Genomic DNA, 90,234 nt, shown 5'->3' with positions numbered 1-90,234 from the left:
GCCATCGCATGGCTCAGATCGAACTCGACAGCAAGTTCACCGACAGGCTCGAAACCGTGCTCTACAACGGCGCGCTGTCCGGCATCTCGCGCGACGGCGAACATTATTTCTATGAGAATGTGCTCGAAAGCCACGGCCAGAACCGCCGCTGGAAATGGCATTACTGCCCCTGCTGCCCGACGAATATCGCCCGCTTCATCACTTCGCTCGGCCAGTATTTCTACTCGACCAAGGCTGATGAAGTGGCGATCCATCTCTACGGTGAAAATGCCGCGGAGCTCTCGGTCAACAACGCCTTCCTGCGCCTGAAGCAGAACACCGAATATCCGTGGAATGGCGATGTCAGAATTTCGCTCGGCCTTGACCAGCCGAAGCGTTTCACGCTGCGCCTGCGCATTCCCGGCTGGTGCCGCCATGCCGAGGCTTTCATCAATGGCGAGGCCATCAAGCTCGATGTCAGCAAGGGCTATGCCGCCATCGCACGTGAATGGAAGGATGGCGACGAGGTTCGGTTGGCCTTCGACATGCCCATCGATCGCCTTTATGCCCATCCTGCCGCGACCGAAGATAACGGCCGCTTTGCGCTGCGGCGCGGGCCGGTGATCTTCTGCGTCGAGGAAGCCGATCTCGGCACCGAGCCGCAGCGCCTGAGGCTGCCCTCACAGGGCGAGATTGCCGCAAGCTTCGACGCAACGCTTCTCGGCGGCGCCACGGTTCTCGAAGGCGATGCGCTCGAAGCTGATGCTTCGGACTGGCGGGACACGCTCTATCGCACTCAGCCACCGGCGCTGAAGACGACGCGGTTCAGGGCGATCCCCTACCATCTCTGGGCAAACCGAGAGCCGGGCGCGATGGCTGTCTGGCTGCACGAAAAGTAGGGAGATCACAATGGCACGCCTTGAACTGCGCAACGTGGTGAAATCCTACGGCATCTACGAAGCCGTGCGGGGCATCAACCTCAATATCGAGGACAATGAATTCGTTGTCTTCGTCGGCCCGTCAGGCTGTGGCAAATCGACGACGCTGCGCATGATCGCCGGCCTGGAGCACATCACCGGCGGTGATATCGTCATCGGAGATCAGGTCGTCAACCGGCTTGGGCCCGGCAAGCGCGACATTGCCATGGTATTCCAGAACTACGCGCTCTATCCGCACATGAGCGTGCGCGAAAACATCTCCTTCTGCCTTGAGCAGCAGAAACTGCCGAAGGCGGAGATCGACGAGCGCATCAGCCGCGCGGCCGAGACCCTGCATATTACCGAGCTTCTGTCGCGGCGCCCCGGCCAGCTTTCGGGTGGGCAGCGCCAGCGTGTGGCCATGGGGCGCGCCATCGTGCGCAATCCCAAGGTCTTCCTGTTCGACGAGCCACTGTCCAACCTCGATGCCAAGCTGCGCGTGCAGATGCGCACCGAGATCAAGCGCCTGCATCAATTGCTGCCGACCACGACTGTCTATGTCACCCACGACCAGGTTGAGGCCATGACCATGGCCGATCGCGTCGTCGTCATGAATGGCGGCATTATCGAACAGGCCGGACCACCGCAGGAACTTTACCATCATCCTGTCAGCCAGTTCGTGGCCGGCTTCATCGGCTCGCCATCCATGAATTTTCTCAACGCAACGCTTGAGGCTGAGGGCGACGGGCTGGTTGTCGTCCTGGAAGACGGTAGCCGGCTTGCGGTCCCTGCCACGCGCGCCCAGGAATACCGGGCGCATGCCGGCGAGGCGGTCGTCTTCGGAATCCGCCCGGAATCGATATCGAGCCTGACGCCGAAACCCGGCTTTGAAACCATCGAGGCGAATGTTGATCTCGTCGAGCCGCTGGGTCCGGAAACGATGATCTACTTCGACATCGGCTCAGTCATCATGTGCGCCAACGTCGATCCGGAGAGCGATCCGCGCCCACGCACGAAAATGCCGCTCTCCTTCAACATGAACCGCATGCATCTCTTCGATCCCGTCGGCGGCAGGTCTCTTTCGACCTGATCTCCGGTGGGTGCAGCGACGAACGCCCTCGGCTTAGCCGAGGGGACCGCCGCGATCGCGTACCATCTGCCTCAGACGGGTGAAGACCGCAGGCGATTGGCGCACGCCGTCATGCTCGAATTCGTTGGTCACCCAGGTCTGGACGTTGCCGACATCACGCGCGGTCGCAAGCGATAGCTCCGCGTCTACATACATGTCGTCAAAATAGACCGCGGCGGCCACGGGGATCTCGTTCGATATCAACAGGGCTGGATCATAGAGCGGCTCGTATCCATCGTAGCGCGCCAGCGCTTCCACCGCATCGCGGAATGGCCGCAGCGAGCGGATTTCCTCGAACATCCACGGATACATCATCTCGCCGGTCAGATAGAGCGGCCGGCTCCCCTCACCGAATTCAGCAAACTCCGACCGGATGCGCTCCGCCGCCCAGCCGGTCGCGCCCTTGCCCTGTCCGTAGATGCTCTCCTGCAGCACCACGAACATCGGGTTGCCGTCGTAGGAGGTCAGCGACAAGGCCGAGGCGAGGAAGGCATCGGAGAACCGCGTTTCCTCCGGATCGGAGAAGGCTTCGTCCACCAGCCAATGCACATTTTCGTAACCCGGCGCCATGCCGAAATCGATGCCGATGGTCTGCAGCCTGCGCACAGTCAGGCGGTCCCCGTCAGGCAGTCGGACATCTTCGGCGTCGATGCGCTCGGCGATCCGGGCAATGCGATCACGATCGGCGGGATAACGCTTGTAGTACTCCCGGTTCTTGGCGGCGACGCGCGGATAGGTGCGGCGATAGACGTCATCCGCAGTGGCTGAGAGCCCCGCAAGACCGCCCGTGACATAACAAGCAGCCAGCCCTTCGGGTGCATGCGACAGATAGGTGAGCGTCAGGAATCCGCCATAGCTCTGGCCGAGCGTCTCCCATCGCGTACCGCCGAACACGCTTTTCCTGAAATACTCGCAATCGGCGACGATGCTGTCGGCGCGGAAATGACTGAGATAATCTGCTCCTGCCTTTCCATCCGCAAACGCTGCCATGGTGGCGCTCTCTATGCGCGTGCTTCTGCCCGTGCCACGCTGATCCAGCAGCACGACACGATAGGTCTTGAGCGCCTCGCCAAGCCAAGATGGACCGCCGCCGATCGGCCGTGGCGACTTGCCGCCTGGGCCGCCTTGCAGGAAGAGCAGGATAGGCAATTTTTCCTGCTTGCGCGCGGGATCACAGGCCTCGCGCGCGAAGACCTTGATCGACGCGCCATCGGGCCTTTTCCAGTCGAGCGGTACGTCGACGAGATGGTCGCGGACATGGACGCCGGGTATCGTGTATTCGCTGACGAGCATGGTGAAATCCTGTGGAATGTTTGTCGACACAGTGCCTACAATTGCCCTATGCTGGAATCAAGCACTCAATTTCGGCAAAAATTACGGATATATAGCGTGTCTCTTCCGATCTGGTCCCATCCTGTCGCCGCTATCACAGACGAAGAAAGAAGCGGCCGCCTGTCGAGCCTGCGCGAACGTATGCAGGCCGACGGCATTGCCGCCACCCTGCTCGGCCCGACCGAAAGTCTACGCTATTTCACCGGCCTCGTCTGGCACCTGAGCGAGCGGCTGCTCGGCGCGGTCGTGACCGACGACAAGCTCACCTACATCGTACCCGGCTTCGAGTGTAGCCGCGTCGAAACCCTGCCGCATCTGCCGGGCGACATTGCCGTTTGGGAAGAAGAGGAAAGCCCTGCCGCATTGGTCTCGCGGCTGGTCGGCCCGTCCGGCAAGCTCGCGCTCGACGACGCGCTGCCGCTTGCCTTCTATCACGCTTTTACCGGCGTGATGGGCGCTGCGCGTCTTGTTGACGGCGGTCCAATGATCCGCGCGCTGCGGGCCACCAAATCGCCTGCGGAGATCGCGATCATCCGCTACGCGATGGGCATCACGCTGGATGTTCATCGCAAGGTCCACGATATGATCACGCCTGGTGTGGCCGCCTCGGATGTGGTGCGCTTCATCGACCAGCAGCATCGGGCTGCAGGTGCGGAGGGTGGCTCAAGCTTCTGCATCGTCTCGTTCGGCGAAGCCACCTCGCTGCCGCACGGGGCGGATGGCGAACAGATCCTGCAGGCTGGTGACGTCATTCTCGTCGATACTGGCTGCCGCATCGATGGATATCACTCCGATCTGACGCGCACCTATATGCTCGACAGCGGCTATGGCGCATTCGAACGTGCATGGGCAATCGAGCGCGAGGGACAGCAGGCCGTTTTCGATGCAGCAAAACTTGGTGCGCCCTGTGAAAGCCTCGATGCTGCAGCCCGCCACGTGTTGGCACGGCATGGCCTCGGCCCGGACTACAGCCTGCCCGGCCTGCCGCATCGCGCTGGCCATGGCCTCGGCCTCGAAATCCACGAGGCGCCTTATATCGTCCGGGGCAATAAGACCCCACTGGCACCTGGCATGTGCTTCTCGAACGAGCCGATGGTCGTCTTCCCCGGCGCATTCGGTGTTCGCCTCGAAGACCACATTTATATGGCCGAAGACGGCCCGCACTGGTTCACAGTGCCGGCAGAAAATCCCTGCGCGGTTTAAGTCTCGTTTCGCAAGCGTGCCCGAACAAGGCCACCTGACGCCACCGGTCCGTCGTAACGGGGTTGCGCGTCGGGCATTGGCGTGAGCCGATGACGCCTATCGGTCGATGTCGCTGCGCAGCGGCTGATGATCTGATCCGTCAGCCCAGACCTTGCGGATCGGCTCGCCCCGCCTTGTCACGACGGCTAGGTTCGTTAGTGACACTACGCATCTCCGCCACTTACACAAAAGCGTCACCGATCGCCGTTATGTTAAGTCATCCGAATGAATTTAGGATTCATCCGAATGATTGAAGAACAACATTCGATCGACGGGAGATCACGGTCTGGCCAGTGGCAGATCGTCGAGAAACAGATCAACAGGGATATTGCGTCGGGAGCGCTCCAACCGGGAAGCCGCTTGCCGACGGAAACCGAGATCATGGAGCAGTTCGGCGTCGGCCGCCACACCGTGCGGCGGGCGATTGCAGAGCTTGCCTCAGCCGGCAAGGTGCGGGTCGAACAGGGACGCGGCACTTTTGTGGAAGAGCACTCGGTCCTCACCTACAATATCGCCCGGCGAACACGCTTCCGCAAAAACCTGCTCGAACAGGGACGCGTCCCCTCCGGCCAGCCGGTCTCGGAGTCCGAGATCGTGGCGCCGCCCGGCGTCGCTGCGGCGCTGAAGCTTCCCGAAGGCGCAAAGGTCTACATGATCGCCCGACGCGGCTTTGCCGACGACGTGCCGATCAGCCTCAGTCACTCATACCATCCGGTGGAACGTTTCCCGAACATGCATCTGCGGCGTCGCGCAGGTGAATCTGTCACCAGCATCTACGCTGCCTTCGGTATTCCTGACTATATCAGGCAGAGCACGATGATCCTCACTCGTCGCGCGATTGGCGATGAGGCTCAGCTTCTCGCACAGTCGCAGCAGCAGCCGGTGCTCGTCGTCCAGAAGACCGACGTCGACATGGAAGCCCGGCCGATCGCTTATTCCGAGACGGTCTGGGCCGGCGAACGCGTGCAATTCAGCATTGACAACGAGCCGGAGGATCGCGTTGCGACCCCGGCGAAAGGACAGGACGATGAATGACACCACGGAAGCCGGCGCGCCCCCTGCCAGCTTCAGCCATGCGAGCATGCTCGACATACTTGCGAGGGCCGATGCCGAAGAAATCAAGGCCGTCGCAGAGGATTTGCTCGATGAACTCGGACCGGTTGAGGTTTTCGTAAACCGCACCGGCCTCGCGATGCTGCCCTATACCGATACCGTGCAGAACATCGCCTTCCACCTCGGCGAGGTGCTGATGTCCGAAGCCCATATCCGCCTGCCGGATTATGGCGTGGAAGGCTATGGCGCTATCATCGGGCGCGATCTCGAACATGCGATGGCCATGGCCGTCATCGATGCGAGTTTCACAGCCGAGATCGGCAAGGCCGGCATCGAGAATTTTCTGACCAGCGCACAGCATCGCCAGACAGAGGACGACGACATCAAGCTGCGCAAGGTCGAAGCGACGCGCGTGCGCATGGAGACCTTCTGATGACACAGAGCTTGCTCCTTCCGACTGATGAAGACATGCGCTCCAACGCCACCTTCGACGCGCTGATTTGGGCACTTGCCCGCCCCGGTCGCGTCCAACCCCTGCCCGTTCCGGGCCTTTTCGCACTGGCCGAAAGCCTGCTCGATCGCGAATGCAGCTTCTTTTGCGCAGACGAAAGATTGAAAGCCGATATCACCAGAACCGGCGCCAACGCCGTTGCCCTGCCGCAGGCGGAATATGTCTTCGCATCGATCAGCGATAGCACCGCGGTGTCGGCACTTTCGGCGATGCTGTCCGGCAACCTTCTCTATCCTGATGCATCGGCAACGATCTTCGCGCAGGCACAGATCGGTGCAGGAACTCGGCTTCGCCTGGCCGGCCCCGGCGTGAACGGTTCCATCGATATCGATATCGGCGGTGTGCATCCGAATTTCTGGGCACTCCGCGCCGAAGCAATCCGCTATCCGCTTGGTTGGGACATCTATCTTGCCGACGGTGCAAGCCTGGTCGGCATTCCCCGCTCTATAAAGATAGAGGTGCTTTGATGGCCTATGTTGCAACACGTGGTGGCGAGCACGCCATTGAACAATCCGAACGCCTCTATCGCGAAGAATTGGGGCAGATCGACAAGGCCCGTGTCGACGCAATCGGCGAAGGCCTGCCCTATCTCGTCGACCGCGTCATGGGCGAGGCATCGCTCTATGCGCCGGAGCTTGCCGCACTTGCGCTCGCCCAGTCCGGCGGCGATCTCTACGAAGCTGTGCTGCTGCTGCGCGCCTATCGCACCACCCAGCCGCGCCTGACGATCGCCGAACCGGTTCGCCAGCAGGATCTCTTCACCGTCAGGCGTATTTCGGCCGCCTTCAAGGACATCCCGGGCGGCCAGATTCTCGGACCGACGCTCGATTATTCGCACCGGCTGCTGAATGTCGGCGTGCTGAACGGTGCGGCTTTCGTTCCCGAGCCTGTGGAGGCGGCAGATAAACCGGCGCCGGCCACGCAGCCGTCGCTGACGGACTGGCAGAAGGCGCAGGGCCTGATCGCGGAGACGCCGACCGAGAACGTGCCGCTCGACGAGATCCCCGATGTCACCCGCGAGCCGCTGCTCTTCCCGGCAAGCCGCGCGCACAAGCTGCAGAGCCTTGCGCGTGCAGATACCGGCGGCACCTTGGCGCTCGGCTACTCCACCATGCGCGGCTATGGAAGCGTACATCCGACCGTCAACGAATTGCGGCTCGCCGAAGCCGAAGTGCGCATCCGCCACCCGCGCGGCACGCTCTTCAGCGCCGGACGCGTGCGTGTCAGCCAGACGGAAGTCATCTCCAAGAGCAAGGGCCTGGAGCTCGGCTTTTCCGCCACCTTCGGCTGGAACGAGGTGAAGGTCATCGCCGCCGCCTCGCTCGATCTCGCATCCAATCAGCCCAATCCTCATCCGGCCTCGAATGAGGAGTTCGTCCTCTACCATACGGAACCCGTCGAAAGCTCGGGCTTCTGCATTCACTTCAAGCTACCCCACTATGTCACCTTCCAGTCGAGCCTCGATGCACTGAGGCGCGTGAAGGCCGACAAGGCAGCCAATGAAACCAGCGCGGCCAAGCAGGCCGACCTCGAAAAGGCAATGCCGTGAAACTCGATCAACTGACCAAACCCTGGGCGGCCTTCAGCTACGGCTTCCTGGACGAATCCGCCAAGCGCGAGATGCGCCGCCGCATCCTGAAGGCCATCGCCATTCCCGGCTATCAAGTCCCCTATGCCAGCCGCGAGGTGCCGATTGCCCGTGGCTGGGGCACCGGCGGGCTGCAGGTAACGCTGACCCTTCTCAAACCGACCTCCGTCGTCAAGGTCATCGACCAGGGGGCCGACGATTCCGTCAATGCAAGCAGCATCCGTAGATTCCTGCGCCGCGTCAGCTCGGCGCGCGAGACGCTGGATACGCTGGAGGCCGATATTATCCAGTCGCGTCATCGCATTCCCGAGGAGAAGCTGCGCGAAGACCAGATCCTCGTGCTGCAGGTTCCCAATCCCGAGCCGCTGCGGTCCGTCCAGCCGGACATGTCGGAAGCCCGTATCATGCATGGCGATGCGGATTACGGCCAGCTCTGGCTGACGCTCTACGAACAGCTCGTGCGCTCCGGCCGCATCATGCAGGGCTCCAGCTATCCGAGCATGGTCAACGGCCGGCATGTGATGACACCGTCGCCGATCCCACGCTGGGACGTGCCGAAGATGAACCAGGCGGCGAACCTTACGATCCTCTCCGCCGGCCGCGAAAAACGTATCCACGCGGTGCCGCCCTACACGCGCGTCGAACCGCTCGTCTTCGACGACGTGCCCTACCGGGTCGAGGATCATGCTGACAAGATTTGTCACCGCAGCGGCGTAACAGGCTACTTCATGAACGAGTTGCCGCAAGACGACGGCTCTTCGGCCTTCGAGGTCTCCGACAGTCAGTACGGCGTCAAGCATATCCAAAAGCGGGATGGCGAGGCCGTTGCCATCGGCGAGACCTACTACAAGCAAGGCAGGATCGAGCAATGAGTGCCGCAAATCTTTCTGCTTCCAATCTTTCTGCTTCCGGGCGCCAGCCGCCGCGGCTGATGCTGTCCTCGCCCATCCTGACGATGAGCGGCATCCGCAAGAGCTTTGGCGATGTGCAGGCGTTGCGCAGCGTCGATGTCACCGTCTATCCTGGCGAAGTGCTCGGCATCGTCGGCGAATCCGGCTCGGGTAAATCGACGCTGCTGCGTATGATGAACCTCGAAGACAGAGCCGACGGCGGCGAATACAGGCTGGCACTGCCCGGCCGCGAGGATCTCAACCTCCTCACGCTCGACCGTTTCGAGCGGCGCATGCTGCGAGCACGCCATATCGGCATCGTCTACCAGAACCCGCATCTCGGGCTCCGGATGAACAACACGAGCAGCGGCAATGTCGCAGAGCGGCTGCTGATTGCCGGCGAGCGGAATTTCGCGACACTTCGTACCCGCGCCAGGGGCGCGCTCGATGCTTCGGAATTCCCGGTCGCGCGCATGGATGCCCGGCCCGCGGAACTCTCGGGCGGCATGCAGCAGCGCGTGCAGCTTGCCAAGGCAATCGCGCTTGAGCCGGCCCTGCTCCTGCTCGACGAGCCGACGACGGGGCTCGATGTCAGCGTCCAGGCGCTGGTGCTGGACACGCTGAAGCGGCTGCAGCGTGAACGCCGGATCACCATCGTCATCGTCTCGCATGATCTCGGTGTTATCCGCACGATGGCAGACCGTGTGATGGTGATGCGCAATGGGGAAGCTGTGGAAGAGGGCCTCGCCGACCAGATCTTCCAGGATCCGCAGCATGAATATACCCAGCAGCTCGTGCATGCGAAGCTTTGACAGGAGACCCAGCCGGTGAACATGCACACACATCCTGCCGCTTCTGCGCAGACGATCCTCTCCGTTCAGGGCCTGGCCAAGCATTTCGAGATGCACCATCYGAAACGCACCCTGCACGCTTTCGACAATGTCGATTTCGAGCTACGCGAAGGGGAGTTCATCCTGCTGACGGGCGAAAACGGCGCCGGCAAATCGACCCTGCTGCGCACGCTCTACCGCTCCTATGTGCCGCGATCAGGCCACGCCTATTATCACACGCGCGAAGGCGTCATCGACCTGACGGTCGCAGCCGATGTCGATATCGCCCTTCTGCGACGCCGGGAAATTGGCTTCGTGACGCAGTTCCTGCAGGCCCGTCCGCGCGTAGCGGCGGATGAGCTGGTCGCCGAGCCCCTGCGCCTTGCCGGCCGGCCCTATGACGAGGCGATCGAAGAGGCCCGCCGCTGGCTCTCCGCCTTCGGCGTCAAGCCGGGGCTGTGGGCCGCCTATCCCTCCACCTTCTCCGGTGGCGAGCAGCAGAAGGTCAATCTGGCGCGTGCGCTCATCCTGCCACAGCGGCTTCTCTTCCTCGATGAGCCAACCGCCTCGCTCGACAAGAATGCGCGCCGTGCACTCGTTGTGCGTCTCGCAGAGTTGAAAGCCGCAGGCGTCGCGATGATCGGCGTCTTTCACCACCCCGACGATGTCGCGGATCTCATCGACCGCGAAATCAGCCTTCAAACCCGACAGATCCAGGATGGAGCAGAGAATGTGGCTGAGTGATTTCGAGATCGTGCTGCGCGATAGAATAATACCGCGTGGCGCAGTCAGGATCGAAGACGGCATGATTGCAGAGGTGCGTGACGAGCCGGTGGCGACAGCCGATATTTCCGGCCACGGGAGGCTTCTGCTGCCCGGCTTCATCGATATGCATGGAGACATGATCGAGCGCGAGATCGAGCCGCGGCCGAATGTGCGCTTTCCGCTGGAGCTCGGTATCTTCGAGCTCGACAAGAAACTCGCCGGCAACGGCATCACGACGGCTTATGCGGCTTTGTCCTTCCACGCCAACAGCAGTTACGGCCACATCCGCTCGGAAGAACATTCGCGCTCGATCATTCAGACGCTGGTCGAGCTCCGGAAGAGCGATCTTCTGATCGACCATAAGGTTCACGCACGCTTCGAAATCACCTTCACCCATGCCCGCACCGTGATCGAAGACCTGCTGCGGGCCGGCGCTCTCGATCTCGTCTCTCTGATGGACCACACGCCTGGCCAGGGCCAGTACCGCGATGTCGAACGTCATATCGAGAGCATCGCGCRCAATAACAAGATCACCCTCGAACAGGCCGCCCAGCGTGTCCAGCAGCGCATGGAAAACCGCGCCCAGAACAACGACGCAGTCGATAATCTCCAGGGCATCGCGGCGACTGCGCGCGACCACGGTGTCATCATCGCCTCCCATGACGACGACAGCGTCGAGAAGGTCGCAATCGTCGAGGGACTGGGCGCGCGCATCAGCGAGTTTCCGGTGACGATGGCGGCTGCGCAGGAGGCACGCAAGTTTGGGCTTGCGACCGCAATGGGTGCACCGAATGCGCTTCGCGGTCTTTCCTATTCGGGCAATCTTTCTGCCCGCGAAGCCTATGAAAGCGGCGTTCTCGATATCCTGGCCAGCGACTATCACCCCTCGGCCATGCTGCCGGCAATCATCGCGCTTGCAGAAGCCGGATCCGGCGGATTACCGGCCTCTGTCGCATTGGTCAGTGCCAATCCGGCGCGGGCGCTCGGCCTTGCGGATCGCGGCGCAATCGAGACCGGGCTGCGGGCCGACCTCGTCATTGCCGAACGCGGTCGTCTTCCGCGGGTGCGCGCCACCTTCTCCAACGGCAGGCAGGTCTATTCGGACGGAATTGTTTCGCGATTCCAACAGGCTGCATAAAAAGCCTGCGGCGAAGATACCCCGCCGCCTTCTCTCGACAAAATACATTCGGAATTTCCGGATGTATTACTTCACAAAAATGGCATAACTAGCGGCAATTATTGGATAATTACTTTATAAAAGTGTCATACTGCGATGATATATTTCGTTTCATAGACTGATAGTTAAGTACAATTCAACCTCGTCTCTGATGGCGCTGACAAGCAGGGGGCTTCCGGTGCTTGAACTTCACTCCCTCAAGAAGAATTTCGGTCAAACACACGCGGTCGACGACGTAAGCCTGTCCATCGACGCGGGCCAGATGGTTGGCATCATCGGCCGCAGCGGCGCCGGCAAATCGACATTGCTCCGGCTGATCAATCGCCTGATCGATCCGACATCCGGCACGATCATGTTCGAGGGCAAGGACATTACCAAGCTGCGCGGCCGCGAGCTGCGCCTGTGGCGCGCCTCCTGCGCCATGGTGTTTCAGCAGTTCAATCTGGTCGAGCGTATGGATGTGTTGACCAATGTGCTGATCGGCCGGGTTGCCCAACACGGCTTTCTCTCGTCCATGCTGCGTCGCTTCACGGACGAAGAAAAGGAAATGGCGATCCGCGCGCTCGATCGGCTCGATCTCGTACCGCAGGCATTGCAGCGGGCCGGCACATTGTCCGGCGGACAACAGCAGCGTGTCGCGATCGCCAAGGCGCTGGTCCAGAACCCGAAGATAATGCTTGCCGACGAGCCGATCGCCTCGCTCGACCCCGCCAATGCGACGCGCGTCATGGAGGCGTTGCGCAAGATCAACCGCGAGGACGGCATTACCGTTCTCGTCAATCTTCATACGCTCGACACTGCCCGCAACTATTGCGAACGCATCATCGCCATGCGGGCCGGGCGGGTGCGCTTTGACGGCGCGCCGGCGGATCTCACCCAGGAACGGGTTCGCGAAATCTATGGCACTGACGATTTCGATGCAGAGATCGACGAGGCCGTGACATCCACCGCATTCAACGCAGGCCGAACCCCAAAAGAGAAGGTTTACCAGGCGGTATGAGTTTCGCCCGCGGCCCCGCAAGGCCGCGGGCTTTTTTTGCAACAGGAGAGTTGGAATGAAAAACGTCCTCATGCTTGCGGCCGTAACGGCTGCGCTTGCCCTTTCCAACCAGGCCCACGCCGACGGTTGGAAAGACCAGTACAAGACGATCCGCCTCGGCGTTCTCTCGGGCGAGAACGAAAAGGACCGCATTGCACGCCGCGTTGGCTTCCAGCAATATCTGGAAAAGGAACTCGGCGTGAAGGTCGAGATCTTCACCGCCGGCAACTATGACGGCGTCATCCAGGCGCTCGCCTCCGACCAGATCGAATTCGCCTTCCTCGGCTCCTCGGCCTATGCTGCCGCTTATACCGAAACCAATGGCGGCGTTGAGCCGCTGCTCGCCGGCCAGGAACAGGATGGCTCGACTGGCTACTATTCGGTCATCACCGTTCGCTGCGATTCCGGCTACAAGTCGGTCGACGACCTCAAGGGCAAGGTACTCGCTTTCGCCGATCCGGATTCCACCTCCGGCTATGCAGTGCCCTACTATAACCTCGTCAAGCAGGGCTACGATCCGAAGACCTTCTTCTCGGCCGTTCCCTTTTCCGGCGCCCACGAAACCGGTGTCATGGCCGTCGCCAACAAGCAGTTCGATGCCGCCGCGACCTATATCAACAACGACGTCAGCGGCATTCCGCAGCGCATGGAATCCAAGGGCATGATACCGAAGGGCGAGATCTGCCGTATCTGGCAGTCGCCTGAGATCACCAACGGACCTTTCGCCACCCGCACCAACTTGCCTGCCGATATGATTGCGGACGTCAAGGCGGCGGTAAAGGCAACGCCGGAAAAGGCGCCTGATGCCTTCAAGGAGATGAGCGGGGGCGACAATTCCACCTCCAAGGGCTATGTCGACGTCAATCACCAGCGCTACCAGTGGATCGTCGACATGCGCGACTGGCTGAAGAAGCAGCGCCGTAACGGCTGATATCCCTCCACGTCAGGTACGGGAGCGCCGTATATCCGGCGCTCCCACGACCGGGATCCGACATGACGACAGCGACACCCTCCATTACCATCCGCCAGTTCGAGGCCGAATACCGCCTTATCCGCAGCCGCGCCAAAATCGTGCAGCTCATTTCCGTCACACTCTTTGCTGCCGCCGTCCTGCTGACCGCCTGGACGGGCGGTTTCTTCGACATGACCGAGGTCAACCTGCCCTCGGGTGAACGCATCACGACCTGGAAATTATGGGCCTCCCTGCCCCGGCTCGGCGAATATCTCTATAAGACGCTGCCACACTTGCGTATCGAAACGCTCGGTTCGGACCTTGCCGAATGGTTCTGGCGCTGGCCGGTCTGGCTCGAACTACTCGGCGAAACGATCCTGATCGCTTATGTCGCCACGTTCTTCGGCGTCCTCGGCGCCTTCATCCTCAGCTTCCCGGCCGCTCGCAACCTCAGCCCCAACAGCTTTCTGCTGATCGCCTCCCGCCGCTATCTGGAGGTCATCCGCACTGTCCCTGATATCGTCTGGGCGCTGATCTACGTCTTCTGCTTCGGCGTCGGACCGCTTGCCGGTGTGCTGGCGATTGCCACCCATGCGACGGGTTCGCTCGGCAAGCTCTATTCCGAGGTCAACGAGAATATCGACATGCGGCCGCTGGAAGGCGTCAGGGCTTCGGGGGGCACCTGGTTCCAGCAGATGCGTTATGGGGTCGTGCCGCAGGTCATCCCGAACATCATCAGCTACACGCTGCTGCGCTTCGAGATCAACGTACGCTCATCCTCGATCATCGGCTATGTCGGCGCCGGCGGCCTTGGCCAGGAGATCCGCACCGCCATGTCGCTTCAGGAATATACCGATCTCTCGGCGCTGTTTGTGATCATCCTCGTCACGGTCGTGATCATCGATTTCCTGAGCGAGAAGCTGCGCCACCGCATCATCGGCATCGAAGGCCGGAGTACCTGAGACATGACGGACACCTCTTCCCTTTCCGAGCTGCATCAGCGCGTTCCGGGCGCCTTCACCGTGGCGCCGCGCGTGCGGCTGATGCGCTATGCCGGTGCTGCAGCGCTTATCCTGCCGCTCATTGCCGGCCTCTATCTCTTCGACTTTTCGCCAACCCGTATCCTGAATGGTCTCACGCGGCTCGGCATGATCTTCTCCTTCATGTTCCCGCCCTATATCTGGACGACCTGGCAGGAATGGAGCGACGTACTCATCGGCCTTGGCCAGACGATTTCGATGGCCTTCCTCGGAACGCTGCTTGGCGCAATCATCGCCTTTCCGCTCGCGTTTCTTGGCGCGAAGAACATCATGCCGCTCGGCTGGGTGCGGCTGTCAACCCGCCGCGGTTTCGATGCACTGCGTGCCGTCGAACAGATCGTGCTTGCACTGATCTTCATCCGCGCCTTCGGCCTCGGCCCGCTTCCGGGCGTTTTCGCTATCGCCGTCTCGGAAATCGGCACCTTCGCCAAGCTCTTTTCGGAAGCGATCGAAAACACTTCGCGCAAACCCGTCGATGGTGTTCTAGCGTCAGGCGGCGGGCCTCTGCAGACCATCCGGCTTGCCATCATGCCGCAGGCTATGCCGGTGATCCTGTCGATCATGCTCTATAATTTCGAATCCAACACCCGCTCCGGCACCATCCTCGGCATTGTCGGCGCCGGTGGGATCGGCTTTCTGCTGGCGGACCGCATTGCCGCCTATCACTGGCCGGAAGCCTGGACGATCATCTTCCTGATCGTCGCTGTCGTTTATGCTATCGATCTTTCCTCCGCCTGGCTGCGCGGCAGGATCATTGGCAAGAACGACAGCGCGCGCTAAGCGGAGGAAAGGCGCGGCGAGGGAAACGGAATGGCAAGAATAATGGTGGTCGGCAATGCCAATGTCGACCGGATCTGGTGGCTCGACCGGCCGCTCGTGCCGGGTGGAAGGCTTTCCTGCCAGTCGATCGAAAAACGCTATGGTGGCGGCGGTTTCAACACCGGCCTGGTCCTGCTCGACCTCGGCCATGAGGTTGTGCTGGTCACCCGCCTTTACGACGACGATGAAGGACGCGCCTATCTGAACGATCTCGACAAGCGCGGCTTCAATACCGATTTTGTCAGCCTCGTGCCCGGCGCTACGGCAGCAGTCGATATTCTTGTCGACTCCAACGGGGAACGCACCATCATCGCGCCGGCCAGTCGCCGCCGACCAGGGATCGAGACCCTTCCATCGATCGAAGCGTCGCTCGTCTATCTCAATACACGGCAGATGAGTTCGGCCGCCTTGCGGCAGCTGGAGGATTTCGACCGGGTGGTTTCACAGTATCCGCTCTCGACCGAACGCCGGCCGGCGAATGTCCTTATCGCTTCACGCTCGGACGTGCAGGGAGCGCAAAGCGCCTGGCAGGCTGCTGCCGAAATTGCCGCGCCGCGTCTTGAAACGCTCGTACTGACGAGCGGCATGCAACCCATCGAGATCGTCAGCCAGGAGCATTCCGTTGTCGTCGAGGTGCCGCCAGCCGCCCCGGTGCGCGATACGACGGGCGCGGGAGACTATTTTGCCGGCGGTTACATCGATGCCATCGTCAGAGGTCTCGATGCCGGCGCGGCAGCGCTCGCCGCCTGTAAGATCGCCGCGTCGCGGCTTGCCACTTCCGGATATGACGGCCCTGAAGGCTAGTCCCCCACGCGGCTCTTGAAACACGGTCTCGCAAATCTCACTTGATATCCTCCATTGTTCAACTGTCGAACTGACAGCCCTTCGCTTTCAGCAATCGCTGCCGGTCCTCAACATCGACGCGTCGGGCGTCGGAGGAAATTTCATGGGATTCATTGATCGCGACATTCAGCCGTCATCCGATGCCGGGCTGCTGGATGCCTATTCCGAAACGGTGTCGAACGCCGTTGATACAGTCGGCCCGGCTGTCAGCCGTATTGAACGCGTCGGCGGGCGGGCAGGACACGGTTCCGGTTTTGCCATTTCGCCTGACGGCCTCGTCGTCACCAACAATCATGTCGTCGGCGATGCGAAAGCCGTGACCATCAAGACACCCGACGGCGCGGTTGTCGAAGGCCGCGTCCTTGGCCGCGACGAGGATACCGACCTTGCCCTCATCAGGGCCAATGACTGGTCCGGAGCCTGGGCACAGCTTGCCGACTCGAAGAAGCTGAAGCGCGGGCACATCGCTGTCGCGATCGGCAATCCGCTCGGTTTCGAATGGACGGTCACGGCGGGCGTGGTGTCTGCGCTCGGGCGCTCGATGCGCGCTGCCAGCGGACGCCTGATGGAGGATATCATCCAGACTGATGCGGCCCTCAACCCCGGTAACTCGGGCGGTCCGCTCGTCTCGTCGTCGGGTGAGGTGATCGGTGTCAACACCGCCGTCATCCAAGGGGCGCAGAGCATCGCCTTCGCCGTCGCATCCAACACCGCCAAGCATGTGGTCTCTGACATTCTGCGCTTCGGTGAGGTCCGCCGCGGATATATCGGTATTGCGGCCGATACAGTCGAGCTGCATCGGCGCATCGCGCTCGAGGCCGGCGTTTCACAACGCACGACCGTTCGCCTGCGTCGTGTCGAAGACGGCGGCCCCGCCGCACGGGCCGGTCTTCGCGAGGGTGATTATCTGCTCGCAATCGGTGGACAGCCGGTATCAGGGATCGATGATGTCGTCCGGCTTCTGGACGGGGCCACCATCGATGCCGACGTCGATGTGCTGATCTTCTCTGTCGCTGGCCGGATAGAACAACGCTCTGTTCGCCCTGCGAAACGAGCGCAGTAAATAAGCTCCACCATCAATGCGCTGGGAAAATCAGCCGTTGAAAAAGACAAGGCACCCGTTTCTCGGCGGGTGCCTTGTATGTCTGCTTCTCGCGATATCAGATCGCGATGACTATAGGAATCCAGGCGTTGCCGAGGCTGCCGCAAGCAGGCCCAGCAGCGGCGATGGTTCGCTAGAGAACACGTCGTAGATGCAGGGAGCTGCAAGAACGGTTACTGCCAAAATGCAGATGATGACCCTTTTCATCGAAACCTCCGCGGACGCAGCCGAGCTGCGCCCCATTTGCACTGAATGCCTTAGATGAGATTCAGCTCGACATTGATATTGCCACGCGTCGCCTTCGAATAGGGGCATGTCTGATGCGCTTCCTCGACCAGAGCGCGGGCCACTTCCGGCTCCAGGCCGGGCAAGCTGATGTTCAGGCGGGCCTGAAGGAAGTAGCCCTCGCCGGTCATGCCGAGATCGACTTCGGCATCGACGGCGGTATCGGCAGGAAGCCGGAACTTGCGCTTGCCGGCAGCAAGGCCCATTGCGCCGATGAAACAGGCCGACCAGCCGGCGGCGAAAAGCTGCTCGGGATTGGTGCCGGCATGGGTACTGCCGGGAGGGGACAGCTTCACATCAAGCTGTGCATCGCTGCTGCGGGCGGAGCCGTCCCGGCCGCCGGTGGTGTGGGTCTTGCCGGTGTAGAGAACCTTTTCAATCGTCGTCATGAGTGCACTCCTTGGTTCATGCCGCTCTCTGCGGCATCTTGTGACGGAGTGGTTTCTGGAGGTCTGACGTATCCCGCATGTTTCTGAAATCGGCCGAACTGTATCAAAGCGTAGCACCGGTCTATCTGGACATTTTCGCATACAAATGCCGCGAAAAAATCAGTTGGCTCGGATGGTGATTTCGGCCGCGAGCCCGCCGCCCTCGCGGTTATGGAGCCGCACCGAGCCGCCGATCGAGGCTGCCAGCTGCTGGGCGATGGCAAGGCCGAGGCCCGTGCCACCGGTCTCGCGATTGCGCGACTGCTCCAGCCGGAAGAAGGGCTGCATGGCGGCTTCGAGCATGGCATCGGGAATGCCCGGACCACGATCCATCACCGTAATGGCAATATCCCCCTCGCCTTTCCGCTCAACGCTGATTTCCGCAGCACCGGCAAATTTCAGCGCATTGTCGACGAAATTCGTGAGAATGCGGCGAAGCGCATGCGGCTTTGTCGACGCAATGCCCTGGACGATACCGACGACGCTGACAGCCTTGCCGGTGTCCTGATAGTCATAGGCGATACTGTCGATGAAGGATGAGAGGTCGATGCGCGAAAACTTCTCGCCATTGCCGTGAGCGCTGCGGGCATAGGCGATGCCGTCCTGCACGAGCCGTTCGATCTCGCTGAGATCCCTCACCAGCTTGTCTCTCTCGGGCGAATCGTCAGTCATGTCGGCGCGCAGCCGCATGCGCGTGATCGGCGTCTGCAGGTCGTGGGATATCGCCGCGAGAATCTGTACTCGCTCTTCGAGATAGTGGGCGATCCTCTCGCGCATGGCGTTGAAGGCACGCGCCGCATGCGCAACCTCGCTAGGCCCAGTCTCGGCGAGCGGCGGACCTTTCTTGTTGGGATCAAGCGCATCCGCCGCCGCCGCAAGTGCGCCAAGCGGGCGGATCGCCTGACGCACGGCAAACCATGTGCAGAGCACCAGCAAGGCCATCTGGATGGCAAGCACATAGGGCAACCATGCCGCAATCGGCATGGGAGGCCGCGGCGTGATGTCGATCGTCAGCGGGCTTCCGTCGCTCAGCGTCAGATGTGCCTGCAATCGGCTGATATCGCCTGGAATGGTTTCCATGCGGATCGGATAGTTGCCGCCGATCGCCTCTTCGATCCTGCCGCCGATTTCCCTGCCCTTGCTGGAATTGTCGGGCACGCCTGGCAGACCCGGCCCAAGTTCGAAACGATAATTGCCGCGGCTGAGACGATCGAGCAGGTCGCTGCGTTGATCCGCCGGCAGGCGGTCGAGAACGGCGATCGAGGTCGCGACATCGCTTTCGAGCGTGCCGAGCATGACGGCCTTGGCCGACATGGAACGCTCGACGAAGAGGACTGTGAAGGACAGGCCATWGGCAATCGCCAGGCCCGCCAGCAGAATGAAGAAAAGCCGAGCCCGCAGCGTGCTCGGCCAGAACCCGGAGCGAAGAGCAGCCCCCGCGCTCATGACCTGGCCTCTTCAATCTCCACCGGAACGGAAAAGACGTAACCCTCGCTGCGCACCGTCTTGATATAGGTCGGCTCGCGGGCATCATCCCCCAGTCGCTGGCGAACGCGGCTGACGAGCAGGTCGATGGAGCGGTCGAAAAGTTCCGAATCTCGACCCTGTGTGAGGTTCAGGAGTTGGTCGCGGTTGAGCACTCGCTGCGGATGGTCGATGAAGACGCGCAGCAGCCGATATTCGGCGCCGCTCAGTGCGATCTCCGTTCCTTGCCTGTCGAGAAGATGCCGGCCGACCGTATCCAGGCGCCAGTCGCCGAAGCGAAGCCACTGTCCCGCCTCCGAAATCTGCAGGTTCGGCGGCAGCGCGCGGGTGCGCCGCAAGACGGCCTTGATGCGTGCCAGCAATTCGCGCGCAGCAAAGGGTTTCGGCAAATAGTCGTCGGCGCCCATCTCCAGCCCGATGATGCGGTCCATCTCGTCGCTGCGGGCTGTAAGCATCAGGATCGGCGTTGCCTTGTGCTTGCYGGCACGCAGCTCACGACAGAGCACGAGCCCGTCATCGCCCGGCATCATGACATCGAGCACGATAAGATCGACCGTATTGCCTTCGAGAAAGCTGCGCATCTGGCGGCCATCGGCGGCGACTGACGTCCGAAGCCCGTTCTTCTTCAGATAGCTCGAAACCAGTTCGCGGATTTCACGATCGTCATCGACGATCAGGATGTGGTCGACGTGCTCCATGGCAGGACTTTCGGATCCTCTATCTGTTGGCGTGCAGCAGAATTGTTATCTCAGACGCAGACTCACTGCTTACTGTTTTGACTCTGAATTGGCTGCCGCGAAACAGAGAATTCCGTTCGCGGCAGCCAAGGCAGGCTTTAGAAGCGATCGACATCCAGGATGGCCTGCGCAAAGGCCTGCGGTGCTTCTTGCGGCAGGTTGTGGCCGATGCCGCCGGCGATGTTGCGATGCTCGTACCTGCCGGTGAACTTCTTGGCATAGGCCGAAGGCTCCGGATGCGGCGCGCCATTGGCGTCGCCTTCCATGGTGATGGTCGGTACGGTGATAACAGGAAAAGCAGCGAGCTTCTTTTCCAATGCATCATACTTCTTTTCGCCATTGGCAAGACCAAGGCGCCAGCGGTAGTTGTGGATGGTGATCGCGACATGGTCGGGGTTTTCGAAGGCTTTGGCAGAGCGGTCGAAAGTTGCGTCATCAAATTTCCACTGCGGCGAAGCAAGCTTCCAAATCAGCTTTGCGAAATCATGCCGGTTGGCTTCATACCCCTCGCGGCCGCGTTCAGTGGCGAAGTAGAACTGATACCACCAGGCCAGCTCGGCCTGCGGCGGAAGCGGCTTCTTGTTCGCCTCCTGACTGCCGATCAGATAGCCGCTGACCGAGACCAAGCCCTTGCAGCGCTCCGGCCAGACAGCGGCCAGGATGTCCGCGGTGCGGCCGCCCCAATCATAACCGCCGATCACGGCACGCTTGATGTCAAGCGCATCCATGAAGGCGATAATATCGGTGGCGATGGCAGCCTGCTGACCGTTGCGTGGTGTCTTTGCGGAGAGGAATTCGGTTGAGCCATAGCCGCGCAGATAGGGGATCAGTACCCGGTAGCCGGCATCGGCAAGCGCAGGCGCTACATCGACGAAGCTGTAGATGTCGTAGGGCCAGCCATGAAGAAGGAGAACAACTGGGCCATTTGCGGGACCGGCTTCTGCATAGCCGACATTAAGTACGCCAGCCTTGATCTGCTTCAGCGGTGCAAAGGACGTATGCGAGCCTGCCGTGATGGCGGGCGCGGTAGCCTGTGACTGGGCACCGGCGGCGCTGGTCAGGCCGAATTCGACCGCCGCCATGGTCATGGCAGCAACACCGAAAAAACGACGACGCTGAAGATTGATTTCGCTGGACATTGGCTCTCTCCGTTTCAAGTTGATGGCAAGGAAAAAACAGCGCGCATGTATCCCCGATGTTTCGGGTATCCGCTTCAATTGCATGGGAATGTAGCATCCGGCCTTCCGGATACGTTCTGATACAATTGGCTGCCTTCTCAATCGAAAATCCGTTGGATGAGGAAGTCACGGAGCACCACGGCATTGTTGTGCTCGTCATCGCTGGTGGCATAAAGCAGCGTGACCGTGCCCTTCCTTACGAAATCGGTCACGGGCTTCAGCTCTTCCTCTTTGTGCTCAAGCTCTGCGGTGTAGCGCCGGTGGAACTCCTCCCAGCGATCAGGCTGATGATTGAACCAGTGGCGCAGCTCGTTGCTTGGCGCGACATCCTTTAGCCACGCAGCCAGTGCAGCACGCTCCTTGCTGAGACCGCGCGGCCAGATGAGATCGACCAGCAGTCGGGCGCCATCCGCATCCACCCTGGCCGCATAGACCCGCTTGAGCTTTATCGTCTCAGCTCTGACTGTCATTTGATCCTCCTCATTCACCGATCATCCCTCTTCTTGCGGGATCCCGGCTGGGTGAAGCGCTTATCCATGGAAGATAGCGCAGCCCTCATCGGAGCGCTTCCTACACTTCGGTACATATTGCCGAGAAACCGGACACATCCGAGATACATCGCCTCGACCAGATTGGCGCCATCGCTGGTCGGGCCGCATCGCCCTCCAGAGCCTGACAACCCGGTATCAAAGGAAACGATGATGACGCTTCTTATCATTGCCTATCTGGGAGGGGCGCTGACCATATTCAGCCCGTGCATCCTCCCGATTCTTCCCTTCGTCTTTGCCCGCGCCGGACAACCATTCCTGCGCAGCACGCTGCCCATGCTGATCGGCATGGCCGCCACGTTTGCACTTGTGGCGACCCTTGCCGCCGTTGGCGGCAGCTGGGCGATCAACGCCAATGAATATGGCCGTCTTGCCGCGCTGGCCCTGCTTGCCGTCTTCGGCGTCGGCCTGATTTCACCGCGTATTGCAAGCTTCGTCACCCAGCCGGTCGTCAATTTCGGCAATCGCCTGCTGAACACTTCCGGCAAGACCGGTTCTGCGCCGACAACGGTGAGCGCCTTTATCCTCGGCATTGCGACTGGTCTGCTCTGGGCGCCCTGCGCCGGGCCGATCCTCGGTCTCGTGCTGACGGGGGCGGCACTTCAGGGCGCCAATCTGCAGACGACCTTCCTGCTGCTGGCCTATGCGGCGGGTGCGGCTACCTCGCTCGCAATCGCCCTCTCCGTCGGCGGCAAGATCTTTGCCGGCATGAAGAAGTCACTTGGCGTCAGCGAGCGAATTCGTCAGGGCCTTGGTGCTGCCGTGCTTGCAGGTGTCGTCGTTATCGCACTCGGTCTCGACACCGGCCTGCTGTCGCAGCTCTCCTATGCCAGCACCGCATCCTTGGAACAGGCCGTTCTCGACACCGCGAAAGTGAAGCCAACCGATGGAGCATCGTCCGAGGTAGCAAGCAACGACAAGATGATCGGCCTTGCCGATGCGAAGAAACCTTTCCATAGCGATCTGCCTGTCGAAGGCCGTGCGCCATCACTTGACGGCGCCGTCGAATGGCTGAACTCGCCACCGCTGACCATGGAACAGCTTCGTGGCAAGGTCGTACTCGTCGATTTCTGGACCTACTCCTGCATCAACTGCATCCGTACTATCCCCTATGTCCGCGCCTGGGCTGAAAAATACAAAGACCAGGGCCTGGTTGTGATCGGCGTGCATGCCCCGGAATTTGCCTTCGAAAAGAAGATCGACAATGTCAAAAAGGCCATCGGCGACTTCAACATCGGCTATCCGGTCGCAATCGACAACGACTACAAGATCTGGCGTGCCTTCGATAACAGCTACTGGCCGGCCCATTACCTGATCGACGCCAAGGGCCAGATCCGCGAACATCACTTCGGCGAAGGCAACTACCGGCAGACCGAGCAGGCGATCCAGGACCTGTTGCACGAAGCTGGCAGCGAGATGGCGACAAGCACACCGGTCGTGCCGGATGCCGAAGGCGCCGAGATGAGCCCGGACCTGAAGGACATCGGCTCCGGCGAGACCTATATCGGCTACAAGCAGGCCACCGGCTTTGCCTCCAACGAGAGCATGCGCGCCGATGCTACCAGGGACTATTCGGTCAAGCAGCCGGGTCTCAACCAGTGGGGTCTTTCGGGCAAATGGACTGTCGGCGCCGAAGAGGCGACCCTCGATCAGGCAGGCGGCGGAATCTCCTACCGCTTCAGCGCCCGCGACCTACATCTCGTTCTTGGCCCAAGTGCTGACGGCAAACCGATCCGCTTCCAGGTGACGATCGACGGCAAGGCGCCAGGCGCCGACCATGGAAGCGATATCGATGCCGATGGAAACGGAACGGTGACATCGACCAAACTCTATCAGCTCGTGCGCCAGTCCGGTGACGTGGAAGCACGCAACTTCGAGATCCATTTCCTCGATCCAGACGTCCAGGCCTACGCCTTCACATTCGGTTGACATTCGTTCTCACATTCTACTTGAACAACAGGAGCAATGACCATGAAACACAAGTATTTTTCTACTATCGCCCTTGCCTTTGCCACCAGTGCCATCGCTTTTGCTGCCCAGGCGGCCGAGGTGAAAAACATCGTCATCGTCCATGGTGCACTCGCCGATGGTTCCGGCTGGCGCAAGGCAAGCGATATCCTCGAAGGCCGCGGCTTCAACGTCACCATCGTCCAGGAACCGATCACCTCGCTTGCCGATGATGTCGCCGCAACCAACCGGGTGCTTGACCTGCAGGATGGCCCGACCCTGCTCGTCGGCCACAGCTACGGTGGCATGGTGATCACCGAAGCCGGCAACAGCCCCAATGTCGCGGGCCTGGTCTATGTCGCGGCCTTCCAGCCGGACCAGGGTGAAAGCCTCATCAGCTTGGCGAGTTCCAAGCCGGCCGGCGGCATGAATATTCGTGAGACGAAGGACGGAAAATACCTCTATCTCGACCCTGCCGCCTTTGCCAGCGACTTTGCCGCCGACCTGCCGAAGGACGAGGCTGCGTTCCTCGCAAAGTCGCAGGTCTTCGCCTCCAAGGAGGCCTTCTCGGCCAAGGTCAGCGATCCCGCCTGGAAGACAAAGAAGAGCTGGACGATCGTCGCCACCGAAGACCGTTCGATCAATCCCGACCTCGAACGCGACATGGCGAGGCGGGCAGGAAGCGATGTCACCGAGATCAAGGCAAGCCACGCCGTCTTCGCGTCTCAGCCGGAAAAGGTCGCCGATGTGATCGCGAAGGCTGCTGAGGCAGCCGGCAAGTAGTCAGGTCAAAAGCAGTGACCGGAGCCGGTGGATCACTCCACCGGCTCGTTTTCCGTGAATGTGTCCTTCATCGCCCYGATGATGATGACGGCCGATGCGGCCCCGGGGTCGATATGTCCGAGGGATCGCTCCCCAAGACGAGCGGCGCGGCCGCGGGTGGCGACCATGGAGCGCGTGGAGCGTGCACCAGTATCGGCAGCCTCGAGAATCTCGCGCCACATGTCCGAAACATTCGCCTGCCGGTCGCGGGCAGCGGCAGCGGCTTCGGTTGCCGGGATCCAGGCATCCAGCATCGTCTTGTCGCCGCGTTGGCCCTTGCCTCGGTCCCTGATCCCTGATGTCATCGCCTCGACGATTGCCGCCTGCCCGGCGGCTGACAGCGTTTCGTCCTGCTTCAGCACCTGGGCTGCCTTGCGAAAGGCCGTGGCATAGAGCGGCCCTGTCGATGCGCCGACGGCATCGAGAAAAGCGGACGCTGCGATCGAAAACACCTCCGACGGCAGCGTTTCATCGAGGTCGTGTTTTGCCAGTTCGCCATTCACCGCCTGGAAGCCAAGCGCCATGGTGATGCCATGGTCGGCATCGCCGATCGCCCCGTCCAGATCGGAGAGATGGTCTTTCTCAGCCGAAATCGCCACCGATATCCGGTGAAACATCCTGCTGAGGCTGCGGGCCGCGTTTGCCGGCATGATTATCCTCCCAATTCATGCAGCCCAGCCCCCTGGGATGCTGTCTTCCATTTTTTTCAGTTAACGACCCTGAGGAATGCCGTATCGCAGGGATGGTGCAGCATATCCGTCAGTTCCCGGTCGAGATGCAGGATCGATATGGATGCTCCGACCATGTCGAGCGATGTGCAATAATGCCCCACCCAATTGGCCTCGATCTTGATGCCCTTTGCGCTCAGCCGCTGTTCCACACGCCTGAAAAGAATATAGAGCTCCATCAGCGGCGTGCCGCCGAAGGAATTGACCAGCACGGCGACACGATCTCCCGATACAACCTTCATCTCCGAAAAAATCCTGTCCATGACGACGTCGACGACGGCATCGGCGCTCATCATCTTCTCGCGCATCACGCCAGGCTCGCCATGGATGCCCATGCCAATCTCGATGTCATCAGGGCCGATCTCGAAGTTATGGCGACGCGTCTGAGGCAGCGAACTGGGTTCAAGCGCAACACCCATGGTGAAGGTCCGTGCATTGGCCTTGAGGGTCACTGCTTCGCAGGCATCGAGCGAAAGACCGCGGTCACAGGCAGCACCGGCGACCTTGAAGATGAAGAAATTACCGGCAACGCCGCGGCGACCGTCCCGATCCTCCAACGGTGAGGAGGAGATGTCGTCGGTCGTCACGACGGTACGGACCTCGATTTTGTCCTCTGCGGCCATTTCGGCGGCCATCTCGAAATTCATGACATCGCCGGCGTAATTGCCATAGACGAAGAGTACTCCCGCTCCGCCCGATGCCGCCTTGGCGCATTGCAGGATCGGCCCCGGCGGCGGCGAGGAGAAGATATTGCCGACCGCGACCGCATCGGCGAGCCCCTTGCCGACATAGCCGAGAAAGGCCGGTTCATGCCCCGTCCCTCCGCCGACGACCAGACCGACCTTGCCGGCTCGCGGGCCTGAACGGGCAACGAGCGCCCGATTGGAACTGTCGACCGGGCGAAGGTAATGCGCATGCGCCTTGACGACGCCGTCGAGCATTTCTTCGACGACATCGTCGGGGTCGTTCAGGAACTTCTTGATGTGGGTGCGGAAGCCAGTCAGCGGCGTGGTGATCTCGTTGTCGACCTTTGGCCGCTGCGAATGCTTCTGATCGACCTCCGTCACACCATCGGCATTGAGGATGCCCCGGCCGGTGGCGGCATCGGTAATGAGCACACTGACATAGCCGCCGCGAAGCGCAGCAAGGATGGCCGGCACCTTGTCGAAACCGCCTGCAACGGCGATGCGCATCTTGATCTTCTTCAGCAGGTCAAGGGAGATGCCGACCGTGCGGTCGTCCAGCGGCCCCGCGACAAGGCGTCCATGACCGTCGATGAAGCGGCCAGCCACCACGCCGGTCGCATCCTTGGCGAGATACTCCTGCAGGGACACGGAATCGAAAAAGCCGCTTGTGTGGATCGTGGAATTCGGCCGCATGGAGGCGATACCGAAGATCACCTTGTTTGCCTGCGAAAGCGCTTCGAATTGCCGGTCGATCAGCGGTTCACGCAAGAACACGTCGCGCACCGCAGGGCTGGAGACGATGGCGGGTGCTGCAATATTGATGAGCTTGGCATCGACGGCATCGGCAAAGGCCGCGGCGCAAAGCTCTGGCGTATAAGTGAAGGTCGCGCTCGTTCCACCCGTTGCCTGCACGACGGTCATATCCTGCAGCCCCGATATGGAGGCCTGCTCGCCGACCGCCATGATCGTACGCCCCCAGACGACCGCAAGCGTGTCGCCGGATTTCAGGATCTTCTGCAGCGCCTGGGCGCCCGCAGAGCCGAGCCGTTCGATCAATGGACGGGCATTGTCGTCGCTCGGCACGACCAGACAGTCGTGCAGCCCGAAGTGCCGCTTCAGCTCCTGAGCGATGGTCAGCGAGCTTAGCCGCGCCGGCTCGATGGAAATATTGACGATGCCGCGGGCGCGTGCATCGGCGAGGTAACTGTTCACCGTCGCCCGCGAAATACCCATCGTTTCGGCGATATCGCCCTGGGTCATGCCGTCTTCGTAGTAAAGCCAGCACGCCCATACGTAGGGATCGTCCCCGTAGCGCAACGGAATAGGCTCAGCCGCGATATCAGCCGTACCGTTCTTTCGTGCCGATGATGTCTTTGCGACCATCCTGCCTGGTTTCCCTCATCCAAATCGACGGCGAAGATGAGCGTAAAAGCTGCAGTTTTCAACATGCCCTCGCCTGATTGTTCCCGGCCGCCTCAGCGGCCGGGACGGTGATGCAAGGGAGGATCGCGGGCTCTCACCAAAGCCCGATCTGTCAAGCGGGCTGGAGCCTCGTCTCCACACCATCAGACAGCGACTTCAGGATCAATGCGCAGGAGGTTGCGCCCGCATCGAGCACGCCAAGCGAACGTTCGCCAAGGCGGCTGGCGCGACCGATCTTGGCCACGAGATCGCGCGTGCTGTCCCGTCCGGCTTCGGCTGCCGCGACAAGTGCCTCAAGCGCCTCGCCAAAGGACTTGCCATTGCCGATAGCCGCATCGAATGCGGTGATCGCCGGTACCAGCGTATCGAGCAGCGTCTTGTCGCCAACCTTGGCCGAGCCGATCGCCTTGATGCCGTCGAGGCCATTGTGCAGCATGGTGCTGAAGGTCGCGGTATCGATGGCGTCAGACTTTTCAATGGTTTCGGCGAACTGGGTGAACATGACGCCATAGAGTGGCCCCATCGACCCGCCGATCTCCGTCATCAGGACCGTGCCGAGGGTATCGAGGGCCTGCGCCAGCGACATGTCCGCCCCCTTGATGCGTTCGGCAGCCATGCCGAATCCCTTGGCCATGTTGACGCCATGGTCGCCATCACCGATCTTGCCGTCGATTTCGCTGAGGTAGGCGCGATTCTCGATGATCAGGCTCGCGACCGAGAGCACGATATCGCCAGATCCGGCATTCTGAAATTGCTGCATTCTGCCTGCCTCCTTCAGAGCATCGCCGGGCACTGAACGTCGACATCCAGTAGCCGCTTCAGTTCATCATCCAGTGCCATGACCGTCAGCGTTGCGCCGACCATTTCCAGCGACGTGAAATAGTTGCCGATGTAGACCTTGCTGATCTTCAGTCCGCGTCCGGTGATCTCAGATTCGAGCGTATCATGAAGAATGTAGAGTTCGTTGAGCGGCGTGGCGCCGAGACCAGAGACGATGATTGCCACCTCCGTTCCTGCGGCAAGCTGGTGGTCATCGAGAACGATCCTGGCCATCTCCTCGGCGACTTCCTTGGCCGATTTCAGCGGTTCGACCCGCACGCCGGGCTCGCCATGATGGCCGATGCCGACTTCCATCGTACCCGGTTCGATCACGAAATTCGGATGGCCGACGGAGGGCAGTGTGCAGGGGCCGAGGCCGACGCCGATCGAACGGCAATTATCGATCGCCTTCTGCGCGGTCGCCCGCACCTCTTCGAGGCTAGCACCTTCGGCAGCCTTAGCCGCGCCGCACTTCCACATGAAGATTTCGCCGGCAACGCCGCGGCGCTTTTCACGCTCCTCGGGGCCTGCTGAACAGACGTCGTCGTTGGCGACGACGGTGGCGATTTCGATGCCTTCCTTCGCGGCAAGCTTCATCGCCATCTTCACATTCATATTGTCGCCGGCATAGTTGCCGTAAAGGCAGACGACACCTTTGCCGCCATTCGCCTCGCGGGCGGCATCGAGGAAGCTCTTTGCGGTCGGCGAGGAAAAGAGTTCGCCAACGGCAACAGCATCCAACATATTGCGGCCAGTATAACCGATGAAGGCGGGCTCATGGCCCGAACCGCCGCCGGTGATGACGCCGACCTTGCCGGCGACCGGCGTGTGACGGGCGGTGATGACACGGGAATTTTGTGCGGATAGCCTGACGATGTCGGCATGGGCCTTGACGAAACCCTTGACCGTATCTTCGACGACCTCATCCGGATTATTGATAAACCGCTGCATTATAACTCCTATCTACTGCGCGTCAGATAATGGTGTAGCCGCCATCGACCAGAAGGTCCGCGCCATTGATCATATCGGCGCCGTTAGACGCCAGGAATACCGCCGCCGCCGCAATTTCCTCGGGGAACGCGAAGCGTCCGGATGGGATACGCTGTTTCAGCGCCTCACCGCGCGGGCCATCCCATGCCTTCCTGCCGAGATCGGTCAGGACGACGGTCGGAGAGATCGTGTTGACGTTGATGCCGTGCTTTCCCCATTCGGCAGCCAGCGTCTTGGAAAGACCGATGACGCCAAACTTCGAGGCACAATAGGCAACATGCTGATCGATGGCGACAGTGCCGGCCTGGGACGCCATATTGATGATCTTGCCGCCCCTGCCCGCCTTGATCATGGCGCGGCCGGCAGCTTGAGAAATCAAGAACGTGCCCTTGAGATTGATGGCGATGGTCTTGTCCCACGCATCAAGGCTGAGTTCCTCTGCAGGCGCGAGCATGACGACGCCGGCGCTGTTGACGGCAATGTCGATGTGACCGAACGCGGCCACCACATCGGCAACCACTTTTTCGACGGATTGCGGGTTCGATACGTCGCAGACGAATGATTTCGCCCCGTTACCGAGTTCGTCGGCCTTGGCCTTTGCGACCGATTCATTGATGTYGACCACGCCGACAATCGCGCCTTTCGCGGCCATGGCGGATGCGATGGCGCTACCGATGCCGGACGCACCGCCCGTGATCAGAGCGACCTTGCCGCTCAGGGAAAAGTTCAGATCAACCTGTTTTGAATCAGTCATGGCTTTCTTCTCAACCTGTCGGGATATGGGGCGGGATCTTCCTCCCGCCCCAGGGAGGATCACTTGCGGGTGGAAAGCAGCTTATCGACGTTTTCAGCCGTCACCGGGGTCCACGGGACATTATAGGTCTTATCCTTGCCGTCGTTCCACGGCATATCCTTGTAGGTGGTCCAGATATCGGATTCCGGCTTATAATCGCCCTTCTTGGCATTGTAGATCGCCAGATCCAGAGCGCCCTGCGCCTGGGCACGGGCATCCTGAAGGATCGAGGTCATCTCACCGGCTTTGGCAGCCCGTAGCGCATCTGTGACGCCGTCGATACCGGCGATGGCGAAGCTCTTGACGTCGAGGCCGGCAGCCTTGATCGCCTCGATGGCACCGAGCGCCATTTCATCATTCTGGCCGATAATGCCGTTGATCTGGTTCGGGTGCGACGTCAGCCAGTTTTCCATCAGTGTCTGGGCCTCGGCGCGCGACCAGTTTGCAGTCTGGTCTTCGAGAACCTTGACGTCAGGGCATTCGGCTAAAGCCTTCTTGTTGCCCTGCAGGCGTTGGATCTGTGCCGACTGGCCGACGGGACCTTCGATGATCACGACATTGCCTTTGCAGCCGATCTTGTCCAGCACGCTCTTGGCTTCGAGATAACCGGAAACCGTGTCGTCGGAACCGACATAGGACGTCAGCTGGTCGGAATTGACGCGGGTGTTGGAGCCGATGACCGGAATGCCGGCATCGACGGCGGACTGAACGGCAGATGCACCTGCGTCGACATCGATCGGCGCAAAAATGATAGCGTTGTACTTCTGCGTGATCATCGTCTTGAACTGGTCCTGCTGGACCAATGCGTCATAGCGGCCATCGAAGACCGTCAGTTCGACCTCGCCGCTCTTGACGGCCGGGTGATCCTGCAGGGCTGCGGTCCAGATCTGCATGAACTCCGCATTCAAGCCGTAGGGTGCTGCGCCGATCTTGATCTTTTCCTGGGCTGCGGCGGACGTCGCCAGCAGCGCCGTTGCCGAAGCAAGCGCAATCAGAAGCTTTCTCATTTTAATTCTCCTCCACTTTGGGTTTAGGCTGCCGGCATGGCTTGCCTGTCGGACGGGGCGAACGAAGCGCCTGCCCCGAATTTCTGCTGATGAGCTCAGGCTCCGAAATTTCGTTTCTGGTCGAGCATGACGGCGCCGACGATCAGCGCACCCTTCAGGACCTGCTGGTAGTAGGACTGGATGCCCATCAGATCGAGACCGTTGTTCATGACGCCGATGATGAGCGCGCCGATCAATGTTCCCGTCACGCGGCCAACACCGCCGGAAAGGCTCGTGCCACCGATGACGACTGCCGCGATCGCATCCAGCTCATAAGCGACGCCGGCCTGCGGCAGGCCCGAACCGGTGCGGGCGCTGAGCAGGATACCTGCAAGCCCTGCGAGGCCGCCGGAGATCACATAGACGGTGAAGCGGATACGACCCGTATTGATGCCCGAGGTCTTGGCCGCATGCGGATTGCCGCCGACGGCGTAGATATAGCGGCCGAACCGCGTACGGTTGAGGATCCACCAGGAGACCGCAAACACGACCGCAAGCACGATGACCGGAGCAGGAAGGCCGAACACATCGCCGGTGCCGATCCAGCGGAAGGCGGGTGTGAGTGCGGGAACCGGACGGCCGCCACCATAGATCAGCGTCATGCCGCGGGCAGCCGAAAGCATGCCGAGCGTGGCGACGAAGGCAGGCACCGAGAAGCGCGAGACGATCGCGCCGGAGATCGAGCCGCAGACAACACCGACCAGGACACCGACCAGCAGGCCGATAGCGACCGGATAGGGCGAACCGATGACGCCGGCCGTTTCCGAAGTGGTGGCAAAACTGGCGCTGACGATGCCGGCGAGTGCCACGACAGAACCGACCGACAGGTCGATGCCGCGCGTCAGGATCACGAAGGTCATGCCGATCGCCAGCACGCCGTTGATGGACGTCTGCAGCAGAACGTTGGAAATATTGCCGCCGGTCAGGAAGAACTCATTCGAGAACGACAGGATAACGACCAGAAGCAGGAAGGCGAGGAAGATGCCGTATTCCTGCACGATCAAACGGCGCTGCTCGGTCTTGAACCAGCCGCCCGCACTTTTGTTCTCACTCACTGACACTGCCTGCTCCTCTGCTGCCGGACGAACGCCCTGACCCTGGTCAGGTTGATAAGTGGACGAGTGATTGGGCATTCGTCTCCTCCCGGCTGTATATTCCGGCGCTCTTGCCGCCGCGCATCACCATGATGCGGTCCGACATGCCGAGAACTTCGTCGATTTCCGATGAGATCATCACCACGGTGCCGCCGCCTTCGGCGAAGTTGCAGATGATGCGATAAATTTCCCGCTTGGCGCCGACATCGACGCCGCGTGTCGGCTCATCCAGCAGCAGGACCTTGGGGTTGCGCAGGAACCATTTGCCGAGAACGACCTTTTGCTGGTTGCCGCCGGAAAGGCCTGATACCGGCATGGTGTCGCGCGCTGCCTTTATCTGAAATTGCTCGCGCATGCGCTTACTGGCATCCACTTCCTTTGCATGATCCATGGAAAAGGCTGGGCTCAGTTCAGGCAGGCTTGCCATGCAGATATTGGCGCGAACGGAATCGGAGAGATTGAGCCCCGTCTGCTTTCGATCTTCGGTTACCAGCGCGAGACCATGGGCCATCGCATCCGATGGCTTTGCAACCGAGATCGCCGCACCATCGACCGAGATGCGCCCCGCAGACGGTTTTTCGAGCCCAAAAAGGCAGTTGAAAATCTCCGTGCGCCCGGAGCCCATCAGCCCGTATATGCCGAAGATCTCGCCCTTACGGGCGGCGAAGGAAATGTCCTCGATCTTGTTCGGGCACGAAAGCGCACTGACCTCCAGACCGATCTGCGGTGTCGGCGTATTGGTCTTGACGTATTCTTCGGCAAGTTCCCGCCCGACGATCATGCGGATCAAGCTCGGCCGGTCGATCTCCGACAAGGCGCCGGCACCGACGAAGGAACCGTCGCGGAAGACCGTGTAGGAATCAGCGATCTGGAAGATTTCCGAAAGGCGGTGCGAAACGTAGACGATACCGCGTCCCTGCGCCTGCAAGCGGCGGATCGCCGCAAAGAGCTGCTGGGCCTCACGCTCGCCGATGGCCGATGTCGGTTCGTCCATGAAGATGACTTCGGCATCGTGGCTGAGCGCCTTGGCAATCTCCACCAGCTGCATCTGCGCGACCGAAAGGTTCATCATGTACTGGTTTGCACGGATATCGAATTCCAGCCCATCGAGCAGCCTCTGCGCCGCGCGGTTCATGGTGCGGAAATCGATGCCGCCGAAACGGGCTGACGGCTCGCGGCCGAGATAGATATTCTCGGCAACCGTCATGTGCGGAACCGGGCTCAGTTCCTGCTCGATGATGGCAATACCGGACGCGAGCGCATCAGCCGGCCTGGAGAAATCCACCTCCTGGCCACGCCTGCGGATCGAACCGGCATCGCGCTTGTGAATGCCCATCAGAATTTTCAGGAATGTGGACTTGCCCGCGCCATTGCCGCCGCAAAGCGCATGGACCGAGCCGGCGCGAAGTTGGAAGCGGCCGTCGCGCAGGGCTGCGACACCGCCAAAGGACTTCTTGAGCCCTTCCACTTCCAGCAGAAATTCCACGTCAGTCTCCTCCACGCATACGTCTGGCGAGCAAATTCCAACGCGCCATTCGACATCAGGAAACCTCCGCCCGAATGTCGATACTGACAATATTCGACTCGCGTTCGACAAATGTCAAGCGATATGAAATCACTTAAATGTCAGGGTGCCAGAGAGCCAGGAACGGTGCCGAAAACCCAGCAATTGCGGGGCTAAGAGCGATATCACGACGGGAAAGAGGGCTTGCGGAACATCATGCTGACGTAGCGCAAAGAGATTATCGACGGCRATTATGATCGCGCCCTGCTCTTCTGCGGAACGGGCGTCGGCGTGTCGATTTCTGCTAACGAGCATCCTGGCGGCGCTGACCCACGATACCTATTCTGCCGAGCGCGCCGCCAAGTCATCACCACCGTGGATGCATGGGTGGTCGGCCCCGAACCAGCCTGAGCGATCGTCGATACCTACCTCGCCTGCAGCCTCGACCCGAATCGTCTATCGGTCGAACACGTCAAGGCAATCGAACGCCTAGATGAAGCGAAGTACTGAGTTTCGTCACGAGACCTTCTGCCGCCCGTAAAGCAGCAACATGCCGATGATGACCGCCCCATAGATGAGCTGGCGACCGGCTTCCTCGATCTGCATGACAGAGAGAATCGACTGGAGAAGGGTGATCAAGATGACGCCGGCCACGGTTCCGAGATAGGAACCCTTGCCGCCGAGCACATGTGTGCCGCCAAGCACCACGGCCGCGATCGAGGGCAAGAGATAGGCGTCACCCATGGATTGGGATGCTTTCGAGGCGTAGCCGGCGAGAAGCACGCCGCCGAGCGCGCTAAGCCCACCTGACATGATGAAGGCCAGCAGGGTGATCCTGCGAGTGTTGATGCCGGACATATACGCGGCGCGCTCGCGATTGCCGATTGCATAGAGCGCCCTGCCGAAAGTCGTTCGCGTTAGCAGGAAGACGGCAAGCAGGCCGACGGCCAACCACACCAGAACGCCATTCGGAAGCCCCGGTATGGCATAGCCGGTTGCCAGGAAGCGCATGGCGGCAGAAGCCGAATCCTGCGGTGAGAAACCGCCGGTATAGACGACCATCAAGCCTTGCGCGACGGCATTGGTTGCAAGCGTGATGATCATCGAGGGAATGCGCAGATAGGCAACCGCGATGCCATTGACGAGACCGATCGCAGCACCACAGAGAATGCCGAATGGGATTGCGAGAACCGCACCCGTCGTTCCGTAAGCAGTGGCGGCGCAGGCCATCATCGCCCCTGTCGTCACGACCCATGGCACCGACAGGTCGATCTGCCCGAGCAGGATGACCGCCATCATGCCGGTTGCGATGACACCAAGGAAGGAAGCCACCTTCAACTGCTGCAGCAGGTAATCCGGCGACAGGAAGTTGGAGGAATAGAGCGAACCACCGAGAAGCAGCAGGATGATACAGCCAAAGGCGATCGCCACCGCCGGATCGACACCGCGCAGCCGGGCGGGCACGGGAATTTGCCGCATGGTGGAAGCATCCTCGCTCATTGGAACCACTCCAGGCGATTGCGGACCCGCGACAGGCCGATGCAGCCGATACTGACTGCCAGCATCAGCACCACTCCCTGGAAGAGCGGCTGCCAGAGCGGATCGAGATCGAAGACGAACAGCAGGTCGCCGATGGTGCGGAAGGCCAGCGCACCGAAGACGGCACCGACGGCGCTTCCCTTGCCACCCGCCAGCGAAACGCCGCCCAGCACCACTGCCGCGATCGAATAGAGCGTATAGGCATTGCCGCTCGCAAAAGCTGCCTCGCCCGTATAGGAAAAGAAGGTCAGGTAAAGCCCGCCGATCGCTGAAAGCAGCCCCGCCAGCCCATAGGCGGCGAGCTTCGCCCGTTTCACCGGCATGGCCGACATGTAAGCGGCGTTTTCCGCCGAGCCGACCGCATAGGCGGTGCGGCCGAGCACCGAACGGCTGAACGGCACCCAGATCACCAGGACGACAAGCGCGAGCACGACGAGGCTTGCAGGGATGACGCCAAAAAGTTTCGAGGTAAACACATCGGCGAGATCTTCATTGACCGAGCCGCCGGGTGTGGGCCGCAACAGCAGCGCCAATCCGTAAAAGACCGCACTGGTCGCAATCGTTGTGACGATCGGCTGCAATCGACCGAAGATGATGACGAGCCCATTCAGCAGGCCGCAGGCGAGACCGGTCAAAAGTACGGCCACGACACCCAACCCAGTCTGCAGCGGCGTGCCGACGACGAGCCATGAGGCAAGGCAATTGCACAGGATGAGGATCATGCCGACCGAAAGGTCGATGCCCGATGTGATGACCACGAAACATTGCGCCATCGCCACGAAAGCGAGCAGTGTCGCCTTGTTGGCGGCCGTCTGCACCACATTCGGCGTGAAGCCGGCCGGATGGTTCGAGACATAGATGATGAACATCAGGATGAAGAGAAGCGCTGCAAAGAGCGTACCCTTCTGCTGAACGTACCAGTACCGCCATTCGCCGCCCGCCTGCCTGCTCATTGGGCTATCCTTTGCTGCGCTTGGCCGGCGCCGATGTTGAGGGCGGCGCTCACCAGCTCGCGCTCGGTAATCTCGTCTCCCTCGAGGATGCGCACGATGCTGCCATCATACATGACGAGCACGCGATCGCAGCATCCGGCCAGTTCGTCATAGTCCGTCGAATAGAAGATGATGGCCGCGCCCGCGTCGGCAAGCTTGCGCAGCAAAGCATAGATCTCCTGCTTTGTGCCGACATCGATGCCGCGGGTCGGATCATTGAGCAGAATGATGCGCGGGCGGTTCATCAGCCATTTGGCGATCACGACTTTCTGCTGGTTGCCGCCTGACAGCGAAGCGACCGGCATGTCGATCGTCGCGGCCTTGATCGCTAGAAGCTTCAACAGCTCGTCTATCTCGCGAAGCTCCGCGGCCCGGTCGATCACGCCATTGCGTGAAACGCGGTCGAGTGCGGCGATCGACAGGTTCTCGCGCACCGTCATGGGGAGCATGAGGCCCTCGGTCTTGCGGTCCTCCGGAATCAGCGCCATGGAGATATCGCCTGATTTCGCAGCACCTGGGCTCTTCAACCTTACCGGTCGGCCATTGACCGCCACCTCGCCTTTCAGGTCGCGCAGCACACCGAAAAGCGCCAGCAGCAATTCGCGCTGCCCTTGCCCGTCCAGCCCGCCGAACCCGATGATTTCGCCGGGCCGCACATCGAAATTGATCCCGGAAAGCCGGTCTTCCCAAGAGAGATTGCGGCAGGAGAGCACCGGCGCATGTGCCCTCGATCGCAGCGGCTTGGGTGGGAAGACATTGGTATATTCGCGTCCGATCATCAGTTCCACAACCTGCTGGTCCGTCTTGGTGCCGGCAGGATAGGATTCGATGCTGCGGCCGTTTCTAAAGACCGTGCAGTCATCAGCGAGCTCGGCAATCTCGTGCATGCGATGGGAAATGTAGATCAGCGCCATGCCCTCGGCACGCAGTTGCTTCAGCACGCCAAAGACCTTCTCGACATCCGACTGGGTTAGCGCCGAGGTCGCCTCGTCGAGGATCATCAACCGCGGCTTGCGCGCAAGAGCCTTGGCAATCTCCACCATCTGCCGACGGGAAAGCGGCAGGTCCTTGACAAGGGACGAGGGATGGATATCGGCCGCTCCGGCACGGGCCAGCGCAGCTTCAGCAATCTGACGCTGCCTGTTGCGGTCGATCATGCCGAAACGAAGCGGCGGATTGCTGATAACGATGTTGTCGGCCACCGACAGATCGGGAATGAGCGACAGTTCCTGGAAGACGCAGACGATGCCCTCGGCATTGGCGGCAGCCGGCGAGGCGAAGGAGACCTCGCTCCCGTCAAGCAGCATGCGCCCCTCATCAGGCGCGACTACCCCTGCCATGATCTTGATGAGGGTTGATTTACCGGCGCCGTTCTCCCCGAGCACGGCATGGATCGCGCCCGGGCGGACTGCGATATTGGCTTCCTTCAGCGCAATCGCGCCGCCGTAGCGTTTCGATATGCCTTCCAGGCGCAGAAGCGGTTCGGAAAGGGTCATGCATCCAGCCTCCATTCGGTCGCGTCGAGATCAAGACTGCGGGCGCGAGCGCCCGCAGTCAGGTCCGGATGGTGGGGATTACTGGTTTTCCTTGGACTGCCCCATGATCTCCTGTGCGGTGAAGTTGATACCGCAGGTCGGGAAGGCGTTGCCGACGAAGAAGTTGTCGGATTGGGTGGGGTAATAATCCTCACCTTCCTTGAAATCGGGATCCGAAACGAGTGCCGTCGGCAGCTTAACGGCCTGGGGCACGACTTCGCCTTCAAGAGCGGCGATGGCCGTCTTGATAGCGACGGCGACCTGCGCCGGACCGGTACCGGCCGACGAGCATTTCAGACCGTCGCCAGCATGGGCCGCGCAGAATTTGCGAAAGCCGTTCTCCGTCTCACCGCCGAAGGGCACGAAAGCATGCTTCGCATCGATCATCGCCTGCACGACGCCGGTGTCACCGCCTTGGGCAGTGATGCCATCGAACGGACCATTGGTAGCGATCGCATCGGCCGTTGCCTTCTGGGCCACGCCGTCGTCCCACTTGCCGACGACTTCAGTCACGGTGAACTTCTTGCCGGAAGCGTCCAGCGTCTCGTGGATGCCGTTATGGCGATCCGTATCGACCGAAGTTCCAGCAACGCCGCGCACTTCGAGGATCTTGCCACCCTGCGGCAGGTGCTTCACCAGCCAGTCGGCCCAGATGACACCGAGGCCCTTCTGGTCGACATTGACGTTGATCGCATCCTTGGTGTCGAGGATATTGTCGAAGGCGACAAGAACGACGCCGGCTTCCTTGGCGCGCTTGATGACCGGACCGAAGGCTGTCGGGTTCTGGGCGTTGACGACGACGGCATCATAACCGGCATCGATGAAGTTGTTGATCGCCGAAATCTGGGCCGGAACGTCCTCGCCGGTCGACACAACCTTGAATTCTTTGAGTTTGGCGGCGACATCCGGCTGGGCAGCGTAGGCCTTTGCCGTTTGCACCATCTGGATGCGCCAGGTGTTGGCGATATAGCCGTTGGCAAGCGCGATGCGGTAACGACCATCCTTCTTCGGATATTGCAAGAACTGGGTTTCGGCCGACCACGGAACCATGCAATTCGGATCGGCGGCGGGGCCGGACACGACCTTTGGCTCCGCCATGGCCGTGCTGCAGAGCAGAGCAAACGCCGACGCCGAAAACGCGGCGACACGTGCCATTTTCGCTTTCTTCACCTTGAGCATTGAATATCTCCTCCCTCGGGCGGACCGAGCCGCCTCTCCACAAAGTCTTATTGGCATGCTGATTCCCGGAAGGTTCCATCCCATCCTTTCCGGTGCAATTTTAGCGTAACATAGTTGACAGCGCTGTCAAATCGGATTTGCTAGCGCTGTCAACTGCAAATTCAAAGAACAATATTTCGCAACTGCGAGATAAATTACAGATCCGCACGACTTTGTTGTATAGAGCGAGAGCACATGCGAAGAGTAACTTTGGACGATGTGGCAACTTTGGCCGGCGTCAGCCCGATCACAGTTTCACGCGTACTTCGCAAGCCCGACGCGGTCTCGGAAGCGCTGCGGCGGCGTGTCAATGCCGCCGTCCAGGAACTCGGCTATGTGCCGAATATTGCGGCCAGCCGGCTTGCCTCGTCGCGCACGCACGCAATCGGCGTCATTGTGCCGACGCTCTATAACGTCATCTTTGCCGAATATCTCTTTGCTCTGCATGACGTGCTTGTCGGGGCGGGCTTTCAGGTCATCGTCGTCAACAGCCGGTATTCCGAGCAGGAAGAGGAAAATGCCGTCAAGGTACTGCTCGGCCAACGGGTCGAAGCGATCATCATCGCCGGCATTCATCATACACCGCTTGCCCATCAGCTTCTGATGCGGGCGCATTTGCCCGTTGTCGAGACATTCGAGTTGTCGCCGGATCCGATCGACCTCAATATCGGCATGCTGCAAGATCGCGCTGGGCAGGCGGCAACGCAGCATCTCATCGACCGCGGCTTCAAGCGTATTGCCTTTCTGGCGGGCAATCTCGACCATCGTTCCCAGTCCCGCTTCGACGGCTATCGCCTGGCAATGCAGGAAGCGGGCCTGGAGAACCTTGAGATCGTCACCCAGCGACCGCGGCACAGCTCGGTTGCGCTCGGCTCCGATCTCCTGGCCCTGATGCATGAACGTGGCGACCGCCCGGAAGCGATCTTCTGCACCGACGACAACGTGGCGCTCGGCGCCATGCAGGAGTGCCGCAAGCGCGGCATCCGCGTGCCTGACGATATCGCCATCATCRGTTTTCATGATCTGGAATTTTCTGCCTGTGCGTCACCCTCCCTCTCGTCGATCGTGACGAGGCGTTTCGAGACGGGCAAACTTGCCGCCGAAAAGGTACTGGCGGCCCTCAATTCGACGAGCCGCCAGCCGCCGAGCCAGATCGATCTTGGCTTCGAAGTCATCGCCCGCGAAAGTACAGGCATAACCATCAGGCAGCAGCTTGGGCCTCGCTCTTAGAGATCGTGACCGGAACCCCCTTGTAGCTCGGCGTGCCCGACTTGCGGTCATAGTGATCGAGCGCGATCACCGCATTCATTTCCGGATAATAGCCGGCCACCGAACCGAAGGGGATATTATACTCGACAACCGTGAAACCGATGACGGTTTTCCCACCCCCGTTGCGGGTGGCTGAGCGGATATCGATCCGGTCTCCGTCACGCAGGCCCCGTTCAGCAAGATCCTGACCGCTCATGAAGATGACATCACGGCGGCCGAAGATACCGCGATAGCGATCGTCGAGGCCGTAGACCGTCGTGTTGTATTGGTCGTGGCTGCGCAGCGTCGTCAGCACCAGTGTCGTCGGGTCCTTCAGGCGAGGATCTTCGTCGAGACCGGGGGCGACGAGGAAGGTTGCCTTTCCGCTCGCCGTCTTCCAGACGCGGTAAGAAGCGGGAACATCGAGCCGGAAGCCGCCGCGAACGCGGACACGGCTATTGAATTCGTGAAAGTCCGGGAACACCAATTCTATCTTGTCGCGGATGCGGTCGTAATTGGAGATCAACCCGCTCCAGTCGATGCTATATTTTGTGCCCAATGTGGCCATTGCAATGCCTGCGATGACGGCCGGCTCAGACTTCAATAACTCACCCGGCGGCTTCAGGAAGCCGCGCGAGGCGTGCACCATCGACATGGAATCTTCGACCGTCACCGACTGCGGCCCTGATGCCTGCGTGTCAAGGTCTGTTCGTCCGAGGCAGGGAAGGATGATCGAGGTCTTTGCCATCAAGAGATGCGAGCGGTTGAGCTTGGTCGCGATATGGACGGCGAGATCGAGCTTGCGCATGGCCTTGAAGGTGACGTCAGGATCGGACATGGCGACAGCCAGATTGCCGCCGAGGCAGATCAGCGCCTTCGATTTGCCGGCAGCGATCGCCTCGATGGCCTCGACCGCATTATGGCCCTTCTCTGCAGGGGGACGGAAACCAAAGGCGCGTTCCATGCCGTCGAGCAGCGCTTTGTTCGGAATTTCGGTAATGCCGACAGTCCGGTCGCCCTGAACGTTGGAATGACCACGCAGAGGGCAGAGACCGGCGCCGGGGCGGCCGACATTGCCGCGCAGCATCAGGAAATTGGCAAGCTGCTGGACATTCGCCGTTCCGTTCGCGTGCTGGGTGATGCCCATGCCGTAACAGAGGATGACATTGCGGGCGCTGAGATAGACATCGACGGCGCTGTTCAGCGCTTCCATGGTGAGACCGGAGACACTGAGGATATCGGCCCATCGCGCGGCGGCGAGATCCTCTTTCAGGGCATCGATGCCGACAGTGTGTTCGGCGATAAAGGCCCTGTCCAGAACGCCCTCGCCACCAGCGACAAGATCGGCCTCATCGCGCTCGAAGATCAGTTTCATCAGACCCTTGAGAGCTGCGAGGTCGCCACCGGTGCGGAGCTGGTGATAGGCCGATGCGATGCGTGTCGAGGAAAAGGTCACCATCTCCACCGGATTTTGCGGCGCCGCGAAACGCTCGAGCGCCCGCTCCTTCAGCGGATTGAAGACGATGATGGGCACGCCGCGGCGCGATGCCTCATGCAAGGTCGTCATCATGCGCGGATGGTTCGTTCCGGGATTGTGGCCGAAGCTGAAGATGGCATCGGCATGATCGAAATCCTCAAGTGTCACCGTGCCCTTGCCGACACCAAGCGACAACGGCAGCCCGACGCTCGTTGCCTCATGGCACATGTTCGAACAGTCGGGGAAGTTGTTGGTGCCATAGGCGCGTACAAAAAGCTGGTAGAGGAATGCAGCTTCGTTCGAAGCACGGCCGGAAGTATAGAACTCAGCCTCGTCCGGGCTGGCGAGCTTGTTCAGCTCTGCGCCGATCAAGTTGAAGGCGTCATCCCATTCGATGGCTTCGTATTTATCCGTGGTACCGTTGTATTTCAGCGGGTGCGTCAGCCGACCCTGGTCTTCGAGCTTGTGATCGATCCATTCCCAAAGCTCCGAGACCGTATGTTCGGCAAAGAATTCCGGCGCGACACGGCGGGCAGTCGATTCCCATGTGATCGCCTTTGCACCATTTTCGCAGAATTCGAAGGACGAGGTGTGCTTCGGATCGGGCCAGGCGCAGCCAGGACAGTCGAATCCGTCCGGCTGGTTTGCCTTGAGCAGGGTCGTGCTGCCCTGCGCGACGATCTGCTGATGCTTCAGCGTTTTCGCCACCGCTTTCAGAGCATCCCAGCCGCCTGCGGGATGCCCGTATTCCTCAACACCATCAGGACGCTTGTCGCTCATGTCAGCTCTCCGTCTTCGAGACAGCCGGACGATAACAGTGCGCGGCCGGGCGGTGCATTATACTCAGGCATAGGTAGCGCAGCCAACGGCAAGGCGCATGGATGCCGCGATCTCTTTCGAAACCCCGGGGAAATCAGGCGGCTGCACATATATAAAGCAACAAGACCATTATTTAGTCATTTTTACAAAATGCCTAATAAATTGCCTTTTAAGCTTGTCCGCTTTGCTGCGTTGCGTCATAAATAGCGCATGAGCCGGCTCGACCTGACCATTCTTGTGATCGATGAAAACACCATTCGCGCCTCCATCATCGAAGAGGGGCTGCGGGAGGCTGGTCATGCGCGCGTGACGGTCATCCACGAAGTTCAAGGCGTGGCGAGAATCATCGATACACTGCGGCCCGATGTCATCATCATTGATATCGAAAACCCCAATCGCGACATGATGGAGCATCTATTTCAACTGACGCGCACTGTCGGCAGGCCGATCGCCATGTTTGTCGACCGTTCAGACACGGCCTCCATCGAGGCCGCAGTGGATGCAGGCGTCTCGGCTTACATCGTTGACGGGTTGAAGAAGGAGCGCGTCAAACCCATTCTTGATATGGCGGTCAGCCGCTTCAATGCCTTCAGCCGGCTACAGCGCGAACTTGCCGATGCCAAATCGGCTCTCGAGGAACGCAAAGTGGTGGAGCGCGCCAAGGGCATTTTGATGAAGATGCGCGGCCTGTCAGAGGAAGAGGCATTTGCACTGCTGCGCCAGACGGCGATGAACGAGAAAAAGAAGATGTCCGACATCGCCCAGAGCGTCGTCACCGCGGCAGGGCTTTTGATGTGATGGCGGCCTCGCGTGCTGATGTCCGGAGAAAGCCGGAGTGAATATGATGACGAAAAACCTTGATCCCGGCGCCGGTCTGCCGGCCCCCGCGCGTCTCAATGGCGAAGGCCAGAGAACACTGAGGGCCGGCTTCATTCCGCTTGTCGATGCCTCTGTGCTGATAGTTGCCGCAGAATTCGGCTTCGCGCAGCGGGAGGGCCTGACGCTCGACCTCGTCAAGGATGTCTCCTGGGCCAACGTTCGCGACCGCCTCGCCTTCCGGCAGTTCGATATCGCCCACATGCTCTCGCCGATGCCTGTCGCCTCCATGCTCGGCCTCGGCTCCAATCCATCGCCGACGATCACGCCCTTTTCTCTCGGGCGCGGCGGAAATGCGATCACGCTTTCGACCCGCCTGTTCGATAGAATGCGGGATGCCGCCGATCTTTCCGAGACCGCGAATGCACTAGAAAATGCCAGGGCGCTCGCAAAGGTGCTGGCAGAGATGAGAGCGCGCGGAGAGCCGTTGCCCACCTTCGGCGTCACCTATCCCTTTTCCTCGCATAATTACGAATTCCGCTACTGGCTCGCCGCCGGGGGCATCGATCCGGACAAGGACGTCAAACTCGTCGTCGTGCCGCCGCCGCTGACGTCGGATGCGCTGGCTGCCGGCGGCATCGACGGATTTTGCGTCGGCGCACCCTGGAACATGGTGGCGTCGGAGCGCGGTGTCGGGCGTATCGTCGCTGCCAAACAGGATATCTGGCCATCTGCACCGGAAAAGGTGATCGGCATGCGCCCGGAATGGGCGGACAGCCATCCGGAAACAGTCTCCCGGCTGATCGTTGCTCTCGACGCAGCGGCGCGCTGGTGCGACCGGCCGGAAAACCACGATGCGCTTGCCGAGGCCCTCGCGGATGCCCGCTACATCGCAGCCCCGGTTCACATCATCCGTCATGTGCTGGCCGGCGAGTTCAGCCTCGATGCAAAGGGGAACCGGCGCATCATCGATAATTACTTCATGTTCCATTCGGGCTTTGCCAATTATCCTCGCACGAGCCAGGCACTCTGGATCTACAGCCAGATGATCCGCTGGGGTCAGGCCGAACTCGGTCTAAACCCCGCACGCGCAGCCGCCTCCGCCTATCGCCCGGACCTTTACCGCACCGCCCTTGGCGAGGGGAGCGCACCCATTGATGCCGACGTGCGCATCGAAGGCGCGGACGAAGACGACCGTTTCATGGACGGCCATGTTTTCGACCCATCGAAACTGCCGGATTATATTGCGGGCTTTGCCGTGAAGAGCGCCTTGCCCTTCATTCCGCACGCTGATGAGACCTGACAGAACTGCTGCATTGCATAAATCGCTTGCAGCATTTCCGACCCGCGACTGAGCAATCGCACAAAAGTTTTGCAGAGCGATTTCGTGCTTCCAAAAGCAGCATCGGGTGTAGGTCGAAGTAATTTCCTTTTATTTCAATAACCTGCAGTAGCTTGAACAAACTGGCACGCCGCTTGCAAGACTAAAACTGCACTGGTCAAGGGCGATCGGGGCAGGATGTGCGCGATAGGCGCTCATCAGAGACACAGAGTTACCTCTTGGCATCTGCATACGGATTGCTTGAGGCAGATGGGCCAGAAGGCCATGAATTCGGCGTCCAACGGCGGGCGCCACCAGCAAAGCCGCTGATCAGGATATTTCGCGCACCTCGTGCATGCGCGTCCTGACCAGCGGCTTTTTGTTTTAACCCCCAGCGATAGATCGGCACGACCTTGTCGGGCCACGGAGAAGCCATGTCTGTCATCGAGAAAGCGCAGCCCATGTCCGCCGGCGAACCAGCCAAAGCACTGTGGATCTCCACGGTCGCCTTCACTCTCTGTTTTGCCGTCTGGACGATCTTTGCGATCATCGGCATCCGCATCAAGCAGGAACTCAACCTGAACGAAGCCGAGTTCGGATTGCTGGTCGGCACCCCGGTGCTGACCGGTTCGCTCGTGCGTATCGTTCTCGGCATCTGGACGGGACGCTACGGCGGCCGTCTTGTTTATACGCTGACGATGCTTGCCGCCGCATTGGCGACCTTTCTGCTTTCCTACGCCCACACCTACTCGCAGATGCTGATCGCCGGCCTCGGTGTCGGGCTTGCCGGCGGATCCTTCGCGGTTGGCGTCGCCTACGTCTCGCCCTTCTTCCCGGCGGAGAAGCAGGGAACGGCGCTTGGCATCTTCGGCGCGGGCAATGTCGGCGCGGCCGTGACCAAATTCGCGGCCCCGTTCGTTCTGCTCGCCTGGGGCTGGCAGGCGGTCGCAGAGATCTGGGCCGTCTGTCTGGCGTTGATGGCAATCGTCTTCTGGTTCACCACGACCGATGATCCGGCCTTCCGTCTTCGCCGCGAACRTGGCGTTGCTTCCAAGAGCCTTGCCCAGGAATTCGCGCCGCTGCAGAACGTTCAGGTCTGGCGCTTCTCGCTCTACTATTTCTTCGCCTTCGGCGGGTTCGTCGCCCTGTCCTTGTGGCTGCCGCGCTATCTGGTCGGCGTCTATGGCTTCAACCTGGAAACTGCAGGCATGGTCGCAGCCGCCTACTCCATCCCGGGCAGCATCTTCCGAGCCTTCGGCGGCGTGCTGTCGGACAAGAAGGGTGCGCGCAGCGTTATGTATGCGATGTTTGCCGTATCGGCCGTGGCCACCCTCATTCTTTCACTGCCGTCTGCTACCATCACGCCTGTCATTTTCATCGTCGTCATCTTCGTGCTCGGCTTCTTCATGAGCCTCGGCAAGGCTGCCGTCTACAAGCACATTCCGGCCTACTATCCCGAAAGCGTCGGAGCCGTCGGCGGCATCGTCGGGATGATGGGCGGGCTTGGCGGCTTCATCCTTCCGATCGCCTTTGGCCTCCTCAAGGACATGACCGGCCTTTGGTCGAGCTGCTTCCTGCTGCTTTTCGCGATCGTCGCGATCTCGCTGATCTGGATGCACCTGTCCGTAAAGCAATTGTCACGCCAGGGGCACTCCGCGCCCGTGGCTGCAACCTGACCAAGGACCTGTAAATATGACCGAAAAACTCGTCATCATCGGCAATGGCATGGCGCCTGGGCGCATGCTGGAGCACCTCTTGGAACAGGCGCCGGGCCGCTATGAAGTTACGATCTTCAACGCCGAGCCGCGCGTCAATTACGACCGCATCATGCTCTCGCCTGTCCTGTCAGGAGAAAAGGACTACGAACAGATCATCATTCACGGCGACGGCTGGTACATCAAGCACGGCATCACGCTGTACAAGGGCCACAAGATCATCAACATCGATCGCGTCGCCAAGACCGTCACCTCCGACCACGGCGTCACCGAAGGCTACGACAAGCTGGTGATCGCAACCGGATCAGTGCCCTTCATTATCCCTGTTCCCGGCAAGGATCTGCCGGGCGTCATCACCTACCGTGATCTCGACGACGTTCAGGCCATGCTGCTGGCGGMCCAGTCGCGCGAAAAGGCAATCGTCATCGGCGGTGGTCTGCTCGGGCTCGAAGCAGCCGCCGGCCTTGCCCAGCGCGGCATGGATGTCACCGTACTGCACGTCATGCCAACGCTGATGGAGCGCCAGCTTGATCCCGCTGCCGGCTACCTGCTGCAGAAAGCCGTCGAGGAACGTGGCATCAAGGTGATCTGCAAGGCCAATACCAAGGCGATCATCGGCGACGGCAAAGTGGAGGGTATCGAGCTCGACAACGGCACGATCATTCCCGCCACGCTTGTCGTCATGGCTGTCGGCATTCGACCGAATGTCAATCTTGCCAAGGACGCCGGACTTGCCGTCAACCGCGGCATCGTCGTCGATGCCGGCATGCAGACATCGGATGGCGATATCTACGCGCTCGGAGAATGCGCCGAGGTGGGTGGCATGGTCTATGGCCTCGTCGCGCCGCTCTACGAGATGGCCCGCGTGGCCGCCGCCCATCTGTCCGACGACACGAAGCCGGCCTTTAAACATTCCGACACGCCGACGAAGCTCAAGGTTACCGGCATCGAACTCTACTCGATCGGCGATTTCGCCGACGGCGACGACCGGCAGGAAATCGTACTGCGCGATGCGACTGCAGGAATCTACAAGCGCCTTGTTCTGAAGGACAACCGCATCATCGGCACGGTGCTTTATGGCGAAACCTCGGACGGCGCCTGGTTCAACGACCTCAAGAAAAAGGCCGTCGACATCTCCGAAATGCGCGACACATTGATCTTCGGCCAGGCCTATCAGGGAGGATCCCCGCTGGACCCTATGGCGGCCGTTGCAGCCTTGCCGGATGATGCGGAAATCTGCGGCTGCAACGGCGTCTGTAAAGGCAAGATCACGTCCACGATCTCGGCCAAGGGACTGACATCGCTCGATGACGTGCGTGCTCACACGAAGGCCTCCGCCTCCTGCGGCTCCTGCACCGGCCTTGTCGAGCAGCTCATGTCCTTGACGCTGGGTGATGCCTATAATCCGCAGGCCGTGCAACCGATGTGCAACTGCACTGAACTCGGCCATGACGACGTGCGCCGCCTCATCAAGGCGAAGACGCTGAAGACCATTCCCGCCGTCATGCAGGAACTGGAATGGAAGACGTCGGGCGGCTGTGCCAAATGTCGCCCCGCGCTCAACTATTACCTCGTCTGTGACTGGCCGGACGAATATGCCGACGACTATCAGTCGCGCTTCATCAATGAACGCGTCCACGCCAACATCCAGAAGGATGGTACCTATTCCGTCGTGCCGCGCATGTGGGGCGGAGTAACCAATTCCGGCGAACTGCGCGCCATCGCCGACGTGGTCGACAAGTTCGCCATTCCGATGGTCAAGGTCACGGGCGGCCAGCGCATAGATCTGCTCGGCGTCGAGAAGGAAGACCTGCCCGCTGTCTGGGCAGATCTCGGCAAGGCCGGCTTCGTCTCCGGCCAGGCCTACGCCAAGGGTCTGCGCACGGTGAAGACCTGCGTCGGCTCCGACTGGTGCCGCTTCGGCACCCAGGATTCGACAGGGCTCGGCATCCGCATCGAGAAATTCATGTGGGGCTCCTGGACACCGGCCAAGCTGAAGATGGCAGTCTCCGGATGTCCGCGAAACTGTGCGGAAGCGACCTGCAAGGATGTCGGCGTCATCTGCGTGGATTCCGGCTTCGAGATCCATTTTGCCGGCGCCGCAGGCCTGGACATCAAGGGCACCGAGATACTCGGCCTCGTCAAGACCGAGGACGAAGCGCTCGAACATATCGTGGCACTGACCCAGATGTACCGCGAACAGGGCCGTTACCTGGAGCGCATCTACAAATGGGCCAAGCGTATCGGCCTTGACGAGATCCGCCGGCAGATCATGGAAGACCATGAAAAGCGCCAGGCCTATTACGAGCGCTTCGTCTTTTCCCAGAAATTCGCACAGGTCGATCCCTGGTCGGAGCGTGTCTCAGGCAAGGACAAGCACGAGTTCCGGCCGATGGCAACCATCGGCTTCAATCAGGCGGCCGAGTGAGGAGAACCATCATGAACTGGCACCCGATCGGCGACATTTCCGATATTCCGCTACGCGGCTCCCGCTGCGTGAAGACCCCGCAGATGAATATCGCCGTCTTTCGTACGAGCGAGCATGAAGTCTATGCGATCGAAAACCGCTGCCCGCACAAGGGCGGACCGCTTTCTGAAGGCATCGTGCACGGCAATGCCGTCACGTGCCCGCTGCACAACTGGGTGATTTCGCTGGAGACCGGCAAGGCGCTCGGTGCCGATAACGGCACGGTGCGCACGATCCCGCTCAAGAACGAGGGCGGCACGCTCTATATCGCGCTCGAAAGCCTGATGATGGCGGCGGAATGATGGGAGCAGAGGTCAAGACCACCTGTCCTTATTGCGGCGTCGGCTGCGGCGTGATCGCCAAGGTGGACGATGCCGGCGCTATGACCGTGAAGGGCGACCCCGAGCATCCGGCCAATTTCGGCCGGCTCTGCTCCAAGGGTTCGGCGCTCGCCGAAACGATCGATCTGGATGGGCGTCTGCTCCATCCGGAAATCGACGGCAAGCAGGCGGAATGGGATGAGGCTCTCGATCTCGTAGCGCAGCGCTTTTCGGAAACTATCGCCGAACACGGGCCGGACTCCGTCGCCTTCTATGTGTCGGGCCAGTTGCTGACCGAGGATTATTACGTCGCCAACAAGCTGATGAAGGGTTTCATCGGCTCAGCCAATATCGATACCAATTCGCGCCTCTGCATGTCCTCGTCGGTCGCCGGCCATCGGCGCGCCTTTGGCTCGGATACCGTGCCGGGCCTCTACGAGGATCTGGAACTCGCCGATCTCGTCGTCCTGACCGGCTCTAACCTTGCCTGGTGCCATCCTGTCGTCTACCAGCGGCTGGCGGCTGCCAAGGCTGCCCGACCGGGCCTGAAGATCGTCGTCATCGATCCGCGCAGAACGATGACCTGCGATATCGCTGACCTGCATCTCGCCATCCGACCCGATGGCGATGTGGCGCTTTTCATGGGACTGCTCGCCCATCTCGCGGCAAGCCCGGCCATCGACCAGAACTACATCGGCGCTCATACGGAAGGTTTCGGCGCGACCTTTGCCGCTGCTTCCACATTGACAACTGACGATCTGCTCGATCGCACCGGCCTGCCGGCAATGCAGGTGAGAGAATTCTTCCGGTTGTTTGAAGCCACCGAAAGGGTGGTCACCTGCTACAGCCAGGGCGTCAACCAGTCGGCTTCCGGTACCGACAAGGTCAATGCCATCATCAATTGCCACCTGGCGACGGGTCGCATCGGTCGACCCGGCATGGGACCGTTTTCGCTGACCGGCCAGCCGAATGCCATGGGCGGGCGCGAAGTCGGCGGCCTCGCAAATATGCTGGCCGCCCATATGGCCATCGAAAACGCTGGGGATCGCGACCGGGTGCAGCGCTTCTGGAATGCGCCTGATCTTGCCAGCAAACCCGGCCTGAAGGCCGTCGATCTGTTCGGAGCCGTCGAGGCGGGTCATGTCAAGGCGCTCTGGATCATGGCGACCAATCCCGTCGTTTCAATGCCCAATGCCATCAGGGTCGAGGCAGCGATTGCCGCCTGCCCCTTCGTCGTCGTGTCGGACATGTTGCGCGAGACCGATACGACACGACACGCGCATGTGTTGCTCCCCTCCCTCGGCTGGGGTGAGAAGGAAGGGACTGTCACCAATTCGGAACGCCGCATATCCAGGCAGCGCCCCTTCCTGAGCGTGCCGGGGGAAGCACGCGCCGACTGGTGGCAGATGGCAGAAGTCAGCCGCAGGATGGGTTTTACTGAAGCTTTCGACTACCCATCGCCGGCCGCCATCTTCGCTGAGCATGCCGCTCTGTCCGCCTTCGAGAATGATGGCAGCCGCGACTTCGACATCGGCGCCTATGCCGAAATACAGCCCCCCACCTATGATGCGCTGAAGCCGTTCCAGTGGCCGCAACCTTCCGGAACGGAGAAAAAGGAAACGCGGTTCTTCGCCGAGGGCGGTTTCTTCCATCCCGATCGCAAGGCGCGCTTCATCGCCGTCGAAGCGCCGGCAACCAACAGGACAGATGCGGCCTATCCCTTCACGCTGAATACCGGCCGGATCCGCGACCAGTGGCACACGATGACGCGCACGGGAAAGAGCGCGCGGCTGTCATCCCATATCGCCGAGCCCTTCGCCGAGATCCACCCGCGCGACGCGATCGAGCTTGGCGTGGCTGGTGCCGCCCTCGTGCAGGTCGAAAGCGCCTACGGCAAGGCCATCATCCGCGCGCTTGTGACCGACCGGCAGGCACGCGGCAGCGTTTTCGTGCCCATGCACTGGAGCGATCAGAACTCCGCTGGGGGGCGGATCGGCGCTGTCGTCAAACCCGCAACGGATCCGGTTTCCGGCCAGCCCGCCTCGAAGAATGTCGCGGTTGCCGTCAGCCGCTATCGCGCTGCCACTTATGGTTTCGCTGTCAGCGTGACAAAGCCTGATGTGCTCGATGCGGACTATTGGGCACTTGCCAAGGCCGATGGCGGCTGGCGACTGGAGATCGCGTTCCGTGACAGCATCGCAGACTGGACGGCGTGGTGCCGAAAAAGCTTCGGTATTGCCGACCATATCGAGCCCTTGGGTTATGCCGACCAGCAATCGGGCGACCGGCGCATCGCCTTCTTCGACGGAGAAAGGCTGCTTGCCGCGCTCTTCCTTGCAAAGGAGCCGGTTGCTGTCGCACGCAACTGGGCAGTCTCGCAGCTGACTGCAGATCACAGCAATCTGCGCCGCCGGTTTGCGATCATTGCCGGCAGGCCGGGCGCTGACATGCCGGATCCAGGGGCCACCGTCTGTTCCTGCTTCAGCGTCGGCGTCAACCAGATCGTCGCCGCCGTCCGTTCCGGCTGCCGCAGTGTCGAGGCGATCGGCAGCGAACTGAAGGCCGGCACCAATTGCGGCTCCTGCCGCGCTGAAATCAGAGGGATCATCAATGCCTGTGTTGCAGACGCTGCCGAATGATGTTGCCGACCGGGCGCCGGCCCGCATGGCGCCGCTCGCCAAGCTGCCGGTCTTCTGGTCGCTTGCCGGCCAGCGGGTGATCGTCGCCGGCGGTTCGGATGCCTGCGCCTGGAAGGCGGAACTGCTGGCCGCCTGCGGGGCGAGAGTCGAGATCCATGCAGAGCAACTGAGCGAGGTCTGTGCCACCCTCATTGAGCGCGGCTCCCCACATCCAGAAGGCGCGCTCATCCACCGTCCAATGGCATGGCACGAGGATGTTCTTGCAGGCGCGGCGCTTGCCATAGCGGACTGCGATGACGAGGCCGAAGCCCGGGAGTTCTTCGAGGCCGCGCGCCGAGCCGGCGTTCCCGTCAATGTGATCGACAAACCGGCTTTTTGCCAGTTCCAGTTCGGTTCCATCGTCAACCGCTCGCCCGTCGTGGTGTCGATCTCGACCGATGGCGCCGCCCCCATTCTCGCCCAGGCCATTCGCCGCCGCATCGAGACGCTGCTGCCGACATCCCTGAAATCCTGGGCGACCCTTGCCCAGTCATTGCGCGAAGAGATTGCCCTTCGTCTGAAGCCCGGCGCTGAGCGCCGCGCCTTCTGGGAGCGTTTTGTCGATCGCGCTTTCGGAGCTGAACCGACGCAGACAAGCGCCCGCGATCTGCTTGCGGAGATGAAAGGGCAGGCTCAGGCGCGCCCCGTCGGACGAGTGACGCTTGTCGGCGCCGGTCCCGGCGATGCGGAATATCTGACGCTGAAGGCCGTGCGGGCATTACAAGCCGCCGATGTCATCCTGTTCGATGATCTGGTGTCGGACGAAGTTCTGGAACTGGCGCGGCGTGAGGCCAAACGTCTATTGGTTGGCAAGCGCGGCGGGCGCACGAGCTGCCGGCAGGAAGACATCAACGAGATGATGTTGACTTTCGCCAAGGCCGGCAAGAACGTTGCCCGGCTGAAATCCGGCGATCCGATGATCTTCGGCCGCGCCGGCGAGGAGATCGCCTATCTGAAACAGCATGATATTCCGGTCGATGTCATCCCTGGCATCACGGCGGCAAGCGCTATGGCGTCACGGCTCGGTGTTTCCTTGACCCACCGCGATCATGCTCAGGCCGTCCAGTTCGTCACCGGGCATTCGCGTCATGGCGAGCTGCCTGAGACGATCGACTGGCACGCCCTTGCCGATCGGAAAAAGACGACGGTCTTCTACATGGGCGGAAGAACCGCCGGCGCCATACAGAACAGACTTATCGAAGCCGGCCTCGACACAAAGACGCCCGTCGTTATTGTCAGCTCGGTCGCCAGTGCCGACGAGAGGCGGTGGAGCGGCAATCTGGAAGATCTCGCTATCGCCATGGTCGATATGGGCTTCGACCGGCCAGTGCTGATCGGTGTCGGAGAGGTTTTTTCCGCTTGCTGTCTAGCAGCAGAAGACCATCTGCCAGCTGCGGCCAGGGCATAGCGGCGTAAGAGCCTTTTTAGCCCAAAAAAGGATGAAGAGCGGCAGTTCGGCAATCCGGACTGCGGTAAACAGTCTGCGCGACACGATCTCACCAGTGACAACAGATAATATTTCCCTCAATCATTTTGCGTCATTCTTCGATTCCCTTTTAGGCGACACGAGATCTCACATGCCCTCGAGACTGAATCGCAAATTGCAGATGCCCCGCCGCGACGACCTCGGCCTTCTGACAATCGCAAACGGCTCCGGCCTCTCCATATCCGCGCTACCGAACGGCACGCTCTTTTCCATCGATTATGCCGATAGTCTCGGATCTGTGCAGATCAACCAGATCCAGGGATCGCCGCTTTCCGGCGGCGTCGGACGTCTCTACCTGCGGCTCGGCGGCAAGGAGCCTGTCGTCGCTGAAATCGTCGGACCGCGGGCAAAGGGCCGCTTCGGCCACCACGAAACGGGCTTTACCTGGAGCGGTGAAGCTGGGGAAATCCGTTATCACGTCAGCCTCGTGCTCGCCCCCTCCGAGGCGACTTGGTTCTGGCATGTCACGCTCACCCATGCCGGCGAGGATAAGCTGCCGGCCGATCTTGTGCTGGTTCAGGATGTCGGCCTCGGCGATCGTGGTTTCCTGATGAACAGCGAGGCTTATGCCTCGCAATATGTGGATCATCACATCGCCGAGCATCCGGCTTTCGGACTGGTGGTGATGAACCGGCAGAACCTCAAGCAAGGTGGCGGACGCATTCCGTGGCTCGCACAGGGCTGCCTGGAAGGTGTGGCTGCCTATGCCACAGATGCAATCCAGCTGGTGCAATCAGCCGCTCGCAGTAACGATCTTCTCGTCGGCCCCTTCGGCAGCGACCTGCCAAGCCAGCGCCGGCAGCATGAGATGGCCTGCCCTGCCCTTCAGTCGAAGCCGCTTTCCGTTTCATCCGAGGGCGTGACGGCCAGCTTCTTCGGCCTGTTCCTCAACGATCACCAGGCAGCATCAAGCGATGCGGATCTTTCCCGCCTCGACCATCTGACCACCGCCGAGAAGAAGGCGGCTGGTCCGGCGGAGAAAACGCCTCCGCGCAGCATCCTGCAGAATGCTGCGCTGTTGACGGTGGAAACGCTCGGCGACAAGGCGCTCGCCGGCCTCTATCCTGACCGCATCCTCGAAGAACGCGTCGACGGACAGCTCCTCTCCTTCTTCGTGCCCGAGGGGGCTCTCAACCGGCATATCGTGCTACGGGAAAAGGAGCTACAGGTCGCGCGGCGCCATGGAGCGATCATCCGCAGCGGCCAGAACATGCTGCTCGACGATGTCACGCTGGCATCGACCTGCTGGATGCAGGGCATCTTTGCCGCGCAACTGACGATCGGCAATACATCCTTCCACAAGCTGCTTTCCGTCTCCCGCGACCCCTACAATTTGACGCGCACCACCGGGCTGCGCATCCTTGTCGATGTCGGCCAGGGCTGGCAGCTTCTCGCCGTGCCCTCGATCTTCGAGATGGGGCTTAGCGACTGCCGCTGGATCTATCGCCTTGCCGACCGCACCATCACCGTGATGGCCACGGCCCCCGGCGAGGATCCTGCCATGCAGTGGGCGGTCTCCGTGGAAGGCAAGCCCTGCCGTTTCCTGGTTTTCGGTCACCTCGTCCTCGGCGAACGGGAATATGATACGAGCGGTCATGTCGAATTCGACGACGATGCCAAGCGCATCCTCTTTCGTCCGGACCCGCATTGGCTCTGGGGTGAGCGTTTTCCCGATGCAAGCTATTGGCTGGTGAGCTCCACACCCGATGCCGTTGAGGCGATCGGCGGCGACGAGCTTCTCTATGAGGATGGCGTCGCCCGCAACGGCGCCTTCATTGCGGTGCGGTCCAAGGAAACACGATCGCTGTCCTTCACCGTCGTCGGCTCGATGACGGACAAGGCGGAGGCCAAACGTCTGGCAGATCGCTATGCAGGCGGCGTGACGCAAGAAGAGATGCTGGCACCGGCGTCACGTTTCTGGCGCGATACTATCCGCGGCCTGACGCTCGACAAGCCAAGAGCCGAAGCCGTGGCGCATGCGACGATCCTTCCCTGGCTGGCGCATGACGCCATCGTGCATTTGAGTGTTCCGCACGGGCTTGAGCAATATACGGGCGCGGCCTGGGGTACCCGAGATGCCTGCCAGGGGCCGATTGAATTCCTGCTCGCTTATGAGCATGATCGCGAAGCCAAAGAAGTCGTGAAGACGGTCTTCAGCGAGCAGTCCCTGCAAAAAGGCGACTGGCCGCAATGGTTCATGCTGGAGCCCTATTCCAACATCCGCTCCGGCGACAGCCACGGCGACATCGTCGTCTGGCCGCTCAAGGCACTATGCGACTATATCGAAGCGACCGGCGATCTTGTCATCCTTGAGGAGAAAGTCGCCTGGCGCGACGACAAGACGATGGGCAAAGCGCCGGCTGATACGATCGCCATCCATGTCGAAAAGCTCCTCGATACGGTGCGCGAACGCTTCATCCCGGGCACGCATCTGATCCGCTATGGCGAAGGTGACTGGAACGATTCCCTGCAGCCAGCCGATCCCCATCTGCGCGACTGGATGGTGAGCAGCTGGACAGTTTCCCTGCTCTACGAGCAGGTCGTGCGTTACTCCGCCATCCTGCGCCGCGTCGGCAAGGGGGATGGCGCAACAGCGCTGCGGAAGATCGCAACCGCCATGCGGCGCGACTTCAACAAGCATCTGATCCGCGACGGCGTGGTTGCCGGCTACGGCATCTTCGATCCCACCCATGACGGGGTCGAACTGCTGCTGCATCCCGACGACCAACGCACCGGGCTGCATTACTCGCTGATCTCGATGACACAGGCGATGCTCGGCAAGCTCTTTACGCCGGGGCAACGGCAAGAGCATATGAAGCTGATCGAAAAGCACCTGCTCTTCCCCGATGGCGTGCGCCTGATGGAGAAGCCTGCGACCTATGCAGGCGGCCCGGAAACACTCTTCCGCCGCGCCGAATCCTCGTCCTTTTTCGGCCGCGAAATCGGTCTGATGTATGTGCATGCGCATCTACGCTACTGCGAAACGCTGGCCATAGCCGACGATGCAAAAGCCCTCTGGAGGGCGATCGGCCTCGTCAATCCGATCGCTGTCACGGATGCCCTGCCGCAAGCATCTCTGCGCCAGCGCAATACCTATTTCAGCAGCAGTGATGTCGCCTTCCCGGATCGCTATCAGGCCGCGAGCAACTGGCAGCAGGTCAAAAAGGGCGAGATCGCCGTCGACGGCGGCTGGCGCATCTATTCCAGCGGCCCCGGCCTCTACGCCCGCAGCTTTGTCGAAAACATACTTGGCTTCAAACGCCGCTTCGGACGGCGCAAGCGGCTGCCGCTTCTGCCATCTTCGGCGTTGGTCACGATCAAGACGGATCACGCACCGTGGCGCCGGCTGAACGCTGTGTCCAACACGCCGAAGCGCAAAGATTAAAGGACGGCTTTGCGCAGGCGACTAGAATCGGATCAGGGCTAGCGAAAAGCTGCAGCCAGGTGGAATGTGCGACGGGCTCGGCACGTCGCCTTCCAGCATGATGCGGCGGCGAATAGACTTCCGCTTGTCGCCGAGCTCCACGATCCTGTGCTCGGAAAGAACGCTGCGTCCGGTGAGACGGTCAGCGGCGGCTTTGGAAAACACAGGATCGATCTCGCCGCCGGAGAGAGTTTTACCGGCGACGGAAGCGCGCTGTTCGAATGACGGCTTTTTACGGCCTGTCGCCGTGAAGATGGCGCTCGAGGAAGGGCAAGTTGTCCTGTCCCCAGTAGAGCTCGTCTTCATAGGCAAAGGTCGGAAAGCCGAAGACGCCTCTTTCGCGTGCGTGAATACGATCTGCCGCCCATTTCTGCTGAACATCGCCGTCGCCCTGCCGCCGCAGCAAGGCCGCTCCATCGAAACCGGCCGCATTGACGATCGCTTCGCGGATATGGGGCCTGCCGATATCCTTTGCCTCGCTCCAGAAGGCATGCTGCAGGGCACGTGTCACGCCGATCCAGTCCTGGCGGTCGAGATAGGCGGCGATGACGAAGAAGGAAGCCGGCGTTGGATCGCTGAGTTCAGGCCGGTTTTCGAGGATCAGGGTCTTGCCGCGGACACCCGCCCAGCGCTTGAGATCCCGGACCCAGTAGGCTCGGCGGATTTCCGGCCGGTTGCGAGAGAAAATCCCGCCGTTTTCTTCAACGACCGTCGTCAGATACGGCTTGATGCTCACATCGTTTTTTTCGGCAAGCTCGGCAAAGGCATCCAGCCCGATATACGACCAGGGTGAGCTTATGGAAATGAAATATTCGACTAATCTGGTCACGGAGAGATTCCTACAATTCCGATGTTTGTCGCACTGAGGCTGCGGTCGAATGCAGCACTCGATTCAAGGCCGATGGGGACATGCTATTGATGCACCTGCTCGTTCGGTTCTTTCAAGCGACTCGCATAGCAATATCACGCATCAGGCCACCCGAAGGACCTTTGTCTGCCAGCCGAGTTCAGGCGCGATATGCGTGACAAAGTCATGCAGGATCTGGCGATATTCGTCATGTTCGAATTCATAGGGCAATTCCAGCCTGAGCTCGCTGACATGCGGCAGGATGGGATCGGCATGGAGACGCTCGAGAATCTGCTCCGATGTACCAACGAGATCGCTGGCAAAAAGGGTGCGCCGCTCACCTTGCGGGGAAAGCGTGCGCTCATGACGCCCGGCGGCATAATCGGCATATCGCCTGCGGGTGGCCGCATCGGCACTGTCGAAGGGCACGATGACACGGCCGAGCGCTACACGTCGATCGGCTCCGCCAGCGGCACGGTAGACGACCAGCTGACGGGACTGGGCGATAAAGAAATCGTCGGTCTCCTCGCCGGTCGTGACATTGCCGATCAGCAGGTTGAACCCGTTCTGCCCGGCCCAGGCGGCCGAGCGCAGCGAGCCGCCGCCATACCAGATGCGGTCGATCAGGCCTCTCGCATAGGGATGCAGCCTCGGGCGTTGCGGGCCGAACGGCGTCTTGATGAAGGTGTTCTCGTCGCCGAGATAGGTTCCCTTCAGATTGCTGGCGAAGCGCAGCACGCGTTCATGCGAGAAATCATGGTTCTGCCAGTCGCCGTCGAAGGCAAGCGGACCGATGAGGTCGGCATGCAGCGGACGTCCGGCGCTCAGGCCAACATTCAGCCTTCCCTTTGACAGAACGTCGACCGTCGAAAGATCCTCTGCCAGCCGATACGGACTTTCGTAACCGATCGGAATGACAGCGGTGCCGAGCTCGATACGGCTGGTTCGCTGGGTGGCGGCCGCCAGAAAGGCAGTCGCGGAGGAGATGCCGGGCTCCAGATGCCGCTGGCGAGCCCAGGCACTTTCAAAACCCAGCTCCTCGCCGAAGCCAAGAAGCTGCAATGTCTTTTCGAGGCCGGGGAGCGGGTCGTCATCCGAATAGTTTCCGGGTGTCAGAAAGCCGATATGGCTGATCGAAAGCGTATTGCCGCTCATCTTGTCCTCACTCAGAATTTCGGCAGGCCGGGCGGGTTCGTCTCGGAGGCCGGCAGCGCCTCTTCCGAGAGCTGCCAGTGCTCAAGGATCTTTGCATAGGTTCCATCCTTGATCAGGCCGTTTGTGGCGAGCGTCAGCGTATCGGCAATGCCGCTTCCCTTGCGGGTGGTGATCGCGACATCGGAGCGATCGGGCCAGCCAGCGCTCAGCGTTCCGACCCGCTTGAGGTTCTTGTCGCGCGCGGCGATATAGACGAGCTGCGCATGCGGCTGGACGATGACGTCGGCGCGACCCGAGCGCAGCGCCAGCAGGCTTGCCGCCTCATCGTCATAATATTGCAGCTCGAGAGGCTTGAGACCGGCGGCGACATCCTCGTCGCTCCATTTCAGCAGGATGCGTTCCTGATTGGTGCCGGCACCGACGATGAAGCGCAGTCCCGCCGCATCCTTCGGCTCCTTGATCGAGCTCACCGGGCTGTCCGCCTTGACGAAGAAGCCGTGAAGGCCTTTCCGGTAGGTGGAGAAATCGAACTTCTCCTTGCGCTGCTCGGTCACGCCGACATTGGAAATGACAGCATCATATTTGCCCGAGGTCAGGCCGAGCGGCCAGTCGATCCAGGCAACCGGGACGATCTCAAGCTGCAGCCCGAGGCTTTCGGCGATGGCACTGGCATAATCGGGGTCTGCGCCGACGACCGTCCTGGCATCTGTCGCGTAGGTGGCGAGCGGCGGCCCGCCGGGGCTGACCGCAATCGTGAATTTGCCGGGCGAGACGAACTTGAAATTCTTCGGAATGGACGCGATCGCCGCCTCGTTGCGTTGCGCGTGCACGCGGTTGGGCTGCTCGGGGCTCAGGTCGAACTCATCAGCCGTGGCAATGCCTGCATAGCAGGCTGCCAGCGAGGCAATGGTGGCAATCGATGTGATGCGCAGTCTGGAAAATATCGTCACAACAGAACTCTCCAAAATATATGAAAACGAGGACGGACCGGCGCGACCTCCAACGCCGGTCCGTCAGACCATCCTTTATGAACCGCTCTTCGGCAGCCCCGGCGGGTTGGTCTTTGCTTCGTCGATGGCTTCTGCGTTCAGGCTCCAGTGCTTCAGCACTTCGCCGTACTTTCCGTTCTTGATGAGATCGTTGACGGCGACGGTGACGGCATCCGCAAGGCCGCCGCCCTTCTTCGTCGTGACGGCGATTTCAGCCGTCAGCGGCCAGCCGCCGGAGACGATGCCGACAAGCTTGGTGTGTCCCTTGATGGAAGAGCTGTAGGCCTGGGTCGCGTTCGGATTGAACTCGATATCGGCGCGACCGGACTGCAGCGCCAGGTCGGCTGCGGCGCGGTCGTCATAATACTGAACCTCGATCGGCTTCAGGCCGGCGGCAACATTCTGCCGATCCCATTCCAGGATGATCTTTTCCTGGTTGGTGCCAGCACCCGTAATCACCTTGAGACCGGCGACGTCCTTCGGTTCCTTGATCTCGGTGATCTTGCTGTCGGACTTCACATAAAAGCCGAGCACGTCCTTGCGATAGGTAGAGAAATCGAACTTCTCCTTGCGCTCTTCGGTGACCGTCACGTTGGAAATGACCGCATCATACTTGCCGGAGGAGACGCCGAGCGGCCAGTCAGCCCAAGCGACTGAAACGAGGTTCAGCTCAAGGCCGAAGGAATCGGCGAGTAGCTGCGCCAGATCCGGATCGGCGCCGACCACGGTCGCAGCATCCGATGCATAGGTGGCAATCGGCGGATCCCAGGCATTGACGGCAACGGTGAACTTGCCCGGTTCGACGAACTTGAAGTTCGGCGCGATGACCTTGATGGCCGTCTCGTCCTTTTCAGCGCGTACGCGGTTGGACGTATCCGGGCTGAGATTGAACTTTTCAGCGGCCTGCGCCGTGCCGAGACCGAGTGTCGCCAAGGCGACGACACCGGCTAGCAGGTAATTGGCTCTATTTCTGAATGCCATTTTCCTTCTCCACTTCATCTTAGGGTTGTTGTTGTTTCCATGCCCTCCGGACGCCCGTCGCGGCCGGGATCTGCTGGCGCCCTGCCCTCCTATTCAGAGGACCTTGGCGAGGAATTCTCGGGTTCGGGGATGTTCCGCTTCGTTGAAGATGCGGGCCGGCGAACCGGCTTCGAGGATATGACCGCCGTCGATGAAGACGACAGTATCGGCGACCTCGCGGGCAAAACCGATTTCGTGGGTAACAATCACCAGGGTCGTGCCGGTACGCGCCAGCTCCTTGATGACATCGAGAACTTCGCCGACAAGTTCCGGATCGAGCGCTGAGGTCGGCTCGTCGAACAGCAGCACCTTCGGGCGCAGTGCCAGCGCACGGGCGATGGCGACGCGCTGCTGCTGGCCACCGGAAAGCTGACGCGGATAGGCGTTGATCTTGTCGCTGAGGCCGACGCGGGCAAGCAATTCCTGCGCAAGCTGGATGGCGTCCTCGCGGTTGACGCCGCGGACCTGGATCGGCGCCTCGATGAGGTTTTCGAACACAGTCAGATGCGGGAAGAGATTGAAGCTCTGGAAGACCATGCCGATGTCGGCACGACGCTTCAGAATGTCTTTTTCCTTGAGTTCGTAGAGCACGTCACCCTTCTGCTCGTAGCCGACGAGATCGCCATCGACCGAGATGAAACCACTATCGACGCGCTCCAGGTGATTGATGGCGCGCAGCAGCGTGGATTTTCCGGAGCCGGAGGGGCCCAGGATGGCGGTGACGCTGCCTGCCGGCAGGGTCAGGTCGATGCCGTCGAGCACCTTTAGAGAGCCAAAGCTTTTGGAAATGCCGTGGATACGGACCGCACCGCCGGATCGCAGCACCGCTGCATCCCGGAAACCGGAGGTGCGGACTGGTACGCTCGATGGTGTAACTGCAGGTAGCGGACGGTTGAAACGCTGGAAGAAAGCCTGGAACGGCAATGGCTTCGGGTTGCGCAGCGCGCCTTTCGAGAAATAGCGCTCGATATAGTGCTGGGCGATCGACAGAACCGTCATGATGACGAGATACCAGACCGTCGCCACCATCAGCAGCGGAATGACTTCGAGATTAYGGCGGTAGATCACCTGCACCGTGTAGAACAGTTCCGGCAGGGCCAGCACATAGACCATGGAGGTGGCCTTGGTCAGGCCGATGATCTCGTTGAAACCAGTTGGCAGGATCGACCGCATGGCCTGCGGCAACACGATACGAAAGGCCTGGCGGCGACGCGGCAGACCGAGGGCCGACGCCGCTTCGAGCTGCCCCTGATCGACGGACAGGATGCCGCCACGGACGATCTCGGCGAAAAAAGCCGACTGATTGAGCGTGAGGCCGAGGAACGCCGCAGCAAAGGGCGTCAGCAACTGTGTCGTCGGATATTCGAAAAGGACAGTGCCGGTGAATGGTACGCCGAGGGTAATGGTCTCATAGAGATAGCCGAGATTGTTCAGCACCAGGAGCAGAACGATGACGGGGATCGACCGCAGCAGCCAGATATAACCCCATGAGAGTCCAGACAGCAGCGGCGATTTCGAGACGCGGGCAAGCGCCAGCGCGGTTCCGAGGATAGAGCCGGAAACTGTCGCAAGCAGCGTCAGAAGCAGCGTGCGCCCTAGACCAGCAAGAACCGGCGCTGCGAAAAACCATTCGGCAAAGACATCCCAGCCCCAGCGCGGATTGGTAAAGGTCGAATAGAGCACTGCGGCAATGACGACAGCGGCGAATACGCTGCCGGCAAGCCGGCCGGGATGCCGCGCCGGGACGATCCTCAATCGCGAGTAGTCCTGCTGCGCATGATCGCCTGCCCTGCTGCTGCCGGTGTCGATGCCGGCATAGTCACTCGTCAATGCCATCGTGTTTCCCCTTGTTGTGGAGTGTTTTTTGCCTGAGCTCAGCGACCCGCTGCAGCCTGCAGCGGCGGTTGATCGGTATTGGCCGACAGCTGCGGTGCGAGGTGACGGATGTCCTTCTCGAAAGGCAGCGTCTTGTAGATTTCCGGGTCGACCTTGGGGTCGAAGAGTGCCGTGTAGCCGTAGTTGAGGTAGAGGCCGACGGCCTCAGGCTGGCGAAAGCCAGTCGTCAGGTAGACCCGCTGATAGCCCTGTCGGGCCGCCTGCACCTCAAGCTCCACGAGCACCTTGCGGGCAAGGCCTTGCCTGCGCAGATCGGAGCGCGTCCAGATGCGTTTGAACTCGGCCGTCTGCTCGTCGTAATATTTGAAAGCTCCACCACCGATCGTCTCGCCGTCGCGCACGAGCAGCACGAAATTTCCGACAGGCGGGGCGAAAGCCTCGGGCGGATAGCGACTGAGTTCGGCCGCGGCACCCTCTTCGCTGAAATAGTTGCCGTAGCGGCTGTCATATTCGTGGATCAGCTCGTCGATCAGCGGCTTGGCGCGGGGATCGAGAGGACTGGTGTAAAGAAACGTATCGCTCATGTCGTTCGTCACCCGTTATCGTCAGTGAGGAAGGTTTCAGCGAGCCGAACCCAGTAGCGGGCGGCCGGCGCAATGATCGCGTCGTTGAAATCGTAGTGGGCGCTGTGAAGGGGCGCGCTGTCGCCATTGCCGACGAAGAGGTAGCTGCCCGGCTTCTCCTGCAACATGAAGGCGAAATCCTCGCTCGCCGTGCGCGGTCGGAACCCCGCTTCAACGCTTTCCGGCTCGAAGGAGGAGAGCGCGACATCGCGGGCAAAGGCTGTCTCAACGCGATGGTTGATGAGCGCCGGAAAACCCAGCCGGTAGTCGACCTCAGCCGTTGCCCCGAAGCTCTCGGCCTGGGCTCGGGCAAGCGCCGGCACGCGTTCCTGGAGCTTGTCACGCACCGCCTGGCTGAAGGCACGCATCGTGAGTTTCAGCTCGACGCTTTCCGGAATGACGTTCGACGCTGACCCAGCATGGATGGAGCCGACGGTGACGACGGCCATATCCTGCGGATCGACATTGCGCGAAACGATGCTCTGCAACGCCGTGATGAAGGAGGCCGAGGCGAGGATGGGATCAACGGCGCGATGCGGCTCGGCGCCATGACCACCCTTGCCGATGATGCGAATGACAGCCTGATCGACGGACGCCATGGCGGCATCGGCGACGAAACCGAAGTGGCCTGCAGGCACGGCCGGCCAATTGTGCAGGCCGAAAACCGCATCGACCGGGAAGCGTTCGAACAGCCCTTCGGAAATCATCTTGCGAGCGCCGGCGCCGATCTCTTCGGCCGGCTGGAAGATCAGCCGCAAGGTGCCGCTGAAATTACCGCTTTCCGCAAGGTAACGCGCGGCAGCAAGCAGGATCGTCGTATGGCCATCATGACCGCAGGCGTGCATCACGCCGGGATTGCTGCTGGCATAGGAGAGGCTGGTCGCTTCTTCGATCGGCAGCGCGTCCATGTCGGCGCGAATGCCGATAGTCCGCTTGCCATTCCCGCGGACCAGGGTGGCGACGATGCCGGTACCGGCAATGCCCGTCGCCACCCCATAGCCCCAGGAGGAAAGGTGCGAGGCCACGAGCTTGCTCGTCCGGCGCTCCTGAAAAGCGAGCTCCGGATATTGATGAAGGTCGTGGCGAAGCGCGATGAACTCGTCGAGATAGGCGGCAATTCCTACCTCGATCCGATCATGACTGCGCGAAGTCTTGGTGATGACATTCATGGAAACGTCCGCGGCGCGTTATGCGCCGACGGCCTTTCCATGTTCGATAGCCTCGTCGCCACCCGCATATCGGCTCTCGCGGAACGGCAGGCCGAGGTGGTCGCGCAATGTCTCTCCCTTGAGGACCGGATCGAAATAGCCGCGCTCTTCCAAGATCGGCAGAACGTATTTCACGAAATCGTCGAAGCCTTCGGCGATCACGGGGAAACCGAGGATGAAACCGTCAGCGGCCTCGCCGTCGGTCCAGCGAATGATCTCGTCTGCGATGTGCTCAGCGGTGCCGATGAAAGCGGTGCGCGGCGTTGCGCTGTCGAGCGCGACATCCCGGAGGGTCAGCCCCTTCTCGCGCGCCGTCTTCTTAATCCGGTCGGTCGTGGCGCGGAAATTGTTGCGGCCGATATCGCCAATGTCAGGGAACGGTTCGTCGAGCGGATAGGCGCTGAAATCGTGATGGTCGAAGAAGCGGCCGAGATAGAGAAGCGCCTCTTCGATGGTGACGAGGTTGCGGATCGCCTGATATTTGGCTTCCGCCTCCTCCGCTGTTACACCAACGATCGGGCCGATGCCGGGATAGACGCCGATCTCTGCGGCCCGGCGTCCCTGCGCGATCGCGCTCTGCTTGAGCTGCTTGTAAAAAGCCTGCGCTTCCTCGATCGGCCCGCCATTGGTGAAGACCGCATCGGCATGTTTGCCGGCAAGCCGGATACCGGAATCGGAAGCGCCAGCCTGAAAGACGACCGGCTGGCCCTGTTTCGACCGGCCAATATTGAGCGGCCCTTCGATGCGGAAGAAACGCCCCTTGTGGTTCAGCCGGTGCAGCTTGCTCTTGTCGGCATAGACGCCGCTCTCGCGGTCACGCACGAAGGCATCGTCATCCCAGGAATCCCATAGACCCTTGATGGCGTCGATATATTCCTCGGCGATCTCGTAACGCAGCTCGTGCTCGGGATGCTCGCGCCCGTAATTGCGGCCCGACCCTTCGAGCGGCGAAGTCACGGCGTTCCAACCGGCGCGGCCGCCGCTGACGAGGTCGATGGAGGCAAACTGGCGGGCGATCGTGAAGGGATCGCTGTAGGACGTGGAAACCGTGCCAACCAGACCGATCTTCGATGTGGAGGCAGCAAGGGCTGCAAGGATCGTAAGCGGCTCGAACCGGTTGAGGAAGTGCGGGATCGACTGTTCGTTGATATAGAGACCATCGGCAACGAAGGCGAATGCAATGCCGGCCTCTTCGGCCTTGCGCGCGGTTTTGACGAAAAACTCGAAATTGGTGCTGGCATCAGCCGGGCCGCTTGGATGTTTCCAGGCATTCATATGGCCGCCTGGGCCCTGCAGCATGATACCGAAAGTGATTTTCTTCTTGGCCATGGGTTCAATCCTCCTGGGGATGGTCAGGCTGCGAGGGAAAGCCGTTCCTTGGCGAGCAGTTCGATTGAAGAGAGCCGCTCTGAAGCGGCGAGCGCCGGTGTATCGAGAACGAATTCCTTGACCCCGTAGCGGTGGTGCAACTCGTCCAATTCCTTGCGGATCTGAGCGGCCGTGCCGTGCAGCACGCTCGGCACCTTTTCCTCGGTGCGATAATCCGTGACACCGGCCTGCCTTGCGAATTCGGCCGCCTGTTCTTCGCTGCCGACATTCACGGTCTGGCCGTTGGGCAGAAAAATCTTGACGATGCGCAGATTGCCGACGCGCTCGCGGGCCTGCTCCTCGCTATCTGCTGCGAAGGCAGCGAGCGCCAGGATCGGCTTCTTGCCACCGGAGGCGCGTTCATAGGCTTCGAAGGTCTTGCGCAGGTTTTCCGGATCGCCGTTGAGATGGCCGGCGAATACCAGCCCCCAGCCCTTCTCGGCGGCCAGCACTGCGCTCTCGACGCTTGCGCCAAGAAGGAAACGCTCGGGTGCTGTCGGCGGAAAAGGTGTCGCCTGCGCGCCCTCGTAATTGGGATCGGCGGCGAGATAGGTGTTGATGTCGGAAAGCTGGACGGCGAAATCCGGCTTTCTTTCAGGATCGAAGGCTGCCTGCAGAGCCCGTGTCGACAGCGGAAAGCCGCCTGGGGCCTTGCCGACACCAAGATCGACGCGACCAGGCGCCAGCGAGGCGAGAAGATTGAAGCTCTCGGCCACCTTGTAGGCGCTATAATGCTGCAGCATCACCCCGCCCGAGCCGATGCGGATCTTCGATGTCCGCGCCAAGAGATAGGCGATCAAGGTTTCCGGCGCAGAGCTCGCCAGATTGGACATGTTGTGGTGCTCGGCGACCCAGAACCTGTTATAGCCGAGTTCTTCGGCGCGGATCGCGAGGCGCACGCTCGCCTGCAAGGCGTCGGCGGCAGTTTTTCCCTGTTCAATCGGGCTCTTGTCGAGAAGGCTCAGAAGATAAGACATATGGTTTCATCCAGATCAGCTCCGCGGTTGCGTCGCATAATCTATAAAAACCATAGACAATATGAATTATAAGAAAGAGTGTTCTCTTTAAGCGTGTAGTTCAGGAAAATTCGTTGCGTGCGGACAGGTCAGGACATGCCTCCCGAAACCTGTCCGCACGCCATATTACCAGTTCGTGACCGAGCCGTCGCGGCGTTTCAGATGCGGCGCTTCCCAATATTCGAAACTCTGCCTGGCAATCAGTTCCTCGTTGACCTCAATGCCGAGGCCGGGAGCGTCCGAGACCGGATAAAACGCACCTTCAAGCCGTGGCTGGACCGGGAAGAACTCGGAATTGTCGAAACCGAGATGGGTTTCGGCCGGGCTTGCGCGGGTTTCCAGCCAGGAGAAATTGGCGACCGCCGCAGAAAAGTGGATGGTCGCGGCGGTGCAGACCGGCCCCAGCGGATTATGCGGCATCATGTCGACATAATGCGTCTCGCTCCAGCCTGCGACCTTCATCGATTCCGTCAGGCCGCCGACATTGCAGACGTCGAGCCGGTTGAACTGATGGATGTCGCGCTCGATAAAGGGCAGGAACTGCCACTTGGAGGAGAATTCCTCGCCGATGGCGAAGGGAATATCCGTCATCCGCCTGAGCGCCTCATAGGCGCCCGGTGTCTCGTCCCGGATCGGTTCTTCGAGGAAATCGAGCGTGCCCTTCGGCATCTTCTGGCAGAAGCTCGCGGCCTCAGCCACGGTCAGGCGATGGTGGTAGTCGATGCCGAGAACGACGTCTTCGCCGAGCGTCTCGCGGGCCTTCACGCACCATCTGGCGGTATTTGCGATATGCTCGCGCGGCTCATAGATATCCTTGTTCTCGTGGCCAGAGGGCGATAGGCGCATGGCCGTCCAGCCGTGCTCCACGAGCATCTGCGCCTGCTCGATCATCGCCGGTCCCGGCTCGGCGAAGGTCGTCGCAAAGGTCGGGATGCGGTCACGCTGCTTGCCGCCGAGCAATTCATAGACCGGCACGCCGAGCGCCTTGCCCTTGATGTCATGCAGCGCGATGTCGATGGCGGAGATCGCCGCCTGCAGCACGCGGCCGCCTTCGAAATACTGGCTGCGATACATTTCCTGCCAGAGCGCGCCGATCTTGAACGGATCGCGGCCACGCAGGAATTCCGCATAATGCTCGAGAGCGCCGACCACGGCCTTCTCGCGGCCGGAGAGACCGCTCTCGCCCCAGCCAAAAATTCCCTCGTCCGTCTCGATCTTCACCAGAAGCTGGTTGCGGATGCCGACCTTGACGGCATAGGTCTTGATCGCTGCAATCTTCATCTCTTCCTCCTCCTACCAATGCCACAGCGTACCGTCTTCCAGACGGTTTACCGGCAGGTAGGCGCGCTGATACGGATATTTCTCGGCGAGCTTCTCATCGATATCAACGCCGTGGCCGATTGCCTCACCCGGATGCAGGTAGCCATCATCAAGGCTCCAGGCACTCGGGAAGACTTCGAGGATTTCGGGCAGGTAGCCGGAATATTCCTGGATGCCGAAGTTCGGAACCCAGAGATCGAGATGCAGGTTGGCGCCAAGGCAGATCGGCGACATGTCCATCGCGCCGTGGCAGGCGGTGCGGACATTGTAGACGCTGGCGTAATCCATGATGCGGCGGAGCGCCGTGATGCCGCCGGCATGCACCGTCGTGGTGCGGATATAGTCGATCAGCTGCTCTTCGATCAGCAGGCGCGCATCCCAGATCGTGTTGAACACCTCACCGACGGCAAGCGGTGTCGTGGTGTGCTTGCGGATCAGGCGGAAACCTTCCTGATGTTCTGCCGCGACCGTATCTTCGAGCCAGAAGAGACGGGCAAATTCCAGATCCTTGCCGAGGCGAGCCGCCTCGATCGGTGTCAGGCGATGATGGGTGTCGTGCAGCAGTTCGATATCGGGACCATGAGCCTCGCGAACGGCTTCGAAGAGTTTGGGGATGTGGCGCAGATATTTCGAGGTCGACCAGACCTCTTCATGCGGCACAGCATCATCGTCTGCATTGTTGGTGACGGATTTCTTGCCCGTACCATAAACGTCAGGCAGGCCGGGAATGCCGACCTGTACGCGGATCGCCTTGTAGCCCTGCTCGATACGCTTGCCGACAGCCTCGACGGCTTCGGCAATATCGGTGCCCTGGGCATGCGTGTAGCATAGCACCTTCTCGCGGCTCGCGCCGCCAAGCAGCTGGTAGAGCGGCATATTGGCGGCCTTGGCCTTGATATCCCAAAGGGCCGTATCGATGCCTGCGATTGCCGCCATCGTCACTGGGCCGCGGCGCCAGTAGGCCCCCTTGTAGAAATATTGCCAGATATCCTCGATTCGCGAGGGATCACGGCCGATCAAAAGCGGCGCCAGATGATCCTGCAGATAGGCGACGACGGCCTTTTCGCGGCCGTTCAGCGTGGCGTCGCCGACGCCAGTCAAACCCTCATCGGTGAAGATCTTGACGGTGACGAAGTTGCGACCCGGCGAGCAGACAATGATTTTGACGTCGGTAATTTTCATGACTTATCCGTTGGCTGAAACTGTGCGTGTGGGGTCGTAGCGGAACCGGTTGTGAATGCGCCGGTCGCGCGGGTCGGGATGGGGAATGGCGGAGAGAAGCGCGCGTGTGTAGTCATGCGCCGGATTGTTAACGACCTGATCGGTCTCGCCGGCCTCGACAATCTTGCCGCGATACATGACCGCCACGCGGTCACACATGTAGCGGATGACCGACATGTCGTGCGAGATGAAGACATAGGAGAGGCCAAGCTCGTCCTGCAGCTTCATCATAAGGTCCAGCATCTGCGAGCGCAGGGAAACGTCGAGCGCCGAGGTCGCCTCGTCGGCGATGATCAGGCGAGGCTTGACGGCAATCGCCCGGGCAATGCCGATACGCTGGCGCTGACCACCGGAAAAGGCGTGCGGATAGCGCTCTCGCCAGGCAGGTTCGAGGCCGACCTGCTGCATGAGTTCGGCAACCCGGTCATCGAGCGGCCTGCCCTTCATGCCGGCCAGCTTCAGCGGCTCGGCGATAATCTGGCCGACGGTCTTGCGGGGGCTGAGCGAGCCAACAGGATCCTGGAAGATCATGCGGATATCGCGCCGCACATCCTTGAGGGTCGCCTTGTCGGTGGTACGCAGTTCCACGGTGCTGCCGTCCTTGCGGCGGTAATCCATGGCGCCCGATTGCGGATCGTAGATGCGCAGCATGCAACGGCCCATCGTCGTCTTGCCGGAACCGGATTCGCCGACGATCCCAAGCGTTTCGCCCGGACGGACGATCAGAGACACATCATCGACAGCTTTCAGACCGGAGGGGAACGTCAGCGAAAGGTTTTTCACCTCCAGCAACGGCGGCGCTTCGGCCGGGATCGGCGGCCGTGACAGGCGCACTTCCGCCTTACGCTCCAGCTTGACGACCGAGCCGATCAGCCGACGGGTATAATCGTCCTGCGGGGCGTGGAAGATCTGCTCGACCGGCCCCTTCTCCATCACCTTGCCGCGATACATCACGAGCACTTCGTCGGCGATCTCGGCGACGACGCCCATGTCATGGGTGATGAAGAGCACGGCCATGCCGTGGCTCTGCTGCAGCTTGCGGATCAGGTCGAGGATTTCGGCCTGCGTCGTCACGTCGAGTGCCGTCGTCGGCTCGTCTGCGATTAGCACGGAGGGATTGCAGGCAAGCGCCATGGCGATCATGACACGCTGGCGCATGCCGCCTGAGAATTCGAACGTGTAGCGGTCGATCGCCGTTTCCGGCCGCGGGATTTCCACCTGCCGCAACAGTTCCAGCACGCGTTCACGCTGCTGGGCGCCGCGGATGCCGAAATGGATGCGCAAAGCCTCGCCGATCTGCGTGCCGATGCGGTGGACCGGAGAGAGCGAACTCATCGGCTCCTGGAAGATCATAGCGATCTCCTTGCCGCGCACGTTGCGGATTTCCCTGCCGCGCGGCTCGAGCTTGGCAAGATCGGTCGAGGTGCCATCCGCCCGCGTCAGGACGATCGAGCCGCCCTCGATCCGGCCGGGTCGATCGACGATCTGCAGGATGGAACGCGCCGTTACCGACTTGCCGGAGCCGGATTCGCCAACGACGCAAAGTGTCTTGCCGCGCTTCAGCTCGAAGGAAACACCGTCGACAGCCTTGAAGATGCCTGTGCGGGTCGGGAAGTAGGTCTTGAGGTCGTCGACCTTGAGGATCGTGTCTTCAATCATGGTCATGAAACGGACTCGTAGGGATCTGCGGCATCGCGAAGACCGTCGCCGAGGAAGTTGAGGGAAAGCACCGAGATAACGATGGCCGCGGCCGGCGTGAACAGCAGCCATGGGGCCTGTGCCACAGCGCGGATGTTCTGCGCCTCCTGCAATAGCACGCCCCAGGAAATAATCGGCGGCTGCAGGCCGATGCCGAGGAAGGAGAGCGCCGTTTCTGCAAGGATCATCGAGGGGATCGCCAATGTCAGCGTCGCGATGATGTGGCTCATGAAGGACGGAACGAGGTGATTGAAGATGATGCCGATTTCGCTCATGCCGTCGAGACGGGCGGCTATGACAAAATCCTCGTTTCGCAGCGACAGGAACTTGCCACGCACTTCACGTGCAAGGCTCGTCCAGCCGATCAGCGAGACAATGAGGGTGATGACGAAATAGGTGCGAAGCGGCGGCCAACCGACGGGAATGGCGGCGGCAAGGCCCATCCACAGCGGAATGGTCGGGATGGAGCGCAGCAGTTCAATCATGCGCTGGATGCCAAGGTCGACCCAGCCGCCGAAGAAACCCGAAATGCCGCCGATTGTGACGCCCAGCACGAGGCTCATGAAGACGCCGACAAGACCGATCGACAGCGAGATCTTGGCGCCATGCACAACACGCGAGAAGATATCGCGGCCGAGACGATCGGCGCCGAAGATATAAAGACTGTCGCCCGGCATCGGGTTCGTCAGGCCGAAGAGCTTGGTCTGCATCGGAATGAAGCCGAGCAAGTAGTAAGGTTGCGGCGCCTTGACAAAAAGGCCGACATCAACGGGCTTTGCCGGATCGGCCGTGAACTCGCGCCGCATGGATTCGGTGTTCAAGGTCATCTTGAGCTGGCTGACGTGCGGGCGGAAGGAGCCGTCGACCAGCAGCGAGATGCCCTGCGGCGGTGCATAGGTGAAGCGCGCATTCGTGGCATTCGGATCGAGCGGCGCTATAAAATCCGCAAAGGCCGCAACCAGATACATGAAGACGATGACGACAAGGCTCGCCAAGGCAATCTTGTGCTTCTTGAACTTCAGCCAGAAAAGCCGCCACTGGCCGGCAACGGCGATATCCTTGCCGTGCAGGTCGATCGATGGGCCGGCATCCGGCGGGAGATGGGTAATATCTGTCATTGGAACCGTATCCGCGGGTCGGTGATGGCGAGCAGGATGTCGGAAATCAGCGTGCCGATGATCGTCAGCACCGAAATCAAGAGGATGAGCGAGCCGGCGAGATACATGTCCTGAGCCAGCAGGGCGCGCAGCAGTAGCGGTCCTGTGGTCGGCAGGCTCATGACGACGGAGACGATAATCTCGCCCGAAATGACCGCCGGCAGGATCCAGCCAAGCGTCGAGATCAGCGGGTTGAGCGCCAGGCGCACCGGATAGCGGATCAAGAGCTCGAATTCGGACATGCCCTTGGCGCGCGCCGTCGTCACATAGGGCTTCGACAATTCGTCGAGCAGGTTGGCGCGCATGATGCGCACCAGTGCCGCGAGCGAGCCGAGGCCGATGATGATGACCGGCAGCCAGACATGCTGGGCGAAATCGATGAGCCGGCCGAAGCTCCAGGGCGCATCGACATAGGCGGGCGAGAACAGGCCGCCCACGCTTTGGCCGAAATAGGCCGACATTAAATACATGGCCGAAAGCGCCATGAGGAAATCGGGCACGGCGAGAAAGAAGAAGGCAAGGAAGGTCGCCGAATAATCGGAGATCGAATATTGGCGAACCGCAGAGAGTATGCCGATCGGGATCGCCACCGCCCAGACGAAGCAGAGCGTCAGGAAGGAAAGCAGCAGCGAAAAGCCGAGGCGACCCCAGATGAGCTCCGTGACCGGCTTGCCGAGCTCGAAGGAGATGCCGAAATCGCCATGCAGCAGGATGCCGGCAATCCATTTGTAATACTGGAAATACATCGGCTGATCGAGACCGTAGCGCTCGCGCATGGCGGCAACGGTTCCCTCTTCCACGGCGCCACCCTGGCTTGCCCAGTCGGCCATGAGGGTCGTCAGGTAGTCCCCCGGCGGCAACTGGATAATGATGAAGGCGATGATGGAGACGGCAAATAGTGTCGGGATCGCGAACACAAGCCGCTTGGCAATATAACGGAGCATGATTTCAGACCGTTCGATAGGATCGAAGGGGTGGCCGGCGGAGGCATGATACCCCCACCGGCTCTGGGAGGAGCCTTAATTGGCCTTGTCGAAATACCACTGGGTCAGCGTCGGAGCCGGGTGCCAGAGGTTGCCGGTGATCGGGATACCGTTGACGACATTCTTCAGGTTCTTCGACACCATCATGTATTTCGGCATGGGGCGCGAGATACCGATGTTGAGGAAGTTGTCGGCCGAGAGATTCAGGAATTCCTTCATCTTGTTGCGACGATCATCATCGGTGACGGCGGCATTGACCTTGTCATAGGCAGCCATCAGCGCCTTGATCTGCTCCGGCGGCTCTTCGCCCGTCGCATGGTTGGAATACCACTCGCTCCAGCGCATCGCGAAGAAGATATCAGCCTTCTGGAAAGGCATGTAGCAGCGCGGATCGGTATAGACTTCCGAGAGACCGCCGACGCAGTTCCAGATATAGGCGTCCTGCTCGTTGGCAGACCACATCGTGTTCAGGCGGGCACGGTCGGTGGTGCGCAGCTGAATATCGATGCCGACTTCCTTGGCATATTTCTGCACCATCTGCATGACGTCGGGGTAGGAAAGACCGAAGACGTCGGCGACCATGAAGTTGATGGTGAAGCGCTTGCCGCTCTCATCGAGGCGGAAACCTTCTGCATCCTTCTTCGGCATGATCTTGTCGAGCATCTCGTTCGAGAGCTTCGGATCGAACTCGGTGTATTGGCTCGCCTCGCGCTCGTTGAAGAGCTCGTGCTCCGGCTGCGTTGCGACCTGTGCCGGCGCGCCCTGGCCGACATAGACGAGATCGATGATCTCCTGACGGTTGATGGCGTGGCTGAGCGCGATGCGGAAGTCCTTGTTCTGGAAGAGCTTGCGCTTCACATCATCGGTCGAGTTGAGGTTCAAGAGGATGACGGCATCATTGGCCGGCAGATCCTTGACATCGACGAAACGATAATTGCCGGTTTCCTGACCGTCGAACAGCACCGACTTGAAGGTCGAGTTGTTGATATGGCGGAAGGAGAAGTCGAACTCGCCTGACGTCATCTTCAGCGCCATCAACTGCGGATCGTCGAGCTTGGCCCAGGTGATGCCATCGATATAGGGAAGCTGGTTACCGTCAGGATCGACCTTCCAGTAATAGGGATTGCGAGTCGCAACGACACGGTCGCTATCGGCATAGGGAACCGTCAGAACCCAGGGGTTCATGGTCGGCAATTCGAGGTTTTGCCAGAAAGGCGGCTGGAACGTCAACGAAACCTTCGAATTGAAGAGCGCCACCCAATCACCGGCGGCCGGATTGGCCTTCAGGAGCGCCGGGATGCCGTCCTTGTTATATTTCTCGTGGAACTGCTGCAGGTAATGCTTCGGGTAGATGACCGGCAGATGGCCCTGACCATAGGCGAGCTGCTGCAGGAAGAGGCCGTAAGGCGAATCGAATTTGAACTCGACCGTCAGGTCGTCGATCTTGCGCACTTTCACCGGCTTGCCGGCGACGGTGAATGTCGGGTTCTTGGCCGGCGAGAGCGCGTTGTTCATGAACACGTCTTCGTACCAGAACATGATGTCGTCAGCGGTAAACGGCTGGCCGTCGCTCCACTTCAGGCCCTTGCGCAGCTTGAAAGTGTAGGTGGTTGCGTCTTCAGACGCGGTGAATTCTTCCGCCAGCGACGGGACGACCTTCTGCCAGGCCGGATCCCAGCGAACCAGCAGCTCGTTGGCGATGGTGCGGGTCAGATTGTACTGGTCGCCGTTGGCAAGGATCGTGGTGCGCAGCGTACCACCATATTTGCCGACGCCATCGACCATGGTCTCGACGTAGGGATGTTCCGGAAGACGATCGGCGACGGCTGGCAGCTTGCCGCCCTTGACCTGCTCGTCGAGCATTGGCGCCTGTTTGAAATCGACCGCCCAAGCCGGGACCATCGATCCCAGGATGGCAGCACCTAACAGCCCCGTCGACACGACGAGGCCACGCAGCGTTTGCTGGTAACCCATATTTTCTCCTCCTGATAGCCGGCCCTCACCGCCGGTTTCCGTCCCTTGTTCACGACATCCGTTGCGGCCTCGTGTTGAACGATACCTTTCAGATCGTACATTCTTTGTCAATCTGAGTGTATGAATTTATTTATTTTGCTCTTGGCAAACACGGGGAAAGTGCATTAAAAGCAAACTCATGAGCACGATAACGAGCATGAGACAGCCGGCATCCGAGGGTGACGACCTGGTCGATGACAGCGGCGCTTCAATCTACGAGCGGTTGCGCGACGACATCATCCACGGCCGCCTGAAGGCCAACGAGCGCCTAAAGGTCGCCGAGCTGGCAAGCCGCATGGGAACCTCCACCAATCCGGTCCGCGAGGCGCTGCAGCAGCTGCGCGGCGAAGGCTTCGTCATCATGGAGCAGAACCGCGGGGCCCGGGTTCGCCCGATCGACGAGGAGTTCGTCCGCGACATCTGCGAGATCGAGGTTTTGATCGAGCCCGCCCTGACCCGCTGGTTCGTTGGCATCGCCACCACGGGCGACATTGACGATCTCGAGCGCGTGCAGGCGGAGATCGAGGCGCTGAACTACGCTGACGAGGAAAAACACTCTGATCTCGACCTGCAGTTCCACCGGCTGATGTACGACCGGCATTACAATCGGCATGCCGTCGATCTTTGGATTCGACATCGCCAAATCCTGGGTGCAATCGGTCGTGGCTTTCCCACATCACTGAGCCGTCAGGCCAATGTGATCGGGGAACACCGGCAGTTGATTGCCTGCATCAAGGTGCAGGACGCCGAAGGCGCAGCGCGCGTCATCGGCCAGCATGTCGAGGGCTCCGGCCGGAGTATCATCGAGCGGCTACGGCTGAGGAAACGGCAGGCCTGATACCGTATGCCACCGGAAAATGTAGCGCGGTTTGGGGAAACGACACACAGAGGAGTTCGTTTGTGACATCTGTGAATCGAGGCCCTGATCGAGCCTGCCCTGACGTGCTGGTTCGTCGATATCGTCACCAAGGCGGGCGTCGAGGAGCTGGCCCGTTCGCAGTTGGAAATGCGATTCCACCGCCTGATGTCTGACAAGCACCATACTGCCATGCCGTCGATCTCTGGATACGCCATCGCCAGATCCTGTGGGCAATCAGCCGACGCTTTCCGACGTCTCTCAGCCGGCAATCGAACGTGCTCGAAGAACATCGCGAGCTGATCGCCTGCATCAAGGCGCAGACTGCGGAGGGCGCGGCCCAGGCCATCGCCAAACAAGTCGGCGGGTCCGGCCATCATATCATCGAGCGCATGCGCGTCTCCCGCCACGCCAAGCCGCATCTGGCTAATACAAAGGCTGATTTACGGGGCGTGTAGTGTGCGGCTGACGATCTTGCCGCACATCGCATAAATCACCTGAAGCGCGCTTGACAAAGCCGGAGTGCCTGTATTTTATTCACGCTCGCGGATTAGGCAGAGAGCATCTCCGCACTCTTACATGACTTCGATAGTCGCTGGGCAGTTTCGCCCCATGATGGCCCCATAGCGGATGGGACGCCTTCATGGGGTTTTTGGGTTTTTGGCTTACAGATGAATGATGCGTTGAAAATCGGCATTCTTTACTCCACCACCGGCCCTTACGGCTCGATGGGCCGCGACGCACGTGACGGCGCGGAATTCGCGATCGCCGAATTTGCGGCAACAAGCGGCCGGCCGGTCGAACCGGTCTTCTTCGACCCGCAGGCCGATCTTGCCGCCTATCTCGAAGGCGCGCGCCATCTGCTGCGTGCCGGCTGCCGCCATATTGTCGGCACCATTACCTCGGCCGCCCGCAAGGAGGTCATTCCGCTTATCGAAAAACATGACGGGCTTCTCTGGTACATGTGCCCTTACGAGGGGTTCGAGGCGAACGAAAACGTCATCTATGTCGGCGGCTGCCCGAACCAGCATCTGCTGCCGCTCTTCGAACATTTGATCCCACGTTACGGCAACCGGCCCTATCTTGTCGGCGCCAACTATGTCTGGGGCTGGGAGATGAACCGGCTCGCCCGCGAACTCACCACCAATGCCGGCGGCGAGGTTCTGGGCGAGCGTTACCTGCCGCTCGAGGAAACCGCGGTCGAGCGCATCGTCGCAGATATCGAGCAGCGCTGCCCGAGCTTCATCCTCAACAATCTTATCGGCCCGTCGAGCTATGCCTTCCACGAGGCGATCCGCCGGCTTGCCGATCGCGACCCCGCCTTCCGGCCCGAGAATTGCCCTGTCGTCAGCTGCGACCTGATGGAATGTGAGCTGGACGATATTGCGCCGGGTGCGGCCATCGGCCAGCTCTGCGCCGCCTCCTATTTCGACAGTGTCGCTACTTCCGAAAATGGCGATTTCAAGCAGCGGATCATTGCCCATTACGGCGAGCCTCGCCGCATCTCCAGCGTCTTTGCCAGTGCCTATACTGCCGTGCGTCTTTGTGTCGATGCGATCGTGGCTGCCGGCGGCGACGAGCCGGCGGCCGTGCGCCAGGAACTGTACGACAGAAGTTGGGCAACACCCTTCGGCGCGCTTTCCATCAACCGCGAGACGAACCACGCCGCGCTGCCCTTCCATCTCGGCCGCATCAATATCCACAACGGTTTCGATGTGATCGCCTCCCGTCCGCCGCTTGCCGCCGATCCCTATCTGACCGGCCGCAACAAATCGGCTTCGCCGAAACTGCGGGTAGTGTCATGAAGGAAACGCCCAATTTCACCGGCTGGCATGCCGTCGTCCTTCACCGCGAGGACGGCAACACCGAAAGGCTGATCCGCCAGCTCCGTCTGCTCGGCCTGTCCGCAACCCTGCAATGGGCGCCGCTTTCGGCCGCAAGCGTGCCAGATATGGTTATCGTCGATGCCGATCAGGGCTTTGACGATCTCCTGCCGTGGGCTGGCGCGATGCCGACATGCCCGGTCGTTGCTCTGCTCGGCTCGGAAGCACCCGGTCGCATAGCCTGGGCACTCGGCCAGGGCGCCGGTGCAATCATCGCCAAGCCGATCGCCGCCTCCGCCGTCTATCCAGCCCTCGTCATGGCCGTCTCAATTCATCAGGAGCGCAAGAATGTTGCGGAGCGGCTCCAATATCTCGAAGAGCGCGTACGCATGCGCCCGCTCGTCCATGCCGCTGTCGAAAAGCTGATGCAGGCGCATGGGGTCGATGAGGAACGCGCCTATTCGATCCTGCGCAACTGCGCCATGCGCCGCCGCCTGCCGACGGAACAGATCGCCGCCTTCATTCTCGGCGGCATAGAACCCCTGCCGGAGGCCGGTTGATGCGTGTGATCAAAGCCATGCTGCGCCACCCGACTGCTCTCTTCGGCCTTATCGTCGTCCTCATCGTGATCGCGTTTGCGATTGCCGCACCCTGGATCGCTCCCTTCAATCCCGATGAGCAGATGTTCGACGGCCTGTCGCTGGAAGGCGCTCCGCTGGCGCCCGGCGGTCCATATCTGCTCGGCACGGATACGCTCGGCCGCGACCTCTTCTCCCGCATGCTCTTTGGCGCCCGCACTTCTCTCGTTATCGGCCTTGTCGCCAACGGCATCGCTGTGGCGATCGGCCTGTTCATCGGCATTCTTGCCGGCTACATGCGCGGCATCGTCGGCAATATCCTGATGCGTTTCACCGACCTGATGATGGCTTTCCCGGCCTTGCTGCTGGCAATCGTGCTCGCTGCGCTGCTGCGGCCGAGCCTCTGGATCGTCGCCATGGTGATTGCCCTCGTCAACTGGGTGCAGGTCGCCCGCATCGTCTATACGGAGACGCGCGGCCTGGTGGAGCGTGATTTCATCATGGCCGAGCGCTCGCTTGGTGCCGGCCACGTGCGTATCCTCTTCCTGCATATCCTGCCGCATCTGGTACCGACGGCGATCGTCTGGGGAACACTCGGCATCGCAACGACGGTACTGCTCGAAGCGACGCTTTCCTTCCTCGGTATCGGCGTGCAGCCGCCGCAGCCCTCCTGGGGCAACATCATCTTCGAAAGCCAGAGCTACTTCCAGGCTGCCCCCTGGCTGGTCTTCTTCCCCGGCGCCGTCATCCTGCTGACCGCCCTCTCCTTCAATCTCGTCGGGGATGCACTGCGCGACATTCTCGATCCCACCCAGCGCGGGAGAGGCTGATGTTCTTCCTCATCCTTCGCCGGCTGGTGCAGGCCGCCCTCATTCTTCTCGGCGTTGCCGCCATCACCTTCGTTCTGCTTTATGCGTTGCCGGCCGACCCGGCGCGCATGATTGCCGGTCGAAGCGCCACGACGCAGACGGTCGCCAGTATCCGCCACGAACTCGGCCTCGACCAGCCGCTGCTCATCCAGTTCAGCACCTATCTGAGTAATCTGCTGCACGGCAATCTCGGTCGATCCTATGCACAGAAGACCGAGGTCTGGACGCTGATCGCCGCCCGCCTGCCGGCAACACTCGTCCTCATGCTGGCCGGCATCCTGGTGGAGGTGGTGCTCGGGCTGACACTCGGTACGATCGCTGCCGTGCGCCGCGGCGGATTTGTCGATCGACTTGTCATGACCGCTTCCTTCGTCGGTGTTTCCGCGCCGCAATTCGTCGTCGCCCTGCTGCTGCTTTATGTGTTTGCGGTAACGCTTGGCTGGCTGCCAATGAGTGGCTACGGCACCTTTGCCCATGTCGTGCTGCCGGCTTCCACCCTCGGCGTCCTCGGGGCCGGCTGGTATGCACGCATGGTTCGATCGGCGATGATAGACGTTCTCAATCAGGATTATGTTCGCACGGCCCGCGCCAAGGGGCTTTCCTCGCGCCGCGTCATCTTTCGCCATGCCCTGCCGAACGCCATCCTGCCGATCATCGCCATGATCGGTATCGATATCGGCCAGTTCATGGGCGGCGTGGTCGTCGTCGAGGCGGTCTATGGTTGGCCGGGCATCGGCCAGCTCGCCTGGCAGGCCATCCAGCAGGTCGACATACCGATTATTATGGGCGTCACGCTGACATCAGCACTCGCCATCGTCATCGGCAATCTGCTCGCCGATCTGGTGACACCGCTCATTGATCCACGCATCCGCACACGTTGACAGCAACCAAAGAAGGGGAACCCAAATGTTCAAACGCTGGCTTCGACACACAACCACGGCAACGATGGTGGCGATCGCTCCCTTCGCCGCAAAGGCGCAGGAAACACCAAAACAGGGCGGCGATATCGTCGTGACCTACAAGGACGACATTACCACGCTTGACCCCGCCATCGGTTACGACTGGGTCAACTGGTCGATGATCAAGAGCCTCTATTCCCGACTGATGGATTACGAGCCGGGCACGCCAAACCTCGTTCCGTCACTCGCCGAGAGCTTTAGCGTTTCGCCTGATGGCCTCACCTATACGTTCAAGCTACGCAAGGGCGTGAAATTCACAAATGGTCGCGAAATCGTCGCCGCCGACGTCAAATACTCTATCGAGCGCGCGGTCAACCCCAAGACGCAGGGTCCGGGTGCAGGCTTCTTCGGAGCGATCCAGGGCTTTGACGACGAGACGGGCGGTAAGACCGAGACGCTCTCTGGCATCGAAACGCCTGACAAAGACACCGTCGTCTTCCATCTTTCGCGCCCCGACGCGACCTTCCTGCATGTGCTGGCCATCAACTTTGCCTCAGTCGTGCCGAAGGAGGCAGTCGAAGGCGCTGGCGGCGACTTCGGCAAGAAACCGGTCGGTTCCGGCACCTTCATCCTGAAGGACTGGACGATCGGCCAGCAGCTCGTTTTTGAGCGCAACAAGGACTATTTCGTCAAGGACATGCCGCATATCGACAGCTTCAAGGTTGAAGTCGGACAGGAGCCGTTGGTGGCACTACTGCGCCTGCAGAAGGGCGAAGTGGATATCGCCGGTGACGGCATTCCGCCGGCCAAGTTCCTCGAAATCAAGAACTCCGCCGACGGCCCGCAGATGATCGTCGACGGCGAGCAGCTTCACACCGGCTACGTCACGCTGAACACCAAGGTGAAGCCTTTCGACAATGTGAAGGTGCGCCAGGCCGTTAACATGGCCATTAACAAGGAGCGCGTCACCCGCATCCTGAACGGTCGCGCCACGCCTGCCAACCAGCCGTTGCCACCGCTGATGCCTGGCTATGACAAGTCTTTCCCCGGCTATACCTATGATGTCGCCAAGGCCAAGGCGCTGCTTGCCGAAGCCGGCCTCCCGGATGGCTTCGAAACAGTGCTCTACTCGACCAACACCGATCCGCAACCGCGTATCGCCCAGGCCATCCAGCAGGATCTCGCAGCTATCGGCGTCAAGGCTGAGGTCCGCGCCCTCGCGCAGGCAAACGTGATCGCCGCAGGCGGTACGGAGGGCGAAGCGCCGATGATCTGGTCTGGTGGCATGGCCTGGATTGCCGACTTCCCGGATCCGTCCAACTTCTACGGCCCGATCCTCGGTTGCGCGGGTGCTGTTCAGGGCGGCTGGAACTGGTCCTGGTACTGCAATGCCGATCTCGACAAGCGCGCGGTTGCAGCCGACTCGATGTCCGATCCGTCCAAGTCCGCCGAGCGCACTGCCGCCTGGGGCAAGATCTTCACCGACATCATGGCCGATGCGCCGTGGGTCCCCGTCATCAACGAGCGCCGTGTCGTTGCCAAGTCGCTGCGCATGGGCGGTGCCGACAACATCTACATCGACCCGACCCGAGTCATCAACTACGACGCGATCTACGTGAAGCAATAGACCCCGAATAAACAATGCCTTCCCGGTTCGGCCGGGAAGGCTCTATAAAATCGAGGGAGACACCTTATGTGCATTGCCTGCAGCCATACCATTCACCGCGCCCAGCATAATTTTGGCTGGAACAAGGACTTCGCCCCGGCCGTCGTCGCCAAGCCTGGCGAGACCATCCATTTCGAATGCCTGGATTCCTCGGGCGGCCAGCTCGGCAGCGATGCGACGCTGGATACGCTGAACAATCTGGATTTCGGCAAGATCAACCCGGTCTCCGGCCCGATCTACGTCGAGGGCGCCAAGCCTGGCGACGCATTGAAGGTGACACTGCGCAAGTTCATCCCCTCGGGCACCGGCTGGACGGCCAATATTCCGGGCTTCGGCCTGCTCGCCGACCAGTTCAAGGATCCGGCGCTGCATGTCTGGTCCTATGACGCCAACAGCATGACGCCTGCTCTTTACGGCCCCGGCGGCCGTGTACCGCTGAAGCCCTTTGCCGGGACCATCGGCGTTGCTCCCGCCGAGCCCGGCACCCATTCCGTCGTGCCGCCACGCCGCGTCGGCGGCAATATGGATATTCGCGACCTGACCGCCGGTGTGACGCTCTATCTGCCGATCGAGGTCGAGGGCGCACTCTTCTCTATAGGCGATACGCATGCCGCACAGGGTGACGGCGAAGTCTGCGGTACCGCGATCGAAAGCCAGATGAATGTCGAGGCGACAATCGAGCTCGTCAAGGATGCGCGCCTGCAGACGCCGCGTTTCACGACGACCGAACCCGTCACCCGCCATCTTGATGGTATGGGCTATGAAGTTACCACCGGCATCGGCCCCGACCTGATGACAGGCGCGCGCGAAAGTGTGATGCGCATGATCGATCTTCTGACCGCCGAGCATGGCATGAGCGCGGTCGATGCCTATCTGCTCTGCTCGGTCTGCGGCGATCTGCGCATCAGCGAAATCGTCGATATGCCAAACTGGGTCGTCTCCTTCTACTTCCCGAGGATCGTATTCGCGTGATTGAAGCCATGCCCGCCGCGCCCATTCTCAGCGTCCGCAATCTCAGTGTCGATGCGCGAACGCCGGAGGGACGCAAACCGGTCCTGAAAGATATCAGCTTTGATCTGGCGAGCGGCGAAACGCTTTGCCTGGCCGGAGAATCCGGTTCAGGCAAATCGGTGACGTCATTGTCGATCATGGGATTGCTGCCGAAGGCCTCCCTCCAGGTCGCCTCAGGCAGCATCATGCTCGGCGAACGCGATCTGCTGAAACTTTCCGATCGGGCCATGCGCGGCGTGCGCGGCGGCGATATCGCTATGGTCTTCCAGGAGCCGATGACGTCGCTCAACCCGGTCATGTCGATCGGCGCACAGCTGACGGAGGCGATCCGGGAGCATCAGGGCAGCGAGAATGCCAAGGCAATCGCGCTACAGATGCTCGATGCCGTGCAGATCACCGATCCTGCCCGGCGGCTGAAGCAATATCCACACGAACTATCGGGTGGCATGCGGCAGCGCGTGATGATCGCCATGGCGCTCTCCTGCCGTCCCAAGGTGCTGATCGCCGATGAGCCGACCACGGCGCTCGACGTGACGGTGCAGGCACAAATCCTCAAGCTCATGCGTGAGCTGAAGTCGGAATTCGGCACATCGATCATCCTCATCACCCACGACATGGGCGTCGTCGCCGAAATGGCCGACCGCGTCATCATCATGCAGAATGGCGGCGTCATCGAGCAAGGCCCGGCGGTCACCATTTTCCGTGCACCGCGCCAGACCTATACGCAGCAACTGCTTTCGGCCGTGCCGCGCCTTGGTGCTTTTTCCGGCACGGACGGTCCGACGCGCATCACGTCTCGCAGCATCGAGACCCTGCATCCCGACCGGACCCCGGTTCTGAATGTGCGTGGCCTTAACGTCACCTATGGCAGTGCGGCAAGCCTTCTCTTCAAAGGCAAGGCGCCGGCTGCAGCCGTCAGCGACGTCTCCTTCGATATCTTGCCGGGCGAAACGCTCGGTCTCGTCGGCGAAAGCGGATCGGGAAAGTCGACGACGGGCAAGGCGGTGCTCGGCCTCATCCCCTTCACGGGCAATGTGTTGATCGGCGGCCGCAATATTGCTGGCCTCAGCCATCGCGAAATGCAGCCTATACGCCGCACTGCGCAGATGATCTTTCAGGACCCCTATGCCTCGCTCGACCCGCGCATGGCGGTCGGCACCGCAATCGCTGAACCACTGGTCATCCATGGCATCGCCAGCAAATCCGACCGACGGGACAGGGTCGCAGAACTCCTGCGCCGTGTTGGCCTCACGGCCGATGCCGCCACGCGCTATCCGCATGAATTTTCCGGCGGTCAGCGCCAGCGCATTTGCATTGCCCGCGCCCTAGCGCTCGAGCCGAAGCTGATCGTTGCTGATGAAAGCGTTGCGGCACTCGACGTGTCTGTCCGCGCCCGCGTGCTTGATCTGATGCTGGAGTTGCAGGAAAGCATGGGGCTCTCCTACCTCTTCATCTCGCATGACATGGCGGTCGTCGAACGGATGTCGCATAAGGTCGCCGTCATGCGCCACGGCAGGATCGTAGAAGCCGGCACCCGTCGCCAGATCTTTGAGCACCCGGGAGAAGACTATACGAGGGCTCTGATGGCGGCCGTTCCGATCCCCGATCCGGAAGCGCAGCGCGCACGGGTGTGAGATTCCCTGATARGGAATAGAGCGCGTTCCCAGAAACGGTGCGCCTCCACGGGGCTTGCCTTCGGCCTCCGTCGAACCATCGTTTGGAGCGACTCACGGCGCGATTGAATGCCGGCCGCGTCTGGCGGCTTCAATCCCTTTGTCAGCCGGATTTTCCTTCGGCGGCCTGTCTCAGATGTGCAAATACGGGCTCTGAGCCCGATAGTTTTCGATAAATTCGGGATTGCGCGGCAAACCGCCGTGCCAATTTTGTCGCCACCAATTCGGCTAAGTCGTACTAATATAGCAATATTTTGCTATTCTGTTTTACCTCTTGTTAATACCCGCGCAAGGACTGTTGTACATCTGTCACACACACAATGGTTTAGTTAGAATTCTCTACAAAATGAGAGCATTCGTTGTTGAGCCCTCGCGCCTTTCAGCTATTTTAGCTCTTACCGAATTAATCGGGTTTTATCAGAGGGGACGTTCTTTCGTGGAACGCACTCGAACTTAGGAGATTGGCTTTCCATGAACATTCGTATGATGTTGCTTGGTTCTGCAGCTGCCCTCATCGCTGCACCGGCATTCGCAGCAGACGCAATCGTCGCTGCCGAGCCGGAACCGGTTGAATACGTTCGCGTCTGCGACGCCTACGGCACCGGCTACTTCTATATCCCGGGCACGGAAACCTGCCTGAAGATCGAAGGTTACATCCGTTTCCAGGTTAACGTCGGCTCGAACGCCGGCGGCACCTCCGCCACCAACGACTCTGACTGGGATGCAGTTACCCGTGGTCAGGTTCAGTTCACGGCTAAGAGCGACACCGAATACGGTCCGCTCACCGGCGTGATCGTTCTCCAGGCTAACGCTGACAACGCAACGAACCAGGACACAATCCTCGACTCCGCTTACCTGGACGTCGCTGGCTTCCGCGCTGGTCTCTTCTACTCCTGGTGGGACGATGGTCTCTCCGGCGAAACCGACGACATCGGTTCTGTCGTAACGCTGCATAACTCGATCCGTTATCAGTACGAAACCGGTACCTTCTACGCTGGTATCAGCGTCGACGAACTTGAAGACGGCGTCTACCAGGGCGACGTGGATCCGCTCACGGGCGACCTCGTTGCTAACGATGGTCCGAACAATGTCGGCGTTGCCTTCGGCATCGGCGGCACGGCTGGTGCCTTCAGCTACCAGGTTACCGGCGGCTGGGACTTCGACAACGAAGATGGCGCAATCCGCGCTATGGGTACGGCTGAACTCGGCCCGGGCACGCTCGGCCTCGCTGCTGTCTACTCCAGCGGCCCGAACTCCTACTACTCGACGGCTGAATGGGCAGTTGCTGCCGAATACGCCATCAAGGCAACGGACAAGCTCAAGATCACCCCTGGTGTTCAGTACTACGGCAACTACATCGGCGGTCACAGCGCGTTCGACACCGTTCCGGATGACTTCGACGGTACCGGCGATGCCTGGAAGGTTGGTCTGACGGTTGACTACCAGATCGTTGACAACTTCTACGCCAAGGCTTCGGTACAGTACCTGGATCCGGAAGATAGCGACGACTTCACAACCGGTTACTTCCGTCTGCAGCGCTCGTTCTAATCTGAACATTGAAGACCCCGGGATTGCATCTCGGGGTTTTTCATCACAGGCTTCTGCTTTGGTGACCTCCAATTCAGAAGACGGAGGTCGGTCCGGTTCCCTGCTGGATCGGCCTCACCCATCGACACAGAATTCCACTCCTGTAGATGGTATTAGCTCGCCCTCACCCGAGGGCGAGCTTTTTTATTGTGCGAGCCTGGGTAATCCGATGGACAGAGTAGAGGCCATGGCCCACCCTTTTCATATTCCAGGATGAGGCGTTCGAGGATGAGGCGGCCCCGCGCTCAAACCATGTTCAGCGGCATCAACTGGCGCAGTCTCTGGTCGCGCAGATAAAGGCCGCCCCATGCTGCAATGCCAAGAAATAGGCAGATGATCTGGGGAGGCGTAAAAAATTCGCCCAGGCGGAAGTGCGTGCAAATTGCGCCGCCGAGAAAGCCGGTTACGAGTATAGCGCCAAGGAAGGCTGTTTTCGGAACAGCATAAAGGACCGCGCAGACCGCGATAATAATGCCGAGCGCCGGGGCGAGATTGACGGGGAAACCGGTTGCTTCCATTTCCGCCCTTATGACCCCAGGTGCAAAGAGATTAATGGCTGCATCAGCGAGGAGCAGAATAACGACCACCGCTGACAGAATTCGCCCAATCCAGATCGACATTATCGCTGCCTCCTAATTGCCGGTCACAGTCCGGCTTATGGTGTGGCCCCGATACTGTCAATTCGCCAGAAACCTTATAGTCGGGGATTTGATTATCCGCGGCTGATGATTCTTACAGTTCAAACGGTGCGGCTGATGATTGCCGCTTTACGCAGCCAGTGCCGTCGGTGTCGGCTATTTCTGGCATCGCTGGCGATTTCCACATGCGATATGCCGCCGTTGCAGCGGCTGCGCCATCTGCCCGCGCGACCGCGGTCACGATCAGGTCGCGCTTGCAGGATTCGCCAAGCGACCGGCAGCCAGAACAGCGCACGGGGACACGTCGTTTCCCTGCTCAATTTCTGTAAATGATCCGGGATGTTCGTTCGGGTCGGCGACGCGAGGCGGCGGCGTGTCTATCTGATGGGCCTTGCGTCGCCTCAGCGTATCGACAAGAGGGCTGACAGGTCGGCGGGGAATAACACACGGCTGCATGTTATTCCCGTCTCCTCGGAACTTTTATCAGGCGGACTGAACGGACTTGATGCGGTCCAGTCCGCCGACGACGGGCGCGAAGTCGTCCCAGACGCCTTGGGCACCCTTCTGCCATTCCTCGAAGGCTTCCGGCTTCAACAGCTTGCCTCCGTTCTTCAGTGAGACTTCTACGGATGCCGCCTCATCGTCGACGATGAGCTGGTTGAAGTAGGCAGCGCCTTCGGTGGACGCCTGCTGGAAGACCGCCTTCTGTTCGTCGTTCAGGCCACCCCAGAAAGTCGATGAATAATAGACGATGCCCGACGCCCAGATGTGACCGGTCTCGGTCATGTAGGGCACGACCTCATAGAGCTTGAAGCCGGCATAGGCGGATTTGGTGAGGTCCATGGCGTCAGCGACGCCCGTTGCCAGCGCATTATAGGTTTCGGTGATCGGAATGCCGATCGGCGTTGTGCCGAAGGCGCTCCAGAGCCTGGTGTGCAACGGGCTCTGGATGACGCGGATGCGCTTGCCCTTGAGCTGTTCCGGGCGCGTCACCGGCTCCTTGGTCAGGAGATGGCGAGCGCCATAATTGATGAAATCACCGACGACGAAACTCTGTGCCTGCAGCTTGCCTTTCAGATCGGTGCCGACATCGCCGCTAACGGTGCGACGGACATGATCGGCATCATGGAACAGGAAGGGAAGGTCAAGGATCTGCAGTTCCGGCGCCCAGCCGGAGAGCGAAGAGACAGTCGAAAGGCTGGCATGGATGGAGCCGAGGCGAACACCCTCTGCCACTTCCTTTTCGCCGCCAAGCGCACCGTTCTTGACGATATTGAACTTGAATTGGCCAGGCAGTTTGGCTTCGACCAGCTCGCTGATCTTCACCCAGATCTTGGTCTCCGGTTTATCGTCACCAAGCAGCGAGGCAATGGTGATCGCCGTCGTCCGCGCAGCCGCGATGCGAACGAAGCCCGGTGCGGCAAGGGCGGTGCCTGCGATCGCTGCGGTCTTCAGGAAATTGCGTCGATTGAGGTTATCCATGGATGAGATCCTGTCGGTTAGAAGATGATCGCCCAGGCGCAAAGGATTGCGAGCGAGACGAGAAGAGCAGCCAGGTAGGGAACAACAGCCTTGAAGAGGGCGGAGGCTGGAATGCGGGTGACACCGCTGACGACGAAGATCAGCATGCCGAGTGGCGGGGTCAGGCCGTGGATCATTAGGTTGACCACGATGATGACACCGAAATGGATGGGGTCGATGCCGGCGGCGACTGCGGCCGGTAGCAGGATCGGCCCGAACAGCAGGATTGCAGCGCCGATATCGAGAACCAGCCCGACGATCAGCAGGATGATGTTCGACAGCAGGATCACCGCAAGCGCGCTGCCGCCGAGCACCGTCGTCAGATGTGAGATCAGGCCAGAGACATCGTCGACGGCCAAAAGGAAGGCAAAGGGGCCGGCCGTGCCGATCAGCAGGCCGATCGCTGCCGCTTCGACGGCAGCCTGCCGGAAAGCGGCGTACAGCGAATAGATGCCAAGCCGCGCGCCGATGCCAAGCAGGAAAGTATAGAAGGCGGCAAGGGCTGCAGCTTCGGTCGTCGTGACGATGCCGATACGGATACCAACCACGACGATGACGCCGAGACCGAAGGCCGGGATTGCCTGGACGGCCGATTGCCAGCGTTGCGCAGATGTGGCCCGCGGCAGTGGCGCTTGGTCGCGGACCGTCAGATGAATGGCAACCGCAAGGCAGATGGCCATTAGCCCGCCGGCGAAGAAGCCGCCGACCAGCAGTGAACCGACCGACAGATTGGTGGCGGTTGCAAGGATCAGAAAGGCGATCGATGGCGGGATGACATTGTCGAGCACCGAGGTCGCAGCGATGATCGCCGCAGCCTTTGCCGGCGGATAGCCGTGCCGGACGAGTTCCGGCTGGAAGGTGGATGCGCCGAACGCGGCATTGGCAACCGAGGAGCCGGAGGCACCGGAAAAGAGCACGCTGGTGAGCAGCGTCGTCTGCGCAAGACCGGCGCGGCGATGACCGACCATGGCAGCGGCAAAGCGCACCAGCTGGTTGGCAACGCCCGATGCCGTCAGAAGGCCGCCTGCAAGCAGGAAGAAGGGAATGGCAAGCAGCAGGAATTTTGAAATACCGGTGACCGTCGAAGAGACGATGGCCGGTTCCGGAAGGCTGCTGCCGAAGGCAATCACCACATAGGCGGCCGCCAGAAAAGCATGCGGCAGCGGTGCTGCGAGCACAAGACCGATCGCGGCGATCAGCCCGAGAAAGATGCTGGGCGGCCAGTCGAGTTCGATGGAGATCAAGGGAATGCCGGTGTAGAGTGCAGCACCGATGGCGATCGAGAGGAGGACCGGCCAAGCCCTCCCTTCAGCGATGCGCTGCAGCAGAAGGACGACGAGGATCAGCGCGCCTCCGGCGCCGAGGAAACCGAAGCGGATCCATTCCGGCACGCCGAGCGTCGGGGACGTGCCGCCGAGCATGGTCATGATCTCGCTGCCGCCAAAGCTCAGGATGAGGCCGGAGAGCACGGTAAAGACATCGGCTAAGATCTGCGTTGCCGGACGCAGCCGCTCCGGCAGCATGTTGACGAAGACATCGAGACGCATGGCAAGCGCACTGTTGAGGCTGAGCGGCGCGCCGAGTGCGATCAGCAGCACATGCAGCCAGATGCCGAGATCTTCCGCACCGATGAAGCCGGCCGCGAAGAAATAGCGCATGCAGACGCTGACCAGCACCATGACAAGCAGCACGGCAAGCACTGACGCGGCGGCGACGCCAAGTACGGCTTCGATCGCCCTCAGGATGCGGGCTGCAAGCCCGTTACCCGTCGTCTCCTGTTCAGCTGGATGGAATTCGCTTGCTGCCACGGAACTTGCTTTCTTGCCGGAGGGTCAGGCGCTCTTGACGGTGGAAAGGTCGCGATCGAAGAGAGTCGACCAGGTG

Annotated in this window: 75 protein-coding genes and 1 pseudogene; 39 read left to right on the top strand and 37 right to left on the bottom strand. The window is 60.7% G+C overall.

Features of this window, described 5'->3' with window-relative positions; translation table 11 throughout:
• Together AC1D35_RS11380 and AC1D35_RS11375 are read left to right on the top strand one after the other, a co-directional pair.
• On the top strand, nt 1–878 hold an 878-nt coding region (locus AC1D35_RS11380), incomplete at its 5' end, for a glycoside hydrolase family 127 protein (RefSeq protein WP_477938608.1).
• Nucleotides 879–888: 10 nt separating this feature from the next.
• The gene (locus AC1D35_RS11375; RefSeq protein ID WP_113507074.1) at nt 889–1,986 is read left to right on the top strand and encodes a sn-glycerol-3-phosphate ABC transporter ATP-binding protein UgpC; all 1,098 of its coding nucleotides are present in this window, start codon (nt 889–891) and stop codon (nt 1,984–1,986) included.
• 33 nt (nt 1,987–2,019) lie between these two features.
• Here AC1D35_RS11375 and AC1D35_RS11370 read toward each other — a convergent pair whose 3' ends face one another.
• Nucleotides 2,020–3,318 carry an alpha/beta fold hydrolase gene (locus tag AC1D35_RS11370; protein ID WP_477938607.1) on the bottom strand — a complete coding sequence of 433 codons (1,299 nt, stop codon included), beginning with the start codon at nt 3,316–3,318 and terminating at the stop codon, nt 2,020–2,022.
• Between the two features lie 96 nt (nt 3,319–3,414).
• Between AC1D35_RS11370 and AC1D35_RS11365 the strand changes: the two genes are divergently transcribed.
• From AC1D35_RS11365 to AC1D35_RS11295, 15 genes are all read left to right on the top strand, one after another.
• Entirely contained in the window at nt 3,415–4,560 is a 1,146-nt protein-coding gene (locus AC1D35_RS11365) for a M24 family metallopeptidase (RefSeq protein WP_477853544.1), read from the top strand.
• Nucleotides 4,561–4,845: 285 nt separating this feature from the next.
• Nucleotides 4,846–5,634 (top strand): phosphonate metabolism transcriptional regulator PhnF, encoded by a 789-nt coding sequence (phnF, locus tag AC1D35_RS11360; RefSeq protein ID WP_477853545.1) that lies wholly within the window; start codon nt 4,846–4,848, stop codon nt 5,632–5,634.
• The gene (locus tag AC1D35_RS11355) at nt 5,627–6,085 is read left to right on the top strand and encodes a phosphonate C-P lyase system protein PhnG (protein WP_477938606.1); all 459 of its coding nucleotides are present in this window, start codon (nt 5,627–5,629) and stop codon (nt 6,083–6,085) included. Before phnF ends, AC1D35_RS11355 begins: the two co-directional genes overlap by 8 nt.
• Nucleotides 6,085–6,630 (top strand): phosphonate C-P lyase system protein PhnH, encoded by a 546-nt coding sequence (gene phnH, locus AC1D35_RS11350; RefSeq protein WP_477938605.1) that lies wholly within the window; start codon nt 6,085–6,087, stop codon nt 6,628–6,630. Before AC1D35_RS11355 ends, phnH begins: the two co-directional genes overlap by 1 nt.
• Nucleotides 6,630–7,712: a carbon-phosphorus lyase complex subunit PhnI gene (locus AC1D35_RS11345; RefSeq protein ID WP_477853551.1), complete on the top strand. Its 1,083-nt coding sequence runs from the start codon at nt 6,630–6,632 to the stop codon at nt 7,710–7,712. The genes phnH and AC1D35_RS11345 overlap by 1 nt, the downstream gene beginning before the upstream one ends.
• Nucleotides 7,709–8,623, top strand: coding sequence for an alpha-D-ribose 1-methylphosphonate 5-phosphate C-P-lyase PhnJ (locus AC1D35_RS11340; protein ID WP_113296580.1), 915 nt, complete (start codon nt 7,709–7,711; stop codon nt 8,621–8,623). The genes AC1D35_RS11345 and AC1D35_RS11340 overlap by 4 nt, the downstream gene beginning before the upstream one ends.
• Nucleotides 8,620–9,453, top strand: a complete 834-nt coding sequence (locus tag AC1D35_RS11335) for an ATP-binding cassette domain-containing protein (RefSeq protein WP_477853553.1) — start codon at nt 8,620–8,622, stop codon at nt 9,451–9,453. The genes AC1D35_RS11340 and AC1D35_RS11335 overlap by 4 nt, the downstream gene beginning before the upstream one ends.
• 21 nt (nt 9,454–9,474) lie before the next feature.
• Nucleotides 9,475–10,215: a phosphonate C-P lyase system protein PhnL gene (locus AC1D35_RS11330; protein WP_477938610.1), complete on the top strand. Its 741-nt coding sequence runs from the start codon at nt 9,475–9,477 to the stop codon at nt 10,213–10,215.
• Nucleotides 10,202–11,374, top strand: a complete 1,173-nt coding sequence (locus AC1D35_RS11325) for an alpha-D-ribose 1-methylphosphonate 5-triphosphate diphosphatase (protein WP_477938604.1) — start codon at nt 10,202–10,204, stop codon at nt 11,372–11,374. Before AC1D35_RS11330 ends, AC1D35_RS11325 begins: the two co-directional genes overlap by 14 nt.
• Before the next feature lie 217 nt (nt 11,375–11,591).
• A complete protein-coding gene (phnC, locus tag AC1D35_RS11320; protein WP_477853556.1) occupies nt 11,592–12,413 on the top strand; it encodes a phosphonate ABC transporter ATP-binding protein in 822 nt (273 codons plus the stop codon).
• 55 nt (nt 12,414–12,468) lie between these two features.
• Nucleotides 12,469–13,383, top strand: coding sequence for a phosphonate ABC transporter substrate-binding protein (gene phnD / locus AC1D35_RS11315; RefSeq protein WP_477853558.1), 915 nt, complete (start codon nt 12,469–12,471; stop codon nt 13,381–13,383).
• A 62-nt stretch (nt 13,384–13,445) separates the two neighbouring features.
• Nucleotides 13,446–14,366 (top strand): phosphonate ABC transporter, permease protein PhnE, encoded by a 921-nt coding sequence (gene phnE, locus AC1D35_RS11310; protein ID WP_477938603.1) that lies wholly within the window; start codon nt 13,446–13,448, stop codon nt 14,364–14,366.
• 3 nt (nt 14,367–14,369) lie between these two features.
• On the top strand, nt 14,370–15,224 hold the full coding sequence (phnE, locus tag AC1D35_RS11305) for a phosphonate ABC transporter, permease protein PhnE (protein ID WP_113296586.1): 855 nt from the start codon (nt 14,370–14,372) through the stop codon (nt 15,222–15,224).
• Nucleotides 15,225–15,254: 30 nt separating this feature from the next.
• The gene (locus tag AC1D35_RS11300; protein ID WP_477853563.1) at nt 15,255–16,067 is read left to right on the top strand and encodes a PfkB family carbohydrate kinase; all 813 of its coding nucleotides are present in this window, start codon (nt 15,255–15,257) and stop codon (nt 16,065–16,067) included.
• A 142-nt stretch (nt 16,068–16,209) separates the two neighbouring features.
• A complete protein-coding gene (locus tag AC1D35_RS11295) occupies nt 16,210–17,169 on the top strand; it encodes a trypsin-like peptidase domain-containing protein (protein WP_113296588.1) in 960 nt (319 codons plus the stop codon).
• Nucleotides 17,170–17,465: 296 nt separating this feature from the next.
• Here AC1D35_RS11295 and AC1D35_RS11290 read toward each other — a convergent pair whose 3' ends face one another.
• From AC1D35_RS11290 to AC1D35_RS11270, 5 genes are all read right to left on the bottom strand, one after another.
• Complete coding sequence (locus AC1D35_RS11290) at nt 17,466–17,882, bottom strand: organic hydroperoxide resistance protein (protein WP_113296589.1); 417 nt, start codon at nt 17,880–17,882, stop codon at nt 17,466–17,468.
• Between the two features lie 159 nt (nt 17,883–18,041).
• Nucleotides 18,042–19,367: an ATP-binding protein gene (locus AC1D35_RS11285; RefSeq protein WP_477938602.1), complete on the bottom strand. Its 1,326-nt coding sequence runs from the start codon at nt 19,365–19,367 to the stop codon at nt 18,042–18,044.
• The gene (locus AC1D35_RS11280) at nt 19,364–20,104 is read right to left on the bottom strand and encodes a response regulator (RefSeq protein ID WP_477938601.1); all 741 of its coding nucleotides are present in this window, start codon (nt 20,102–20,104) and stop codon (nt 19,364–19,366) included. The genes AC1D35_RS11285 and AC1D35_RS11280 overlap by 4 nt, the downstream gene beginning before the upstream one ends.
• Before the next feature lie 137 nt (nt 20,105–20,241).
• Complete coding sequence (locus AC1D35_RS11275; protein ID WP_113307517.1) at nt 20,242–21,282, bottom strand: alpha/beta fold hydrolase; 1,041 nt, start codon at nt 21,280–21,282, stop codon at nt 20,242–20,244.
• Nucleotides 21,283–21,419: 137 nt separating this feature from the next.
• Complete coding sequence (locus tag AC1D35_RS11270) at nt 21,420–21,791, bottom strand: DUF488 family protein, N3 subclade (RefSeq protein WP_113507088.1); 372 nt, start codon at nt 21,789–21,791, stop codon at nt 21,420–21,422.
• A gap of 231 nt (nt 21,792–22,022) precedes the next feature.
• Between AC1D35_RS11270 and AC1D35_RS11265 the strand changes: the two genes are divergently transcribed.
• On the top strand, nt 22,023–23,798 hold the full coding sequence (locus AC1D35_RS11265; RefSeq protein ID WP_113507089.1) for a cytochrome c biogenesis protein DipZ: 1,776 nt from the start codon (nt 22,023–22,025) through the stop codon (nt 23,796–23,798).
• Nucleotides 23,799–23,840: 42 nt separating this feature from the next.
• Nucleotides 23,841–24,599, top strand: a complete 759-nt coding sequence (locus tag AC1D35_RS11260; protein ID WP_113507090.1) for an alpha/beta hydrolase — start codon at nt 23,841–23,843, stop codon at nt 24,597–24,599.
• A 32-nt stretch (nt 24,600–24,631) separates the two neighbouring features.
• On the opposite strand, the gene dhaL (AC1D35_RS11255) is transcribed toward AC1D35_RS11260, so the two are convergent.
• The 8 genes from dhaL (AC1D35_RS11255) to AC1D35_RS11220 form a co-directional block, all read right to left on the bottom strand.
• The gene (dhaL, locus tag AC1D35_RS11255) at nt 24,632–25,288 is read right to left on the bottom strand and encodes a dihydroxyacetone kinase subunit DhaL (RefSeq protein WP_477938600.1); all 657 of its coding nucleotides are present in this window, start codon (nt 25,286–25,288) and stop codon (nt 24,632–24,634) included.
• Between the two features lie 56 nt (nt 25,289–25,344).
• The gene (locus tag AC1D35_RS11250) at nt 25,345–27,435 is read right to left on the bottom strand and encodes a bifunctional sugar-binding transcriptional regulator/dihydroxyacetone kinase subunit DhaK (protein WP_113507092.1); all 2,091 of its coding nucleotides are present in this window, start codon (nt 27,433–27,435) and stop codon (nt 25,345–25,347) included.
• Nucleotides 27,436–27,586: 151 nt separating this feature from the next.
• Nucleotides 27,587–28,234: a dihydroxyacetone kinase subunit DhaL gene (gene dhaL, locus AC1D35_RS11245; RefSeq protein ID WP_477938599.1), complete on the bottom strand. Its 648-nt coding sequence runs from the start codon at nt 28,232–28,234 to the stop codon at nt 27,587–27,589.
• Between the two features lie 14 nt (nt 28,235–28,248).
• Nucleotides 28,249–29,244 carry a dihydroxyacetone kinase subunit DhaK gene (locus tag AC1D35_RS11240; RefSeq protein ID WP_477938598.1) on the bottom strand — a complete coding sequence of 332 codons (996 nt, stop codon included), beginning with the start codon at nt 29,242–29,244 and terminating at the stop codon, nt 28,249–28,251.
• A 22-nt stretch (nt 29,245–29,266) separates the two neighbouring features.
• Nucleotides 29,267–30,037, bottom strand: a complete 771-nt coding sequence (locus tag AC1D35_RS11235; protein ID WP_477938597.1) for an SDR family oxidoreductase — start codon at nt 30,035–30,037, stop codon at nt 29,267–29,269.
• A gap of 59 nt (nt 30,038–30,096) precedes the next feature.
• Entirely contained in the window at nt 30,097–31,083 is a 987-nt protein-coding gene (locus tag AC1D35_RS11230) for a substrate-binding domain-containing protein (protein ID WP_477853573.1), read from the bottom strand.
• A gap of 95 nt (nt 31,084–31,178) precedes the next feature.
• The gene (locus AC1D35_RS11225) at nt 31,179–32,255 is read right to left on the bottom strand and encodes an ABC transporter permease (RefSeq protein WP_477832259.1); all 1,077 of its coding nucleotides are present in this window, start codon (nt 32,253–32,255) and stop codon (nt 31,179–31,181) included.
• Nucleotides 32,224–33,702 carry a sugar ABC transporter ATP-binding protein gene (locus AC1D35_RS11220; protein WP_477938596.1) on the bottom strand — a complete coding sequence of 493 codons (1,479 nt, stop codon included), beginning with the start codon at nt 33,700–33,702 and terminating at the stop codon, nt 32,224–32,226. Before AC1D35_RS11220 ends, AC1D35_RS11225 begins: the two co-directional genes overlap by 32 nt.
• Before the next feature lie 255 nt (nt 33,703–33,957).
• On the opposite strand from AC1D35_RS11220, the pseudogene AC1D35_RS11215 reads away from it, so the two are divergent.
• Nucleotides 33,958–34,230, top strand: a pseudogene (locus AC1D35_RS11215) (RpiB/LacA/LacB family sugar-phosphate isomerase); the annotation flags it as partial.
• 6 nt (nt 34,231–34,236) lie between these two features.
• Here AC1D35_RS11215 and AC1D35_RS11210 read toward each other — a convergent pair.
• The 4 genes from AC1D35_RS11210 to AC1D35_RS11195 form a co-directional block, all read right to left on the bottom strand.
• On the bottom strand, nt 34,237–35,220 hold the full coding sequence (locus AC1D35_RS11210) for an ABC transporter permease (RefSeq protein WP_113296602.1): 984 nt from the start codon (nt 35,218–35,220) through the stop codon (nt 34,237–34,239).
• Nucleotides 35,217–36,212, bottom strand: coding sequence for an ABC transporter permease (locus tag AC1D35_RS11205; RefSeq protein WP_113296603.1), 996 nt, complete (start codon nt 36,210–36,212; stop codon nt 35,217–35,219). The genes AC1D35_RS11210 and AC1D35_RS11205 overlap by 4 nt, the downstream gene beginning before the upstream one ends.
• Nucleotides 36,209–37,747: a sugar ABC transporter ATP-binding protein gene (locus tag AC1D35_RS11200; protein ID WP_477853579.1), complete on the bottom strand. Its 1,539-nt coding sequence runs from the start codon at nt 37,745–37,747 to the stop codon at nt 36,209–36,211. Before AC1D35_RS11200 ends, AC1D35_RS11205 begins: the two co-directional genes overlap by 4 nt.
• A 78-nt stretch (nt 37,748–37,825) precedes the next feature.
• The gene (locus tag AC1D35_RS11195; RefSeq protein WP_477853580.1) at nt 37,826–38,965 is read right to left on the bottom strand and encodes a sugar ABC transporter substrate-binding protein; all 1,140 of its coding nucleotides are present in this window, start codon (nt 38,963–38,965) and stop codon (nt 37,826–37,828) included.
• A gap of 234 nt (nt 38,966–39,199) precedes the next feature.
• Here AC1D35_RS11195 and AC1D35_RS11190 point away from each other — a divergent pair, with 234 nt between their 5' ends.
• Complete coding sequence (locus AC1D35_RS11190; protein ID WP_477938595.1) at nt 39,200–40,234, top strand: LacI family DNA-binding transcriptional regulator; 1,035 nt, start codon at nt 39,200–39,202, stop codon at nt 40,232–40,234.
• On the opposite strand, the gene AC1D35_RS11185 is transcribed toward AC1D35_RS11190, so the two are convergent.
• Nucleotides 40,206–42,509, bottom strand: a complete 2,304-nt coding sequence (locus tag AC1D35_RS11185) for an FdhF/YdeP family oxidoreductase (protein WP_477938594.1) — start codon at nt 42,507–42,509, stop codon at nt 40,206–40,208. The two genes, AC1D35_RS11190 and AC1D35_RS11185, sit on opposite strands and share 29 nt — an antisense overlap.
• 249 nt (nt 42,510–42,758) lie before the next feature.
• On the opposite strand from AC1D35_RS11185, the gene AC1D35_RS11180 reads away from it, so the two are divergent.
• The 8 genes from AC1D35_RS11180 (at nt 42,759) to AC1D35_RS11145 (ending at nt 56,736) form a co-directional block, all read left to right on the top strand.
• On the top strand, nt 42,759–43,346 hold the full coding sequence (locus tag AC1D35_RS11180) for an ANTAR domain-containing response regulator (protein ID WP_007816832.1): 588 nt from the start codon (nt 42,759–42,761) through the stop codon (nt 43,344–43,346).
• Nucleotides 43,347–43,389: 43 nt separating this feature from the next.
• Nucleotides 43,390–44,667 (top strand): CmpA/NrtA family ABC transporter substrate-binding protein, encoded by a 1,278-nt coding sequence (locus AC1D35_RS11175; protein WP_477853588.1) that lies wholly within the window; start codon nt 43,390–43,392, stop codon nt 44,665–44,667.
• A gap of 452 nt (nt 44,668–45,119) precedes the next feature.
• Nucleotides 45,120–46,361, top strand: a complete 1,242-nt coding sequence (locus AC1D35_RS11170; protein WP_477938593.1) for an MFS transporter — start codon at nt 45,120–45,122, stop codon at nt 46,359–46,361.
• A 16-nt stretch (nt 46,362–46,377) separates the two neighbouring features.
• Nucleotides 46,378–48,828, top strand: coding sequence for a nitrite reductase large subunit NirB (nirB, locus tag AC1D35_RS11165; protein ID WP_477938592.1), 2,451 nt, complete (start codon nt 46,378–46,380; stop codon nt 48,826–48,828).
• A gap of 11 nt (nt 48,829–48,839) precedes the next feature.
• On the top strand, nt 48,840–49,169 hold the full coding sequence (nirD, locus tag AC1D35_RS11160) for a nitrite reductase small subunit NirD (RefSeq protein ID WP_113296612.1): 330 nt from the start codon (nt 48,840–48,842) through the stop codon (nt 49,167–49,169).
• Nucleotides 49,169–51,826, top strand: coding sequence for a nitrate reductase (locus AC1D35_RS11155; protein WP_477938609.1), 2,658 nt, complete (start codon nt 49,169–49,171; stop codon nt 51,824–51,826). Before nirD ends, AC1D35_RS11155 begins: the two co-directional genes overlap by 1 nt.
• Nucleotides 51,798–53,273 carry a siroheme synthase CysG gene (gene cysG, locus AC1D35_RS11150; protein ID WP_477853591.1) on the top strand — a complete coding sequence of 492 codons (1,476 nt, stop codon included), beginning with the start codon at nt 51,798–51,800 and terminating at the stop codon, nt 53,271–53,273. Before AC1D35_RS11155 ends, cysG begins: the two co-directional genes overlap by 29 nt.
• Before the next feature lie 169 nt (nt 53,274–53,442).
• Nucleotides 53,443–56,736, top strand: coding sequence for a GH36-type glycosyl hydrolase domain-containing protein (locus AC1D35_RS11145; RefSeq protein ID WP_477938591.1), 3,294 nt, complete (start codon nt 53,443–53,445; stop codon nt 56,734–56,736).
• A 271-nt stretch (nt 56,737–57,007) separates the two neighbouring features.
• On the opposite strand, the gene AC1D35_RS11140 is transcribed toward AC1D35_RS11145, so the two are convergent.
• From AC1D35_RS11140 to AC1D35_RS11070, 15 genes are all read right to left on the bottom strand, one after another.
• On the bottom strand, nt 57,008–57,604 hold the full coding sequence (locus AC1D35_RS11140) for a DsbA family protein (protein WP_113307493.1): 597 nt from the start codon (nt 57,602–57,604) through the stop codon (nt 57,008–57,010).
• Nucleotides 57,605–57,745: 141 nt separating this feature from the next.
• A complete protein-coding gene (locus tag AC1D35_RS11135) occupies nt 57,746–58,777 on the bottom strand; it encodes an LLM class flavin-dependent oxidoreductase (protein WP_477853596.1) in 1,032 nt (343 codons plus the stop codon).
• An 11-nt stretch (nt 58,778–58,788) separates the two neighbouring features.
• Nucleotides 58,789–59,727: an ABC transporter substrate-binding protein gene (locus AC1D35_RS11130; RefSeq protein ID WP_477938590.1), complete on the bottom strand. Its 939-nt coding sequence runs from the start codon at nt 59,725–59,727 to the stop codon at nt 58,789–58,791.
• A 75-nt stretch (nt 59,728–59,802) separates the two neighbouring features.
• Nucleotides 59,803–60,747: an ABC transporter substrate-binding protein gene (locus tag AC1D35_RS11125; protein ID WP_477938589.1), complete on the bottom strand. Its 945-nt coding sequence runs from the start codon at nt 60,745–60,747 to the stop codon at nt 59,803–59,805.
• Nucleotides 60,748–60,840: 93 nt separating this feature from the next.
• On the bottom strand, nt 60,841–62,622 hold the full coding sequence (locus AC1D35_RS11120) for an amino acid ABC transporter permease/ATP-binding protein (RefSeq protein ID WP_477938588.1): 1,782 nt from the start codon (nt 62,620–62,622) through the stop codon (nt 60,841–60,843).
• 38 nt (nt 62,623–62,660) lie between these two features.
• On the bottom strand, nt 62,661–63,218 hold the full coding sequence (locus AC1D35_RS11115) for a GNAT family N-acetyltransferase (RefSeq protein WP_477853602.1): 558 nt from the start codon (nt 63,216–63,218) through the stop codon (nt 62,661–62,663).
• On the bottom strand, nt 63,215–64,414 hold the full coding sequence (locus AC1D35_RS11110; protein ID WP_477853604.1) for a M20 aminoacylase family protein: 1,200 nt from the start codon (nt 64,412–64,414) through the stop codon (nt 63,215–63,217). The genes AC1D35_RS11115 and AC1D35_RS11110 overlap by 4 nt, the downstream gene beginning before the upstream one ends.
• Nucleotides 64,415–64,432: 18 nt before the next feature.
• Nucleotides 64,433–65,782, bottom strand: coding sequence for an LLM class flavin-dependent oxidoreductase (locus tag AC1D35_RS11105; RefSeq protein WP_477938587.1), 1,350 nt, complete (start codon nt 65,780–65,782; stop codon nt 64,433–64,435).
• A 23-nt stretch (nt 65,783–65,805) separates the two neighbouring features.
• Nucleotides 65,806–66,798, bottom strand: coding sequence for an LLM class flavin-dependent oxidoreductase (locus tag AC1D35_RS11100; protein WP_477938586.1), 993 nt, complete (start codon nt 66,796–66,798; stop codon nt 65,806–65,808).
• A gap of 165 nt (nt 66,799–66,963) precedes the next feature.
• Nucleotides 66,964–68,118, bottom strand: coding sequence for a mandelate racemase/muconate lactonizing enzyme family protein (locus AC1D35_RS11095; protein ID WP_477855716.1), 1,155 nt, complete (start codon nt 68,116–68,118; stop codon nt 66,964–66,966).
• A gap of 12 nt (nt 68,119–68,130) precedes the next feature.
• Complete coding sequence (manD, locus tag AC1D35_RS11090) at nt 68,131–69,339, bottom strand: D-mannonate dehydratase ManD (protein ID WP_477855717.1); 1,209 nt, start codon at nt 69,337–69,339, stop codon at nt 68,131–68,133.
• 3 nt (nt 69,340–69,342) lie between these two features.
• Nucleotides 69,343–71,043, bottom strand: a complete 1,701-nt coding sequence (locus AC1D35_RS11085) for an ABC transporter ATP-binding protein (RefSeq protein WP_477938585.1) — start codon at nt 71,041–71,043, stop codon at nt 69,343–69,345.
• Entirely contained in the window at nt 71,040–72,194 is a 1,155-nt protein-coding gene (locus AC1D35_RS11080) for an ABC transporter permease (RefSeq protein ID WP_113296629.1), read from the bottom strand. Before AC1D35_RS11080 ends, AC1D35_RS11085 begins: the two co-directional genes overlap by 4 nt.
• Complete coding sequence (locus AC1D35_RS11075) at nt 72,191–73,177, bottom strand: ABC transporter permease (RefSeq protein WP_477855719.1); 987 nt, start codon at nt 73,175–73,177, stop codon at nt 72,191–72,193. The genes AC1D35_RS11080 and AC1D35_RS11075 overlap by 4 nt, the downstream gene beginning before the upstream one ends.
• Nucleotides 73,178–73,252: 75 nt before the next feature.
• Nucleotides 73,253–75,190, bottom strand: a complete 1,938-nt coding sequence (locus AC1D35_RS11070) for an ABC transporter substrate-binding protein (protein ID WP_113507121.1) — start codon at nt 75,188–75,190, stop codon at nt 73,253–73,255.
• A gap of 178 nt (nt 75,191–75,368) precedes the next feature.
• Here AC1D35_RS11070 and AC1D35_RS11065 point away from each other — a divergent pair, with 178 nt between their 5' ends.
• The 10 genes from AC1D35_RS11065 (at nt 75,369) to AC1D35_RS11020 (ending at nt 86,152) form a co-directional block, all read left to right on the top strand.
• Entirely contained in the window at nt 75,369–76,067 is a 699-nt protein-coding gene (locus AC1D35_RS11065; protein ID WP_113296632.1) for a GntR family transcriptional regulator, read from the top strand.
• Between the two features lie 296 nt (nt 76,068–76,363).
• On the top strand, nt 76,364–76,543 hold the full coding sequence (locus AC1D35_RS11060) for a hypothetical protein (RefSeq protein WP_477855720.1): 180 nt from the start codon (nt 76,364–76,366) through the stop codon (nt 76,541–76,543).
• A 213-nt stretch (nt 76,544–76,756) separates the two neighbouring features.
• Nucleotides 76,757–77,890, top strand: coding sequence for a transporter substrate-binding protein (locus AC1D35_RS11055; protein ID WP_477855721.1), 1,134 nt, complete (start codon nt 76,757–76,759; stop codon nt 77,888–77,890).
• Nucleotides 77,887–78,468 (top strand): ANTAR domain-containing protein, encoded by a 582-nt coding sequence (locus AC1D35_RS11050; protein WP_113307476.1) that lies wholly within the window; start codon nt 77,887–77,889, stop codon nt 78,466–78,468. The genes AC1D35_RS11055 and AC1D35_RS11050 overlap by 4 nt, the downstream gene beginning before the upstream one ends.
• Nucleotides 78,468–79,316, top strand: coding sequence for an ABC transporter permease (locus AC1D35_RS11045; protein WP_477855722.1), 849 nt, complete (start codon nt 78,468–78,470; stop codon nt 79,314–79,316). The genes AC1D35_RS11050 and AC1D35_RS11045 overlap by 1 nt, the downstream gene beginning before the upstream one ends.
• Entirely contained in the window at nt 79,316–80,236 is a 921-nt protein-coding gene (locus tag AC1D35_RS11040) for an ABC transporter permease (protein WP_477938584.1), read from the top strand. The genes AC1D35_RS11045 and AC1D35_RS11040 overlap by 1 nt, the downstream gene beginning before the upstream one ends.
• Before the next feature lie 25 nt (nt 80,237–80,261).
• Nucleotides 80,262–81,881 carry an ABC transporter substrate-binding protein gene (locus AC1D35_RS11035; RefSeq protein WP_477938583.1) on the top strand — a complete coding sequence of 540 codons (1,620 nt, stop codon included), beginning with the start codon at nt 80,262–80,264 and terminating at the stop codon, nt 81,879–81,881.
• Between the two features lie 66 nt (nt 81,882–81,947).
• Nucleotides 81,948–82,892, top strand: coding sequence for an acetamidase/formamidase family protein (locus AC1D35_RS11030; protein WP_477938582.1), 945 nt, complete (start codon nt 81,948–81,950; stop codon nt 82,890–82,892).
• Nucleotides 82,889–84,565: an ABC transporter ATP-binding protein gene (locus tag AC1D35_RS11025; protein ID WP_477851862.1), complete on the top strand. Its 1,677-nt coding sequence runs from the start codon at nt 82,889–82,891 to the stop codon at nt 84,563–84,565. Before AC1D35_RS11030 ends, AC1D35_RS11025 begins: the two co-directional genes overlap by 4 nt.
• A gap of 510 nt (nt 84,566–85,075) precedes the next feature.
• Nucleotides 85,076–86,152 (top strand): porin, encoded by a 1,077-nt coding sequence (locus tag AC1D35_RS11020; protein WP_477938581.1) that lies wholly within the window; start codon nt 85,076–85,078, stop codon nt 86,150–86,152.
• A gap of 284 nt (nt 86,153–86,436) precedes the next feature.
• Here the strand turns inward: AC1D35_RS11020 and AC1D35_RS11015 are convergent, their stop codons facing one another.
• From AC1D35_RS11015 to AC1D35_RS11005, 3 genes are all read right to left on the bottom strand, one after another.
• Nucleotides 86,437–86,811, bottom strand: a complete 375-nt coding sequence (locus AC1D35_RS11015; protein WP_477851863.1) for a DoxX family protein — start codon at nt 86,809–86,811, stop codon at nt 86,437–86,439.
• Between the two features lie 501 nt (nt 86,812–87,312).
• Nucleotides 87,313–88,311 (bottom strand): TRAP transporter substrate-binding protein, encoded by a 999-nt coding sequence (locus AC1D35_RS11010; protein ID WP_477851864.1) that lies wholly within the window; start codon nt 88,309–88,311, stop codon nt 87,313–87,315.
• A 17-nt stretch (nt 88,312–88,328) separates the two neighbouring features.
• Entirely contained in the window at nt 88,329–90,158 is a 1,830-nt protein-coding gene (locus AC1D35_RS11005; RefSeq protein ID WP_477851866.1) for a TRAP transporter large permease, read from the bottom strand.
• Nucleotides 90,159–90,234: the final 76 nt, after the last annotated feature.

It is taken from the genome of Rhizobium sp. P1_E6 (genome assembly GCF_056405875.1).
The sequence above is the reverse complement of the archived record's forward strand: the minus strand, read 5'-3'. Positions and strand labels throughout refer to the sequence as shown.

Excerpts from the sequence above, each read along its gene's own strand:
- AC1D35_RS11375 (WP_113507074.1), top strand. The coding sequence starts at position 889 with ATGGCACGCCTTGAACTGCGCAACGTGGTGAAATCCTACGGCATCTAC.
- AC1D35_RS11370 (WP_477938607.1), bottom strand. The coding sequence starts at position 3,318 with ATGCTCGTCAGCGAATACACGATACCCGGCGTCCATGTCCGCGACCAT.
- phnF (WP_477853545.1), top strand. The coding sequence starts at position 4,846 with ATGATTGAAGAACAACATTCGATCGACGGGAGATCACGGTCTGGCCAG.
- AC1D35_RS11355 (WP_477938606.1), top strand. The coding sequence starts at position 5,627 with ATGAATGACACCACGGAAGCCGGCGCGCCCCCTGCCAGCTTCAGCCAT.
- phnH (WP_477938605.1), top strand. The coding sequence starts at position 6,085 with ATGACACAGAGCTTGCTCCTTCCGACTGATGAAGACATGCGCTCCAAC.
- AC1D35_RS11345 (WP_477853551.1), top strand. The coding sequence starts at position 6,630 with ATGGCCTATGTTGCAACACGTGGTGGCGAGCACGCCATTGAACAATCC.
- AC1D35_RS11335 (WP_477853553.1), top strand. The coding sequence starts at position 8,620 with ATGAGTGCCGCAAATCTTTCTGCTTCCAATCTTTCTGCTTCCGGGCGC.
- phnD (WP_477853558.1), top strand. The coding sequence starts at position 12,469 with ATGAAAAACGTCCTCATGCTTGCGGCCGTAACGGCTGCGCTTGCCCTT.
- phnE (WP_477938603.1), top strand. The coding sequence starts at position 13,446 with ATGACGACAGCGACACCCTCCATTACCATCCGCCAGTTCGAGGCCGAA.
- phnE (WP_113296586.1), top strand. The coding sequence starts at position 14,370 with ATGACGGACACCTCTTCCCTTTCCGAGCTGCATCAGCGCGTTCCGGGC.
- AC1D35_RS11300 (WP_477853563.1), top strand. The coding sequence starts at position 15,255 with ATGGCAAGAATAATGGTGGTCGGCAATGCCAATGTCGACCGGATCTGG.
- AC1D35_RS11295 (WP_113296588.1), top strand. The coding sequence starts at position 16,210 with ATGGGATTCATTGATCGCGACATTCAGCCGTCATCCGATGCCGGGCTG.
- AC1D35_RS11290 (WP_113296589.1), bottom strand. The coding sequence starts at position 17,882 with ATGACGACGATTGAAAAGGTTCTCTACACCGGCAAGACCCACACCACC.
- AC1D35_RS11275 (WP_113307517.1), bottom strand. The coding sequence starts at position 21,282 with ATGTCCAGCGAAATCAATCTTCAGCGTCGTCGTTTTTTCGGTGTTGCT.
- AC1D35_RS11270 (WP_113507088.1), bottom strand. The coding sequence starts at position 21,791 with ATGACAGTCAGAGCTGAGACGATAAAGCTCAAGCGGGTCTATGCGGCC.
- AC1D35_RS11265 (WP_113507089.1), top strand. The coding sequence starts at position 22,023 with ATGACGCTTCTTATCATTGCCTATCTGGGAGGGGCGCTGACCATATTC.
- AC1D35_RS11260 (WP_113507090.1), top strand. The coding sequence starts at position 23,841 with ATGAAACACAAGTATTTTTCTACTATCGCCCTTGCCTTTGCCACCAGT.
- AC1D35_RS11250 (WP_113507092.1), bottom strand. The coding sequence starts at position 27,435 with ATGGTCGCAAAGACATCATCGGCACGAAAGAACGGTACGGCTGATATC.
- dhaL (WP_477938599.1), bottom strand. The coding sequence starts at position 28,234 with ATGCAGCAATTTCAGAATGCCGGATCTGGCGATATCGTGCTCTCGGTC.
- AC1D35_RS11240 (WP_477938598.1), bottom strand. The coding sequence starts at position 29,244 with ATGCAGCGGTTTATCAATAATCCGGATGAGGTCGTCGAAGATACGGTC.
- AC1D35_RS11230 (WP_477853573.1), bottom strand. The coding sequence starts at position 31,083 with ATGAGAAAGCTTCTGATTGCGCTTGCTTCGGCAACGGCGCTGCTGGCG.
- AC1D35_RS11225 (WP_477832259.1), bottom strand. The coding sequence starts at position 32,255 with ATGCCCAATCACTCGTCCACTTATCAACCTGACCAGGGTCAGGGCGTT.
- AC1D35_RS11210 (WP_113296602.1), bottom strand. The coding sequence starts at position 35,220 with ATGAGCGAGGATGCTTCCACCATGCGGCAAATTCCCGTGCCCGCCCGG.
- AC1D35_RS11205 (WP_113296603.1), bottom strand. The coding sequence starts at position 36,212 with ATGAGCAGGCAGGCGGGCGGCGAATGGCGGTACTGGTACGTTCAGCAG.
- AC1D35_RS11200 (WP_477853579.1), bottom strand. The coding sequence starts at position 37,747 with ATGACCCTTTCCGAACCGCTTCTGCGCCTGGAAGGCATATCGAAACGC.
- AC1D35_RS11195 (WP_477853580.1), bottom strand. The coding sequence starts at position 38,965 with ATGCTCAAGGTGAAGAAAGCGAAAATGGCACGTGTCGCCGCGTTTTCG.
- AC1D35_RS11185 (WP_477938594.1), bottom strand. The coding sequence starts at position 42,509 with ATGAGCGACAAGCGTCCTGATGGTGTTGAGGAATACGGGCATCCCGCA.
- AC1D35_RS11180 (WP_007816832.1), top strand. The coding sequence starts at position 42,759 with ATGAGCCGGCTCGACCTGACCATTCTTGTGATCGATGAAAACACCATT.
- AC1D35_RS11175 (WP_477853588.1), top strand. The coding sequence starts at position 43,390 with ATGATGACGAAAAACCTTGATCCCGGCGCCGGTCTGCCGGCCCCCGCG.
- nirD (WP_113296612.1), top strand. The coding sequence starts at position 48,840 with ATGAACTGGCACCCGATCGGCGACATTTCCGATATTCCGCTACGCGGC.
- AC1D35_RS11155 (WP_477938609.1), top strand. The coding sequence starts at position 49,169 with ATGGGAGCAGAGGTCAAGACCACCTGTCCTTATTGCGGCGTCGGCTGC.
- cysG (WP_477853591.1), top strand. The coding sequence starts at position 51,798 with ATGCCTGTGTTGCAGACGCTGCCGAATGATGTTGCCGACCGGGCGCCG.
- AC1D35_RS11145 (WP_477938591.1), top strand. The coding sequence starts at position 53,443 with ATGCCCTCGAGACTGAATCGCAAATTGCAGATGCCCCGCCGCGACGAC.
- AC1D35_RS11135 (WP_477853596.1), bottom strand. The coding sequence starts at position 58,777 with ATGAGCGGCAATACGCTTTCGATCAGCCATATCGGCTTTCTGACACCC.
- AC1D35_RS11125 (WP_477938589.1), bottom strand. The coding sequence starts at position 60,747 with ATGGCATTCAGAAATAGAGCCAATTACCTGCTAGCCGGTGTCGTCGCC.
- AC1D35_RS11110 (WP_477853604.1), bottom strand. The coding sequence starts at position 64,414 with ATGAATGTCATCACCAAGACTTCGCGCAGTCATGATCGGATCGAGGTA.
- AC1D35_RS11105 (WP_477938587.1), bottom strand. The coding sequence starts at position 65,782 with ATGGCCAAGAAGAAAATCACTTTCGGTATCATGCTGCAGGGCCCAGGC.
- AC1D35_RS11100 (WP_477938586.1), bottom strand. The coding sequence starts at position 66,798 with ATGTCTTATCTTCTGAGCCTTCTCGACAAGAGCCCGATTGAACAGGGA.
- AC1D35_RS11095 (WP_477855716.1), bottom strand. The coding sequence starts at position 68,118 with ATGAAGATTGCAGCGATCAAGACCTATGCCGTCAAGGTCGGCATCCGC.
- manD (WP_477855717.1), bottom strand. The coding sequence starts at position 69,339 with ATGAAAATTACCGACGTCAAAATCATTGTCTGCTCGCCGGGTCGCAAC.
- AC1D35_RS11085 (WP_477938585.1), bottom strand. The coding sequence starts at position 71,043 with ATGACCATGATTGAAGACACGATCCTCAAGGTCGACGACCTCAAGACC.
- AC1D35_RS11080 (WP_113296629.1), bottom strand. The coding sequence starts at position 72,194 with ATGACAGATATTACCCATCTCCCGCCGGATGCCGGCCCATCGATCGAC.
- AC1D35_RS11075 (WP_477855719.1), bottom strand. The coding sequence starts at position 73,177 with ATGCTCCGTTATATTGCCAAGCGGCTTGTGTTCGCGATCCCGACACTA.
- AC1D35_RS11070 (WP_113507121.1), bottom strand. The coding sequence starts at position 75,190 with ATGGGTTACCAGCAAACGCTGCGTGGCCTCGTCGTGTCGACGGGGCTG.
- AC1D35_RS11065 (WP_113296632.1), top strand. The coding sequence starts at position 75,369 with ATGAGCACGATAACGAGCATGAGACAGCCGGCATCCGAGGGTGACGAC.
- AC1D35_RS11055 (WP_477855721.1), top strand. The coding sequence starts at position 76,757 with ATGAATGATGCGTTGAAAATCGGCATTCTTTACTCCACCACCGGCCCT.
- AC1D35_RS11050 (WP_113307476.1), top strand. The coding sequence starts at position 77,887 with ATGAAGGAAACGCCCAATTTCACCGGCTGGCATGCCGTCGTCCTTCAC.
- AC1D35_RS11045 (WP_477855722.1), top strand. The coding sequence starts at position 78,468 with ATGCGTGTGATCAAAGCCATGCTGCGCCACCCGACTGCTCTCTTCGGC.
- AC1D35_RS11040 (WP_477938584.1), top strand. The coding sequence starts at position 79,316 with ATGTTCTTCCTCATCCTTCGCCGGCTGGTGCAGGCCGCCCTCATTCTT.
- AC1D35_RS11035 (WP_477938583.1), top strand. The coding sequence starts at position 80,262 with ATGTTCAAACGCTGGCTTCGACACACAACCACGGCAACGATGGTGGCG.
- AC1D35_RS11030 (WP_477938582.1), top strand. The coding sequence starts at position 81,948 with ATGTGCATTGCCTGCAGCCATACCATTCACCGCGCCCAGCATAATTTT.
- AC1D35_RS11020 (WP_477938581.1), top strand. The coding sequence starts at position 85,076 with ATGAACATTCGTATGATGTTGCTTGGTTCTGCAGCTGCCCTCATCGCT.
- AC1D35_RS11015 (WP_477851863.1), bottom strand. The coding sequence starts at position 86,811 with ATGTCGATCTGGATTGGGCGAATTCTGTCAGCGGTGGTCGTTATTCTG.
- AC1D35_RS11010 (WP_477851864.1), bottom strand. The coding sequence starts at position 88,311 with ATGGATAACCTCAATCGACGCAATTTCCTGAAGACCGCAGCGATCGCA.